The organism is Paenibacillus polygoni (genome assembly GCF_030263935.1).
Classification (GTDB): domain Bacteria; phylum Bacillota; class Bacilli; order Paenibacillales; family Paenibacillaceae; genus Paenibacillus; species Paenibacillus polygoni.
The window spans coordinates 1165857-1281199 of record NZ_CP127162.1; the positions used below are offsets into that span (position 1 = coordinate 1165857).

111 protein-coding genes, 3 pseudogenes and 1 riboswitch (2 of these 115 cut by a window edge) are annotated in these 115343 nt (G+C 40.8%); of the genes and pseudogenes, 77 read left to right on the top strand and 37 right to left on the bottom strand.

Translation table 11 applies throughout. The annotated features are described in order from the left end of the window. A protein-coding gene (locus QPK24_RS05570; RefSeq protein WP_285746871.1) for a TIGR01777 family oxidoreductase crosses the window boundary here: on the bottom strand, positions 1-608 show its 5' portion. It extends 286 nt beyond the left edge of the window; only the first 608 of its 894 coding nucleotides appear in the window; its start codon is at positions 606-608; the stop codon falls past the left edge of the window. A 338-nt stretch (positions 609-946) separates the two neighbouring features. Next, positions 947-1402, bottom strand: coding sequence for a DUF2621 domain-containing protein (locus tag QPK24_RS05575; protein ID WP_285746873.1), 456 nt, complete (start codon positions 1400-1402; stop codon positions 947-949). Between the two features lie 510 nt (positions 1403-1912). Here QPK24_RS05575 and QPK24_RS05580 point away from each other — a divergent pair. The 3 genes from QPK24_RS05580 to tkt all read left to right on the top strand — a co-directional run bounded on the left by QPK24_RS05580 (position 1913) and on the right by tkt (position 6510). Continuing rightward, positions 1913-3040, top strand: a complete 1128-nt coding sequence (locus tag QPK24_RS05580) for a deoxyribonuclease IV (RefSeq protein WP_285746876.1) — start codon at positions 1913-1915, stop codon at positions 3038-3040. Positions 3041-3076: 36 nt separating this feature from the next. Then, on the top strand, positions 3077-3970 hold the full coding sequence (gene purU, locus QPK24_RS05585) for a formyltetrahydrofolate deformylase (protein ID WP_407082954.1): 894 nt from the start codon (positions 3077-3079) through the stop codon (positions 3968-3970). A 488-nt stretch (positions 3971-4458) separates the two neighbouring features. Then, positions 4459-6510 carry a transketolase gene (gene tkt / locus QPK24_RS05590; protein ID WP_285746877.1) on the top strand — a complete coding sequence of 684 codons (2052 nt, stop codon included), beginning with the start codon at positions 4459-4461 and terminating at the stop codon, positions 6508-6510. Between the two features lie 78 nt (positions 6511-6588). Here tkt and QPK24_RS05595 read toward each other — a convergent pair whose 3' ends face one another. Further along, positions 6589-7488, bottom strand: coding sequence for an NAD(P)-dependent oxidoreductase (locus QPK24_RS05595; RefSeq protein WP_285746879.1), 900 nt, complete (start codon positions 7486-7488; stop codon positions 6589-6591). A gap of 283 nt (positions 7489-7771) precedes the next feature. Here QPK24_RS05595 and QPK24_RS05600 point away from each other — a divergent pair, with 283 nt between their 5' ends. The 7 genes from QPK24_RS05600 to QPK24_RS05630 all read left to right on the top strand — a co-directional run bounded on the left by QPK24_RS05600 (position 7772) and on the right by QPK24_RS05630 (position 15022). After that, positions 7772-9127: a glucose-6-phosphate isomerase gene (locus tag QPK24_RS05600; RefSeq protein WP_285746881.1), complete on the top strand. Its 1356-nt coding sequence runs from the start codon at positions 7772-7774 to the stop codon at positions 9125-9127. Positions 9128-9328: 201 nt separating this feature from the next. Beyond that, positions 9329-9961, top strand: coding sequence for a YigZ family protein (locus QPK24_RS05605; protein ID WP_160032244.1), 633 nt, complete (start codon positions 9329-9331; stop codon positions 9959-9961). A 3-nt stretch (positions 9962-9964) separates the two neighbouring features. Continuing rightward, on the top strand, positions 9965-10546 hold the full coding sequence (locus QPK24_RS05610; protein ID WP_160032243.1) for a TetR/AcrR family transcriptional regulator: 582 nt from the start codon (positions 9965-9967) through the stop codon (positions 10544-10546). Positions 10547-10761: 215 nt separating this feature from the next. After that, positions 10762-11829, top strand: a complete 1068-nt coding sequence (locus QPK24_RS05615) for a sulfate/molybdate ABC transporter ATP-binding protein (protein WP_285746886.1) — start codon at positions 10762-10764, stop codon at positions 11827-11829. A gap of 158 nt (positions 11830-11987) precedes the next feature. Continuing rightward, entirely contained in the window at positions 11988-13595 is a 1608-nt protein-coding gene (locus tag QPK24_RS05620) for an ABC transporter substrate-binding protein (protein WP_285746887.1), read from the top strand. A 162-nt stretch (positions 13596-13757) separates the two neighbouring features. After that, on the top strand, positions 13758-14204 hold the full coding sequence (locus QPK24_RS05625) for a hypothetical protein (RefSeq protein ID WP_285746889.1): 447 nt from the start codon (positions 13758-13760) through the stop codon (positions 14202-14204). 32 nt (positions 14205-14236) lie between these two features. Beyond that, positions 14237-15022, top strand: a complete 786-nt coding sequence (locus QPK24_RS05630; protein ID WP_285746891.1) for an MBL fold metallo-hydrolase — start codon at positions 14237-14239, stop codon at positions 15020-15022. Positions 15023-15215: 193 nt separating this feature from the next. Here the strand turns inward: QPK24_RS05630 and QPK24_RS05635 are convergent, their stop codons facing one another. Together QPK24_RS05635 and QPK24_RS05640 are read right to left on the bottom strand one after the other, a co-directional pair. Next, positions 15216-15725, bottom strand: a complete 510-nt coding sequence (locus tag QPK24_RS05635) for a hypothetical protein (protein ID WP_285746893.1) — start codon at positions 15723-15725, stop codon at positions 15216-15218. 191 nt (positions 15726-15916) lie between these two features. Next, positions 15917-16942 (bottom strand): ABC transporter substrate-binding protein, encoded by a 1026-nt coding sequence (locus QPK24_RS05640; RefSeq protein WP_285746895.1) that lies wholly within the window; start codon positions 16940-16942, stop codon positions 15917-15919. 214 nt (positions 16943-17156) lie between these two features. Between QPK24_RS05640 and QPK24_RS05645 the strand changes: the two genes are divergently transcribed. Genes QPK24_RS05645 through QPK24_RS05655 form a run of 3 tightly spaced genes read left to right on the top strand, consistent with a single transcriptional unit; the run spans position 17157 to position 20061 of the window. Then, entirely contained in the window at positions 17157-18143 is a 987-nt protein-coding gene (locus QPK24_RS05645) for a FecCD family ABC transporter permease (RefSeq protein WP_285746897.1), read from the top strand. After that, the gene (locus QPK24_RS05650) at positions 18140-19183 is read left to right on the top strand and encodes a FecCD family ABC transporter permease (protein ID WP_285746899.1); all 1044 of its coding nucleotides are present in this window, start codon (positions 18140-18142) and stop codon (positions 19181-19183) included. The genes QPK24_RS05645 and QPK24_RS05650 overlap by 4 nt, the downstream gene beginning before the upstream one ends. Before the next feature lie 38 nt (positions 19184-19221). Then, the gene (locus tag QPK24_RS05655) at positions 19222-20061 is read left to right on the top strand and encodes an ABC transporter ATP-binding protein (RefSeq protein WP_285746901.1); all 840 of its coding nucleotides are present in this window, start codon (positions 19222-19224) and stop codon (positions 20059-20061) included. A gap of 47 nt (positions 20062-20108) precedes the next feature. On the opposite strand, the gene QPK24_RS05660 is transcribed toward QPK24_RS05655, so the two are convergent. Both QPK24_RS05660 and QPK24_RS05665 read right to left on the bottom strand, forming a co-directional pair. Continuing rightward, positions 20109-20636 (bottom strand): general stress protein, encoded by a 528-nt coding sequence (locus tag QPK24_RS05660; RefSeq protein WP_285746904.1) that lies wholly within the window; start codon positions 20634-20636, stop codon positions 20109-20111. A gap of 140 nt (positions 20637-20776) precedes the next feature. After that, positions 20777-21385: a hypothetical protein gene (locus QPK24_RS05665; protein ID WP_285746906.1), complete on the bottom strand. Its 609-nt coding sequence runs from the start codon at positions 21383-21385 to the stop codon at positions 20777-20779. Positions 21386-21596: 211 nt separating this feature from the next. Between QPK24_RS05665 and QPK24_RS05670 the strand changes: the two genes are divergently transcribed. Then, positions 21597-22226, top strand: a complete 630-nt coding sequence (locus QPK24_RS05670; protein ID WP_285746908.1) for a hypothetical protein — start codon at positions 21597-21599, stop codon at positions 22224-22226. 458 nt (positions 22227-22684) lie between these two features. On the opposite strand, the gene QPK24_RS05675 is transcribed toward QPK24_RS05670, so the two are convergent. Continuing rightward, positions 22685-23485 carry a Cof-type HAD-IIB family hydrolase gene (locus QPK24_RS05675; RefSeq protein ID WP_285746910.1) on the bottom strand — a complete coding sequence of 267 codons (801 nt, stop codon included), beginning with the start codon at positions 23483-23485 and terminating at the stop codon, positions 22685-22687. Positions 23486-23554: 69 nt separating this feature from the next. Then, a complete protein-coding gene (locus QPK24_RS05680; protein ID WP_285746912.1) occupies positions 23555-24556 on the bottom strand; it encodes a lipoate--protein ligase in 1002 nt (333 codons plus the stop codon). Between the two features lie 208 nt (positions 24557-24764). Between QPK24_RS05680 and cobD the strand changes: the two genes are divergently transcribed. The 12 genes from cobD (at position 24765) to QPK24_RS05740 (ending at position 38028) form a co-directional block, all read left to right on the top strand. Then, the gene (cobD, locus tag QPK24_RS05685; protein WP_285746914.1) at positions 24765-25868 is read left to right on the top strand and encodes a threonine-phosphate decarboxylase CobD; all 1104 of its coding nucleotides are present in this window, start codon (positions 24765-24767) and stop codon (positions 25866-25868) included. Next, positions 25868-26638 (top strand): adenosylcobinamide amidohydrolase, encoded by a 771-nt coding sequence (locus tag QPK24_RS05690; protein WP_285746916.1) that lies wholly within the window; start codon positions 25868-25870, stop codon positions 26636-26638. The genes cobD and QPK24_RS05690 overlap by 1 nt, the downstream gene beginning before the upstream one ends. Beyond that, positions 26635-27612 carry an adenosylcobinamide-phosphate synthase CbiB gene (cbiB, locus tag QPK24_RS05695; protein WP_285746918.1) on the top strand — a complete coding sequence of 326 codons (978 nt, stop codon included), beginning with the start codon at positions 26635-26637 and terminating at the stop codon, positions 27610-27612. Before QPK24_RS05690 ends, cbiB begins: the two co-directional genes overlap by 4 nt. Beyond that, positions 27609-28268, top strand: a complete 660-nt coding sequence (locus QPK24_RS05700; RefSeq protein WP_285746920.1) for a histidine phosphatase family protein — start codon at positions 27609-27611, stop codon at positions 28266-28268. Before cbiB ends, QPK24_RS05700 begins: the two co-directional genes overlap by 4 nt. 183 nt (positions 28269-28451) lie before the next feature. Continuing rightward, positions 28452-28662: riboswitch (cobalamin riboswitch) on the top strand. A 172-nt stretch (positions 28663-28834) separates the two neighbouring features. After that, positions 28835-29821, top strand: a complete 987-nt coding sequence (locus QPK24_RS05705; RefSeq protein WP_285749116.1) for an ABC transporter substrate-binding protein — start codon at positions 28835-28837, stop codon at positions 29819-29821. Beyond that, positions 29818-30864: a FecCD family ABC transporter permease gene (locus QPK24_RS05710; RefSeq protein WP_285746922.1), complete on the top strand. Its 1047-nt coding sequence runs from the start codon at positions 29818-29820 to the stop codon at positions 30862-30864. Before QPK24_RS05705 ends, QPK24_RS05710 begins: the two co-directional genes overlap by 4 nt. Next, positions 30861-31688, top strand: coding sequence for an ABC transporter ATP-binding protein (locus QPK24_RS05715; RefSeq protein WP_285746925.1), 828 nt, complete (start codon positions 30861-30863; stop codon positions 31686-31688). Before QPK24_RS05710 ends, QPK24_RS05715 begins: the two co-directional genes overlap by 4 nt. Before the next feature lie 203 nt (positions 31689-31891). Further along, the gene (cobT, locus tag QPK24_RS05720; RefSeq protein WP_285746927.1) at positions 31892-32974 is read left to right on the top strand and encodes a nicotinate-nucleotide--dimethylbenzimidazole phosphoribosyltransferase; all 1083 of its coding nucleotides are present in this window, start codon (positions 31892-31894) and stop codon (positions 32972-32974) included. After that, positions 32971-33525, top strand: coding sequence for a bifunctional adenosylcobinamide kinase/adenosylcobinamide-phosphate guanylyltransferase (gene cobU, locus QPK24_RS05725; protein WP_285746929.1), 555 nt, complete (start codon positions 32971-32973; stop codon positions 33523-33525). The genes cobT and cobU overlap by 4 nt, the downstream gene beginning before the upstream one ends. Beyond that, positions 33522-34355, top strand: coding sequence for an adenosylcobinamide-GDP ribazoletransferase (gene cobS, locus QPK24_RS05730; RefSeq protein ID WP_285746932.1), 834 nt, complete (start codon positions 33522-33524; stop codon positions 34353-34355). The genes cobU and cobS overlap by 4 nt, the downstream gene beginning before the upstream one ends. 101 nt (positions 34356-34456) lie before the next feature. After that, positions 34457-36148 carry a cobyric acid synthase gene (locus tag QPK24_RS05735; protein ID WP_407082993.1) on the top strand — a complete coding sequence of 564 codons (1692 nt, stop codon included), beginning with the start codon at positions 34457-34459 and terminating at the stop codon, positions 36146-36148. Between the two features lie 485 nt (positions 36149-36633). After that, positions 36634-38028, top strand: coding sequence for an L-cystine transporter (locus QPK24_RS05740; protein WP_285746934.1), 1395 nt, complete (start codon positions 36634-36636; stop codon positions 38026-38028). A 124-nt stretch (positions 38029-38152) separates the two neighbouring features. Here QPK24_RS05740 and QPK24_RS05745 read toward each other — a convergent pair whose 3' ends face one another. Further along, a complete protein-coding gene (locus QPK24_RS05745; protein WP_285749120.1) occupies positions 38153-39244 on the bottom strand; it encodes a M24 family metallopeptidase in 1092 nt (363 codons plus the stop codon). Positions 39245-39464: 220 nt separating this feature from the next. Here QPK24_RS05745 and QPK24_RS05750 point away from each other — a divergent pair, with 220 nt between their 5' ends. Together QPK24_RS05750 and QPK24_RS05755 are read left to right on the top strand one after the other, a co-directional pair. Further along, positions 39465-40325: an SDR family oxidoreductase gene (locus tag QPK24_RS05750; protein ID WP_285746936.1), complete on the top strand. Its 861-nt coding sequence runs from the start codon at positions 39465-39467 to the stop codon at positions 40323-40325. A gap of 116 nt (positions 40326-40441) precedes the next feature. After that, on the top strand, positions 40442-40939 hold the full coding sequence (locus QPK24_RS05755; protein WP_285749122.1) for a GNAT family N-acetyltransferase: 498 nt from the start codon (positions 40442-40444) through the stop codon (positions 40937-40939). 44 nt (positions 40940-40983) lie between these two features. On the opposite strand, the gene QPK24_RS05760 is transcribed toward QPK24_RS05755, so the two are convergent. From QPK24_RS05760 to QPK24_RS05770, 3 genes are all read right to left on the bottom strand, one after another. After that, positions 40984-41421: a threonine/serine exporter family protein gene (locus QPK24_RS05760; protein ID WP_285746938.1), complete on the bottom strand. Its 438-nt coding sequence runs from the start codon at positions 41419-41421 to the stop codon at positions 40984-40986. A gap of 76 nt (positions 41422-41497) precedes the next feature. Then, positions 41498-42244 carry a threonine/serine exporter family protein gene (locus QPK24_RS05765; protein WP_285749124.1) on the bottom strand — a complete coding sequence of 249 codons (747 nt, stop codon included), beginning with the start codon at positions 42242-42244 and terminating at the stop codon, positions 41498-41500. 228 nt (positions 42245-42472) lie between these two features. Beyond that, a complete protein-coding gene (locus QPK24_RS05770) occupies positions 42473-43390 on the bottom strand; it encodes an ArsR/SmtB family transcription factor (RefSeq protein ID WP_285746941.1) in 918 nt (305 codons plus the stop codon). Positions 43391-43766: 376 nt separating this feature from the next. Between QPK24_RS05770 and QPK24_RS05775 the strand changes: the two genes are divergently transcribed. From QPK24_RS05775 to QPK24_RS05785, 3 genes are all read left to right on the top strand, one after another. Next, entirely contained in the window at positions 43767-44717 is a 951-nt protein-coding gene (locus QPK24_RS05775; protein WP_285746943.1) for an arabinan endo-1,5-alpha-L-arabinosidase AbnA, read from the top strand. Between the two features lie 331 nt (positions 44718-45048). Further along, positions 45049-46056 carry a glycoside hydrolase family 43 protein gene (locus tag QPK24_RS05780; protein WP_285746945.1) on the top strand — a complete coding sequence of 336 codons (1008 nt, stop codon included), beginning with the start codon at positions 45049-45051 and terminating at the stop codon, positions 46054-46056. 163 nt (positions 46057-46219) lie between these two features. Continuing rightward, positions 46220-47550, top strand: a protein-coding gene (locus QPK24_RS05785) for an IS3 family transposase (protein ID WP_285746947.1) whose coding sequence is annotated in 2 segments (ribosomal slippage) — positions 46220-46598 and positions 46598-47550 — 1332 coding nt in all. Because the reading frame shifts where the segments join, the coding sequence is not laid out codon by codon here. A 94-nt stretch (positions 47551-47644) separates the two neighbouring features. Here QPK24_RS05785 and QPK24_RS05790 read toward each other — a convergent pair. Both QPK24_RS05790 and QPK24_RS05795 read right to left on the bottom strand, forming a co-directional pair. Continuing rightward, entirely contained in the window at positions 47645-48496 is an 852-nt protein-coding gene (locus tag QPK24_RS05790) for an FG-GAP repeat domain-containing protein (protein WP_285746949.1), read from the bottom strand. Positions 48497-48666: 170 nt separating this feature from the next. Continuing rightward, entirely contained in the window at positions 48667-49242 is a 576-nt protein-coding gene (locus tag QPK24_RS05795; RefSeq protein WP_285746951.1) for a hypothetical protein, read from the bottom strand. Positions 49243-50138: 896 nt separating this feature from the next. Here QPK24_RS05795 and QPK24_RS05800 point away from each other — a divergent pair. The 8 genes and pseudogenes from QPK24_RS05800 (at position 50139) to QPK24_RS05835 (ending at position 58338) form a co-directional block, all read left to right on the top strand. Then, positions 50139-50570 (top strand): hypothetical protein, encoded by a 432-nt coding sequence (locus QPK24_RS05800; protein WP_285749536.1) that lies wholly within the window; start codon positions 50139-50141, stop codon positions 50568-50570. After that, positions 50455-50817, top strand: a pseudogene (locus tag QPK24_RS05805) (reverse transcriptase domain-containing protein). Before QPK24_RS05800 ends, QPK24_RS05805 begins: the two are co-directional and overlap by 116 nt. Before the next feature lie 73 nt (positions 50818-50890). Beyond that, positions 50891-51199: an RNA-dependent RNA polymerase family protein gene (locus tag QPK24_RS05810; protein WP_285746953.1), complete on the top strand. Its 309-nt coding sequence runs from the start codon at positions 50891-50893 to the stop codon at positions 51197-51199. A 198-nt stretch (positions 51200-51397) separates the two neighbouring features. Further along, positions 51398-53413, top strand: a complete 2016-nt coding sequence (locus QPK24_RS05815; protein WP_285746955.1) for an ATP-dependent nuclease — start codon at positions 51398-51400, stop codon at positions 53411-53413. 4 nt (positions 53414-53417) lie between these two features. After that, complete coding sequence (locus QPK24_RS05820) at positions 53418-55340, top strand: UvrD-helicase domain-containing protein (RefSeq protein WP_285746957.1); 1923 nt, start codon at positions 53418-53420, stop codon at positions 55338-55340. A 35-nt stretch (positions 55341-55375) separates the two neighbouring features. Then, positions 55376-55621 carry a hypothetical protein gene (locus QPK24_RS05825; protein ID WP_285746959.1) on the top strand — a complete coding sequence of 82 codons (246 nt, stop codon included), beginning with the start codon at positions 55376-55378 and terminating at the stop codon, positions 55619-55621. 582 nt (positions 55622-56203) lie between these two features. Then, the gene (locus tag QPK24_RS05830) at positions 56204-57400 is read left to right on the top strand and encodes a hypothetical protein (RefSeq protein WP_285746961.1); all 1197 of its coding nucleotides are present in this window, start codon (positions 56204-56206) and stop codon (positions 57398-57400) included. Positions 57401-58005: 605 nt separating this feature from the next. Then, positions 58006-58338 carry a hypothetical protein gene (locus QPK24_RS05835; RefSeq protein WP_285746963.1) on the top strand — a complete coding sequence of 111 codons (333 nt, stop codon included), beginning with the start codon at positions 58006-58008 and terminating at the stop codon, positions 58336-58338. A gap of 85 nt (positions 58339-58423) precedes the next feature. Here QPK24_RS05835 and QPK24_RS05840 read toward each other — a convergent pair whose 3' ends face one another. Beyond that, complete coding sequence (locus tag QPK24_RS05840) at positions 58424-59278, bottom strand: SDR family oxidoreductase (protein ID WP_285749126.1); 855 nt, start codon at positions 59276-59278, stop codon at positions 58424-58426. Between the two features lie 5 nt (positions 59279-59283). Then, on the bottom strand, positions 59284-60381 hold the full coding sequence (uxuA, locus tag QPK24_RS05845) for a mannonate dehydratase (protein WP_285746965.1): 1098 nt from the start codon (positions 60379-60381) through the stop codon (positions 59284-59286). 241 nt (positions 60382-60622) lie between these two features. Between uxuA and QPK24_RS05850 the strand changes: the two genes are divergently transcribed. The 3 genes from QPK24_RS05850 (at position 60623) to QPK24_RS05860 (ending at position 63075) form a co-directional block, all read left to right on the top strand. Next, the gene (locus QPK24_RS05850; RefSeq protein ID WP_285749128.1) at positions 60623-61663 is read left to right on the top strand and encodes an NAD(P)-dependent alcohol dehydrogenase; all 1041 of its coding nucleotides are present in this window, start codon (positions 60623-60625) and stop codon (positions 61661-61663) included. Positions 61664-61870: 207 nt separating this feature from the next. Continuing rightward, positions 61871-62647: a class I SAM-dependent methyltransferase gene (locus tag QPK24_RS05855; RefSeq protein WP_285746967.1), complete on the top strand. Its 777-nt coding sequence runs from the start codon at positions 61871-61873 to the stop codon at positions 62645-62647. A gap of 134 nt (positions 62648-62781) precedes the next feature. Continuing rightward, on the top strand, positions 62782-63075 hold the full coding sequence (locus QPK24_RS05860; protein ID WP_285746969.1) for a GNAT family N-acetyltransferase: 294 nt from the start codon (positions 62782-62784) through the stop codon (positions 63073-63075). Between the two features lie 124 nt (positions 63076-63199). On the opposite strand, the gene QPK24_RS05865 is transcribed toward QPK24_RS05860, so the two are convergent. Next, positions 63200-63757 (bottom strand): GNAT family N-acetyltransferase, encoded by a 558-nt coding sequence (locus tag QPK24_RS05865; protein ID WP_285746971.1) that lies wholly within the window; start codon positions 63755-63757, stop codon positions 63200-63202. 163 nt (positions 63758-63920) lie between these two features. On the opposite strand from QPK24_RS05865, the gene QPK24_RS05870 reads away from it, so the two are divergent. Next, complete coding sequence (locus tag QPK24_RS05870) at positions 63921-64247, top strand: hypothetical protein (protein ID WP_285746973.1); 327 nt, start codon at positions 63921-63923, stop codon at positions 64245-64247. A gap of 73 nt (positions 64248-64320) precedes the next feature. Here QPK24_RS05870 and speD read toward each other — a convergent pair whose 3' ends face one another. Next, positions 64321-65190 (bottom strand): adenosylmethionine decarboxylase, encoded by an 870-nt coding sequence (gene speD / locus QPK24_RS05875; RefSeq protein WP_285746975.1) that lies wholly within the window; start codon positions 65188-65190, stop codon positions 64321-64323. Between the two features lie 235 nt (positions 65191-65425). On the opposite strand from speD, the gene QPK24_RS05880 reads away from it, so the two are divergent. Beyond that, on the top strand, positions 65426-66217 hold the full coding sequence (locus QPK24_RS05880) for a hypothetical protein (protein ID WP_285746976.1): 792 nt from the start codon (positions 65426-65428) through the stop codon (positions 66215-66217). 170 nt (positions 66218-66387) lie between these two features. On the opposite strand, the gene QPK24_RS05885 is transcribed toward QPK24_RS05880, so the two are convergent. Next, positions 66388-67419 (bottom strand): RluA family pseudouridine synthase, encoded by a 1032-nt coding sequence (locus tag QPK24_RS05885; protein WP_285746977.1) that lies wholly within the window; start codon positions 67417-67419, stop codon positions 66388-66390. 186 nt (positions 67420-67605) lie between these two features. Here QPK24_RS05885 and QPK24_RS05890 point away from each other — a divergent pair, with 186 nt between their 5' ends. Then, positions 67606-68445 carry a MetQ/NlpA family ABC transporter substrate-binding protein gene (locus QPK24_RS05890; protein WP_285746978.1) on the top strand — a complete coding sequence of 280 codons (840 nt, stop codon included), beginning with the start codon at positions 67606-67608 and terminating at the stop codon, positions 68443-68445. 180 nt (positions 68446-68625) lie between these two features. Here QPK24_RS05890 and QPK24_RS05895 read toward each other — a convergent pair whose 3' ends face one another. Beyond that, a complete protein-coding gene (locus QPK24_RS05895) occupies positions 68626-69996 on the bottom strand; it encodes an alkaline phosphatase (RefSeq protein WP_285746979.1) in 1371 nt (456 codons plus the stop codon). 354 nt (positions 69997-70350) lie between these two features. On the opposite strand from QPK24_RS05895, the gene recQ reads away from it, so the two are divergent. The 3 genes from recQ (at position 70351) to QPK24_RS05910 (ending at position 74590) form a co-directional block, all read left to right on the top strand. Continuing rightward, on the top strand, positions 70351-72228 hold the full coding sequence (gene recQ / locus QPK24_RS05900) for a DNA helicase RecQ (protein ID WP_285746980.1): 1878 nt from the start codon (positions 70351-70353) through the stop codon (positions 72226-72228). A gap of 73 nt (positions 72229-72301) precedes the next feature. Then, positions 72302-74071 carry a B12-binding domain-containing radical SAM protein gene (locus QPK24_RS05905; RefSeq protein ID WP_285746981.1) on the top strand — a complete coding sequence of 590 codons (1770 nt, stop codon included), beginning with the start codon at positions 72302-72304 and terminating at the stop codon, positions 74069-74071. Between the two features lie 240 nt (positions 74072-74311). Next, positions 74312-74590 (top strand): hypothetical protein, encoded by a 279-nt coding sequence (locus QPK24_RS05910; protein ID WP_285746983.1) that lies wholly within the window; start codon positions 74312-74314, stop codon positions 74588-74590. A 428-nt stretch (positions 74591-75018) separates the two neighbouring features. On the opposite strand, the gene QPK24_RS05915 is transcribed toward QPK24_RS05910, so the two are convergent. Next, complete coding sequence (locus QPK24_RS05915; RefSeq protein ID WP_285746985.1) at positions 75019-77997, bottom strand: DEAD/DEAH box helicase; 2979 nt, start codon at positions 77995-77997, stop codon at positions 75019-75021. Beyond that, entirely contained in the window at positions 77994-79736 is a 1743-nt protein-coding gene (locus QPK24_RS05920; RefSeq protein ID WP_285746988.1) for an SWIM zinc finger family protein, read from the bottom strand. The genes QPK24_RS05915 and QPK24_RS05920 overlap by 4 nt, the downstream gene beginning before the upstream one ends. 403 nt (positions 79737-80139) lie before the next feature. On the opposite strand from QPK24_RS05920, the gene QPK24_RS05925 reads away from it, so the two are divergent. After that, positions 80140-80709: an NUDIX hydrolase gene (locus QPK24_RS05925; RefSeq protein ID WP_285746990.1), complete on the top strand. Its 570-nt coding sequence runs from the start codon at positions 80140-80142 to the stop codon at positions 80707-80709. A 177-nt stretch (positions 80710-80886) separates the two neighbouring features. Here the strand turns inward: QPK24_RS05925 and QPK24_RS05930 are convergent, their stop codons facing one another. Together QPK24_RS05930 and msrA are read right to left on the bottom strand one after the other, a co-directional pair. Continuing rightward, positions 80887-81069, bottom strand: coding sequence for a hypothetical protein (locus tag QPK24_RS05930; RefSeq protein WP_285746992.1), 183 nt, complete (start codon positions 81067-81069; stop codon positions 80887-80889). Positions 81070-81545: 476 nt separating this feature from the next. After that, a complete protein-coding gene (gene msrA, locus QPK24_RS05935; RefSeq protein ID WP_285746994.1) occupies positions 81546-82064 on the bottom strand; it encodes a peptide-methionine (S)-S-oxide reductase MsrA in 519 nt (172 codons plus the stop codon). 707 nt (positions 82065-82771) lie between these two features. Between msrA and QPK24_RS05940 the strand changes: the two genes are divergently transcribed. The 4 genes from QPK24_RS05940 to QPK24_RS05955 all read left to right on the top strand — a co-directional run bounded on the left by QPK24_RS05940 (position 82772) and on the right by QPK24_RS05955 (position 85432). Continuing rightward, the gene (locus QPK24_RS05940) at positions 82772-82966 is read left to right on the top strand and encodes a tyrosine-type recombinase/integrase (RefSeq protein ID WP_407082955.1); all 195 of its coding nucleotides are present in this window, start codon (positions 82772-82774) and stop codon (positions 82964-82966) included. A 255-nt stretch (positions 82967-83221) separates the two neighbouring features. Continuing rightward, positions 83222-83542, top strand: a complete 321-nt coding sequence (locus QPK24_RS05945) for a hypothetical protein (protein ID WP_285746996.1) — start codon at positions 83222-83224, stop codon at positions 83540-83542. A 3-nt stretch (positions 83543-83545) separates the two neighbouring features. Further along, positions 83546-84370 carry a DUF2971 domain-containing protein gene (locus tag QPK24_RS05950; RefSeq protein ID WP_285746997.1) on the top strand — a complete coding sequence of 275 codons (825 nt, stop codon included), beginning with the start codon at positions 83546-83548 and terminating at the stop codon, positions 84368-84370. A gap of 255 nt (positions 84371-84625) precedes the next feature. Further along, positions 84626-85432, top strand: coding sequence for a hypothetical protein (locus tag QPK24_RS05955; protein ID WP_285746999.1), 807 nt, complete (start codon positions 84626-84628; stop codon positions 85430-85432). Between the two features lie 1170 nt (positions 85433-86602). On the opposite strand, the gene QPK24_RS05960 is transcribed toward QPK24_RS05955, so the two are convergent. The 3 genes and pseudogenes from QPK24_RS05960 to QPK24_RS05970 form a co-directional block, all read right to left on the bottom strand. Beyond that, on the bottom strand, positions 86603-87277 hold the full coding sequence (locus QPK24_RS05960; RefSeq protein WP_407082994.1) for an MATE family efflux transporter: 675 nt from the start codon (positions 87275-87277) through the stop codon (positions 86603-86605). A gap of 3 nt (positions 87278-87280) precedes the next feature. Continuing rightward, entirely contained in the window at positions 87281-87688 is a 408-nt protein-coding gene (locus QPK24_RS05965; protein ID WP_407082995.1) for an MATE family efflux transporter, read from the bottom strand. A 156-nt stretch (positions 87689-87844) separates the two neighbouring features. Beyond that, positions 87845-88890 (bottom strand): annotated as a pseudogene (locus QPK24_RS05970) (IS3 family transposase); the annotation flags it as partial. A gap of 507 nt (positions 88891-89397) precedes the next feature. Between QPK24_RS05970 and QPK24_RS05975 the strand changes: the two are divergent. The 3 genes and pseudogenes from QPK24_RS05975 to QPK24_RS05985 all read left to right on the top strand — a co-directional run. After that, on the top strand, positions 89398-90006 hold the full coding sequence (locus QPK24_RS05975; protein ID WP_285747003.1) for a zinc metalloprotease: 609 nt from the start codon (positions 89398-89400) through the stop codon (positions 90004-90006). Positions 90007-90023: 17 nt separating this feature from the next. Next, positions 90024-90614, top strand: coding sequence for a hypothetical protein (locus QPK24_RS05980; protein ID WP_285747005.1), 591 nt, complete (start codon positions 90024-90026; stop codon positions 90612-90614). Positions 90615-90840: 226 nt separating this feature from the next. Further along, positions 90841-91384 (top strand): annotated as a pseudogene (locus QPK24_RS05985) (chloramphenicol phosphotransferase CPT family protein); the annotation flags it as partial. A 403-nt stretch (positions 91385-91787) separates the two neighbouring features. Here QPK24_RS05985 and QPK24_RS05990 read toward each other — a convergent pair. Continuing rightward, positions 91788-93116: an MATE family efflux transporter gene (locus tag QPK24_RS05990; protein ID WP_285747007.1), complete on the bottom strand. Its 1329-nt coding sequence runs from the start codon at positions 93114-93116 to the stop codon at positions 91788-91790. Positions 93117-93791: 675 nt separating this feature from the next. On the opposite strand from QPK24_RS05990, the gene QPK24_RS05995 reads away from it, so the two are divergent. Beyond that, complete coding sequence (locus QPK24_RS05995) at positions 93792-94220, top strand: GNAT family N-acetyltransferase (RefSeq protein ID WP_285747009.1); 429 nt, start codon at positions 93792-93794, stop codon at positions 94218-94220. Between the two features lie 158 nt (positions 94221-94378). On the opposite strand, the gene QPK24_RS06000 is transcribed toward QPK24_RS05995, so the two are convergent. The 3 genes from QPK24_RS06000 to QPK24_RS06010 all read right to left on the bottom strand — a co-directional run bounded on the left by QPK24_RS06000 (position 94379) and on the right by QPK24_RS06010 (position 96538). Further along, the gene (locus tag QPK24_RS06000; RefSeq protein ID WP_285747011.1) at positions 94379-94918 is read right to left on the bottom strand and encodes a PadR family transcriptional regulator; all 540 of its coding nucleotides are present in this window, start codon (positions 94916-94918) and stop codon (positions 94379-94381) included. After that, complete coding sequence (locus QPK24_RS06005) at positions 94915-95757, bottom strand: sialate O-acetylesterase (RefSeq protein WP_285747013.1); 843 nt, start codon at positions 95755-95757, stop codon at positions 94915-94917. The genes QPK24_RS06000 and QPK24_RS06005 overlap by 4 nt, the downstream gene beginning before the upstream one ends. A 166-nt stretch (positions 95758-95923) precedes the next feature. Then, complete coding sequence (locus tag QPK24_RS06010) at positions 95924-96538, bottom strand: hypothetical protein (protein ID WP_285747015.1); 615 nt, start codon at positions 96536-96538, stop codon at positions 95924-95926. A gap of 297 nt (positions 96539-96835) precedes the next feature. Here QPK24_RS06010 and QPK24_RS06015 point away from each other — a divergent pair, with 297 nt between their 5' ends. From QPK24_RS06015 to QPK24_RS06045, 6 genes are all read left to right on the top strand, one after another. Then, positions 96836-99046, top strand: a complete 2211-nt coding sequence (locus QPK24_RS06015; RefSeq protein ID WP_285747017.1) for an S-layer homology domain-containing protein — start codon at positions 96836-96838, stop codon at positions 99044-99046. A gap of 236 nt (positions 99047-99282) precedes the next feature. Further along, positions 99283-99612 carry a DUF3024 domain-containing protein gene (locus tag QPK24_RS06020; RefSeq protein ID WP_285747019.1) on the top strand — a complete coding sequence of 110 codons (330 nt, stop codon included), beginning with the start codon at positions 99283-99285 and terminating at the stop codon, positions 99610-99612. Between the two features lie 280 nt (positions 99613-99892). Further along, the gene (locus tag QPK24_RS23570; protein ID WP_407082996.1) at positions 99893-100540 is read left to right on the top strand and encodes a DUF695 domain-containing protein; all 648 of its coding nucleotides are present in this window, start codon (positions 99893-99895) and stop codon (positions 100538-100540) included. Between the two features lie 117 nt (positions 100541-100657). Further along, on the top strand, positions 100658-101626 hold the full coding sequence (locus tag QPK24_RS06035; protein WP_285747023.1) for a TolB-like translocation protein: 969 nt from the start codon (positions 100658-100660) through the stop codon (positions 101624-101626). A gap of 131 nt (positions 101627-101757) precedes the next feature. Then, positions 101758-102330 carry an ATP-binding protein gene (locus tag QPK24_RS06040; protein WP_285747026.1) on the top strand — a complete coding sequence of 191 codons (573 nt, stop codon included), beginning with the start codon at positions 101758-101760 and terminating at the stop codon, positions 102328-102330. 145 nt (positions 102331-102475) lie between these two features. Further along, positions 102476-102637, top strand: a complete 162-nt coding sequence (locus QPK24_RS06045; protein ID WP_201450673.1) for a hypothetical protein — start codon at positions 102476-102478, stop codon at positions 102635-102637. Between the two features lie 159 nt (positions 102638-102796). Here the strand turns inward: QPK24_RS06045 and QPK24_RS06050 are convergent, their stop codons facing one another. Further along, on the bottom strand, positions 102797-103189 hold the full coding sequence (locus QPK24_RS06050; protein WP_285747031.1) for a hypothetical protein: 393 nt from the start codon (positions 103187-103189) through the stop codon (positions 102797-102799). Positions 103190-103370: 181 nt separating this feature from the next. Here QPK24_RS06050 and QPK24_RS06055 point away from each other — a divergent pair, with 181 nt between their 5' ends. The 4 genes from QPK24_RS06055 (at position 103371) to QPK24_RS06070 (ending at position 106658) form a co-directional block, all read left to right on the top strand. Then, positions 103371-103745 carry a DUF6508 domain-containing protein gene (locus QPK24_RS06055; RefSeq protein ID WP_285747033.1) on the top strand — a complete coding sequence of 125 codons (375 nt, stop codon included), beginning with the start codon at positions 103371-103373 and terminating at the stop codon, positions 103743-103745. A 44-nt stretch (positions 103746-103789) separates the two neighbouring features. Continuing rightward, entirely contained in the window at positions 103790-104392 is a 603-nt protein-coding gene (locus QPK24_RS06060; protein WP_285747035.1) for a hypothetical protein, read from the top strand. Between the two features lie 51 nt (positions 104393-104443). Further along, positions 104444-105817, top strand: coding sequence for a UDP-N-acetylmuramoyl-tripeptide--D-alanyl-D-alanine ligase (locus tag QPK24_RS06065; protein ID WP_285747037.1), 1374 nt, complete (start codon positions 104444-104446; stop codon positions 105815-105817). A 217-nt stretch (positions 105818-106034) separates the two neighbouring features. After that, positions 106035-106658 carry a hypothetical protein gene (locus QPK24_RS06070; protein WP_285747041.1) on the top strand — a complete coding sequence of 208 codons (624 nt, stop codon included), beginning with the start codon at positions 106035-106037 and terminating at the stop codon, positions 106656-106658. 128 nt (positions 106659-106786) lie between these two features. Here the strand turns inward: QPK24_RS06070 and QPK24_RS06075 are convergent, their stop codons facing one another. Beyond that, positions 106787-107239 carry a GNAT family N-acetyltransferase gene (locus tag QPK24_RS06075; RefSeq protein ID WP_320416919.1) on the bottom strand — a complete coding sequence of 151 codons (453 nt, stop codon included), beginning with the start codon at positions 107237-107239 and terminating at the stop codon, positions 106787-106789. A gap of 148 nt (positions 107240-107387) precedes the next feature. Then, positions 107388-108002, bottom strand: coding sequence for an acetate uptake transporter (locus tag QPK24_RS06080; RefSeq protein WP_285747042.1), 615 nt, complete (start codon positions 108000-108002; stop codon positions 107388-107390). A 304-nt stretch (positions 108003-108306) separates the two neighbouring features. Between QPK24_RS06080 and QPK24_RS06085 the strand changes: the two genes are divergently transcribed. Continuing rightward, positions 108307-108597, top strand: coding sequence for a hypothetical protein (locus tag QPK24_RS06085; RefSeq protein ID WP_285747045.1), 291 nt, complete (start codon positions 108307-108309; stop codon positions 108595-108597). 123 nt (positions 108598-108720) lie between these two features. On the opposite strand, the gene QPK24_RS06090 is transcribed toward QPK24_RS06085, so the two are convergent. After that, entirely contained in the window at positions 108721-109332 is a 612-nt protein-coding gene (locus QPK24_RS06090) for a hypothetical protein (RefSeq protein WP_285747047.1), read from the bottom strand. Between the two features lie 142 nt (positions 109333-109474). Between QPK24_RS06090 and QPK24_RS06095 the strand changes: the two genes are divergently transcribed. From QPK24_RS06095 to QPK24_RS06105, 3 genes are all read left to right on the top strand, one after another. Then, the gene (locus tag QPK24_RS06095) at positions 109475-109987 is read left to right on the top strand and encodes a P-loop nucleotide/nucleoside kinase family protein (protein WP_285747049.1); all 513 of its coding nucleotides are present in this window, start codon (positions 109475-109477) and stop codon (positions 109985-109987) included. 38 nt (positions 109988-110025) lie between these two features. Further along, on the top strand, positions 110026-110730 hold the full coding sequence (locus tag QPK24_RS06100; protein ID WP_285749134.1) for an HAD family hydrolase: 705 nt from the start codon (positions 110026-110028) through the stop codon (positions 110728-110730). A 290-nt stretch (positions 110731-111020) separates the two neighbouring features. Beyond that, the gene (locus tag QPK24_RS06105) at positions 111021-111593 is read left to right on the top strand and encodes a DUF6241 domain-containing protein (protein WP_285747052.1); all 573 of its coding nucleotides are present in this window, start codon (positions 111021-111023) and stop codon (positions 111591-111593) included. Positions 111594-111655: 62 nt separating this feature from the next. On the opposite strand, the gene QPK24_RS06110 is transcribed toward QPK24_RS06105, so the two are convergent. Further along, positions 111656-112012 carry a hypothetical protein gene (locus tag QPK24_RS06110; protein ID WP_285747054.1) on the bottom strand — a complete coding sequence of 119 codons (357 nt, stop codon included), beginning with the start codon at positions 112010-112012 and terminating at the stop codon, positions 111656-111658. 253 nt (positions 112013-112265) lie between these two features. On the opposite strand from QPK24_RS06110, the gene QPK24_RS06115 reads away from it, so the two are divergent. From QPK24_RS06115 to QPK24_RS06140, 6 genes are all read left to right on the top strand, one after another. Continuing rightward, positions 112266-112859 carry a histidine phosphatase family protein gene (locus QPK24_RS06115; protein ID WP_285747056.1) on the top strand — a complete coding sequence of 198 codons (594 nt, stop codon included), beginning with the start codon at positions 112266-112268 and terminating at the stop codon, positions 112857-112859. Further along, entirely contained in the window at positions 112846-113265 is a 420-nt protein-coding gene (locus tag QPK24_RS06120) for a YhfM domain-containing protein (RefSeq protein WP_285747057.1), read from the top strand. Before QPK24_RS06115 ends, QPK24_RS06120 begins: the two co-directional genes overlap by 14 nt. A gap of 75 nt (positions 113266-113340) precedes the next feature. Continuing rightward, positions 113341-113673 (top strand): hypothetical protein, encoded by a 333-nt coding sequence (locus QPK24_RS06125; protein ID WP_285747059.1) that lies wholly within the window; start codon positions 113341-113343, stop codon positions 113671-113673. Positions 113674-113697: 24 nt separating this feature from the next. Continuing rightward, positions 113698-114138: a DUF4111 domain-containing protein gene (locus tag QPK24_RS06130; protein ID WP_285747061.1), complete on the top strand. Its 441-nt coding sequence runs from the start codon at positions 113698-113700 to the stop codon at positions 114136-114138. Between the two features lie 34 nt (positions 114139-114172). Then, a complete protein-coding gene (locus QPK24_RS06135; RefSeq protein ID WP_285747063.1) occupies positions 114173-114721 on the top strand; it encodes a hypothetical protein in 549 nt (182 codons plus the stop codon). 213 nt (positions 114722-114934) lie between these two features. Next, positions 114935-115343, top strand: the 5' end (the start) of a protein-coding gene (locus tag QPK24_RS06140; RefSeq protein WP_285749136.1) for a sensor histidine kinase. The gene runs 842 nt beyond the window's last position; only the first 409 of its 1251 coding nucleotides appear in the window; the start codon lies at positions 114935-114937; its stop codon lies off the right edge, out of view.

Below are 115343 nucleotides of genomic sequence, written 5' to 3' on the forward strand. Positions count from 1 at the left end.
ACCATGTCATTCATATGTATCCATGAAACCCACTGTTCTCCATCCCCAATAGGCCCGCCTACCCCTAATTTATAAGGTAACTGCATGAGAGGGTAGGCTCCCTGATTGCCAAGAACTACACCTGTTCTGACAAGGACCAGCCGTGTAGTATTAAATCTTTGCCGGGCTGCACTTTCCCACTGTACGCAGACGTCAGATAGAAAATCGATACTCTCTACCTCAGAAGATTCGTTAAAGGTATCTTTTCGAGAAGTACCGTAGATTCCCACGGCTGAAGATTGAATGACGGCTTGGGGTTTATTTGTGAGCTGATCGAGAATATTTCCTAGTCGGTGAACCGAATCCAGGCGAGATTGCTTTATTTTTGGCTTCGTATCCTTTGTCCACCGCTGATTGAGCGATTCACCAGCTAGATTAACGACAGCATCCAGTGATTCAAGCAGATGGGGATTGCTGCTTAGTTCATCCCAAGTCACAAGTTTTATGCCATCTGGCTGGTTGGTTCTTGCTTTTCTTGTAATAATGATAATCTCATGTCCCTGCTTTATCCAATACTCAGAGAGATGTCTCCCAATAAATCCGGTGCCCCCGCAAATCGCAAGCTTCATGTAATACACTCGCCCCTTTCTTTAGACCGTCGTATGAGATGCCTGCCTTATTTGTTTATTACACAATTGTAGTCTGTTATCACTTTCCTATGTATTAAATTTTAAAATTTATTATAAATACAATAATACAAGAACCTCCTTTTAAACCAAGAAACGAATACATTTGGACTAGGAGATTTCTAGATAACTAACGCCAAAATTCCCTTATAATGATAGTAAAAAAGCCTTCTATACTATACCTATAGTAAGAAGACTTCTACTTCATGAAATTAACGAACTAGATAGAATCATATGTAAGTGCATCGATGCTGCTTATATACACAGACTGTTTTATATATCTATTTGTTCATTAGATGTTTATAAGGCTTATAGTCAATTTGCTTCTTGTCTAGGAAGGTAACGAGGAAGCGGTTGTCTCTTTTTGGTGTTGCCACAATATAGCCTTTAATACAGTGATCTCTCGTTACTTCTTTCGCCTGGTTCTGAAGAGCGATTTTACCAATCTCGGCAGCGATGGAATGCTTAGCAATATCTCGGAAGGGGCCAGGTACAGGCTGAACCAGCTCATCTAAAAAACTTTTTGCTTCGTCTGTCCAAAGATGGCGGCTTGCTTCGACCCAGTGATTCTGCCAATCCAGCTTGGATTTACCATCGGCTTTAGGAAGCACTTTCAAGAATTTGCGAAACATAAAGAAACCGCCTATTACCATACTTCCCAATAGAAGAAAGGTCCAAAACGCAATAGAGTTCATAAACCAGTTACTAGGCATAGCCGCACTAAGCTTACTATTCATCAGGATTACATCCATTTCAATCACCTCAAGGATAGAGTTAAATAGAATTAGGTATCAACATGAAAAGAATTTATAAAGAACTTATAATGAACTTATCATTCAAATGCGGACATCACGCGTTTAAAATGGAACAATGCTGTAAATGAATTGTTAGTAGAATCATTTTTATCATATCTTTCGCTGCTTTCATCAGGACGATAATTAAATGAAGGTTCAATTTTGCTATGGATCGTTACCTAATGTCTCATGTCATTCAGTGGTTATGTACCTATCTTAGGAGCGGATCATTTTTCTAAATTTGTCCTTTTCTTGAATTATAACGTAGATTTGAATATATTTCGATAGGTAACAAATAAGATTCTCACTCACAATCTGATGTTTCCTATGGAATGCATAGACAAAAGATGAAGGTAAGATGAGAGATGTATGTTACATACGAGGAACGTATTGCTTGGCTTTCATAATCAAGTTACAATAGGCTTTACATTCTTAAAATTAGGGGGATAAAAGATGCTAAAAATCGGTTCCCACGTATCCTTTTCGGGCAAGGGCCTGCTGACAGCAACAGAAGAAGCGGCATCATACGGTTCTTCTTCGTTTATGATATATACAGGTGCTCCGCAAAATACGCGCCGTAAACCAATGGAATCTATGTACCTTGAAGAAGGTAAAAAAGCAATGCAAGAAGGTGGATTTGAAGAGATTGTGGTGCACGCACCTTATATCATCAATCTAGGTTCTTATAAAGACCACACCTATGAACTGGCAGTAAGTTTTCTTCAGGAAGAAATTCGCCGTACGCACGCGATCGGCGTGAAGAATATTGTGCTTCATCCTGGTGCTTTTACGGATAAAGATGCCGACTATGGTATTCAGCGTATTGCAGAGGGACTTAATGAAGTATTAAATGGAGTCCAAGAAACAGATGTAAATATTGCACTAGAGACAATGGCAGGCAAAGGAACAGAAGTAGGTCGTTCTTTTGAGGAATTGGCCCGTATTATTGATAAGGTTGATCGTAATGAGCGTTTGACGATTTGTATGGATACTTGCCACATTCACGATGCCGGCTATGATATCGTAGGCGATCTGGATGGTGTTCTTGAACAGTTCGATCGCACGGTGGGCCTTGACCGAATCGGAGTTGTGCATATCAATGATAGTAAGAACCCATCAGGAGCAAAAAAAGATAGACACACGCCGATTGGGGCAGGTTGGATTGGTTTTGATACCATTAACCGCGTTGTCCATCATGAACTGCTCAAAGGTCGACCGTTTATACTTGAGACCCCATGGATCGGAAAAGATGCCAAAACACAGCGTCCGATGTACGAAGCAGAGATTGCTTTGCTGCGCGGAGATGTGGCAGGTCGTTTTGGAGAAGGTTTCCTTGAAGATGTGGAGAGACTCCATCATTTCTTTACAGGGGAAGATATTGAATCCCGCCGTTTTGTGCTGGACACATGGACACTCCTCAAAAATGATGCAAAAGCGAAAAAAGCGGATCCTCGCGAACCGCTCGAGCGCTTGTATGATATGGTTGTAAATGCAGCATTGTTCCCTGAACTTACAGAGGAGCAATTGAATCATCGTTTGATTGGATGGCTTGCTGGTAAAGAAGCGCTGGTGAAAGTTTAGGTTTTTGATCTAAATCAAGGGGGAGGAAGTTAAAGAGTGGATATTCATACAAAACACACACAAAGTAGACCTGCACATAACGATCGTGCCCGCATGTTAATTTCTTGTCCTGATGCTCCGGGTATTGTTGCTGCGGTTTCAAAATTTTTGTTCGATCACGGAGCAAATATCATTCAATCCGATCAGTACTCGATGAATCCGGACGGAGGCATGTTCTTTATGCGGGTGGAGTTTGATCTTCCGCAGTTGTCTAGTCGCTTACCTGAGATGGAAGCGGACTTTAGTGCTGTAGCTGAACAGTTCCAAATGGAGTGGTATATTTCCGATGTCTCAAGACGTAAGAAACTTGCCATTTTTGTCTCCAAAGAAGATCACTGTCTTGTTGAGCTTTTGTGGCAGTGGCAAGCGGGAGACCTTGATGCAGAGATCGGTCTTGTCGTAAGTAACCATCCAGACATGAAGGATTACGTAGAATCCTTTGGTATTCCGTATCATCATATTCCAGTTACCCCTGATACGAAGAAAGAGGCTGAGAAGCGTCAGCTTGAAGTGATTGGCGAAGACATTGATGTCATTATTCTGGCTCGTTATATGCAGATTATATCGCCAACGTTTATCGAACATTACCGGAATCGTATTATTAATATCCATCACTCCTTCTTGCCGGCCTTTGTGGGCGGTAAGCCTTATGCTCAAGCTTATGACCGCGGTGTAAAACTCATTGGAGCAACCGCACACTATGTGACGGAAGAACTCGATGGAGGTCCCATTATTGAGCAGGACGTGGGACGTGTAAGTCATCGGGATGATGTTCCTGAGCTAAAAAGAATTGGACGTACTATCGAACGTGTTGTACTTGCTCGTGCTGTAAAATGGCATGTGGAAGACCGGATCCTCGTTCATGAGAACAAGACGGTAGTCTTTAACTAATAGAAATAACAAACGATTGTTTCTTATATTAGGATAGGCAAAAAACTGTTCCCTAACTTATTAGGGGACAGTTTTTTTATTTAATTTGGCACAATAAACCAGATCAAATCAATTTAGTTGGAAAATTATTGATGTTTTAAAGAGTCCCTATAAGTCTAAGAGTATATAATAGGGATGGTAGGGATGGCATTTTGTGTGGAATCATCGCCTTTTTTGTAGAAGTATCCTGCTTTTTAATTAGGTATGCTTTTCCTTGCCTAGGAGATACTTGGGTGGGTGCCTTATATGATTTTTTATGTATTGAACAAGAAGGCTATGGAAAAATGATGTATGAGGTGTTACAATACTATTGAATAAGTCAAATTGAAACATTCAAGCGGATTAACTTGCATACAAAAGTATTTTTCTTTTAGCGGGTACCAATCCCTGAGCGTAAGTCCGTTTGCTTATCCTGACATCTTTTTTTGAGATTATGAGGAGGATGAAACATGACTGATCAACAAACTAAAGACCAAAGCATTAACAAAGATGAGAATCAAACAATCGATAATTTGTCTATTACTACTGTTCGTACCTTGGCAATCGACGCAATTGAGAAAGCGAAATCGGGACACCCAGGTATGCCGATGGGCTCTGCACCAATGGGCTATCAATTGTTTGCCAAAACGATGAATCATAACCCGGAAAATCCAACTTGGATCAACCGTGACCGTTTTGTTCTGTCCGCAGGACATGGATCTATGCTGCTTTACAGCTTACTGCACCTGAGCGGTTATGATCTTCCGATGGAAGAGATTAAACAATTCCGTCAATGGGGAAGCCTGACTCCAGGACACCCTGAGTTCGGACACACTGCTGGTGTGGATGCAACAACAGGTCCGCTTGGACAAGGGATCGCAATGGCAGTAGGTATGGCAATGGCTGAAGCTCAGCTCGGAGCTACTTACAATAAAGATAACTTCAACGTGGTTGACCACTATACTTACGCAATTTGCGGTGATGGTGACCTTATGGAAGGTGTTTCTCACGAAGCAGCATCCCTGGCATCTCACTTGAAACTGGGTAAACTTGTGGTTCTTTATGATTCCAACGATATTTCCCTTGATGGTAAGCTGAACCTTTCCTTCTCTGAAAGCGTTCAAAAACGTTTTGAAGGATACGGCTGGCACGTGCTTCGCGTAGAAGATGGTAACGATCTTCCTGCGATCGAAAAAGCAATTAAAGAAGCACAAGCAGTATCAGATCGTCCAACTCTGATCGAAGTGAAAACAGTGATCGGTTACGGTAGCCCGAACAAACAAGGTAAAGGCGGCCATGGCGGTACTCACGGTTCCCCACTAGGTGCTGACGAAACAAAACTTACAAAAGAATATTACAAATGGGTATATGAAGAAGATTTCTTCGTTCCAGATGAAGTACGTGCTCATTTTGCAAAAGTGAAAGAACGCGGAGTAGAAGCAAACAAAGCTTGGGAAGCTAAATTTGCAGAGTACAAAAAAGCATACCCTGAACTTGCTGCTCAGTTCGAAACAGCAATTAGCGGCGGACTTCCTGAAGGTTGGGATCGTGACTTGCCGAAATACAGCGTGGAAGACAAAGCAGTATCTACTCGCGTAGCTTCCGGTAACGCACTGAACGGTCTTGCTCACAATGTACCTAACCTCACTGGTGGATCTGCTGACCTTGAAAGTTCAACAATGACTCACTTGAACGATCTTGCTCAGTTCACTCCTGCGGATTATTCCGGCCGTAACATCTACTTTGGTGTTCGTGAATTCGGTATGGCTGCTGCAATGAACGGTATGGCGCTGCACAGCGGTGTGAAAGTATTCGGCGGTACATTCTTCGTATTTACCGATTACCTGCGTCCAGCAGTTCGTCTGTCCTCTATCATGAAACTGCCAGTAACTTATGTACTGACTCATGACAGTATTGCAGTAGGTGAAGATGGTCCTACGCATGAACCAATTGAACAACTGGCTTCCCTGCGCATCATTCCAGGTCTTACTGTTATTCGTCCAGCGGATGCTAACGAAACTTCTGCAGCATGGGCTTATGCAGTGGAAAACACTTCGAATCCGGTAGCGCTTGTTCTTACTCGTCAAAACTTGCCAATTCTTGCAGGTACCGTAGAAGGCGCTCGTGAAGGAATCAAACGTGGTGCTTATGTCGTATCTGATGCGAAGAATGGTAAAGCAACTGCACAAATTATCGCAACAGGTTCTGAAGTTCAACTTGCAGTAAAAGCACAAGAGGCTCTTGCTGAAGAAGGTATTCACGTACGTGTTATCAGTATGCCAAGCTGGGATCTGTTCGAAAAACAAGATAAAGCATATAAAGATTCCGTTCTGCTTCCAGATGTGAAAGCACGTCTTGCAGTAGAAATGGCTCATCCAATGGGCTGGGAAAAATATGTGGGTGATGCTGGTGATATTCTCGGCATTTCTACGTTCGGTGCATCTGCGCCTGGCGACACTGTAATTAAAGAATATGGCTTCACAGTAGAAAATGTAGTTAGCCGCGTTAAAGCGCTTCTGTAGTTCTATTGTACCCATATCAAAACAAAAAAGGGTGAAGCAGCCGACTTGGCGCTTTACCCTTTTTCATTCTATCTCGATCTATGCAAGCGGCTTGCCGTTAATCTGCTGTTCTATATAAGCTTCGTAGATTTTTACGACAGCTGATAAGTCTTCATCACCGTACCCTTTAGCGGCACCAGACTGGAACATGCTTTTTGCCAGATTCAGCATAGGGGCAGGCACGCCAGTATTGTCTGTCAGAGATGACGCAAGTTTTAAATCTTTGAGCATAAGAGCGAGGGAAAATTGATTCGTAAAATCATGGTCAATGATTTTGCGGCCTTTCAGTTCAGCTGCTTTACTGCCGGCAGAACCCAACTTCACAAGATCCAGGAATGCATCGGCAGGAATGCCTGATTTTGAAGCAATAGCAAATCCTTCTGCCAGTGCTACATTGTTAATCCCTACGATGGTATTATGGGCAAGCTTTGCTACGGCCCCATTTCCGTTTTCGCCCATAGGGATTACTTTTTGACCAAGTGTATTAAATACATCCATCTGACTTTCGATGGTTTCGGCATCACCGCCGACCATGAATACTAAAGAACCATCAATGGCTGCTGGTTTGCTGCCTGTAACAGGAGCATCCAAAAAAGAACAATCAAGTGCCGTAGCATCAGCTGCGAGTTTCTTGGCAAGGCCAGGGGAAATGGTACTGCAGTCGATAATCGTAGTACCGTCAATGACACCTGCAAAAATACCGTTCTCGCCATAATAAATATCATTGATGGATGCATCATTACTTACCATAGTTATAATTAGAGACTGACCGTGCGCAGCTTCTTTCGGCGTTTTGGCTGCTACAGCACCTTCGGCTACGAATGGGCTGCATTTTTCTGCAGTTCGGTTATATACGGTGACTTCATATCCTCTTTTAAGAAGGTTAGAAGCCATGGGACCACCCATCGTACCAAGTCCAAGTACAGCAATCTTTTTCATGAATCATTCTCACCTTTCATTGTTTAAATCAAACGTTCTATAGGTTTTCATCATATCATGGAGACGTAGAGCAAGCCAAAAGGCTAAACTGTGACGACAATAAGGCTTAAATGATTCGGTCAGCAATTCACCAAGCTTGTCACGTTATCGAAATTAAAGTATTCTATTTCATAAGTGAAGGCGCGGTAGTTAACAATAACGTATAAACCGGACAGCCATAAGACAAGCTTTCAAGTGAGAACTAATTCTCGCTAATTCGAAAAATAGTGGAGGTTTTATAATCATGGCTAAAAAAGTAACTTTTGATTACAGTAAAGCTCTTGAATTTGTAGGTCAACATGAAGTGGACTATTTGGCAGAGCCAATTCGTCTTGCTCACGAGCAACTTCACAATGGTACAGGTGCAGGTTCTGACTTCCTAGGATGGATTGATCTTCCTACAAACTATGACAAAGAAGAGTTCTCCCGCATTCAAAAAGCAGCTGCAAAAATCCAAAGCGACTCTGAAGTACTGATCGTCATCGGTATCGGCGGTTCTTACCTTGGTGCGCGTGCAGCAATTGAAATGTTGACTCATTCTTTCTACAATGAGCTGCCAAAAGAAAAACGTAAAACTCCAGAAATCTATTTCGCAGGTAATAACATTAGCTCTACATATGTAAATCATCTGCTTGAGCTGGTTGAAGGAAAAGACTTCTCTGTCAATGTAATCTCTAAATCCGGTACTACAACGGAGCCAGCGATTGCATTCCGTATCTTCCGTGCTGCACTGGAGAAAAAATATGGTAAAGAAGAAGCTCGCAAACGTATTTACGCAACAACAGATAAAGCACGCGGTGCACTGAAAAAACTTGCAACGGAAGAAGGTTATGAGTCCTTCATTATTCCTGATGATGTAGGTGGTCGTTATTCTGTACTTACAGCAGTAGGACTTCTGCCTATCGCTACAGCAGGTATTAACATTGAAGAAATGATGCAAGGTGCAGCAGATGCTTCCAAAGAATTTGCTAACCCGAATGTTGCAGAAAACCAAAGTTATCAGTACGCTGCAGTGCGTAATGCTCTGTATCGTAAAGGTAAAGGAACAGAAATCTTGGTAAACTACGAGCCATCCTTGCACTTTGTATCCGAATGGTGGAAACAGTTGTTTGGTGAAAGTGAAGGAAAAGACTTCAAAGGAATCTATCCTGCTTCCGTTGATTTCTCAACAGACCTTCACTCCATGGGACAATTCATTCAAGAAGGAAGCCGTAACATTTTTGAAACGGTTATCCAAGTGGAAGAAGTGCCAAGCCACATCTCCATTGAAGCAGATCCAGACGATCTAGATGGACTGAACTTCCTTGAAGGGAAAACAATGGACTTTGTTAATAAAAAAGCATTCCAAGGTACGCTTCTGGCCCACACAGATGGTCAAGTGCCGAATCTTATTGTAAATGTTCCAGATATGTCTCCATATTCTTTCGGATATCTGGTATACTTCTTTGAAAAAGCATGCGGAATCAGTGGATACCTGATGGGTGTTAATCCATTTGACCAACCGGGTGTAGAAGCTTACAAAAAGAATATGTTCGCTCTTCTGGGTAAACCAGGTTATGAAGAAGAAAAAGCAAAACTTGAAGCTAGACTTACTGAATAAATAATGAATGATCTGTTAAAGATCAGAAGTTATCTGTTTCATAAATAGAGAAATACAATCAAGCTTCCGCCGGTTGTTTGATCATAAGAAGCAGTTCACCCGCATTTGGATGGACTGCTTTCTTACAAATATAAACCCTATTACATCTAAGAATAGAACACCTCCAGGTGTTTTCTTCACATATAGAAAGGTAAGAGAGCAATGATTGAGCAGTACAGAACCGTTCGAGCAGCGGGGAACAAGGAAATTGTAATTAAGAAATCTCGATTTATTGGTTATGTTATGCCTGTACAAAATGAGGAAGAAGCGATCCAATTTATTGAAGATATTAAGAAAAAACATTGGAATGCCACTCATAATTGTTCAGCATATATGATTGGTGAACGGGATGAGATTCAGAAGCAGTCTGATGATGGAGAGCCAAGCGGGACCGCAGGGAAACCTATTTTGGAGGTGATCAAAAATCAGGGACTGAAAAATGTCGCTATCGTGGTAACAAGATATTTTGGCGGTATTATGCTGGGTGCCGGGGGACTGATTCGCGCTTATACGGATGGAGCAGTTGCTGCGATTGAGGCTGGAGAAGCGATTACAAAAGTGCTTCACCGCGAAGTTTTCGTAGAACTGGATTACACTTGGCTGGGAAAAGTGGAAAACGAGCTGAGAAACAGGCAGGTTCGCATGGGAGAGACTACATTTACTGACAAAGTCAAGCTGACATGTCTGCCGGTAGATCGAGAAGCAGAGCGATTCATCGAGTTTATGACAGATCTAACACAAGGTCAATCTGTGATCACGGAGGGACAGCAGCTTTATTTTATTGAAGGAGAATAAGATATGGCTAGAAGAGCAGTGGAGCAGGAATTGTCGAGAGAACGAATTTTAGAAGCAGCCAGGCATTTGTTCGTTACAAAAGGATATCGATCTATTTCAATGCGCAGTATTGGACAGCATCTAGGATACAGTCACGGCTCTTTATATTATCATTTCAAGGAAAAAGCAGAATTGTTTTATGCCATCGTAGTCGAAGATTTTAATCATTTGGGGCAGCTGCTCCTGCAGGCCATGGCTAGAAGTTCTAAAGATGGACTTACAAAACCAGAGCATGTCATGATGGAATTTATACGCTTTGGTCTGCAAAATCCCTATCAATATGAAATTATGTTTATGATAAGGGACGAAGAATTGCTTGCTTATTGCCGGGCAGAACAGAATCGTTGTTATGAATTATTCGCCACCATTATCCGTCATCATATGAACCACAAAAACTACACAAACGAAGAACGGATCCAATTACCCCACAGTTTATTTTTATCCATTCACGGATTCATCTCTTATTACATCCAAGACCGCTTGCCATTTGAAGAAGTCAGGGCTGAAGCAGCTTCACATGTAAGCATCATGTGCAGTCGTCTGTAGACCCCCTTCTTTTGGTATACGCCAACACCACGTCGTGCTTACATACTTCAAAGCGGTAAACTATCATAACGTTACAATATCATAACGGTGATCTACGAAAGTGTTATCTGAACAACTAAGAGAAACGATTGACGAAATCCCCCTATATTTGGTAAAGTATCAAATAAAGTAAATCCTATCTAAATAATAGGAAATATGTGATGGGGGATGGCGTCATGCATGTGGAAGTCCGTGGTCTAAACAAACATTTTGGCAATTTTCATGCAGTTAAAGATGTTTCTTTTGATATAAAAAAAGGTCACCTCATTGGTTTACTCGGTCCAAGTGGAGGAGGCAAAACTTCCATACTACGTATCTTGGCAGGGCTTGAAAATCCCGATGCGGGTGAGATTCGCTTGCATGGACAGCTAGTTAACCATCTTCCGCCCCAAGAACGGGGAATTGGATTTGTCTTTCAAAACTATGCGTTATTTAAACATATGACCGTATTTGATAATATCGCGTTTGGACTTAAGGTAAAGAAGCAATCCAAATCGCAGATCCAAGATCGGGTCATGGAACTTGTTGAACTGACAGGGCTCAGCGGCTTTGAGAAAAGATATCCACACCAGTTATCCGGAGGACAAAGACAGCGGGTTGCGTTTGCAAGAGCACTTGCTCCTGAACCACAGCTTCTGCTGCTGGATGAACCCTTCGCTGCAATTGATGCCAAGATTCGGCACGAGCTAAGATCATGGCTGCGGGAACTCATAGAGCGGGTAGGTATTACCTCGATCTTTGTTACGCACGATCAGGACGAAGCGATTGAAGTTGCTGATGAAATTATGATTATAAACGCAGGAGCGCTCGAGCAAAAAGGGACTCCTTGGGACATATATAAACAACCGGAAACCCCTTTTGTAGCCTCTTTTATTGGTGAATCGACGATTGTTGAGCATGCACGGGAACTAAAAGGGTTTGACAAGTTAACAGGTTCTGCTGTTGAAGCGAAGGCTCTGATTCGCCCTGAATACATTGAGGTAGGCTCAGAACATGAATTCACCTTGCTTTCGGCTACCGAAAAGGGAAAGGTTCGTGCCTTGCACTTCCGCGGCAGTGAATGGCTTGTTGAAGTCGTGGTCGGGAATAACAAGTTAATCACGTATCGTTCGTTAGAAAAAGAAACACTATCGGTAGGTCAAGAAGTGCGAGTCCTTGTTCACAGGGCTTATCTTTTTAATGATCATGAGAACTGGATGGTTGAGAATCACCTGAAGAGTGATCCGATGCCCGTATCTATATAGGGAAATTCACTTATACCCTGAACGTTAACTGACGTGCGGGGTTTTTTATTGTGTGTTTTATTAGTTTTGCTTTTTAGATGAACCTTGTTTATACTACATTCATATTATTAGCGAGGATACCTTAATGCTATTTATGCATCAGGAGGATAACAACGAGAATGAAATATTCAAATTGGTTTCGAAATATGTTGCCGCTTCTTCTTATCTTAGGGTTACTGCTGACCGCATGTGACAACCAAGAAGATCAGACGAAAGCGGGAGACGCTGGCAATGAAATAACAGATAAGGTTAGCTCACCTGTACAGGGCGGCAGTATCAATATCGCCGTACAAGATGATCCGAAGATAATGAATCCCTTAATAGCGACAGATCGGATTACGCTTACCGTGAACCAGTCGCTCTATGCGCCGCTATTTTACATGGACAATGGGAAGAAAGTGTATGCGTTGGCCGAGCGTGCATATGCTTCAAAAGACTATAAAACGTATTTTATCAAGCTGAGAGAAGGACTTACATGGCATGATGGAAAAGCCATTACGGCCGATGATATTGTGTTTACAGTCAATCAAATCATAGATGAGACTCAGAATAGTCCTTTTCGAAGTCAATATGTTTTTGATGGACAGCCTGTAAGGGTAGTAAAGATTGATGAGCTGACTGTCAAATTTGTACTGCCCGCAGCCACTCCTTCATTCGAAGGTGCACTACTGTATCTGTATCCGATTCCGAAGCATATCTATCAAGGCGAGAAAGATATCGCCCATAGTTCTAAAAACGATCATCCTATTGGGTCGGGTCCTTTTAAATATAAGGAATACGCACCAGGTGAGCATCTAACTTTGGAGCGTTTTGAAGACTATTATGACGGAGCAGCCTATTTGGATACGATTTCGTATCAAATCATGGACCCGGATACAGCCGATCAAGCACTTCGCGAGGGTGTTGTGCAGATGTCGCTGATTAATAACGATGAATATGAGACGCTGAGTGAATCAGGAGAATATAACCTCGTAACTTATGCAGATGGACGTCTGCAGTACATGGTATTTAATATGAACACAGCAGCGATGAAAAAGAAAGAAGTCCGTGAAGCGATCGCCTATGCGTTGGACAAAGAAGAAATGATTCGAATCTCTTATCTGTCGAGCAGGTTCGCAGATCCTGCGTCTTCTATATTTACACCGGATACGTTGTATCATACTTCGGAAGTAAGGACCTATGATTATAATCCAGAGAAGTCTAAGCAATTGCTCGAACAAGCAGATGTTTCAAATTTAAAAATCCGCCTTGCTTATGTAAAGTCCAGCAATACGCAAATGAATCAGGCTCTCTACATCCAGCAGAAACTAAAAAAGGTTGGAATTAAGGTCGAGCTAAAACCGATGGAAGCATCCGCGTATGAAAAAAAGAAATTAGATCAAAACAATACTGATTTTGAGCTTTCGCTTGCTGGATATATTCTCGGTCCAGATCCTGTCAGTTATGAGTCTCTCTATAAGAGTAGCGGGGTATATAATGAATCACACGCGGAGAACAAAGACCTGGATACACTTTGGGAACGCGCCTCTGTAGAAGTGGATTCAGCTGTTCGTCAGAAGTTATATGTACAGATTCAGCAGAAGATTGCAAAAGAACTTCAGGTTTTGCCGATTGCTTATACAAAAAGTGTCATCGCAGTAAGTAAAGGTTATGGTGGTCTAGAGGAAGCGACTGCTCAGCCGATTGTACTCTTCCGTGATTTATCCAAAATTTATTTTATTAAATAAAAGAAGAGAAAACGACCGATGGAGGTCGTTTTTTTCTTTTGCAGACATGGGTTGGTCTTGAACAAGGGTTGAAAAAAGGTCTACAATAGAATCAATTTCATAATACCTTTAGTTGCTTGAGTCAGGATGATTACATTACCATGCGAAGAGGAGTGTTACCTCATGAACCAGGAAGTCAAATTGTCGCAGTACACCGCTATATTACTAGAGAATGCAAGAAGAAGCGGGCTTACGAATGAGGAGATTGTAGAAGCAGTACAAACGGAAAATACGGAGCTGTTAAAAGCTGCCGAGCGCCCGCATTATACATACGAGTCTTTTTTCTCTTATGCAAAAGAACATGGCGAAGATATAGAGAAAGCAATAAAGGAAGGCTACCGAATTACGTTTAATACGAATAATGGACTCAAGAACTGGATCGCAGCAACATTTCAGCTTGATCCAAACAAAGATTTCTCCCTAGGAGAGGGACGGATCGAAGGTCTGGTCTTGTCCGAACCCCAAGTAGAAAAACTAGAGCAGACTCTTGCATTTAATTGGGAGATAAAAGAAAACAGGCAAACAGCAGACGGGCGCAAACAGCTTACGCTGGGCATTCGCGGACAATAAGGAACACGAGACACAAGAAAGGAGAATGATTCATGACAAAATATAATAAGCTGACCTTTCTTGGTACGGGTGACGCTATGGGTGTGCCGAGGCTATATTGTGATTGTAAAGTGTGTGAGGAAGCAAGAACAACCGGGGAGAATCGCCGGTATCGCTCTTCGGTTTTTGTAGAGAGTGCTGAGGGTGAGTTTTTCATTGATGGAGGGCCCGATTTTCGGCACCAGATGGAAATGATGGAGAAACGTAAACTTCACACGATGCTGGTGACACATCCTCATTTTGATCATATTGGCGGACTTCCTGAATGGGCTGATGCTTGCCGGTGGCTTGGAGAGAAGGGTAAGCTCTATGCACCGCAAGAAGTGCTGAATGCGATTCAGGAACAGTTTCCTTGGCTAGGGAACCATATCGAGATGATACCGGTTGATCTGGAGAATGGTCTTGTGCTTGCGGGATTCCACATCCGGGCCTGGAAAGTAAACCATGGGAAGAACGGTTACTCCTATGCATATCGTCTTGAGAAGGATGGGTACATATGGGTGTACTGCTCTGATTCTATTAACTTAAGCGAAGAAGAACAAAAATTGCTGTATGGTCTTGATCTGCTTGTGCTGGGTACAAGTTTTTATCATGAGGAAGCTGCTTTTGAAACTCGGTCGGTATACGACATGATGGAAGCCCAAGAACTCATTGCCAAGGTAAAGCCAAAACAAACAATTTTCACTCATATGTCTCATGACGTTGATCTACGCAAAGACTATACGTTAAGCCCAGATATCATGCTTGCTTATACCGGGCTAACGCATTCGTTACAATAAGGCTTCTCTCTTTGTGGGCATGTAGATAAGATTGTGGCAAAATAAATCAAGTAAGACAGAGGATTTTCTCTGTCTTTTTTCATACAACAAAACCTCTTCTCGTAAGAAAGGAGAGAGGTTTATATTGACTTAAATTATGTAGTTAATTTACGTAGTTAAAATATGTAGTATCGCATTATGTGTACATTATGCATTAGTAAGTATGTTTTTTTGGACGGAAGAGAACGTAAGCTCCAACAACGATAAGCAGGAGAGCAAGGATCGGCTGGATGATGGAGAACTGACTAAGCATGGAACCAATAGAGAACGCGATGAAGAAAATAAAGGATAGTACAGCCAATATATTGATGGGAATCAGCAGGTATTTGTTTCTGGTACCGAACCAGTAAAGTTCGAATAATCCTACGGCTGGTGCCAGGATAAATCCAGGCCACATGGTAATCCAGCTGTCTGTAACAATGGCGATCTGGCAAGTCAGTCCTGCGGTGAGAAGAATACCTCCTGGAACGAGAAGCCCAATTCCGCGGCCGATCAGTGAGAAGTACATCCAGTGAAAAAATACACCCAGCGGGATAAGGAAGAAAGTCGGCCAGAAGTAGCCAAAAATAGAGCCGGTTCCGATATCCTTACCGGAGTTCATAAGCAGAAAAATACCGATCAAAATGAGCAGCGGGGCGATCAGATTTTGCTTCCTTAATCTCAAATGGATCACTCCTTTCTATAAATTTCAATTACAACTACACGTATCATAACAAAAAGAGGATAGGCTGTAACCGGTCTAGAGAAAGTGAAGTGCACTAGACTTAAGTCCAGTTTTTTACAAATAATGAATGATGGTTTCATTCATAAAAAAGGCACAGTTCTATGAACTGTACCCGTGTGCTTAGTATTTTATTATTCTGCAATTTCATAAAATCCGTAGAGTTCATCAAGAAGTAAGTTAGCGGCGAGAATACCGCCGGCTGTATTCCATATGGCATCATCTACTTTATATGCACGGCCATTTTTGACTGCGCTTAGGTTTTGCCAGAGTGGGTCTTGTACCATCTCTGTTTCGGTATCATTTCCTTTGCCGTCGCCTGTGTCATAGGTAAAGTAGAAAAGGCGATCTGCATCCGCTTCTGGCAAACGTTCCTTCGTAATCTCATCTACGAATTCAGTTGCATTTTGGGTAAGTTCTGTCCTCCCCAGTCCTATTTTTGCAAAGATGTTACCTGTGAAAGTATCGGTATGATAAATTCTGGTTTTGCCAGCCATAAAACGAACCACAGATACCGTTTCATTCACTTTATCGCCTGCTTTAGATTTGAAATCCGCAATGCGATCATTGAATTCGGTGATTTTTGCTGCGCCTTCTTCGGTTTTATTCAGTGCCTCTGCATATAGTTTGAAGTTGATCTCCCAGTCTCCGCGAAGATCCTCAGCCATAACAGTTGGGGCAATCGCTTTTAACTGATCATAGACTTTTTCTTGGCGCATTTTATTACCGATAATTAGATCAGGCTGCAAACCTGCGATAAGTTCAAGGTTCGGCTGACTCTCATCACCGACTACCGTTACACCTTCCATCTGATCTTTGATATGGGCGTACCAAGGATCACCTGTCCATGATTTCACAGCCCCGACGGGTGTAACTCCTAGAGCAAGCAGTGCCTCTGTTCCTTCGTTGGTCAGAATAACGACTTTCTGCGGTGTTCCTTTTATTTTTGTTTCACCCATTGCATGTTTTACCGTGTATGTATCCGTATTTGTTGTTCCTTCGCTTGTTGTATTGCTGGATGCCGGCTGTGCAGGTTCATTACCTGAACTGCCTTCCGTCGTCTGGCTCCCACAACCAGCTAGAACGAGAATGAGCATAAGCATTGCCGCTCCGAGTAAGTGAAAAGGATGTTTCTTTGTATGTACGTTAAAAGCCCCCATGTAACCAGTTCCCCCTGAAATAATATATTGATAATGATTATCAGTTAACAACCATGAATATATAACCAGTTTCTACCATTGTCAAGCATTAATTGAGAATGATAATCAAAAAGATTGACAGATCTTTCTGACTTCTACTAAAATTGCGGAGTGTACTACTAGATGGAAATTTATACATAAAATGATATATACAAAATAAGTAGAGGGATTAATCATGCGCATCTTGGGTCTTACCTTGTCTATTGGTCTACTGATTCTTGCTATGATGAGTAGTGTTGTTTTTGGTGTCACCCACATTCCTTTGTCCGTTATTTGGCAGTCTTTGACTGAACCCAATGGAAGTACAGAGCATTTAATTATACAGACGGCAAGGATACCTCGTGCGCTGATTGCTGCAGCAGTTGGCGGGAGTCTTGCCGTAGCAGGTGCCGTAATGCAGGTGATCACCCGTAATCCAATCGCTTCTCCGAGCACCTTAGGTGTGAATGCAGGTGCTGCTTTTTTCGTCGTTGTAGCTACAGGTTGGTTAGGTGTATCTGGTCTTCAACAAACGACTTGGGTCGCTCTTTTGGGAGCGGCAGTAAGCGGCGGGGTTGTATTTTTTCTTGGAAGTATGGGCCGGGACGGAATGACACCTGTGAAAATCACACTAGCCGGTGCTTCCATGACTGCCTTTTTTCATTCGCTCACTCAAGGTTTAATGCTGTCAGATGGAAAGATGTTTGACCAGGTGCTAATATGGCTTGTCGGATCAGTTGCTGGCAGGGAACTAGATCAGCTTAAGGCAGTCGTTCCTTATATGGGGATAGGGCTGTTGATTGCACTCCTGCTGTCAAGGCATCTTAACGTATTATCCATGGGAGATGATATTGCGGCAGGGCTTGGACAGAAGACGGCTATGATTAAAATTCTCTCTGCCGTCTCTATTATTTTACTAGCAGGTGCATCGGTTGCTGCTGCGGGTCCTATCGCGTTTATAGGCATCATTATTCCGCATATCATGAAGTTTTTTCTTCCGAATGATTATCGCTGGATTTTACCGTATAGTTTCGTATGGGGTGCTGTACTCCTTGTTTCCGCAGATGTGCTGTCCCGCTATATTGCGATGCCCAAAGAGGTGCCGGTCGGCGTTATGACGGCGATCATCGGCGTTCCGTTCTTTGTCTATATTGCAAGAAAGGGAGGGCGGCAAGGAGCATGAGCAAATACAAGTCATTTCAAACGTCTAACGGCAAACTTTCATTTCTAATTGAAAAAAGAACCGTATGGGTTACGTTTATTCTGTTCATCCTCTGTGCTGCATTCATGGTGATCTCAACGGGAATCGGAAGTCAGTACATTTCTCCTTCGCAAGTGATAAGCTCTATTTTTGGTCAAGGAGATAAAACGGTAGAAATTATTGTAGAAAAATTGAGACTGCCGCGTATTCTGACTGCTGTACTCGTTGGATCTTCTCTTGCAGTTGCAGGGGCCGTGCTGCAAGGAGTAATCCGAAATCCGCTTGCATCACCAGACGTAACGGGAATCACAGACGGAGCCTCACTTGGAGCGGTGCTTTTTATATTTTTCACATCTGGTACGATTTCCATAAAATTTATGCCGCTCGCTGCGATCCTGGGCGCTTTTCTAGTGACGGGATTGTTATATGTACTGGCATGGAGGGGTGGCGTTACGCCTTTGCGCCTCGTGCTGGTGGGTACAGGCCTTGCAGCTGCGCTTAAATCGATCTCTTACATGTTTATTATTGCAGGTCCAATGCAGCTGGCGGAGCGGTCGATTACCTTTATGACGGGAAGTATCTATGGAGCTTCGTGGGATTCAGATGTGTACATCTTACTTCCTTGGGTCGCCATTCTGTTGCCATTAACCTGGCTCCAAGCGAGGAAGGTTAACATTCAAGCCCTTGGAGATGAAGTAGCAGTAAGCGCAGGAGCACATGTGCAGAAGCATCGGCTGCTGCTTATCGTGCTCAGTGTGGCACTTGCGGGATCAGCCATCGCTATTGGCGGCACCATTGCATTTATTGGGCTAATGGCACCGCATATGGCGAGGAAGCTCGTAGGGCCTTCCTTTGGAAGTGTGGTGCCGGTAAGTGCGCTGCTCGGAGCCTTGATCTTATTGATAGCCGATCTAGTGGCGCGGACTGCGTTTCTTCCTGCGGATGTTCCGGCAGGTGTATTCACTGCAGCCATTGGCGCTCCGTTCTTTATGTATCAGCTATATAGAAGCCGAAATCATTGACTTTATATACTAGGAATCTGGGAAGGAATGAATGGCGAATGGATATTTTGTGCGCCGAGAAGCTGGGACTCTCATACGGAGATGCATACATTTTTGAAAATATGGATGTAGCCATTCCGCAAGGAAAAATAACCGTGTTCATCGGGAGTAACGGCTGCGGGAAATCAACGCTGCTGCGTTCCCTTGCAAGACTACTAAAGCCTCAGCAAGGGTCTGTCATTCTAGATGGCGAACAAATCGCAGAGATGAAGACAAAGGACATTGCCCGTAAGCTCGCTATTCTTCCGCAGGGACCTGTTGCTCCTGAAGGACTTACAGTGCTCCAGCTGGTGAAACAAGGGAGATACCCTTACCAGACCTGGCTAAAGCAGTGGTCGCCAGAAGATGAGCAGGCCGTGGATAGAGCTTTGGTCTCTACGAAAATGAAGGAACTTAAAGGTCGGACCGTAGATTCCTTGTCTGGCGGCCAAAGACAGCGGGCTTGGATTGCGATGACGCTGGCGCAAGAAACACCGGTCATTCTGCTAGATGAGCCAACGACCTACCTAGATCTGACCCACCAGATTGAAGTGCTGGATCTGCTGTATGATTTGAATCGATCAGAGCAGCGTACGATTGTAATGGTGCTTCACGATATCAACCTGGCTTGTCGTTATGCGGATCATATTGTAGCAATCAAAAACGGGGGTATAGAAGCGACAGGGCATCCAGCAGCTGTGATCAATGCAGAACTTATGGAAAAGGTTTTTGACCTAAGGTGTCATATTATTCCCGATCCTATATTCGGGACTCCACTGTGCATTCCTCACGGTAAAGGCGGACTTCATAAGCCTCTTAAGGAGACAGTAAGTATAAATAACCAAATGATTTCACAATAAAGGAAAGGAACCACGAGGATTGTGGTTCCTTTTTTTAGCTAGTATATTTATCGAGAACTTCTCATTCGTTTAAAATCCTTATTTAAACTGGAATACTTCAGTTTTCTCATTCTTATCAAACTTTTAATGTCAGAGATATTATCATAGGAGAGCTGAATGTAGAAGTAGTTTATAAACTCTAAAATAGCAAAAATATAAATGAAGAAGGCGATTGTTAATCCCTGTAGAGGTAAAGATGGATACCATTTAATGAAATCGAAGAAAAATATAACAATTGCGGTTATAATCATAACTATATTCACCAATTTTAAATCATGTAACTGTCGTACAATCTTAATCGGGGTTATGGTCTTATTCTCATTTCTTAGCCTTTTACATTTTGCATACCAATAAATCGTTCCTTGTAATAAAAGGAATTCTAAGAGTATAAAAGATATCCAAAACGAATATAGGGAATACAATTGTAAGCTGGGGAATACGTAATTTACCAGATAACAAACAGGTACAAAAGTGATTATAGAAAACAATTCCCCTGTATATAAATAAACCAACCTTTTTTCTAATGTTTTTCTCAAAAGTAAAACACCTCTTGATACACATTATATGGATTAAATTGGTAATAGAAAAGAGGCACTCATGCTTTCATGAAACGACCTGCAAAGAGTTAGTAAATAATTCTTATCTCTAGTCACTTTTATAATCCTATGCTCCAGTTTTAATCCCCACCATACTCAATTACTTCAATCTTATTTATCATAGCCTCAGGCATTTTTAACATAGCTTCTTCAAGTGTTGAGTATTTCTTATTATTCGATAGTAGATAGATCGTGGCTCCATCATGCCCAATGTGAAAAACACTGGCATCTTTTATATCACCAAGAAAAATAATATCAAATTCCTCATGATCCCCAACTTGTCCAACCCGGCAAGGATTTTTTTTTGTGCTGAGAATGCTTAAATCATTCGACGACATAGAGAATAAATCAATCAATTTTGCAATTGAACATAATTCTTCTTTATTATTAGCCTTTACTACGCCGTACAAATGTTTACGTTTAGAATTTTCGATTTTTGTAACTTCATAAGGCAGTGTGCACAATTCTAAAAACATAGGATGAAATCCCTTATCATAAATTACGCAATAATAGACAGGAAACTCATTTAAGTTATCTATCCATTCTGCAAATGGTTTGATTCTAAATCTTCCTGCTCCTGGACTGGATAGAGTGATTACATATTTAATTTCCTCATCTATTCCGAATTCGAAATCATCTACTATATCCTTTATTCTAATCTGCTCATTGGCGGCATAACCGATATCCATATAAATCTCTCCTATTATCGAAATTGCTTTAACAAGAATAGTATAGAAAAGATGAACAATAAGCTACTAAATAGGGAAAGCTGAGGACTCAATTCATAGCGAAAAAGACAGCTGATCGAATCCGTTGTATTTTTGCTTCACGTATAAAATTAGAGGATTTGAGTTAATTTAATGTAAATGAAGAAATACATAGAAGAGAGGGTTACTACAAGTGGAAGAAAATAATATTGTCGTTGCCGTGTTCAATGATGACAGCAAGGCTTACCAAGTTCTATCTGAATCCAAATCAAAAAGACATGAGCAATATCAAATTTTGGATGCAGCTGTCATTCAGAAGGAAAATGGGAAAATCGTTTTTAAAGATGGGTTTAGCTCACCAAGTGAAGCAGACACTTCGGCGTTAAAAAGCAGTCTAATTGGTTCCTTGATTGGAATTTTGGGCGGACCGATCGGTATTCTGCTTGGCGGAAGCATTGGTTCGATGATTGGGGCGAGCAAAGTCATAAATCGTCACAAGGAAGGCTTTAGCCTGATTGAGCGAACAGTGGCTGAACTATATAACGGAGAAACTGCTTTTGTTGCCAATATAAAAGAAAATAATGAGGTCGCTTTTAATTACTTTCTTCAGCAGTATGATCCTACCTTTGTGTACCGAAAAGAAGTATCGATGATGGAACATGAAATGAACAAGGCAAGGGAGATGGAGCAGCAATTAGCTCAGGAGGAGGAAGAACGGAAAAGAAAAGAGCGAGTTGAAGACATACAAGAAAAGGCAGAGGAAATGAAGGAACGGATTAAGTCGGAGTTTCATCGGATTAAAGAAAAATTAATGGAGAAATAAAAGTAAGAGAGCATTAAGAATGGATAAAGGAAGGGCATAAGATGGGAGGATCAAACTTTGATCCTTATCTTATGCCCTTTTTTGGGTTGAACAAATGTATGTAAGTAAAGTAAGTATGCAAGTATGTATGATTGTATTGTATGGATTAGATTAGATTAGATTAGATTAGATTAGATTAGGAGTCTTCTTCATCCCACTTTTTTGAATAACCTTTTTTGATTGTATAGAAGAAGGAATACATCAAAAGCGCAGACACGACGACAACAAGTCCAATAAGCAGTCCTGATTCCAAATAGATAGCCCCCTGACTTTGTGAATTAACGTGTACATAACGTATTCCTTTACTATACTCGAAAGGTATATTTTTACAACAGAAACAATGCTCTATATCTGTCGTGTCCTCCATATCACAAATAACCCCGAAACCAAATCGGTTCCGGGGCTAATTTTAAAGGAGCTTACGCATTCAGAACAAACTTCTCAATGACGTGCTTGATTCCGTCTTCGTTGTTAGTTAGCGTAACATAGTCAGCAATTTCCTTCAGTGCAGGAATGGCATTACCCATAGCTACACCTAGACCAGCAGCTTCGAGCATTTCATGGTCATTCCAGGAATCACCTACGGCAATGGTATCTTTCAGATCCACACCAAAATGGTTTGAAAGGAAAGTCAGCGCATGGCCTTTGGTACCTTCATGATGCATGATTTCAAGGAAATGCGGTTTAGATTTGGTAATATGAACCTCGCTGCCGAGCAGTTCACGAAGCTGTGGTGCGATTTCGTCCAGCAGTTCCGGTGTATCGATGATGAGCAGTTTCGGTGCAGGCTGCTCAATCATTTTCATGAAATCAGGTTCAATATAATAAGGAGTCTTGTTCAGCTTGCAGTAGTCGATCAGCTTCTGATTCTCTTCACGGGAGTACAGCTTGTCGTCAATATAAGTTTGAAGGTGAAGATTTCGTTCAAGACAGAACTCGTAAAGCTTGCGAGCTGCATCTTGAGGAACATAACGTTCATAAAGAACTTCTTCATCCATCAGGTTTTTGATCAGCGCACCTTGGTACGTAATGATGGGAACATTGAGTCCCGTTTGTCTAGCAATGGCTTGAGCAGAAGCATAAGCACGTCCGGTTGCAAGGGTAACAACTACGTCTTTGGCTACGGCTGCTTCGAGTGCACTTTGTGTTGCAGGGGTTACTTCTTTGTCGTCGTTAATGAGGGTATCGTCAATATCGATTGCGATTAGTTTGTAAGTCATGGTTTCTCTCCTCTATATCTTGTTCTATGATAGGGCTTTATTAGTGCGTAATAACTCTAAAGGGTAATGCTACTCTTCAAGAAACACAAGACCGATAAAGTCTTCCATCTCGAGATTGCCAAAATAATGTTTCACATCAACGTCTTTGAGCGCTTCTCTAACTTCCGCATCCTCATAACGTTTGCCGCGAAGCAAGTTCTCAATATCAGCGACATCTCCTACACCAAAGAAGTCACCATAGATTTTAATATCATCGATTCGGCCTTCTTTGATATTCATACGAAGATCAATAATACCGACAGGGAATTTCTTCGAGTGTTTTACGTTACTTTCCGGTGACTGTCCATAGTTCCAATCCCAATTCTGATAACGTTCTTTGGAAATTTTGTGAATCTTCTTCCAATCTTCTTCTGTTAGATGATACTGAGGAACTTCACTTGCTTCCATGCCAAAAATATGACGAAGAAGTTCTTCGCGGAATTCCACAATAGTCATGTCTTTATCCATTAAAGAGCGGATATTCGTTACACGGCTGCGTACAGATTTGGTGCTCTTCGATTTGAATTTCTCAGGATTCACTTTTAATGAAGCTTGTACATCCTCGAGGTTCAGATCGAACATGAGGGTACCATGGCTGAACATGCGGCCGCGAGTTGCAAACTGGGCATTACCTGAAATTTTTTGTTCGCCGACTTGAAGATCATTACGTCCCGTAAGCTCTGCGTTTACTCCCAGTTGGTGCAGTGCTTCAACAACAGGCTGGGTAAACTTACGGAAGTTGTGGAATGAATTACCGTCATCTTTTGTAATAAAGCTGAAGTTCAGATTGCCTAAATCATGATATACGGCACCGCCGCCCGAAAGTCTGCGCACGACTGTGATTCCATTCTGCTGTACATACTCCTGGTTAATTTCTTCGATGGTGTTCTGATGTTTCCCAATGATAATAGAGGGAGCGTTGATATAAAACAGCAAATAACTCTCGTCCAAAGACAAGTGTTTAAGGGCATATTCCTCGATGGCGAGGTTAATCCGGGGATCTGTAATGCCTTGATTGTCAATAAACAACATGGTGATTTCCTCCGATACCTTATAAAATATGTATTCAAGAATCATAAGCGGGAGACGCCCCGAACAATTCTGATGAAAACAAGAAGACTCACCTCTTATTGTAAACCAAGAACGCAAACGATACAAAAGGGAAATCCCATTGACGCTATCTAATTTCTGCCATCATAATGGGTACGTGATGCTGTAATGCAGCAAAGAGAGGAAGGACATGACTTTGATTGAAATCTATGGACATGGCGGGGATGTAGAAACGGCTGCTCTTAAGTACGGAATGCGTGCTGCTGACTTTCTTGATTATAGTGCAAATATCAATCCCCTTGGACCACCTGAGGAAGTAATGGCGGCACTGAAAAAAGGCTGGAAAGAAATTATTCGTTACCCCGATCCGGGACACCGGGCGATAAAACGGAGATTATCTGAACATGTAAAGCTAGAAGAAGACCATATTCTAATCGGTAATGGTGCGGCGGAATGTATGGCCCTTCTGCTTATGGCATTGTCACCGCAGACAGTTGGAACGATTGAGCCGGGTTTCTCTGAGTACCGCTCACTTGCTCTGCAGTTTGGTGCCAAAGTCGATTCTGTGTATGGCCGGCAGGACAATGGATACCGAGCAGACGTAAGCGACATTGCAGCGCTGATGGAGAGGGTGCAGGTTCTATTTATTGGTCAGCCGAATAATCCAAACGGGGTTCAGTACTCCTTGATGGATCTTGAGACGCTGGCGAGGAAGGCGCATTTAACCAAAACAAAGCTGGTTATTGATGAAGCTTTTATTGATTTTATCCCGGAGGAAGACCGCAATTCACTTGCACCTTCATTAGAAAAATATCCAGAAGTCATCATCATTCGTTCGATGACTAAATTTTATGCCATTCCGGGTCTTAGACTTGGTTATGCACTCGCATGTCCTGACCTCATTCGTTTTATGGCACAGAAGCAGGTGACCTGGAGTGTGAATGGTCTTGCCCTGCTTGCAGGGGAAGCTTGTCTTCAGGCGCAGGCGCATTCTTCCTATGAGGAAAATACGATATCGCTGATTACAGCGGAGAGAAAAAGACTTACCGAGGGTCTTAGAAAATATGGGTTTATTGTATATCCAGGAGAAGCGAATTATCTGCTCGCGGAGGGAAACCCTCCTTGGACTGTTGCTGCACTGCAGGATGCGATGGGACGAAGAGGAATACTGATTCGCAGCTGCGCGATGTATCCCGGGCTTACGGAGTATGCTTTTCGTATTGCGGTGAAGGGTACAGAACAAAACATACAGTTTTTAGAGACATTTGGGCAGATCATGGAGGGAGCAAAGTAATGGCGACGCCATTCTTACATACAGATTCTGAATCAAAAGATTTACCGGTCTTGTATTCATCCAGGCAGTGGCCGGGGTTGACCATTTCCCGATATGAACGCCATCTGCTTCTAGAGTCTCCTCAAATGCTGGATACCATCTCCAGCAGTATTTATGGAGGCGGGATGAATCGTCTTAGCCGTGCTGTAAATATATACGTGGATCGTCATTATGATTCAAGTGACCCTGTGAGAGATATTCAAGAACTGCTTGAAAAATGGGGACATCCAGCTCAGCAGACGGCAGGTTTGTTAACCGCAGTGAAATTAGAGCATGCTTCTATTCTGGAAGACGAGACCGATGGAGCAGTTTTATTATGTTGTACCACTGCAGGGGTATCAAATGGAGCAAGAGCAGGGTCCAAGCGGACGGTATTTAATGCCGGTTATACGCCGGGTACGATTAATATCATGCTGTTCATTGCCGGTAAATTAACCCCATATGCGCTTGTGAATGCAGTGCAAACGGCAGTTGAAGCCAAAGTTGCCGCTCTCCAGGATTTAGGTGTAAGAGATGCAGAGAATGGACAATCTGCTACGGGAACAACAACAGATGCCATCGTTATTGGAGCGAGCGGGCTTGCTGCAGACGGAACAGAAGCGAGACTAACGCATGCTTATGCGGGCACGGCAACTCGACTTGGCGATTGTATTGGCCGGCTTGTCTATCAGTCCGTTACCGAGAGTTTATGTGCTTCAGGTTATACAGCAGAAAGGAGGCAGTTCTCGTGATTGGAGCTTGGATTATTCTAGCGGCTTACACCCTGGACCTTATCATCGGTGACCCCAGGTGGATTCCTCATCCGGTTATTGCTATGGGAAAGGCGATTACGGGCCTTGAGAACATCATTCGCAGAAAAGTGACAACAGACCGAGGTTTGCGCTATGCCGGGTTTCTTTTTCCCATATTCATTGTGACTGGTGCGTTTATTCTGACTTGGGCATTACTAAAACTACTGTTCTATATCCATCCTGCGCTTGCGATAGCGGGGGAAATTCTGCTGATTGCGACAACAGTTGCGACGAAGGGACTGCGAGATGCAGGCATAGAAGTATATAAACATCTTAGAGCCGGCAAATTGCCAGAAGCAAGAGCTGCACTTGGTATGATTGTAGGCAGAGATACCAAACAGCTGGAATCCTCTGAAGTAGTGCGAGGTACCGTTGAAACGGTAGCCGAGAATATTGTGGATGCGATTATCTCTCCGCTGTTTTTCGCTTTTCTTGGGGGAGCACCTCTTGCGATGGCTTACCGCGCGGTAAACACCCTTGACTCCATGGTCGGCTATAAAAATGAAAAATATAAATCGCTGGGTATGGCCTCTGCTAGACTGGATGATATTGCAAACTTTATCCCCGCACGGATTACAGCACTTCTGCTATTTGCTTCCGCTGGGGTATTAGGTCTACATGTGAAAAATAGTGTGCGCACGGTGAAGCGGGATGCCCGCAAGCACCCAAGTCCTAACGGCGGTTATCCAGAATCCGCGGCTGCCGGTGCGCTTGGAATTCGGCTTGGAGGATATAACGTCTACCACGGGGTTCGTTCTTTCCGTGCTTATATGGGCGAGCCCTATCATGAGATGGAAGCGGGGCATATACGGACAACGATTGCGATGATGTATATATCATCAAGTCTATTCGTAGTCATTCTGGTGGTATTGTTATGGCTGCTGTCTATTACAGGAGCGGGGTGGCTGTGGTGAGTACGCCTCAAAACAATATACCTTCTGTCGATGTTTATTTAGTCCGGCATGGTCTTACAATCTGGAATCAGCAAAGAAGATATTTGGGACACACCGATCTTCCACTGCTTCCTAAAGCAAAGGAGGAGCTCGCAGGACTTCGCACATCCCTTAGGCATATTCAGTTTGAACAGATCTATGGAAGTGATCTTATCCGGTGCATAGAGACACTGGATATTATCGTCCCCGAACAGGCTCATAGAGCTGTCCTTGATGCAAGGCTCAGGGAATACCATTTTGGAGAATATGAAGGACAGACGTATGAGATGCTCCAGCATGATCCGAAGTATCGTCAGTGGATTGATAATCCTCTTGGTGTGACCCCGCCAGGAGCAGAGACGTTTTCTCATTTTTCCGAAAGAATAGAGAAGTTTGTGGAAGAACGAATGGGGCCTTATCTATATGGATCTAGACGGAGTAACGATCAGGACAGGGGAGATGATAACGAAGTACCTAAGATGCTTGTGGTAACTCATGGCGGAGTGATCAGGCAATGGACTGCTAAATGGCTTGCTGAAGCAGAATTTAATTCGTTTATGCCCCGTCCGGGGGAGTGTCTTGTACTTCGTTTTACTTTGTCAGGCGGAGAGCTTTCGGTACAAAAAATAGATAATTGAAGCTACGAAAGGGATATGAAAGTAATTTTCTAATACTTAAACCGTTTATTTTGGAATATAAAGGGAAAGTATAGTTGTCGAAAATTCAGCTTTCCCCTATAATGGCAAAAGATGTGAAGGCCTGATACGAATTGAAATGAACATCTAAAATACATAAAGACTTCATATGAGTACATATCAAAAGTCGATCATACCGAGCAAGGTCCAGAAGAATAAAAGCATTTCATTCTTTTGGTTAAAAGGGAAGCCGGTGCAAATCCGGCACGGTCCCGCCACTGTATACCAGGGACAGCTGCAATGAATCCACTGTTTTCGTCTATAGGAAATGGGAAGGGGGCAAGCTGTTACTTCAAACTTGGATAGTCAGGAGACCTGCCTTGCCCTTTGATAAACGTGTAATCCTTCGAGGAAAGGATACGTTTTGCTTATTTGTTGAGCCTTTCTATTAGAGGGAGCAGCAGCGAGACGTAACCTTGTTCTTATGATAGGAGCAGGGTTGTTTGGTGTTCATACCTAATAAGGTCGTTGGCTTCACTTATAAAGAGAGGGAGAGAAGAATGAAAAAAATGAATGGTCGATTTTTATCCATTTTGATGTCACTCATGCTCGCAATCATGCTTGCAGCGTGCGGTAATGAGACCCCATCAGAAGGACAAGGTACAGGTCAGACAACAGAGCAAGGTACCGGAGCAGAAAACCAAGAAGAGGCTAGTCTCGAGACGGTATATCCTCTGACAATCACGGATGCCACAGGAGAGTCATTTACTTTTGAAAAGGCGCCTGAAAAAATCGTGTCTGTATCGCCAGCAGAGACCGAATCGCTATACGCGATCGGACTTGCCGAGCAAATTGTGGGAGTATCCGACTATGACGATTACCCAGAAGAAGTGAAGGACAAGCCGAAGATGGGCAGCCTGTATACACCTAATGCAGAGGCGATCATTGCGGCTGAGCCGGATATTGTCTTTACAGGTATTTCGATGGATGAGGCAGCAGTGCAGAAACTGCGCGATCTTGGCATCGTTATTTTCAAAACAGATCCAAAAACAATTGAAGATGTAATGAAAAATATTGAAGTATATGGACAAATTACAAATCATCAAGAACAAGCGCAAGAAGTCATCGCAAAAATGAAAGCAGATGTGAAAGAAGTACAAGACAAAGTAGCATCTCTTTCGGGTGATCAGAAAAAACAAGTATATGTAGAATTTTCTCCAGGCTGGACGGTAGGTAAAGGTGAGTTTATGGATGAAGTCATTACCCTTGCAGGCGGAGTGAATGTGGCTGGAGATGCAGAAGGCTGGTTTGAAATCAGTGAGGAAAGTATCATTGCGGCAAACCCAGATGTCATTCTGTATGCAAGTGATGTGGTAGACAATGACAAAACACTCGATGAGATCATTAAAGCTCGCGATGGCTGGAATGAGATTACGGCAATTAAGAACGAGCAAGTAATCTCGATTAATGCTAATCTGCTTAGCCGCCCAGGTCCGCGTGTAACGGAAGGACTCAAAGAAGTAGCGAAAGCAGTCTATCCGGATCTGTTCCAATGAAAAAGAAACTGGCAGGATATGGATTAATAGGAATCGTCCTGCTTGTACTGACCCTGCTGCTATGTCTTGCGATCGGGTCAGTACATCTTCCGATTCGACATATCGCAGGGATTCTTATAAGTCACATTCCAGGGATGGATGGGTTCATTGAACCCATATGGAATACATCGTCAGAACAGATCATTATGAAGGTGCGTTTACCGCGAGTGCTGCTTGGTATCCTGGTTGGTGCAGCGCTGGCTGTTGCCGGTGCAGGATTTCAGGGTGTACTTCGTAACCCGCTGGCAGATCCTTATACGCTTGGGGTATCGGCGGGTGCTTCTGTTGGAGCAGCACTCCTCATTTATTTGGGTCTAGAGTATGCTTGGCTTGGCGAATGGATGCTGCCGCTCGTTGCTTTTATAGCAGGTGTCATTACACTATGGGGTGTTTTGATGCTGGCTAGAGAAGGCGGGAAAATACCGACGAACAATTTGATTTTGTCCGGTGTTGTGATGAATGCTTTTCTAGGAGCTGTTGTTTCTTTTCTGACCGCCATGTCAAAGGACACGGTAAACCAAATTTTGTTCTGGACGATGGGAAGCCTAAGTTTACGGGGATGGTCTTACACGGCCATCCTTTTCCCTTATGTAGGGGTTGGGTTGATCTATCTATGGTGCAGAGGCAGGTCGCTTAATTTGTTGGCACTAGGAGAAAGACAAGCAGCACACCTTGGGGTCAGGGTAGACTTACTCAAAGTATCTGTACTCTTGGTATCTACGCTGTTAACGGCTGCAGCCGTATCTGTCGCGGGTGTGATTGGTTTTGTGGGGCTTGTTGTTCCTCATATCATCAGACTCCTTGTCGGACCCGATTACCGATTGATTATTCCTTTATCTGCGCTAGGCGGAGGTATCTTTCTGGCCTGGGCGGATATGGGCGCCCGGACCATACTCGCTCCTACGGAGATTCCGCTTGGTGTACTGACTGCTTTTGTAGGGGCTCCGTTCTTTGCTTACTTATTACATCGGAATAAAAAACGGCGAGGAGGCATCAGCGGATGACAGAAAATTTCGATCATCAGTCTGAAATCTCGTCTACAGTTCCTGTGGTGGAAGCTAGGGCACTCCGAAAAGAGTACAGTCAGTTCACCGCACTGGATGACATTCATTTCACCGCTGAGGAAGGTGACTGGTGGGGGATTGTTGGGCCGAACGGGAGCGGAAAGTCTACTTTGCTTCATTTACTATCCGGTATCCTGTCACCAAACCAGGGCACGATCCATATAAAAGGCAAACCAGTTCAAGATTACAGCCGTAAAGAACTCTCGCGAATCATTGCTGTTCTACAGCAAGATGGATTACCTGAGATTGGTTATTCCGTCAGGGACGTTGTGGCCATGGGGAGATATCCCTACCAAGACTGGCTGGGGAGAGACCAGGGCTTTGGAGAAGAAAAAATAGAGCAGGTTCTGAAGAAGCTGGATCTTACTTCTCTTGCGGAACGCAGACTTGATGAACTTAGCGGAGGACAAAGGCAGCGGGTAGCTCTTGCCAAAGTAATGGTGCAAGAACCTGAAATCCTGCTGCTAGACGAACCGACCACTTTTCTTGATGTTCGTTATCAGCTGCAGTTCATGGATCTTCTGGCACACTGGCAGCAAAGTACAGGGATTACGATTATTGCTGTACTGCATGATTTGAATCTAGCTTCTCTTTATTGTAATTATTTATGTGCACTAAAAGAGGGCCAGCTTTTCCTTCAGGGTACGCCTGCTGAGGTGCTTACGGAGGAGAATATTAGAGGACTGTTTGAGATCCAGCCTGTAATGGTTCAACATCCGGATCATCATATCCCTCAGTTTTTACTGCGTAAACAGCAAGAGTGAGATGATCTTAATATCAGAACAACATAGAAGAGGGCCTGACATCCATAAATCAGGTCTTCTTTTTTTCAGCCAAAGAGAACGACTTGTCTTCTTTTTAAATTCAATATGAAAATTGCATGATTTCTTTTGAAGTATTTACTCACTTTTCGTTATAATCGTTATATACAAGCTGTACAACAGCAGCGGATAAGGATGGAGATACCATGGAGAGAGAACAGCAATTAAAAGCATGGGTTCAGCAGATTACTGCATTAGATGAGGCAGCGCAGAAGGCGGCTGCAGATCATTTGGATGACTTAACGAAACCCCCAGGGAGTCTGGGTAAGTTAGAAGAGCTCACGATCCGCTTAGCAGGGATTACAGGAAAGAAACAGCCAAGCTTTTCTAAAAAAGCCGTTATTGTGATGGCATCAGATCATGGAGTTGTGGAAGAAGGAGTCAGCAGTTTCCCAGCTGAGGTGACGCAGCAAATGGTTCATAATTTTCTTGCTGGCGGGGCAGCCGTAAATGTACTCGCTCGTCATGCAGGTGCTGAAGTGATATGCGTCGATATTGGTGTGAATGGTGAACCTGTTCATCCCGACCTTGTATCTCGTTCTGTACGCAAAGGAACGGCAAATATGGCGAAGGGTCCTGCTATGAGCAGAGAAGAAGCGCTTCAAGCGATTCTTACGGGGATCGACGTTGTTCAAGAATCCGTAAGAAAAGGAACGCAGTTATTCGTTACTGGAGAGATGGGAATTGGCAATACAACACCAAGTGCAGCAGTTACCAGTGTGCTTACGGGAGTCAGCGTGCAGGAGGCAACAGGCAAAGGGACGGGTCTTGATCAAGCAGGTGTTCAGCATAAAGCAAATGTGATTGCCCGGGCAATACAGCTTAACCAGCCGGCTCCGAATGATCCAATCGACGTACTTGCTAAAGTCGGTGGACTAGATATTGCGGGTCTTGCAGGTGTCATTATCGGCTCCGCTGCTTTGAAGTGTCCGGTTGTTATTGATGGGTATATTTCTACCGCTGCTGCTTTGGTAGCGAGCCGTATTGCACCGGCATGCCGAAATTATATGATAGCTTCTCATATGTCAGAAGAAAGAGGACATGCAGCACTTCTGCAAACGTTGGAACTCTCTCCGTTGCTTCAGGTGGGAATGAGACTCGGTGAGGGAACAGGCGGTGTTCTATGCCTTCATCTGATTGAAGCGGCAGGAAGAATTATGGATGAGATGGCTACATTTAGCAGTGCAGGTGTTTCTGGAGGTAATGAGAAGGCAGAGGCCGAATTATGATTATTCTCGTAACGGGCGGTGCACGCAGCGGTAAAAGTACATTTGCTGAGAAACTGTGCATGAGCCGGTCTTCAGAAGCCATCTATATGGCGACAGCGCAAGCTTATGACCAAGAGATGACCGACCGAATTGCTGCACATCGCAGTCAGCGGGAGGACGGTGCATATCTATGGCATACGATTGAAGAACCGCTCAAAGTAGCTGAAACATTGAACGGGTTAATGGAAGCAACGCTGCCTGTTCCTACGATATTACTTGACTGTCTTACGTTATGGCTTTCTAACGTTTTGATGGCCAAAGAAAACGAGGGACCTGAGGCAATAATGGAAGAGATCGACCGTCTTGTTCGCAGTGTTGCTGCTTATCCAGGTCTAATGATTCTGGTAACCAATGAAGTGGGAGACGGGATTGTTCCTGAATATCGACTGGGCCGGATTTACCGGGATTATGCCGGAATTCTTAATCAGCGTATGGCAGCTATCAGCAAGGAGGTATTCCTTGTAACGGCTGGTATTGCCATCGAACTGAAGAGCAAGGAGTATAAAGTATGAGAGAAAATACAAAAGCGGCTGCGGCCGCTTTTCAGTTTTTATCGCGATTTCCGGTGAAAACTCAGCTTGAATTCACTCCAGAACTGATGACAAGAAGCACTCTGTTCTATCCGGTTGTAGGCTTATGTATTGGGACTTGTGTCTGGATCGCAGCTTGGCTTAGTGGATTCTTATTGCCTCCGGCTCCATCGGCAGTGCTAGTTCTCACAATTTGGGTTTGGCTCACAGGAGGGCTTCACTTAGACGGCTGGATGGACTCTGCTGATGCCCTTCTCAGTTACCGAAGCAGAGAACGAATGCTTGAGATTATGAAGGACAGCAGGGTGGGAGCTATGGGGGTAATTGCCTGTGTTCTTCTGCTGATGCTGAAAGCAACGCTTCTATACAGCTTAATGGGACAAACTTTTCTCATGGGTGCAGCGGTCTTGCCTTTTCTATGGAGCCGTTTCTTTATGGTGTATGCCATGGGGAAATATCCACGGGCTAGGGCCGGAGAGGGCCTAGCAGGAATGTTTTCAGGAGTTCAGAATGCGCTGCTTTATAAGGTGGGAGCGGTAACGCTGCTTCTCTCTGCGATCTCATGCGGTTTATTTTTATATGCTGCGTATACTGTAGATGGGCCGCCGTTTGCATGGAGTCTCCATATGGGTGTTATACTGTCTGCCTTTTTTGTTATTCCTCTATGTATATGGGCTTGCGGGAAATGGGCTGCGGATCGTATCAGCAAACGCCTTGGGGGACTAACGGGAGATATTTATGGAGCGCTTAATGAAGGACTTGAAGCAGTAGGACTGCTCCTGCTAGTTATTCTCACTACCATCATGCACTAAGATTGAGGAATAGCACCCTAAGACGTAATACTAGTAACTCGTGATGAGAGAAAGGGGACAAGTCCGTGGAAAATAAAGGTACATATTACGTGAACGCTGATATGGGACAGGATGAAAGAAAAACACAGCATAAAGCCGCTGTTCTCATGCTTCAAGGTACTGCATCGGATGTTGGAAAGAGCATTGTGACAACGGCGCTGTGCCGCCTTTTTTTACAAGATGGATACCAGCCGGCTCCTTACAAATCGCAAAATATGGCGCTTAATTCGTATGTCACCCTGGATGGGAAGGAAATTGGAAGAGCGCAAGGAGTACAAGCAGAAGCTTGCGGTTTGCCAGCGACAACCGATATGAATCCAATCTTGATTAAGCCGATTAAAGATATGCATTCTCAGATTGTTGTCCATGGAGTGCCGAAGATGCAGATGAGCGCGATGGACTATAGAAACCACTTTTTACCGCAAGCAAAAACCATTGTCCTTGATGCCCTGGATCGTTTGCGGGAACAATATGATATTGTGCTGATGGAGGGGGCAGGAAGTCCTGCGGAGATAAACCTGAAAGACAGGGATATTGTGAATATGAATTTGGCAGGCTGGGCTGATGCACCTGTTCTGTTGATATCAGATATTGACCGCGGCGGTGTCTTTGCTTCGCTAGTAGGGACCCTTGAGCTGCTTGAACCCCACGAGCGGGCGAGGGTAAAAGGCTTTATTATTAACAAGTTCCGCGGAGATCTTGCGCTTTTGCAGCCAGGGCTGGATTGGCTTACGGAGCGGACCGGAATTCCTGTACTTGGGGTGCTTCCGTATATTCCAGAACTGCGTATTGAAGCTGAGGATTCGGTTGTACTGGATGAACTGCAGTATCGCAGACAAAAAGAGAAAGAAATTGATATCGTCGTCATTCGGTATCCAAGGATTTCTAATTTTACTGATTTTGATGCACTGGGCTGGGAGCCTGATGTAGTTGTGCGCTATGTCAGTACTGCAGATGAACTTGGTGAGCCTGATGTGATTATACTGCCGGGCACTAAGGATACCATCAGCGATCTGAACTTTCTTAGAGAAAGAGGATTAGACCGTGCGATTCAAGAGCAATGGCAGGAACGAGAGGTTCAGCTTGTGGGGATTTGCGGTGGATACCAGATGCTGGGTGAAAGATTGTTTGATCCTTTTGCTGTGGAAAGTGAAATAAAAGAAGCAGAAGGCCTTGGCCTGTTGCCGCTTGTCACTACCTTTGCTAAAGAAAAAAGAACCGTTCGAGTGAAAGGTACGGCTGCGAAGGAGTGTCCACTCCGAGTGGTTGAGAACAAGGAAACAGAACTTACGATAGAAGCATATGAAATCCATATGGGAATCACAGAAAGTGATGAGTCAGCTGGGTTACGAAGTGAAGACTACAGACCGTTATTTGTTCTAAACACAGACACAGTAGAAACAAAAGAAACAGAAGATATAAGAGAAGCAAGAGAAGCAAAAGAAGCAAAAGAAGCAAAAGAAGCAGGTTCTTCAGCAGAAGAAGTAAACACTCGGCACTTTGAAGGATGCGGAGCTGCAGATGGGAAAGTGTGGGGAACCTATCTGCACGGTCTCTTTGATAATGATGAGTTCAGGCGTGCTTGGCTTGATGGACTTCGTTTAGAGAAAGGTCTTTCACCTATTGGAGAAACTTTCCAAGCGGCTGTCTACAAAACACAGGAGTTTGATCGTGTAGCGGAAATCGTTCGTAATCATCTAGATCTAGATCAAATATATGAAATAATAGGATTGCGTAATAAACAGATGACATGAAATGAGTTTCTGAAGCGAAGTTTGAAGTTTGGAGAGAACGATGAGAAAAGCCCGCGATGATCCAGGATTTTATCTGGTAAACGCGGCTTTTTTTATGGCTCCCCATCCATAAGCCCTAGATGCGGGTTGAAGCGGTTAAGGAATAGATGGCTTTCCGGAATTATTAGAATGGTATATTGTGGATATTTTGTCACCTGATAAGCCTAGAATAAATGGGACTGAATCGAGTAAAAATGTGGATTTAGGCTGTTGTAGAGCCGTTTATCCTCTATTTTAATAAAAGTCTACCTGTTTAATTGGTTTTATGATATAGTATAAATTATTATATAAAAATTAACCTAGACGCAAAGACCTAGATTATGCAGATGCCATTCTTTTATTTGTTTTCCCTATTGGATTAATTGGGTATATAGGATACATGACAGAAGCACTAAACGAGTCTGAACGTTAGAGTTCATTAGATGATGTGGAGGGAAATAGTTATCATGGAAACGTTGCAGATTATTATCAACGTGGCAGTGATGTTGGTTCTTGTCGGCATCCTGTATCGCATGCAAAAGAAGCATATTTCTTTTACGAAGCGAGTATTCACCGGTCTCGGACTAGGTCTGGTATTCGGAATTCTGCTTCAAGTTATATATGGGGCTACAACAGGTGTAGTGAAAACGAGTGTTGACTGGTTTAGTATTATTGGGTCTGGTTATGTAGGCCTCTTGCAGATGATTGTTACTCCGCTGATTATGGTATCCATTATTTCGGCGATCATGAATCTGAAAGGCAATCAGAACATTGGGAAAATGAGCGGTTCGATCATCGGAACACTCTTGATTACGACTGCGATCGCAGCAACCATCGGTATTGGAGTTACTCAAATGTTTGGTCTTGAGGCTATTAATATCGAAAGTGGTGAAGCGGAACAAGCGAGAGCAGACCGTCTGGAACAACAACTTGGCGATGTTCAGGATTTGTCTATTCCACAGCAGGTACTGGCATTTATTCCGACCAATCCTTTTGCTGATATGACAGGTGAACGCCGTACGTCGACCATTGCAGTTGTAATTTTCTCCGCATTTGTAGGTGCAGCTGTACTTGGACTGGATCGTAAAAAGCCAGAACAAGCAGATACTTTCCGCAAGCTAGTCACTTCGTTATACGCGGTTGTTATGCGTATTGTAACTTTAGTATTAAGACTGACACCATACGGAATCCTTGCTTTGATTACCAAGGTCACGGCAACAACGGATGCACAGGAGATTCTAAAGCTTGGAGAATTCGTAATTGCATCCTATGTAGCGCTGGCTCTAATGTTTATTGTTCATTTGATTCTCGTTACTGTATTCGGATTTAATCCGATTGCTTATGCTAAAAAAGTGATTTCAACTTTGATTTTTGCCTTTACTTCTCGTTCAAGTGCAGCATCCATTCCACTCAATATTGAAACACAAACGAAAAAGCTTGGCGTGTCTCAAGGGATCGCTAACTTGTCAGCTTCGTTTGGTGCAACGATCGGTCAGAACGGGTGCGCAGGGATTTATCCTGCCATGCTGGCGGTAATGATTGCTCCTACCGTTGGAGTAACAATGGATTGGCAGTTCTACGTAACCCTAGTACTTGTCGTTATGATTAGTTCCTTTGGTGTTGCCGGTGTCGGAGGCGGAGCTACCTTTGCTTCTCTTATCGTACTTTCCACCATGAACCTTCCTGTTGGTCTTGCCGGTCTTCTAATTTCGGTAGAGCCACTGATTGATATGGGACGTACAGCCCTTAATGTCAACGGTTCGATGACAGCGGGTCTGATATCCAGTAAGATGCTGAAAGAAAACGATCAAGAAATTTTCGACAAAGCGAACTTTGATTTGGATACAGCACACGAAGGATAAGCGGTTTCTAGTAAAATAAACCTGAAAAGGTGCCTCTTTTTATGAGCATGATACTCGTAAAAAGGGGCACCTTTTTCATTTTCTATATAGGACAACTGAATATAGCTGAGTATATATTTACAGATTAGCCGAGAATCTGCAGTTCTTTCGGGAAGCTTGTTAACAGTTCTACACCATCTGCAGTTACAATAACCTCATCTTCAATCCGGACACCGCCGAGACCTGGAATATAAATACCGGGTTCAATGGTAAAGGCCATTCCTTCGGTCAACAATTCCTGATTTGCACCATGGACAGAAGGATATTCATGCACATCTATACCAAGACCATGTCCAAGACGGTGGAGGAACCGGTCCCCATAACCAGCATCAATCGTTACTTGTCTAGCAGCCAAATCAACAGAAGCTAAAGTAGCACCTGGTTTCACACTTTCGATTCCTTTTAGATTGGCCTCGAGCACGGTATTATACACCTTTGTCTGTTCAGGAGATAGTTCTCCAAAAGCAAAGGTACGGGTAATATCAGAAGCATAACCGTTGACATATACGCCCATATCAAACATCAGAAGGTCACCGTAAGCAAGTTTACGAGTGCCAGGTACGCCGTGAGGGAGTGCCGTATTTGGACCACTGAGAACCATGGTATCAAAAGAAGGACCAGATGCGCCGAGCTTCTTCATCTGATATTCCATTTCAGCAACAAGCTCAACCTCGGTTACGCCTTCTTTCACGTGAGTGAGTCCTCTGCGGAGCACTTCTTCAATCATATTCGCTGCAACTTTCATTCGTTCTACTTCATGAGGTGCTTTACGAACACGCAGTTCACGAAGAAGCGGGCCGATATCTACAAATTTTTTGGCATCCGCATACTGAACAAGTTCTTCATATCTGGACAAAGATAGATGATCTTTCTCGATTCCAAAATTGTTCATCGCACGAGGAAGGTATTTTTTTAAGATATGATAAGGGTTATCTGTATCTTGATGAGTGACGATATTCTTTACCGTAGAAGCCGCTGAAGCTGCTTCTTCATCGAGGCTCGGTACGATTAAAGTAGGCTCTTCGCCTTGTACCAGAACAAGACCAAGGAAACGTTCATGAGGGTCGCTTGCAAATCCAGTCAGGTAGTATACATGTTTGGGATCGGTAATGAGAACGCCGTCTAGTGCATGAGTAGTGATTGCTTGATTCAGTAATGAGATAGGTTGTTTTGTCATCATTCGTTACCGCCTTTTCTTTCAGTATCAATACCTATTATAAAGCTTCTCCACAAAAATCCCAAAAGAGAGAAAAACAAATAAATGAATTCCCTGTGATTTTATCATAAACCTCTTGTTATATGACTTTCTTTTGCTTGATCACTTGTTTTCTTTTGTGGTTCGTTTCTTGTATGATAATAGTAAGGCATGTCTGTTTCCACCCGAAAGGATGAATGGAATGAATACAAAAATAGCAATAGTCACCGGTGCGAATTCAGGAATGGGACTAGCGACCTCCATGGAACTTGCGTTACAGGGATACCATGTTGTGATGGCCTGCAGAAATGAGGAAAGAGGACGTATTGCTCTGAAAGAAGCGATCACGGCCACTGGGTCCAAACAGATCGAACTCATGAAGCTGGATCTAGGTTCTTTACATAGTATAAGGAGTTTTGTGTCGGAGTTTACAGCCATCCACCCAAAGCTCGATGTTCTGATTAATAATGCGGGTGTGATCTGCTTAAGAAGAGAAGAGACTTCCGATGGATTTGAAATGACACTCGGCGTGAATCATCTAGGACATTATTTATTAACCCGGCTATTGATTCCTTCTCTTAAGGCAGCGGCAGAAGCCCGGATCATTAACGTTTCTTCAGGCGCTTATAAGGCAGGGAAGATTCACCGGGAAGACCCAAATTTAAAGAAACGATATCATGTAATTAAAAGTTATTCACAATCCAAGCTCGCCAACATCTTGTTTACGAGAGAACTTGCTGAGCGTCTTCAAGAGACGAATATAACTGTCAATGCACTTCATCCGGGGGCGGTTGGAACGAACATTGGAATTAATCGTACAACGGGTTTTGGAACAGCCATTATGGCGATGGTGCGAAAAATCCCTTCATTTCTTACGCCAGAGGAAGGGGCAAGAACAGCAATTTATCTGGCGGTCCATCCTGAAGTAAAAGGGATCACAGGAGAATATTTTTATGAACAAGAAATTCAGGAACTAAAACCGAACGCACTGGATAAGGATACGGCCGCTTTTTTATGGAACTGGAGTGCACGGCAGACGGGACTGCCTATTGAGCTAGAGTGAAGTGATGAACTAGGATTATTCCTAAAGGAATCAAGCCGGTTTTCGCTTAAAAATATAAAATATAAGATGATAAGGTGTAAGATACTAGACCTAGGGGGAGACTGCACTTGGAACCAATGATTGAATTTAGTTATGCACAGCGAGATGATCTCCCTGATATTGTTGCCATTTATAACTCTACGATTGCAGGGCGTATGGTGACAGCTGATTTGGAACCGGTTACGGTAGAGAGCCGCATTCCGTGGTTTGAAGAGCATACTCCTGATAAGCGCCCTCTATGGGTCATGAGAGTCGACGGACAGATGGCAGGCTGGGTGAGTCTGAGTTCCTTTTATGGAAGACCGGCCTATGATGCTACAGCAGAAGTTAGTGTTTATGTGAGTGAAGCTTATCGGGGAACCGGTGCAGGGAGCAGGCTCATGGAAAAAATCATTCAAGATTGTTCACGTATTCAGGTGACGACCTTGCTCGGATTTGTATTCGGACATAACGAGCCCAGTTTGCGGTTATTGAGAAAGTTTGGGTTTGAACAGTGGGGCTACTATCCCGAAATCGCTGTACTTGATGGAAAAAAACGCGATCTTGCCGTTCTTGGCAAGAAACTGGATGCTTAAATAAGAAAACTCGCTCTTTCTATTTAGAAAGGCGAGTTTTTTTGTTATGACTTTACTTTTCTACGGAAAGCTTGGTTCAGCACTTCGGAGAGAACGAGTCCAACAGCAATGGTACCTGCGAGAATCAGAGCTTTTGCTGCGTGCTCTACTGCGGTTGAATAATCATTCTGTACAAAATAACGCATGGCATTATAAGAAAGACCGCCGGGGACGAGAGGAATAATGCCCGCTACGCTAAAGATAATGACAGGTTGTTTGTATTTTCGAGCAAAAAGCTGGCTCATCACGCCAATAACTACTGTTGCAGCGAGCGTGGCGGAAACCGCTTGGTATCCCGGTTCGATTACAAAATAAATGAGCCAGCTCAGCATGCCAACCGTTCCGCATGGAATAAGCATATTTTTGGGCGCGTTAAAAATCAGGCCGAATAGGAGAGAGGCAATAAAACTGGTAAGCCCCTGTTCAATGATCGGAATAAGCATAACACCGGAAAACCTCATCTTTCTTTTCATCACAGATTTATAAAATAATACGAACGATAATCGATCATGTCTTGATTTACATTAAGGTGAATACCACAGCAACCCCCGCCCCAATAGCAAAGGCGGTTAAGAAAGCATCTGCCCCTTTGGACAATCCCGATACGAGATGGCCGGCCATTAGATCCCGAATGGCATTGGTAATGGCTAGACCCGGAACAAGCGGCATGACAGAGCCGATAATAATCTTGTCGAGCTCTTTACCTGCTCCGATATAGACGAGAAACAGGGATAACAATCCAATGATAAAGGAGGCAATGAACTCTGAGAAAAAGCGAACTTGTACAAGCCGCTGAAATAAACTTACGGCAGTATATCCTGCTCCTCCGCACAAAATGGCAGGTAAAAAATCAACCCATTGTCCTTGAAACATAATCGTGAAGCAGCCGCTGGCTAGTGCAGCCGCAGCCGTCCGCATCGGAACACTAAATTGAACAGAAGAACATTCGATATCTTTTAATTTGTGATAAGCTTCAGAAGGATTGAGCTCTTGATTTCCAATCATTCTGGAAACGTTGTTGACAGCTGACACCTTATGAAGATCGGTCGTGCGTTCTGAAATTCGAATGATTTTGGCAGGACTGAGTGAATCCGTAGAGAAAAGAATCCCTGTCGGAGTTACATAACTATTTGAACTTGGCATTCCGTACGCGGAAGCAATTCGCATCATTGTATCCTCAACTCGGTAGGTTTCTGCCCCGCTTTGAAGCATAATTTTTCCGGCAAGCAAACACACCTCGATAATTTTAGTCGTTATGTCGTTCATGTCTGTCGTTATCGATGGTTCCACTTTGTCCAAAATCGTTCTCTCACTTTCTTTATGTAGGTTTAATTACATATTGTATCATAATTTTTTCAATTTCCATAAGAAACCGAAAACTGCCAAAACGCCTGAGTTCTTTGCAATACCGATGGCTGGGTATCGTCAAGAAAGCAGGCGCTATATACGTGCATTCATGGAATTTATGAATGTAAATAATCGATCATTTGTGTGTTATGAATGATCAATATTATACAGTACACGAGCGAGAATATCCTGACTATAGTTACCAAAATTTTTACCATAGAGAGTGAGTCCTCGTTTGTTCGTGTTTCCTTCTGTTACAGCAATTCGAAGAAGAATATCGCTCTTGTAATGAAGACCAATATGGCTGAGTGTAACATCAGATATGCGGCAGCCATCAATAAAACTTCCTTCTTCATTAATTCGAATCAGCTTCAGCATCCCATATTGATTCAGATGCGGCGGCCACCAATCTGGGTTAAATGTACCTTTCGTATCTCCGAAATCGCCAGGACTTGTCCAGCAGCCGATCTCTATCCCATTCACATAGAAGTAAATATCAGAAGGGTAGTTATTATTAAATCCCGGTGCCTCGGAGCTCAGCTCCATAGAGAATTGAATCTCGCTGAAGGTTTCATTTGATTTCAAGTAGTTCGGAATCCGGTATTCCAAAAATCCTTCTGACAGCCAGATCAGTTCAGCATCAATTCGCATCGGATCTGCGAAATAACGAGGTTCATCGAAATCACCCACAATGCTGTCCTTTGTAGCTAGGCCGCAAGTAGGAACCGCATAGTAATTACTGAAATGACCTACTTTAACCTCTACCTCATAGCGATTATGTACTTCTTGACTACGGAGATCCACCATCAGCTTATCTTCATTCAGATAACAGATCTTTTGAATTCCGTGTTTACCTACGGCTGTGTTGATATTAATGAGGCCGCTTTCCTCTAGCTTTTTGATATGCATCGTCACTGCACCATTCGTAAGCTGAAGCCGATTTGCGATATCGTTAAGGTTAAGGCTTTGATGATGAGATAACATCTCTATAATTTGAACTCGAACTTCCGAACTAAGCGCTTTGAAGATGGGAACGCCAGACATTAAATCTTTTATATAGATCATGATAGATTCCTTTCCCGGCAATGAAAAAGACGGCATCTGCAGTCACACATTTCACTGCGAGTTTAGTTGAAATAAGTTTAAAAAGGTAGAAAACAGTATCGTACCAGTATAGTAGTAATCATACAATAGATTGCTGCATAAAAGAAATAACGGATGGAACGTTATCCCACAAGGGATCGACCGTTACAAAGCGGCTTACTTCACCATATTCTAATCGATGAAAATGCTGGGGACAACCATTATCTCAGAAAATAAAACCAGGAAAATTTACCCTTGCCAAGAAATGAAAACGCTTTTATAATCTGGTAAGCCTAAACTATTTTATATAAATGCAAAGTAAAATAGTCTAGTCCAATCCTATGAGGGTGGTGTAATTATGAAAAAGGGCAAGAAATGGTTAATTGCAGGTTTACTCGCAGGTTCGTTAGTTGGTCTCAGCTCACCGAGTTTTGCTGCATTCTGGAATGTAACAGGAGATACGGGTGTTCATGATCCTAGCATTATCAAGGAAGGAAACAGTTGGTATACCTTTTCAACAGGTCAAGGAATTCAGGTGCTCAAATCAGATAATGGTACACAGTGGTACCGGGTTCCGCAGATTTTCTTAACTCCGCCTGCTTGGTGGAAAACTTATGTTCCAAAACAAACTACGAATGACGTATGGGCTCCAGACATTCAGGAATACAACGGCAGAGTATGGCTCTACTATTCCATTTCTTCGTTTGGTTCTAATCAGTCTGCAATCGGACTAGCTTCCGCATCAAGCATAGGTGCAGGGCAGTGGAGAGATGATGGACTTGTGCTTAGAACAACAACCTCTGACAATTATAACGCAATTGATCCGAATTTGGTTATCGATGCTTCTGGTGAACCTTGGCTTGTGTTCGGTTCTTACTGGAGTGGAATTAAGCTGACGAAGATTGACAAGAATACGATGAAACCAACTGGCAGCATCACATCCATTGCAGCAAGACCTTCGAACTCTGGAGCGATTGAGGGACCGAGTATGGTATACCGAAACGGATATTATTATCTTTTTGCTTCCATCGACAGCTGTTGTAAGGGAGTAGATAGTACGTACAAAATTGTATACGGACGTTCCAAGAATATTACCGGTCCTTTTGTTGATAAGAATGGTGTCGATATGCTTAGTGGCGGTGGAACGATCCTTGATACGGGGAACGATAAATGGAAGGGTCCAGGCGGACAAGACATTTACGGCACGAACATCATTGCAAGACACGCTTACGATGCAGAAGATAATGGAAATCCTAAACTGCTGATTAGTGATCTGAATTGGGACTCGAGTGGATGGCCGAAATACTAAAACACACCGTTTTTTAACTTTGTGTTTAAATTTATTTAAAATGATTTAAAAAAACGTTGAACAGTCTCCCAATATTTGTTACATTATAAAAACAAACAAAGTGATTTACCCATTGTTATTTTTTATAAAGGAACTAGAAGAGCTAAACCTGCCAGAGACCTTGTAAGTTGCCTTCTCCACGAGACCGATGTATACGTTTACAGCAGTTTGGGGAGAAGGCTTTTTTAAGATATGGGGAAGAGTGCTCTATGATTCGTGTCCGCTTCCTTATATCTCAAGAAATACACTTATAAGATGGTATACACAATATTTACGAGGAGAGATATAATCTATGAGTTTACAGCAGAATCCTATGCAGTGGAATAATCCAGTCGTGGCCCAGCGTGCAGATCCTTGGGTATATTTGCATGAGGATGGTTATTACTATTTTACAGGTTCCGTTCCTTCCTATGACCGAATTGAAGTGCGACGTGCGAGAACACTAGCTGAGCTGGCAGGAGCAGAACCCGTTGTCGCGTGGAGAAAATATGAATCAGGACCGATGAGTAAAAATATCTGGGCACCTGAAATCCATTATATTGATAACAAATGGTATATCTATTTTGCAGCAGGTCAAGCGAGAGAAGGAGAAGTGGATCACTCTTTCCGTCACCGTATGTACGTTCTTGAGAACGAATCTCCAAATCCACTTGAAGGAACATGGGTAGAGAAGGGGCAGGTTATGACCGAGTGGGATAGCTTCGCACTGGATGCTACGACGTTTAAACATCGTGGTAAACTATACTACGTATGGGCACAACAAGATCCTAATATTAAAGGGAATTCTAACCTCTACATATCTGAAATGGAGAATCCGTGGACGCTTAAAGGCAAGCAAACCATGATTACTACACCGGAATACGACTGGGAAGTTATAGGGTTTCTAGTAAATGAGGGGGCAGCTGTACTGAAGAAAAATGGTAAAATATTCATCAGTTATTCAGCCAGCGCAACGGATCATAACTACAAAATGGGGCTTCTTACTGCTTCAGAAGATGCAGACCTGCTCGACCCCGCTTCCTGGATTAAGAGCAAGGAACCTGTATTTGAAACGAGCGAGGAGAATGGACAATATGGCCCAGGCCACAATAGCTTCACTACCTCTCCAGATGGAGAGACTGATATTGTGATCTACCATGCAAGAAATTACAAAGAGACTGTTGGAGATCCTCTCTACGATGGAAACCGTCATGCCAGAGCGCAAGTCTTCGGCTGGAACGAAGACGGTACGCCGAACTTTGGTATTCCGGTAGCAGATGGTCCAATTTCTCTACAACAGAAAGAGCTTGTTAAAGGGTAATACCGAAGATGCTCTTAATAAAAGAGGACTCTCATCCGGAACTGAACTGATCCCCGAATGGTAGACACTTAAAAAAGTGACTGCCATTCGGGGTTTTTCTATTTTCTTTCTAGAAAAGTCCCGTTATACTAACATTACAATTTTTTAGAACGGAGTATTTTTCATGAGTAAGATTATCTTTAATGAACACCAACAAAGACAATTAGAGGCCAATCCAAATGTTAGAATCGTGACAGATCGAACGATTCAATATACTCCTGACTTCAAAGTACTAGCGGTTAAACAAAACCAAGCTGGCAAAGGACCGGCAGAAATTTTCACAGAAGCTGGATTTGATTTGAAGGTGATTGGCCTAAGTAAAGCACGAAGTGCTTTAGATCGTTGGCGCAGAACCTTTCAAACCTATGGAGAAAATGGTTTTTTTGAAGAACGTCGAGGAAAAGGCAGTAAAGGACGTCCTAAGAAAGAAAATGCCTCCGCAGAAAGGAAATTATCTCAAGCAGAAGCTCGTATTCGATTGCTAGAGGCGGAGTTGTCTTTACTAAAAAAGCTAGACGAGTTAGAAAGGCAGGCGAAGAAGAATCGTCGTTAACAGCTCGAGAGAAATACCAAGCCATCAATGAAACGATTCGACTCTATCAATTAAAAAACATGGTCCGTTACTTATGTGAAGTAGCTAAAGTAAGTCCTAGTGGCTATTACAAGTGGCTTCAAAACGGAGAAAAACGAACCCTGAGTGAAGAATCAGATTATCAAGATTATCTCTTTCTAAAAGAAATTTATGATCAAGCCAATGGGAAAATTGGTTATCGTGGTTTGTATATGAAAGTTGCTGAAAAGGCCGGTCAGCCCATGAATCATAAAAAAATCTTACGTTTAATGCGCAAGTTTCAGTTCTTTGCCAAAGTACGAAGAGCAAATCCTTATCGTACGCTAGCCAAAGCTACAGAAGCTCACCGCCAGGTACCAAACCACTTAAAACGTCAGTTCAACCAAGAGGAACCTGGGAAAACATTCGTAACCGACATTACTTACTTGCAAATTCAGGGTGGTAAAACGGCTTATTTGTCTTGTGTAAAAGATGTGGCGACACGGGAAATTGTCGCTTATGAACTTTCAACGAGTTTACGGATGGAAATTGTCTATCGAACGTTAAGCAAACTAGAAGACTTTATCGGGAATCGACTACATCCGGAAGCCATGATTCACTCGGATCAAGGTTTTCATTACACCCATCCGGAGTACCAGTCTCGTGTAAAGAGGATGGGACTCCTACAATCTATGTCGCGAAGAGGGAACTGCCTAGATAACGCGCCAATGGAATCCTTCTTTGGGCACATGAAAGATGAAATACCTTATAAACAAGCAACCAGTATAGTAGAACTAAGACGAATGGTTGATGATTACATGGACCACTATAACAATACAAGAAAGCAATGGACATTAAAAAAGATGACTCCGGCAGCATACCGAAGTCATCTCATTGCCGCTTAAACAGCGGCACATCCTTTTTTTAAAACTGTCTACTTAATAGGGTTCAGTTCAAACATCGGACGAGAGTCCTCTTCTTATTGTTCAGAAGAGCCTTTTATAGCCTAGGTATCACAAGATCTGTTCCGTAAACAGCCACCCATTGATTCATGAAATTCCATCGGCCTTCTTTGTAAGTAAGGACATTTTGAACATATCCGAACCGATCTGCATTATATTGCCCCATAATTCCTTGGAAGATAAGAAGTTCGTAGACTCCATTCTGATCAAAATCCACAGGATATACCCCGCTTACGGGTAAGACGTCGCCTTGCAGTGGTTGCTTCAGCTTGCCATTCTCGTTATAAATATCCGATAAGTAGTCACTTCCGCGGGAGGAGATATCAATAAGATACGATTGCCGGTTATTTAAGCTCGTTACCCGCATCCGGTAATAATCAAGATACTCTACGGTGTATTTCTGTTCTTCGTTGTATTGATTGGTATCAAAAAGAGTACGGAGCACCGCCTCTTGATAAGTATAGAGGAAGTTATTCGTCATTGCTCCTGAACCTCCGGATTGAATGGAGATAAATAGATCCGGTATTCCATCCCCTGTAAAATCTCCGGCAAAGAGAGTAGGGCTGTAACCGGACTTTTCCGGGAGAGGAAAAGAAGCTTCTGCGCCTGTACTGCCATTTCGAATAAGAAGAGTAATATCCGTTACATATTCGCTGTCAGGTGCGCTTTTATTCCAGGCAAGTCTGGCTGTATCTACAGTACCATCCCCGGTAAAGTCGCCTGTAACGATCGGAGATTCATGTTCAAATGGAGCACGCTTGTTACGAAAGTTTTGAAGAACGTAGGTATAGGTGGCATACGGAGAAAATATAGTCTGACTGCGGGGTTGAAGACTTGCGCGATAGCAATGTGTGGGTGCGTAGAAGTATGGATTAGGATGTATCATCATATAGAGAGTCCTCCATCTTTTTTACAACAGCGTATGTTCGATCTTCATGATGGGTGAATGCCCAGATGAATACTAAAGATTTATTTCAAATCATATTTTTTCATTACCTCAACATAAAATTTTTCGAACTGTTCGGTTTGATCTTCTGAAGATAAGGATTGTCTTTCGGATTATTCTGCTATTCGTTTTACTTGATTCTCTTTGTAATGAAGACTGAACTTGCCTAGATTTTTATTAATGATGCCATAATCTCCAAAGGTGTTTTTCATTAAGAAAAGGACACTTTGATCCCCTTTTTGAATTTCTACGTAACCGTTACTAGTAAACTTCGTTGTACCCGTTACACCAACCGGTTCAATGATTATTATCGTTTCTTGATTTTTAGAAAAATCATCAGGTTTTTTAATAATTTTATTGATTTTCATCTCCGTCAAAGTATAAAAGTCTTGCATTGCTCCATCATTATATTTTGTGATGACATGTTTTCTCGCTTCAAAATTCTCTGTTGGTGTTCCAATAATAATTAAATCAGCATATTGCTCTAGAATCTGAACCGTTTCATATCTCATTGAATTTGTGCTAACGGAATACGTATCTGTGTAGGAAGGTTCCTCTACCACTAAGGGAGGGACTGCAGTAAGTGAGTTATCTTTAGAATTCATATTAAAAAGGAACCATATCAGTAAAGCTCCAATTAGGAGCGATACAAAAATAAAATGAGCGCCTATTCTTCGATTAGGCTGCATGGATAGATCTCCTTTTCTATAAGAAATCGTTTCTCAATCTGTTTGCTGAGATAGAATGATAAGATTCATAATATTCATGTGCTATTCTTCTTGAATCATATTTTGGTAGTTTGAACACAAACATCAGCAGTATTATTGGTTAAAAATATCGAGATATGGATCGGTATTACTCTTAAATGTTTTATTTGTATTATTTGGTTATTTATATTGTAGCACAGTAGCATAATTACCCCGTCATGTTACTCGAACTCAAGTTGTTGAGGGACAAGAACATATTCCCATTAAAGTCGCTATTTTAGCGGCTTTTTTGTTTTATCGGTACAAGTTCGTGTCCCAAGCCAAGGACAAGAACTTGTACCGATTGCCAGAATGGACAAGTACATGGTCCTATTACCGATTAGATGGATATCTAAACATCGAGCGCATACACTCAAAACCTTATGAAGTACCATAGTACATGATAATGTTCATATTGTTATGAAACAACCGGACACGATGAGAGGCTAGGTATCAAAACAGTCTTGTGGGGCGGAATCTAAAGGAAGCCGGAGGCAAACCCTTGGTACGACGAACAGCATTAATATATAAGGCATCGTGGGACGTACGAGCTTGCTTACCAAAGCAATGTCCAATACTGCCCGAATCCCATGATGTAGATGTGGCAGATAGATGAGGGGAAGGTAATCGTTCTTACCCGGGGAGATCTCACAAGACGTGGAGTAGGAAAAAAATACCGAATGACGGAGTAAAGCTTGCTGTGAGAAGTCGGCATAGGCCATAGTACCGGGAGTTTTTTTCTCGGAAAGGGCTGAATAATTGTAAGTCTTGAATACCTACTCGAAGGAGAATTAGTATGATGAAAGCAGAATACTGATAGAGCTGCCTACAAAGGGATAGTGTGGAACACGAAGAATGCAGGAGCGCGGAGCATCGATACTCGGAAAAGCAGAGAAAGAGACGGTGCAATGGACTTGCTAGAAAGGATACTAAACAGGGGAAACCTGGACAAAGCCTACAAGCGAGTCAATAGCAAACATGGAGCGCCAGGGAATGACGGAATGACCGTCGAGCGGCACTTCCGTGGCTGCAAGAAAATAGAGACGAACTCCTACAAAGTATCCAGGCTGGGAGATACAAACCGATCCCAGTACGGCGAAAAAAATCCCCAAAACGGATTGGAGTGGCGTGCGAAAGCTCTGTATTCCTACGGTGGTGGATCGCATTATCCAGCAAGCCATTGCTCAGCAGCTGAAACCGATGTTCGAACCGCTCTTTTCGAACGGAAGTTATGGTTACCGTCCGGGACGGAGCACCCAGCAGGCAATTAGGAGGGTGAAAAGCTATGTGGAGCAAGGAAATGGCTAATCTGTAAAAATTGACCTCTCAAAATACTTCGATACGCTGAACCACGAGCTATTAATGAACCTCCTACACAAACAGGTCACGGATAAAGATGTAACGGACCTGATTAAGAAATACTTTAAAAAAAGTAGGGTCATGGAAAACGGATTACGACGCGACACGGAAGAAGGATCCCCACAGGGAGGCCCACTGTCGCCACTTCTAGCAATTTGAACGAATTTGATCAGGAGATGGAAAGTCGAGGAGCTAATGTCATTCGCTATGGGGATGACATCGTGGTGCTAGCGTGAAGCAAACGAGCAGCGGTCCGAATACTGAGACGAGCCAAAGGTACCTAGAGAACAAACTGAAACTCACAATTAATGCGCAGAAAAGTAAGGTCGTCAGCGTACTAGCCCAGAAGCACTTTAAATTCCTTGGCTATGCTCTAGGGAAGAACGGGAGCGGAGTCTATATCCGCACCTATAGGCAATCTCTAGCAAAGGCGAAGAAGAAACTGAAAGAGCTAACAAGCCAAAGCCTAGGAAGGAACGCTAGGCAGGTTATCGAGAACGTAAAGGCTACATACGCGGATGGATCGGATACTTTTACGTAGCCGATATGAAGCGAATCCTGCAAAGCTGGAATCAGCAAGCGCAGTCTATGCATTAATGCACTCTATAAAAACAGAATTTTAAAAAGGAATAAGAAGGAAAATGTCGAAATTGGTTCTATAGACTTATGGATCTTGTGAAATTAGTTCTATTTTATCGTATCAAATTTTTGGCCATATATTAATGGGGAGGAACTCATCTTGGAAATATCAAAATTAAATTTAAAGAATTTTAGAAGTTTTGGTAACGATGGAAAGACTATATATTTGAACAAACTGTCTGGTTTTGTAGGGGAGAATTCCTCGGGTAAGACTGCACTAATACATGGGTTAGTTAAGCTTTTTGGAGTATCTTCAAATGATCGAACGCTGGAAAAATCAGATTTCCATGTTCCAAAGCAATCAACAGTTGAATCTATAAAGGAGCTTGGATTATCTATTGAAGCCCGAATTGATTTTCCTGAATTGGCTGATAGTTCTGCGGAGGAACAAAGCAGAACTAGTATTCCGCCATTCTTTAATCAACTTGTAGTACGTTCGACTGCTGAAGCTCCTTATTTACGTGTAAGATTAGTAGGAACATGGACTGCTGATAATACTCCAGAAGGTGAAATTGAACAAAAGTTGTTCTTTATAACTGTAGCAGAAGGAATCTCAGAGACTGATGAGGATCTTGTCCCGGTTACACCGCATCAGCGTTCTGCAATACAAGTCTTATACATACCTGCAGTAAGGGAGCCCTCAACACAATTACGTAATGCCTCTGGAACAATACTGTGGAGGATTTTAAATAATATTTCTTGGCCTGATGATATTGACGAAACTATAAAGACTAAAATGGAGCCTGTAAACGAACTATTCAATGGAATTAATGGGGTTTCTCAGATTAGAAGTGTTATTAGTGATGAGTGGAAGAAGTATCACAAGGACACTCGATATCAAGATGCTAAATTACAGTTTAGCAGCTCAACACTAGCTTCAATTTTAAAAAAAATTGAGGTGTCGTTTTCTCCCACCCATGACTTAGGTGAATATACTGTCGATAAACTAGGTGATGGTCTAAGGTCATTGTTCTACTTATCTCTGGTGTCATCACTACTTGAAGCAGAAGTCAAAATTACAGGGAAATCGAATGCTTCTTTAACTCTCCTTGCTGTAGAAGAGCCAGAGAATCATATATCACCACATTTATTAGGCAGAGTAATGGATAATTTAAAGAATATTTCAAAGAAGAGTAACGCACAGGTTGTATTGACATCACATAGTGCTTCAATTATCAAACGTGTAGATCCAGAGAATTTAGCTCATTTGAGAATTGACCCAAATAATTATACAACAATTGTGAAGAAAGTTATTCTACCTGATAAGACATCAGAAGCATACACGTATATTAAAGAAGCTGTCAGAGCATACCCTGAAATCTATTTTTCGAGGTTAGTCATTTTGGGCGAAGGTGATTCTGAAGAAATTGTTATTCCGAGGGTGTTGGAAGTTAACAATATTTATGCCGATGATTATGGCATATCGATTGTTCCCTTAGGTGGCAGACATGTTAATCATTTGTGGAAGCTTCTTAATGAGTTGAATATTCCGCATATTACGCTGTTGGACTTGGACCGTGAACGTGGCGGAGGCGGCTGGAGCCGTATTAAATATGCAATCAAGCAGTTATTATTTAATGGGCGAAATCGAGATGAATTATTAAAGGTATGGTATGACAATGGGCAGAGAGAAGTAATTCTAACTGATGATGATCTTGAGAAATTTGATGATTATTCTATGAATCCTGACTGGTTGAGATATATGACCGATCTTTGGGTAGCCAGACTAGCAGAAGATAAATACAATGTGTTCTTCTCATCACCTATGGATTTAGACTTTCTTATGTTGGAGACGTTTCCGAGAGCATACAAAGAAACAGTACCGAGAGGTCCGAGCATCCCAGATAAAAGTAAGAATCCAGAGGAGTATGCTAAGAAGATTAACGGGGGAATTGTGTCCACCTTAAAAAACGAAAGTGCAACAGGTTATACCTATACGCCAGAACAACATGAACTAATGGTTTGGTACAATACTCTATTTCTCGGCAGAAGTAAACCAAGTACCCATATAGAGGCTCTAATAAAAATAACTGATGAAAACTTGCTAACAGATATGCCGGAGGTTTTCAAAAATATTGTGCAGCGAGCGAAAGAAATCCTTGAAAGGAATGCATGAAAATATGTCATATATTAAACCTGAAGACTGGATTCCGGCAGATGGGTTTACATTAGAACCTGCCGCAGAAATCGCCGTAAGAAATGAGATGAATAATCTTATTTTAGCAGGTCCTGGTGCAGGTAAAACGGAATTACTTGCACAACGTGCTTGTTTTCTTTTGCAAACTAATCTATGTCCTTCGCCTCAAAAAATATTAGCGATCAGCTTTAAAACGGACGCTGCAGAAAACCTAAAGAAAAGGGTTGAACTAAGGTGTGGTAAGGAACTAGCAGCGCGTTTTGAATCGAGAACGTTTGATTCATTTGCAAAACAGTTGCTAGATCGTTTTAGATTGGGCATACCAGAATCGTATCGACCGGAAAAGGAATACAGTTTGGTATTCACTCCTAGAGAAATACGCGATATTGCAACTGGCTATATTAAGGAGCGACATCCTAACCGACCTAATTGGCAATACGAAATTAATTTTAATATCTTGTATAAACGTTTGTCTGAAGAGAATTTACCTATATTTGAAGACGGACAAGACATCTATTCTTGGGTTTTAGTAAGACTCTGGGACATTTTAGTACATGGGACGGGGAAGCTACAAAGCACATTGACGTTTCCTATGATTTCCAAACTTGCTGATTATTTATTACAAGTTAACCCTTTGATTAAAAGGGCACTTCAACTAACATATAGTCATGTTTTTCTAGATGAGTTCCAAGATACGACCTATCTGCAATACGAGTTGGTAAAGACAATTTTTCAAGGAACTTCCACTATATTGACAAGCGTAGGAGACGATAAACAACGAATCATGGGGTGGGCTGGAGCGCTACCAGATTCTTTTGAACAGTTTAAGCGTGATTTTAATGCAGGGCAAATCGAGTTAACGCAGAATCATAGGTCTGCCCCGAGACTCATTGAGATTCAAAATGTCTTAGCCAAAATAATAAATCAAAATGCAACAGATGCCAGAGTCTCTAATCAGCATAGTGATCAAAAAGGATTGTGCCAGGTTTGGAATTTTCATACTTATTTAGATGAAGCAACTTTTGTTGCTACAAGTATAGCAAGCAGAATTCAGCAAGAGAATATATCTCCTCGCGATATTTGTATCCTTGTAAAACAACAAGAACAGATTTATGGCAATGCTGTAATTAATGAGTTAGAGAGGCTAGGAATACACGCACGGATAGAAAAGGAATATCAGGATTTAATATCAGAAGAGTGTGTTCAGCTTATCATTGATTTTATAAGATTAGCTACAGGAGAGAAGACTCATGATTCTTGGGTTAGAGTATCAGAAGTATTAATATTTGTGAATGGTTATGACTTGGAACATGATCATATTAAGATATTAAACATGGAATCTAACCTGAGTGATCACATTCAAAAATTAAAAATAGAGTTACAACAACTACCGAATGACGAGGACCTATGCAAACAAGGTATCAGCGAGATGGTAAAGGGAATCTTCAATTTTGTAGGACTAAAAAAAATATTTCGGTTACATCCAAAGTATGCAAGTGGCTCCTATTTTAAGCAAACAACAACGGAAGCGGTTAAAAAATTAACTATTGCATATTTGAAACATTTAGATTGGAATAGTAGTATTTCGGATTTCTTAGGTTTGTTTAGCATACCTATCATGACAATTCATAAGAGTAAAGGGTTAGAGTATGATACGGTTATCTTTTTAGGATTGGAGGACGATGCGTTTTGGAGCTTTAACACTCAGAAGCTTGAGGATATGTGTGCATTTTTTGTTGCCTTATCGAGAGCGAAGAAACAATGCTTCTTTACCTTTAGTGCTTCGAGAGAAACATCGCGATTCGGTGATGTTCAAATAAGGGCTCAGTCAAATAATAGCATTTCAACGCTATATCAGCTATTACAAAATGCTAACGTTGAGGTTCTAGACGTAAGTGTTGTTTAAGCTTAATGTTGCATACAGGGGAGCGGGCGAAAGATATGAAAGTTCTAGGAATTGATCTTTCAGTTATTATCATTGCATTAATAACAGCATATATTGGATATCAATTTAATCATACATCTAAAAAAAGAGAAGCATTCCTCAAAGAATTAACCAACAGCTACAATGAGGTCTATTCTCCAATGTTTGAACAGCTATTTTTAATTATGGAAACAGAAGAGAAAACGAAGAAATTAGAGCTAATAGATTCTTTTATGGATGAGCACTCGAGTAAGGATTCCTAAATTCGATTTATCGCTTCGTCGTTCTTATTGGATTACTTTTATAAGTTAAGAGGTGTTTACAAAAAGTATAAGAATGAAAACAACAGGTCAATGAAAAAGAATTATTGGATGAAACAAAAGGGTTGTTTGTGATGATCGAAATGAATATTTGGGAAGCTCATGACATTATCTACGAAAATCATAAACAGTTTAAAAGTGATAGTTTAATAATCCTTTTCTAGTTTTTCTCGGAAGTATACTAAGAATTGTTTATCATCTATCAGTGTTTTTATTATGGATCAGTGCCGCTATTGCTTATTTTACAATTTCACATAAAATTAGTCCTCTTGAATGGGTTTCTGGATGGTGGAACCTTGCTACTGTAGTCTTAATTTTTTTTCTGCAGTCATGTTCTTTAGTATTATGTTGATGTTCAGAGAAATGATCGTAAAGAAAGATAGAAGAGATAGTAACGTTGTGAAAAATTTGAAAGCGAAAATAAAAAAAATATTCCATAGATAAATTAGTTAGATTTATGCTTAACCAAAGATAAAACTACAAACTTGAAGTGTATGATCTTACAAATAGGAGGTTATAGCACACGTGGATGACTTAATAAAAAAGTTTTTGGATACTTTGAACTTTAACTATTGGAATCTGATTAGGCATACTGTAGAAAATAATAAAGAACTAAAAAAAACTGTTCCAACATTTCTGTTATCGCCGGAAAAATTAATCATTTATGTTGGAAGCCAACACATTGCTATTGAATATATAGGAACCTATAACAGACCAATTTCTGATGAAAAGCAAGTTGAATGTGTGCTTTATGATTATTCAGAAGTAGATAATTTTTTAGAAGAAATAATAGGGGTAACATATGATAAGGGGACATTGACTATTCCGCTAAATGGGTGCGTAGATGATCTGTATATTGCAACTGTGGAAGCGACGGACTTATTAAGTGAAAACAATTGGAATTTCCTTGCTCAAGAAATGACATTTGTGCTTAACGTTTCTGGATTATTTTTAGGAGAAAACTTCACTCGTTTACGTAATTGTTTTTTTTATGAAAAAAACAATGATGGATTAAAAGTTAGAAATATTAAATGGATGGATATATTCCCGATCGAAAGACATGATGTTGATCAAGATACAGAGGATATTACTGTAACCTTTCCAAATCTTCCATTGCTTGCAAAAGGAGATATTCAATATTCATTACCTGAGAAGCTAAACTTTCAGTATGACAAATTAATGACAATGAACAGATTTATTGAGCTGTATAATTCAGAAGGTACATCGGAAACAGATATTACGCGTTTTCTAGCTGAGCCAGAAAATCAGTTTATTTTAAACATGGCTTTTTTCGGAAGTTCACTACATGCAGAAAAGGAATGCAAATGGATAGACAATGAGGAGAAACCCCCAATCCGACCAGATTTTTTTGTAATGGGAAGTGATGGTATGGCTGATATTCTTGAATTTAAACTCCCCACTATAAAAACTGAGACAGTGGTTGTAGGAAAAATAAATCGTGAGACATTCTCATCGGAAATTCATTCCTACATTGCTCAGACAAGAGTTTACCGAGAATACTTTGAAGATCCACGCAATCGAGATTTTGTCAAAAGTCACTATGGATTAGAAGTTTACTATCCGAAAAGATATCTGGTTGTTGGACGAAGATGGATGTTTGCCCCCCCAGAATGGAGAGCTATTATAAACGAATACAAAGATTTAACTATACGTACGTATGATGATATTGTAGATACTGTAATGGGTCACTTGATGTCTTAACAAGAAGTCTTACGACATAGCTAACAACGATAAGCATGAAAAGGATGTAAACTCCCCCCACCCCTAACCTCATCATGAGAACGCTTAGACAGCTTTTCATTCTAGTTGTATTCAAAATGATTTGTTGCATGTCTGTTCCGCTGCTTTCCAAAAAGTAGAAGAGGGATTGCTCAAAAGTATATTGCTTGATCATAGACATTGTATTTCTCAGCTAGTTGAACTCAAAAAAGAGGATAGGTTCGCTGATTTCCCCATCATATGTCCATATGCATATGCTTATGTTTTTTTGGAGAAAGTCTCTGCTTAAGGAAGAATACTTCTACAGTGATAATCTGTGTAGAACGATGCGAAATTGAAAAAATGAGGGATTCGAGTTTTCCGAACATTGCCTTTAAATATGCCCAAAAGGAAAATGGCTCCTCAGGTTCCGTTGAATTTTACCATTTAGCTTCAGAACAATCAGTTATCCAATACAATTGTTCATATCAGGATAAACCATGAGTTTATTTTTCGTATGAATCCAAATTACAGGAGCTAAGCTCATGAAGAAATCTTTGCTAATATGCATATGCATATTAATTATCTTAGTCACAGGATGCACGAAAGTGAATCCAGAAAAAGCGACAAGTCATATATTAAAAGATCAAGAAAATGGTGTTTCCGTTATCGTTTTCACAAGTAAACCGTTGGAAGACTCTTATAGAGAATTATTACAAAAGAATATAGATTACATCAATAATAATCTCAAAAAGGATAAACCCATCTTACATGTTTCGTTTATTAATGTTGAACAAGATGAGCGATATGACTACAAAACGATATTTGAATTAAAAACAGATCCCCAAATCTTACTCTTTGAGAATGATGAAATTAAGCTGAGAACGAATGATCCGGATGAGCTTGTTCCGTATTACGAAAATGAGTCAGTAGGGAAATAAGCGGCATGTAAAATAAAAGAGAGACCTCGAAATTTGAAATTTCCCCGGGTCTCTCTTTTGTTATATGGTAGTTTAAATAGAATGATTACACACCTGAATACGCGTTAAAACCACCGTCTACCGGAATCACGGTTCCTGTTACAAAACCAGCTGCATTCGGATCGGCAAGCCAGAGCAGCGTACCGAGTAAATCTTCAGGTTTACCAAATCTTCGCATCGGTGTATGGGAGATAATTTTGTTGGAGCGTTCGGTAAGGCTTCCGTCTTCGTTAAGTAACAGTTTCTCGTTCTGTTCGGTGAGATAGAATCCGGGTGCGATAGCATTCACACGAATGCCTGCTTCGGCAAGATGAACGGCGAGCCATTCTGTGAAGTTGCTGATTGCCGCTTTGGCAGCGCTGTAGGCAGGAACTTTTGTCATAGGGGAGTAGGCACTCATAGAAGAAATATTAATTATACTTGTTCCTTCTTTGCCTAGCATGTGTTTGGTGAAAACTTGGGTAGGGATCAGGGTCCCCACGATATTGAGGTCAAACACTCCTCGAAATCCTTCTACTTTCATATCAAAAAAAGAAACGATATCTTGCTGGTTTACATCTTCCTGCTTGAAAATCTCATTCGTAGTAATGGCTGTAGGGCGATTTCCGCCGGCACCATTAATGAGAATATCACAAAGACCGAGCTGTGAAGCGACTTGTTCTGCGGCTTCTGCTACACTCGCTTCATTCGTTACATCACAAGCGATGGAGATCGCTGTCCCGCCGGCTTCCGTAATAGACTGAACAACTTCTGCTCCTTTTTCGGCAGTACGATTCAGAATTGCTATTTTTGCTCCTTGTCTTGCTAATTCCTCAGCCATAACACGGCATAATACACCTGAGCCTCCGGTAATGACAACAACTTTATCTTGGAGGGCAGTGTGATGGGGTTGCGGATGCATCGTACTCATACCTTGCTCACCTCTTTTTTGGAAGATTGGTTCTCTTGTACTCGGTTGTAGGCGTCCCATAGACCCCATAAGTACATAATACCGAGCGCACGATCGTAAAGTCCATATCCGGGGCGGCATTGTTCCTTCCAGATCTGTCTACCATGGTCTGGACGAGCGTATCCGGTAAAACCGATGTCGTGATAGGCCTGAACAATACCCGTAATATCTACTGTCCCGTCTATTGTACGGTGAGAAGTTTCGATAAAGTCACCATTATCAAAGACTTTGATGTTCCGGATATGAGCAAAAGCGATGCGCTCTTTAAACTCATAAATCATAGATACAATGTCATTCGCGGGATTCGCTCCAAGTGAACCGCTGCACAGCGTAATACTGTTGGCGGGACTGTCATAGAGGGAGAGAAAACGTCTTATATTAGACTGGCTCGTAATAAGGCGCGGTAAACCAAAGACAGGCCAAGGCGGATCATCCGGATGAATGGCCATTCGAATTCCATTGGCTTCTGCTACCGGTATAATCTCCTCGAGAAAATAGGAAAGATGATTCCATAGATCTTCTTCTGTTACGTTTCGGTAAGCTTCGAACAGGTTTGTTAAATGGGCAAGCCGTTCCGGTTCCCATCCAGGCATGGTGAGTGTCGTATCTTGCGTAATCTGCTGAACGAGATCAAAGGGGTCGAGTCCTTCAATCCTTGCTTTTTCATAGAAAAGAGCGGTGGAACCGTCAGGCCCTGCTTTGAATAAATCCGTTCGCAGCCAGTCAAAAACGGGCATGAAGTTATAACATATCACTTTCACCCCAACATGAGCGAGCTTTACGATCGTTTTCTTGTAATTCTCAATATAAAGGTCGCGAGAAGGAAGTCCGAGTTTAATGTCATCATGGATGTTTACGCTTTCAACAACCTCTAAATGAAGTCCGAACTCATCAGCCTGGGCCTTGATTTCCTCGATCCGTTCTATAGGCCATTCTTCACCAACAGGGATGTCATGCAGGGCCCATACAATACCTTCTACACCAGGAATTTGTCTGATTTGCTCAAGCGATACAGTATCATTGCCGAGACCAAAATAACGGAATACCATTTTCATTCCGAAGCAGCCACCTTTCTTCAAGAGCATGATAGGATGTATATGTATCACATAAAAAATATCATTTCTTCATCATACTACCATACTTGTATGGTAGTATGAAAGAAGTAATTCCAAATGATATCCAATTATCTAATTACAGTCAGAAAAACAGACAGAGGAGCGATGAAGTATGCAATTATCTCGAATAAGTAAGGAAATAGATACAAACCGAAGCGTAGAGCAGGATATAGGATCAGTTATGAAAGCTGCTGTGATGAATACGCCCGGAAACATAGAGATTAGGGAACTTCCTGTTCCTGAGCTTGGCCCAGATGAAGTATTGGTTAAAATTATGGCGGTTGGTGTATGCGGCTCGGATCTCCATTACTATGAGCATGGGAGAATTGGGCGTTATGTTGTAGAAAAGCCGATCATTCTTGGCCATGAATGCGCGGGAATCATCGTGAGAACAGGGGAGGACGTAACCCGTGTACAAGCTGGGGACCGTGTAGCCATTGAACCTGGAGTAACTTGCGGCCGCTGCCGTTACTGCAAGGAAGGCAGATACAACTTGTGTCCTGGGGTTCAGTTTCTAGCGACGCCGCCGGTAGATGGCGCTTTTGTACAGTATCTCGCTATTCGTGAAGACTTTGTGTTCCCCATCCCAGATGAGCTTTCGTATGAAGAAGCTTCACTTGTGGAGCCATTCTCGGTCGGTATCCATGCTGCCTCGCGCTGTAAACTCAGCCCCGGTTCCACCGTTGCCATTATGGGGATGGGCCCGGTTGGGTTAATGGCAGTAGCTGCTGCCAAATCGTACGGAGCAAGCCGAATTATCGTTTCTGATCTAGAACAGATTCGTCTAGATGCTGCGATAAGAATGGGAGCAACGGATGCGATCCATGCAGGAAAGGAAGATACGGATGCTAGAATTCGTGAGATTACAGAGGGGATCGGCGTAGATGCAGCTTGGGAGACCGCGGGAAGCCCTCGGGCATTGCAATCAGCACTTCTTTCTCTACGGCGCGGCGGAAAGCTCGTAATTGTAGGACTGCCGGCACAAGATGAGATTCCGCTGAACGTACCGTTTATGGCAGATAACGAGATTGATATTTACGGGGTATTCCGTTATGCGAACACGTACCCGGACGGCATTCGTTTTCTTGCCAAAGGAGATATCCCTGCAAGTACGCTCATAACCGACCGATATCCACTTGAACAGACCCAAGAAGCTTTGGAAAGGGCCATTCATAACAAGAGCGGCAGTTTGAAAGTAGTGGTCTATCCTAATGGAATGTAGAATGTAGACTCGTAAGTAGAATGCAGACTCGTAAGTAGAATGCAGACTTGTTAGTGGAGGATGATGATTTTCCAGATGCCGAAGCCTCTCATGAAGGAGATAATAGCTGTTAACTATTAATTTCATAGGAAACAGGTATTTAATTTCATGTAATCTGCTGTGCCATAATGGCTGTAGGTTCTTCTATATGAAGGAGATGAGGTCAGGATGGTACAGCGAACAGGTAAAGGACAGTCTTGGGCATCAGAACATTACGATGAGAAACTTTCTTTTGTATCCGAGATGGGCAGAGGAGTGATCGATTTACTAGAACCCGCAGAGGGGGAACGTATTCTTGATCTTGGCTGTGGAACAGGGGATCTAACACAAGAGATTGCTGCAAGCAAAGCGCTCGTAACAGGGATGGATCTCTCCCCCTCGATGCTGGAGAAAGCACGGATGAAATATCCGAATCTAAATTTTGTAGAGGGAAATGCGGAGCACTTCACGGTACAAGAGCCTATGGATGCGGTCTTCTCTAACGCTGCCTTGCACTGGATGAAGAATGCGGAAGATGTGGTCCAGTGTGTTCATGCTACACTGCGCCCTGGAGGCAGGTTTGTAGCTGAGTTCGGCGGAAAGAATAATGTAGGGACCGTGGTTCAGGCTATCAGCGAAGTGCTGATGGAGCAGGGAATCGATGCGGGAACATTGAACCCTTGGTATTTTCCGAGTATCGGAGAGTACAGCGTTCTTCTTGAAAAACACGGTTTTCGGGTCACGTATGCACTGCATTTCGATAGACCTACCCCGATGCAAGACGGAGAGGGGGGACTCAGGCACTGGCTGGATGGATTTGCAAGCCCCTTCTTCACAGATGTTTCACCTGAGTTCTTGAACAAAGCTTATGATGAGATCGCTGAGCGAACAAAATCGGCCCTATATCATGAGGGGACTTGGAACATCGATTACAAACGTCTTCGTATAAGAGCAATCAAAATATAAATAATCCAGGAAGAATAATGACAAGCTACCTCTACACTGAGTTCCGTGACGAATCTTTGAATCATGCTTCAAGAAGCCGCGGAAAGTGTATAAAAGAGTAACGGGATATTGTCCCATAGAGAGGAGCTTAGACAATGTATGATATTTTACCTGGAGAAAACGAATTCTATGTGGATCAAAATGGAGAAAAGGCAGCAAGCATCGGCTTTATCCCTCGCGGTAAGGATTCAGAAGGTTATGAAGTGATCGACGTCGATCATACCTCTGTATCTGAAGAGCTGCAAGGAAAAGGAGTTGGCGCAGCCTTGGTGAAGAGAATCGTAGAACATGCAAAAGAAAATAATCTGCGTATCGTAGCCACTTGTCCTTTTGCAGAGAGTACAATCAGCAAACATCCTGAGTATCAAGATGTTCTAGCGAAGCAGTAATCGTCGCTAATTATAGATGGATATGAAAAAGACCTGGTTAGATTTCCACTGTAGGTAGCCGTGTAAGGTTACTTGCAGCGGAAAGATTCCAGGTTTTTTTGTGCGGTTTTTAAGCTATGTAAGCCTAATCTTGTATTTTAGATTCCCATTCATCACGCAGCATACTCATCAGAATAAGGTCATAGGCTTTACCTCCGCGAAGCACAGCAGCACGCTTTCTGCCTTCCTCTATAAAACCTGCTTTTTTATATGCATGATAAGCTACTTCGTTATAAGAGATCACTTCAAGACCAACGCGGTTCAAGTTCAGTTCGTGGAAAGCGTAGCGCAGAATAATCTGCAGTGCATCGCTGCCGTAACCTTTTCCCCGATCTTTCGCTTTACCGATGCCGATGGAAAGTTTCGCAGCCTGGTTATTCCATTCAATGCTGTGCAGGGCCACAAATCCGATCAGACGATCTTCATCAATGGTACGAAGCATGAATTCTACACCGTTCTCCATCTTTGCGCTTTTTGGGCCCGCTTCTGCTACGGTTTGCGGAACGGCATAATCGGTATCTAGGTTACGCATATAATCGTAATCTTCTGTATAAGCGGCTAAGGTCTGAGCATCTTGCTGGATTGCGGCTGCGAGGCGAACCTTGCTGCCATGAAACCAGTTGGGATTCGTTGTTGTTTCCAAGGGGGATGGTACACTCCTTTAATATCAAGTTCGTTTATGTACATTATAGCGGGTATTCATATAAATATCTTCCATATAAAGCTTGTCAGTTTAAGTCTAAGCCGTTATCGTTATACTAGATTCATTAAAGTACCGTTGATTAAGAAATGAATGGAGATATAAAATGACAAGCATGAACACAAATCAAGCAGCAAGTTTACTTGAAAAATGGATTGTTTTTCTCGATATGGATAATCCGAAGGCATGGGACAAGGATGAATACAGCTACATCAAAGATAGTTGTAAAATGATCCGATCTTCCGTAAGCTGCCTGCGAGGTAAAAGTCAGGGGAAAGGACCTTCCCGTAAGGAATTGTCTGATCTGCTGGAAGAGTTTATTGAAGAGATTGCGCTGGATGATCCGAATGAATGGGAAAAGGAAAACAAGGATTTTGTGAGTGAAGTGCTGGAAGCAGCAAGATTTACGGTGAAGTTTCTACGCCAAAAATAGCGGAATACGTAAAGAAAGGGATTGCGTTTATATAAACGTAATCCCTTTTTTAATGATAATGGTGATTGATAAGTTAGTTTGATTCCGGAGCCCGCTGATATACAAAATCCTCTTCTGCTTCTTCATCAATCGATCCTGCATCCATATTCATTCCGTAATAGATTTCATCCATCTCAAGTTTGAGCTGCTCTGAAATGTCCTTCTGTTCTTCTTCGCTGAGTGTATCCTTTGTATATCCGAACAGGTAGTTGTTCAGGTCAAATTCTTTCAATTTACATTTGGTATGAAAAATATGATGCTGATATACATTGATATCAATCATATCAAATTGTTGCTGCACACTCTCCGGAATATAGTTCTGAATGGAACTAATATCATGATCAATAAATAACTTCTTGCCGTTAATATCCCGCGTAAAGCCGCGGACCCGGTAATCGATCGTCATAATATCCGTATCAAAAGAATGGATTAAATAGTTCAGTGCCTTCAGCGGTGATATCTCTCCGCAAGTGGATACATCAATATCGGCCCGGAACGTACTGATCCCCTCATGAGGATGGAATTCCGGATACGTATGCACGGTGATATGGCTTTTATCCAGATGCATGACCACATGATCAGGAAGCGGCCCCGGTGATTCCTCAAAAGATTCCTCCCCTGCACCGTCCACAGGTCCTTCCGATACTAGCAGGGTTACGCTGGCTCCTTGGGGAATATAGTCCTGCTTGGCCACATTCAGCACATGGGCTCCAATAATATGGGCAACATTCGTTAAAATTTGAGTTAAACGATCCGCATTATATTGTTCATCAATATATTCAAGATAGGCTTCGCGTTCCTCTCTCGTCTTGGTATAACACACATCATACATATTAAAGCTGAGTGATTTCGTCAAATTGTTGAAACCGTGCAGCTCGATTCTTTGTTCTGGAGTGAGTGTCATATGAGTACCTCCTGTCCCTAGGGTGACTTGGTATCTGTATGTACCTTTATGTATTTACCCACATCGGCATGACCTTAAAGCGTTTTGCCACGATTTAACATGATTTAACTGATTTAATATGTAGTTATTGAGTCTGGGTTTATATGGTAAAGTAGATTAAGAGAATGGAAATGTATAAAGAGTAAAGTGATTTTACATAGGGCTTTCAAAAAATTCATCCGAATCGAGGTAAGACATGCGATATAAGAAGTCTATGATAAAAAGAACTCCACAGAGTCACAGGATCATCTTGTTTCTTCTGGTGCTCCTGCTTTCTTCGAGTCTGTTTCTAAGTGGTTGTGAGGAAACCATTCCTGGGCTGACGAAGTCAAAAATACATAGAGACACGATCAACCATAGTACGAGATTCCATAACTATGAGCTGGGTGATACAGAACATGCGATATTCTATAAACCTGTCAGTCCAGATTTCCTGCTAGAGAAGTATATGATACTCCGCCCAGGACGCCAAATTCAGTTCAGCAGCAAGGACATGCCTTTTGAGGTGGAGAAAGAAGAAGCGTTTCTTGTACAGTACGGCAGTAAGGAATCCCCTAGTTATCAGGTTCAACTGAACTATTATGGAAAAGCAGATGACTATGAACGTTACGGAGATTTGTTTTATAAGATTAACATGATGGAAGTGAAGGAAGATCCTTTTCAATCGCTTACTCCTTACAAGGATGGAGATCAGGATGATTTGCTGAACCGAGTAGATGTGAGTACAGACGAAGAAGGGACAACGTTTTATCACTTCATTCAGACGACAGACAGCTCATATGCGTACAGTTCTTATGTAGAAAATGAGATGGGGGACGTCGGTGTAATGACAACGGCGGCGGATGAAATTATGTTTTACAAAGATGGATTTATGGTCGAGATCGGCTATCTCACCCCTTCAAGGTATAACGGTACGGAACGAGTTCCAAATGAAACGGTAATTGCCGAGATGCTTGCAACCGCTCAGAAGCTTGCGAAGCAGCTTTGATAAGAATAGTAAGATACCGAAGCAGATATAAGAAATATAATATTAAAATATGATATATCAACATGATATAACAATGTTGTTTGGCGGTTTCATATACAGATGAAATTCCTTATCCTTAGAAAAAATAAAAACTCGGATTTCGCATGGAGCGAAGCCCGAGTTTTTAACGTTTATTTTGGCTGATTCTTCTGGAAAGGTCTTAGGAACCCTTTAGGTACAGGACTCTCAAACCGCATGAGTTCGCCTGTTCTCGGATGAGTGAAAGCGAGCACTTTCGCATGCAGTCCAAGTCTGCCGATGCCGCGGCTGCGCGCACCATATTTCTTATCTCCGGCCACCGGATGTCCCATTTCCTCCATATGAACACGGATCTGATTCTTGCGCCCGGTTTCGAGCTGAACTTCCAGTAAGGAATATTCACTTTCCGCCTCCAGCGTTTTGAAATGGGTAATGGCTTTTTGGCCGTTATTAGGGTAAGGCGAAGAGTACATTTTGAGCGTTTTACTCTCTTTTAAGTAGGATGTGATGGTACCTTGGCTTTGTTTTACTTTACCTTCAACAAGGGCAATGTACGTACGTTCCTCTACGGTATCACGCCAAGTATCTTGGAGTGCCTTCTGAATCTCTTCACGCTTCGCAAATAGCATTACGCCTGATGTATCCCGGTCCAGACGATGAACGATAAAAATACGATTGCTTGGATGTTCTACACGTACATGCGTCATTAATTGACGATAAGCCGTTACTTCTTGCTCCTTATCCGAGGCAACGGACAGTAGTCCGGAATCTTTATGAACGACAATAATGTCTTCATCTTCGTATAGAATGGCAAGTCCCAGAAGGGGAGGGGCTTCTTCTTTTTTCTCACTGATTATGGAAATGGTCATTCCAGGTTTCAGTGCGTAGTTGTATGCTGTTACTGCTTTGCCGTTTACGAGAATTTGTCCTCTCGCCAGCATGGATTTGATCGCATTACGACTCTTAGAGAGATGAGTAAGCAAGTAAGCAAGCAGCTCACCGCTTTCTTCTACAACATAAGATTTAGGTGAATCTGCGGAAAATCCTGTTCTTTTGCTATTTGGACGAGGAGCAGAGTAGGTGCTCCCTTTCGATTTTTTATGTGATTTTGCATGACTTGGCGCCTGGGGACGAGTACTGTAACCATCCTCTGTGCTAAGATGCGGGGCTTGTTTTTTTCGCATGCCTTATGGCCTCCTGATTGGGTAAAAAGATTGTCCGGTTTAGTTCCGATTGTCTTGGTTAATATACCACGTAGAGGGCGGAAATGCACGAATACAGCCCGTTAGCAATTCGCATTCGTTAGATCGATCATGGTAAGCTACTTGTATATAGAATAGAAAAACATCTATAGAGGGAGAATACACAACATGAAGATGAAAAAAATGTGGTTTAAATGGATGGCAGGAATGACTTTAGTCAGCGTATTACTCGCAGGATGCAGTACAACAACGGTAGATAATAACGGAGATGGTTTGAAAGACCAAGATGAACCTCAAGTCATAAAAGTCGGGGTACCTGCCGGTTCCGCGAAGGAAATGGTAGAGAAGACGATGAAAGATCTCGTTGAAAAACAAGGCTCCAAATTGGAAGTTGTCGAGATCAGTAACCCGGATGAATCTTTATCGGAACTGACGAAAGGTTCGATTGATGCTTTTCTAAATACATTTACCAATAACAGTGATAATGCTGTGACATCCATTATTGCCGTGCCGACAGAGCCGCTTGCACTTTATTCGAAAACGGTTGCTGACGAGGATGCTATTGCGAAGAACAGCACGATCTTTCTTCCAGAAGAACCGATTCTGCTGACTCGCTCATTATTAATGCTTGAAGATGAAGGGGTAATTGGGATTCGTACCGGCGCTTCTTACACGGACATGTCAATTGATACGGCGGTAGAGGAGAATCCAAAGAACATTACGCTAAAAACCATGCCCGTAAGCGAATTGGGACAAGCAGTAACAGACGAGAGTACAGAACTCGTGTTGATGCCTGTTACGATGGCAGCAGAAGCTGGATTTACGGATAAAGATGAGCTCGATACAGAGGATATTCCTGAGAATCTGAGCAATCGACTCGTTGTACGTGCAGCAGATCAGAATGCTACCTTTGCCCGTACGCTTAAAGAAGTCGTTCAATCTGCAGAATACAAGAAGCTGCTTGATCAGAACTTCCCAGAATATGACGAGCCAGAGTGGATGGATTAAACAACAGTTCGAATGAATCCATAATTAACTAAATCAATCTCTTACTACAATTAAAATAAAAAGGTACTCCCTTATCGTTCGTACGTGAACGCAAAAAGAAGTACCGAGACTGCAGACAAACTAGCTTACACTAGTCTATCTGCAGTCTTTTTAATTTTTAGCAAATCTCAATCGATCTGATTACTTGTGCTTATTCAAGATATCGAAAATAATGCGTGCGTTATCTGTGTTATCGATCAGTCCCGCAAACCGATCTTTCCCTGGTCCATATGCGTACACAGGAACATCATCGCCTGTATGTCCGCCCGTTGTCCAGCCGGTAAAAGAACGGTTATTAAAGATGGCTTCAATCGCGTTATCAATATCGGTTACCTTTTTCTCTTTCGCTGCATCTTGTACAGACTTGATCTCTTCTGCGGTCAGTTCAAGCTCAATATATTTCTTAAGTGTATCTTCCACAGAACTTCCTGCTGCAATTTGTGCGGCCATAAAATCAGGCGTGCGTTTCGCTGCTTTAATTGGTGCTGCAAGGAAATTGTATTCGCCGTCTTTTCCAAGCGTAAGTCCGCCGGTGGAATGATCGGCTGTAGCAACGACCAGCGTTTCACCATCTTCTTTTGCAAAATCAATAGCGGTCCTAAAAGCCTTCGCAAAGTCTTCCATCTCACTCATCGAACCCACGATATCATTATCATGACCTGCCCAGTCAATCTGGCTGCCTTCGATCATAAGGAAAAATCCATTCTCACTTGTATTCAATCGATTAATCGCCGCATTTGTCATTTCTGCGAGAGAAGGAGTCTCACTCGTACGGTCGATCATTTTATCAAGACCGCCATCGGCAAACAAACCCAGAATTTGGTTGTTGTTATCTTTCAGTAAAGCACTGCGATCCGTAACGTAGCTAAATCCCGCACGTTGGAATTCTTTCGTCAAATCACGATCTTCTCTTACGAAATTGGATTTCCCGCCCCCAAGCAAGACATCCACTTTATGTTTTCCATTCACAAGTTCATCGAAGTAATCATCTGCGATCGCATCCATGTTTTTACGGCTGATATCATGTGCACCAAAGGCAGCAGGAGTGGCATGTGTAATTTCAGAAGTAGCGACAAGGCCGGTTGCTTTTCCGTTTTCTTTGGCCCTCTCGAGCACCGTTTTTACTTCGCTATGATCGTTATCTACCGCAATGGCTGCGTTATACGTTTTGACTCCAGCTGACATCGCCGTTGCCGCAGATGCAGAGTCCGTTACATTCTGGTGCTCATCTTCAGGATACGTCATTTGTGCGCCTATGAGGTATGGATCGAACTCGGTTTTCTCCATGAGGGGAGTAGAAGGGTTATCTTTCATATAGCGGTAAGCTGTCGTGTAAGGAGTCCCCATCCCATCACCAATCAGAAAAATAATGTTCTTAATTTTCTTCGTCTCTACACTGATTGCATTCACCCTGTCTACAGCATGTGATTGTCCTGCAGAAAGAAGCGTCGAAGCCGCAAGCGTGATCCCGAGAATGGCGGGCACCAGTTTTTTTGTTTTTTTATGTAACATGTTCATATTTCCTCCTCTTCATCAATTGGGAAAAGATTGTAGTTATGTATTGATTAATTGAACAATAACACTGGAATGTAAAAACAAAACCCCATCTTAATCAGCAGAATATTAATATTATTTATTTTTGTTAAAACGGGGACGAAATCTGAGAAACTTCCAAGATCTATGCTTGCACAGTGTATTATCTTGTTAAATCTGCTGTTTATTCTCTATTCAACACCTTGATGTAAGTGTGTGTTATTCGGTACACTTAATAGAATGAACGGATGAAAGTACGAATGGTCATACGAATGGATAAGATGAAGTTTTCTTTTCCTGAAAATACAGGAGAAGGTGAGGAGTTTTTGAAAGATGAGTATTCAGACAAAAACAATGGCAGAAGCGCAGGAGATGCTGCAAACTTATTTTGGATATCCTGATTTTCGGGAGGGTCAGAAAAAGATTGTAGAAAGCCTGCTTCAACATAACGACACACTCGGCATTATGCCGACAGGCGGCGGGAAATCGATCTGTTACCAGATTCCGGCTTTGCTGTATCCGGGTCTGACTTTGGTTGTGTCACCGCTGATTTCATTAATGAAGGATCAGGTCGATGCACTGCTTGCCATGGGCATTCCTGCTGCTTATATCAATAGTACGCTGAGCGGACGTGAAGTGAATGACCGGATCAGAGCTGCTCGCAGCGGTGAACTGAAGATGCTGTATGTTGCACCGGAGCGGCTTGAACTGGACTGGTTCCGTGATGAAATGGCAGAACTTCCGATTTCTTGTGTAGCAGTGGATGAGGCTCACTGTGTATCGCAGTGGGGGCATGATTTTCGGACGAGTTATCTATCGGTAGCTCCTTTTGTGGAATATTTGCCGGAGCGCCCGATTGTAGCCGCCTTTACTGCAACCGCAACTCCGGCAGTAATGGAAGATATCCTAAGACTGCTGCGTTTACGTAATCCGGAGACGTTTGTCACAGGACTAGGGCGAGATAATCTTGCGATGCAGGTCCTGCGCGGGGAGAACAAAAAAGAATATGTAATGGACTATGCCCGTGAACATGCGGACGAAGCGGGGATTATCTATGCTGCGACACGTAAGGATGTAGATGATCTGTACAGCCGTTTGCAAGAGGCCGGAATAGCGGCAGGGCGTTATCATGCAGGAATGACAGATGAAGAGCGCGCAGCAAGTCAGGAAGCTTTCTTGTTCGATGATCTAAGAGTGATTGTGGCAACGAATGCATTTGGGATGGGTATCGATAAAAGTAACGTGAGATATGTGATCCATTATAATATGCCGAAAAATATGGAAGCCTACGTTCAGGAGGCAGGACGTGCAGGTCGGGACGGCGAACCGAGTCAGTGTATCCTGCTGTTCAGCGCGCAAGATATCATGACTCAGAAGTTCCTGCTGGAGCAGGGGGATGCAGATCCTGAGCGCAAGCGCAACGATTATCGTAAGCTTCAGCAGATGATTGATTATTGTTATACGACGAAGTGTCTGCGCAGTGCGCAACTGGACTATTTTGGAGAGGCTCATGATGATACGGGCTGCGGAATTTGCAGTTCTTGTACGGATGATCGGGAACTCATTGATATGACCGTTGATGCCCAAAAGATTTTCTCCTGTATTCACCGGATGAGAGAGCGTTTTGGCGTGTCGCTTGTGTCGATGGTACTCAAAGGTTCGAGAAACAAAAAAGTGCTGGAATATGGTTTTGACAGTTTGCCTACGTATGGAGTGATGTCGAATCGTACGGAAAAAGAAATCTCTGAAATCATTAACGTACTCGCCTCTGAAGGATATCTTGCTTTGTCGGAAGGACAGTACCCCGTGCTGAGACTTCAGCCGCTTGCGGTCGAAGTACTGAAAGGACAGCGCGAAGTGATGCAGCGAGTGGCGAGAGTAAGTGTGGCTTCTTCAAGAAGCAGCAGATCTTCTAGAACAAGTAAACGAGATATGTCTCCATCTGCGGTGAACGAGACAATATTCGAACAGCTGAGACTGATTCGCCGTGAAATGGCAGAGCGGGAGCATGTACCGTCCTATATTATTTTTAATGATGCAACGCTTCGAGAGATGAGTGTGGTATGTCCGCAGAGCGAACGTGACATGCTGAAGATTAAAGGGGTCGGAGAAGTGAAGTACCGGAAATACGGACAACCTTTTCTCGATTTCTTCTTGAACCAAGGAAGTAGTGAAGTAGAAGCACCAGCTTATGATCCTTTTGAATTCTAATGGCAATAGAAGATAAGTGATAAATACAGGGCACTATGATGAGTAATTCCACTACGGTAAAGGTTGTGCGCATATGAAAGTAATTTTATCGACGCTGAATGCGAAGTACATTCATACTTCTCTTGCAATTCGTTGCTTGAAGGCTTATAGCGAAAAAGATTTTGATATTGAGCTTGCGGAATATACGATCAAAGACCCGGTGATGAACATCGTGTCAGATCTGTATCAACGCGGAGCCGATGTGATTGGATTCTCTTGTTATATCTGGAACATTGAAGAGACGATCAAAGTAATTAATATTCTAAAAAGGGTTATGCCTGAGGTGAAAATCATCCTTGGCGGACCTGAGGTATCCTATGATGTGGAGCACTGGATGAATCGTCTTCCGAACGTTGATTTCATCGTGGTCGGTGAAGGAGAAGAGACATTCCATCAGCTTTTGCAGGAGATTGAAGGGAAGCAGAAATACCACTTTGTATATGGACTCGCCTACCGTAAAGGGGAAGAGGTGATCGTGATGCCAGGCAGGCCGAAAGCCGACCTGAACGAACTGCCTTCTCCGTATCGTTTTCCTGAAGATGTTCCGGATCTCGGAAAACGAGTGGTTTATTTTGAGACAAGCCGCGGTTGTCCGTTTAACTGTCAGTTCTGTCTATCGAGTATTGAAGTTGGGGTAAGGTACTTTGATATTGAACGGACGAAAGCAGATATTCTGTATCTGATCGAAAATGGTGCGAAACTCATCAAATTCGTGGATCGGACGTTTAATATTAAGCGGGATTATGCACTAGAGATGTTCGAATTCCTAATTCAAAATCACGGGGGCTGCGTGTTCCAGTTCGAAATTACAGCAGACATTATGCGTCCGGAAGTGCTGGACTATCTGGCGGAGAATGCACCTCCTGGGGTGTTTCGTTTTGAGATTGGGGTTCAGTCCACGAATGACCCGACGAATGAACTTGTAAAACGCCGTCAGAACTTTACGAAGCTTAGCCGGACGGTAAGCAAGATTAAAGCCAGCGGAAAAATTGATCAGCATTTGGACCTCATTGCCGGTCTGCCGCTCGAAGATTACGATACATTCCGTAAAACGTTCAACGATGTATTTGCACTGGGACCAGAAGAACTCCAGCTTGGTTTCCTTAAAATGCTGCGCGGAACGGGGCTTCGTCTTGACGCAGACAAATACAACTACACGTACATGGATCAGGCACCGTATGAAATTTTGGGCAGTGATGTGCTTCCTTTTAGTGATATTGTGAGATTGAAACGTCTTGAGGATGTACTTGAGAAGTACTGGAATGCACACCGTATGGACCATACGCTTAAATATCTGATGGAGCAGGAATTCCCGTCTCCGTTCGACTTCTTCCAAGCCTTCGGCGACTACTGGGAAGGACAAGGATGGCAAAAGATCGGTCATCAGCTTGAGGATCTATTTACCCGTCTTCGTTCATTCCTAGAGCAGCGGGGGACGAAACAAATGGATCTCATCCTGGGTCTGATGAAGCTCGACTACTTCCTTGGTCACAAGTACAAGCCGCGTAAAATCTGGTGGGATTTTACGATGGAGAAGAGCGACTGGGCGTCGTATATCAAACGTCTCGCGGAGCATCCGGAAGACGTATCGCCTGAATTTGCTAAGCTTTCACTAAGTGAACGAGATCTTCAGAAACATGCGGTTCTGGAAGTGTTGCCGTTCCACTTGGAACGTGTACTCGCTGGTGTAACACCAGAGGATGCAAAAGGGCAGACCCTTCTCGTTACGATCTATCAGCAGAATGAAGATCAGAAGCCGGTGTATTTTACCTTGCCGCTGGGAGCGGTAGCGAAGTTGATTTAATGATGGAATGATGTAGGAAATAGATATGGATATTAATATCGATATTGATATCGATCTTGAATTTTGATATCCATTAAGGATAATTGATTAAAAGTAAAAAGTCCCTAACCATAGAATGAATGTTGTTGTTGTCGTTTGTATGGTTAGGGAATTTTTTAGTAGTGACCTGCCTTAGATAATAAAAAGATATGAAGCATTTAATTGTTTATTTGCTGTCAATTCAGTCAGAGAGGTGTATTTTTGAAAGGGTTTCTAGTTTTTATTGGACTTATTATTATTAATGGTGTTTTAATTCTGTTTGTAAATTTTGGCGGTCTATTACTGATCGACTTAGCTTTCATCATGACCCTTCTTGTGCTTATGTATGATAATCAGAAGATAATCTTGCGGAAATTAAATCGTAAAAAAGATACTCCGGAACAAAAGAGCTTGCTCGCCCAAAGGGAAACAGCTGAGCAGAATTTTGATCAAAATGATCTTCCGAGTATCGATGAAGTAAAAGAGTTGAATGAGCGATAATATACTTACTAAGATGTACAGACCCTAGACCACTGCCTTTTTTATTAGGATAGTGGTTTTTTGTTGTTACGCACGTATTAATGACCTTTCTTTCTTGTTTGAAGCGGGTGCCGTATTACCTCTTATTGGGCTGGATCTAACCCACCTGAGGAGGTACATTATGTCCGTTCTCCAAGCATAACGTTAAAAAGAAAAGTAAGGAAAGAGCAAACCAGAGCAAACAAGAGAAAACAAGGAAGAGCAAACAAACCAGAGAAAACAAAGAAGAGGCCGCCTGTACTTCTAAACAGTGACCTCTTCTTTAATGTTCAATTCGTTATGGGATGCGTGATGGTTGACTCTACTAGGTGCGGGTGTACTTTGGTATACACTGAAAGCTACTCGAAGTTACTTGAAGCTGCTTTATAAGGGCTGAACAAGGGCTGAAGTTAACCGGTGATATCACGCCGTAACGTGAACAGATCTTTAAGCGCCTCGGTTGACAGTTCGGTAATCCAGTTCTCCGTACTGGATATGACATTGTCGCTGAGTTGCTGTTTGCTCTCAAGCATTTCATCAATGTGCTCCTCAAGCGTACCTAGCGCGATGAACTTGTGTACCTGTACGTCCTTAGTCTGACCCATACGATAAGCACGGTCGGTCGCTTGATTCTCTACGGCTGGATTCCACCAGCGGTCAAAGTGGAACACATGATTGGCTGCTGTCAGGTTAAGCCCTACGCCTCCCGCTTTAATGGAAAGAATAAATACGTTCGGTTGTTCAGCAGGCGGCAGGGTACGGGATTGAAACTGTTCAATCATCCGGTCGCGAGCCATTTTGGAAGTACTCCCATTTAGGTAAAGTACAGGCTCTTGCAGTTCCTGCTGAAGCGTCTGCTTCAGAATCTCTCCCATACCAATATACTGTGTGAAAATAAGGCAACGTTCGCCTTCTTCACGAAGCTCTCTGACCATCTCAAGCAAGCGCTCAAGTTTGGACGAACGGCTGATTAACATGTCCGTGTTAAACGGACTGTCCGGATCGTCCTGAATACCAGGGATAGACTCTTTTGTTAACAATACTGGATGATCACAGAGCCGCTTCAAATGGGTAAGGGTTGAAAGTATTGCCCCTTTTCTTTCGATCCCCTCCAGCTCTTTCATTTTGTTCATTAAGTCGTTAACGGCCTGGTCATAGAGAGCGCTCTGCTCGGCAGTCAGTTTAATATAGGTTTTCATCTCATTCTTATCCGGTAGATCGAGCTGAATTGCAGGATCCTTCTTCTTCCGGCGGAGCATAAACGGTTTGACGAGCTTTTGCAGTTGGATTGTCTTTTGCTCATCTTGGTCTTTCTCAATCGGCTGAATGAACCGAGCACTAAATGCTCGTGCTGTTCCCAAATAACCTGGGTTTATGAAATCATAGAGAGACCATAGCTCTGAGAGCCGATTTTCTATAGGCGTTCCCGTAAGCGCGATCCGATGTTTCGCTTGGAAGCTGCGGACAGCAGTGGACTGTTTCGTTTGTGCGTTTTTGATATTTTGAGCTTCGTCCAAACAGAGCGATTCCCACGTAACTGTACTCAGTAATTCTTGATCAAGCGTTGCTGTGGCAAAGGAGGTAATAATGACGTCCGCTTGCCCGAGAAGCGCCTGAAAATCATCCCCGCTTGCGCGATTACTCCCATAATGAAGCTTGACCCGAAGGGACGGAGCGAAACGGCTTATTTCTTTCTGCCAGTTGCCGAGTACCGATGTTGGACATATTAAAAGGGAAGGATTTACGGGATCTACAGCTGCGTTGGTCTCTTTTAAATGTAATAAATAGGTGATAAACTGCAGCGTTTTACCGAGACCCATGTCATCTGCCAGACAAGCCCCTAGACCGTAGTTACGCAGGAAGACAAGCCACGAAAACCCATCATATTGATACGTTCGCAGTTCCGCCTGAAGACTATTTGGAACGCTGAGCTTCGGCCACTCCGATTGTCGCCCTAATTGGTTGATAAGCCTTGTCAGATGTTCATTTAGCTCGACACCAATCTGAATGCGCTCATTGTCCTCATCATCCTCTTGATCTGCTTTTTTCGGGGCACGCCCGCTATAGGAAACTTGACTGTTCTCGAGTAGATGCAGATGTAATATATCTTGGAAAGATAACCCCTGGGAGCTGTCTACCCCTGCCATCGCTTGGGAAATCTGTGCTAAGAGAGCCGGGTCAAGCGGAATCCATTGTCCTCGAAACTGCACTAATCTCTCATTGCGAGCCACAAGTTCAGCAAACTCCGCTTCGGTGAACTGAGCGTCACCAATGGCAATACGCCAATCAAATTGAATGATGGAATTTAGTCCGAAAAATGACTTCCCTTTGCCTGCTTGTCCTTCGCTATCCCCTTCATCTGCTCGAACCTTAGCCCGAAGTTTAGGACGTCTGCGACTAGCCGCTTCCCACCAAGCAGGAAGGAGTACCTGCCAGCCTGCTTCTAATAAACGACGGCTGTCTACCGTTAGAAATTTCCAAGCGGCCTCATCGGACAGCGGTTTACTAAGGACATCTCCGCTATGTTCGGCCCATTGTTCCTTAGGCAGACTTGCACGTAAATGCTCCAGCCATCCAGATGAGCGTTCAATAATGTGGCTTGACCAAGAATCCGGCCACCCGCCAGAGACATGTCCATCTTCAGCAAGGCGCACAGGAATAAGAATCACGGGATCGATTTTATCTTGTAATACAAGCTTAAGTCGCCATGTAGGGTCATCATCGTCTGGTTCCAGTAACTGTAGTAAGAGACGGAAAGGAGCAGCATCTGCTCTCCAGCCAATCGAAACGAGCCAGGCTTGTTCATTTATACCAGCTACCGCACGATCTTTGGTGAAGAGTAATGGATACTCCGTGCGTAGATCGGAAGCAGTAACTTCGGTTCCATAATAGCGATAAAACACGGCAGACGAGAAAGCTGCGTTTAATCCGGCATAATCGCTTGGATGATTGTCTTTTAATTGCTTTAATGCAGCGGTGGCTGCTGTAGGTAATGTTTTTATGTCCCAGGTCCAGGCGAGTTTTCCTTGCCGGAAGGCAGTAAAGCTAGGAATATATTGTCTTTCTTCAATACATACATTCAAAATCGAGGCAAACTCAATCCACTGCGCAGCTTCTTCATCCCACTGCCATTCGATATGCTGCAGCAGCCTGCGTTCGGCTAAGAAGGGGAGAACATGCTCTGCTGGGAGAATAATAAGTTCAACCTCATTGACCTGCGTTATTTCGAGTTCCGTACCATACATCGTTGGCTCGTGCCAGGCAAATAGACGATGTTTTAAATCCATTCCTGGTACATATCTATTTGCTGCGGTCAAACCGTAAATCAGAGCATCTCCATAGGTGCTGAGACTGATATGGACGGTAATGGTTTCTGTGTATTGACTCATGGTATCAGTTTCCCCTTTCGAAGCTCCTCTTGCAGTGCACGCAGACGACTATGACGGTTAGCAAAAGTAGTGATAAACTCTTCCCATCGTGTTTCTTGTTTCATTTTTAGATACAGCTTGGATAATCGTTTTAGTAGTTTCACGGCTGCTTTATAGCCATCTCTATTTTTAAGCAGAATATATCTTTCAACCGCTTGATGATAGAAAGGCAATAGCAGTTCGGGTGCATTTTTCTCTATCGGTTTTAGGACGGTGACACGGAAATCCAGAGGCTCTGTACCGCTGCTTAGCTGAAAATCCATCCACTGCTGCCATTTGCTATGAGCGAGCAGGGTTTCTTCATATATCTTCCTTGAAAAAGGAAGCATGCGGACAAGGCTGTCCCACAAATGCTGCTCAGAATCGGAACTTGAGGAATGCTGAATAACCTGTTCCCACAGGTTCACATATGCCTCAATATGCTGCTCCCGAGGTCTGCTAAGCATCATCGGACCGATGGCAAGTAGCCAGTCTTGCAGCCGTGACCACTGCTCTTTTCCAGATAGAATCTGCAGAAAAAGAAAGAAGCGCTCAGGAGGAATAACTCCTTTGTCATTGGCCTGCCGAAGCAGGTCCAAAGCAGGTTCATCCTGATCTAAAAAGAAGTGGATTTGGCTTTGAGCTAACAACCAAGGCAGCTTGGCAAGCGAGGTTTTAAGCTCATTTTCTGCGGATTTTAACTGATCTAGTTCCTCTTCGTACATTGACTTGTTTTTAAGGTTAGGATGAATCCAGTGCAACCAGAGCAGATCATAAGTGGCGGAAAAATAACGGAGGTTATTTGATTCCACCAGCATACGGCTCCGTAAGTAGTCAGAAGTTTCTGACACACGAGACCAATGCACCGGTTCGTCCCCGATCATAAGCGGCTCAGCCAATATCCGTGTAATTTCTTTTTGTACATCATCCGCAGCCACCTGTGTGTGAAAGCCGATGAACACATTTCGGTGCATTTTTGGATTCTGCAGGGGCCTTACCAGTTTATCAAGCACAAACACTTGGGCATGGAGCTTATACAGCTGGTCCAAGACAGGTGAAAGCTCAGGTTGCTGCTTATAGATGGAAGCTAGAGCTTCCTGTGCATATTGAACGTTAGGGCTGTCAGTTCCTACGGAGGAGGTGCACAGCTTGAAAAAAGCATGCCAATCTTGGATGGGCATGGACGGTAACTTACCTGCTAGCTCCTGCAATTGTAACTGTTCAGCGGTGTTTCTTTTGCGAACACTATTCTTTGGTTCTACACCTATTTCTACATCTAGTTCTGCATTTAGTTCTGTATTTGGCCTTGCATTTGAAGGTTGTTGGTTAGATGTTTTAGCAGGACTCGTAAGATAGGTAGATCTATCTTGCTGGGTAAGCGTCGCTACTGAATGGCTATTTACAATTGCATGAACCGATCGTCCATATTGATTCACATAAGCAAGAAGTACGGCAACCATATGTTTACAATAGGATGGAACGGAACAGGTACAATGACTCTCGGATAAATTATCTAGATTGAGCGTAACTTGGTACCGCTCCTCATCCTTGCCTTCAACAAAGCCTTCTATATGTTCGGGATTGGATATTTTCATAAGATGGGCAAGCTCTTGTTTATACTGTTCAAAGCCACGTTTTATCGTAATATCATTGAAGCTTCCCCGAATCCTTTGAATGAGCGTTTGCCACTCTGTTTCATCAAGCATATATTTTAAGTTCATTATTAATCTCCTATGGGAGTGTAGTGTTTATCTATTATAATCAAATTCGTATATTTGAGAAATTTCCTCTAATGAAAAAATGGGGCTGATATTTAGGATAACGGTATGAGTTCGTAAGGGCAACTTTGATAGCGTGTAGAAGAACAATTTATAAGAGTGAATGAGCGCATCGTCTAGAATAATAGACTCGGGATGAAATAGATAAATGAAATTGGTGAAGCCAATGCCGAAATGAATGTCGAAGTGAATGATCAAGCCAATGCTAAAGCTAAAGCCTAAGTGAGCAACGGACTCAGTAAACAATTCTCTTTGAGTTCGAACCACCATCCCTAAATCGTTCGAAGCTATATAATGACATATAATAATAGAGGCAAGATCATAGGAATTAGGAGGACATTAAAGGATGCACACACATAACTATTTACAGTATCAAGATGAGTTACAGCAGCTTGCCACACTATCAGACGTAATATGTTGGGGAACCGTTACGGCGAGATTTTGCCTAAATGGAGTTCAAAATGAAGACCTGATCAGTAACATCAGCATAATTCCCGTTGTGGGAGATCAGTATGTAGTCATGCAGCTGGAAGATGGCAGGTGGGAACTGATTGGCGGAACACTCGAGCCGAAAGAGGCTTACATGGACGGACTACGAAGAGAATTAATGGAGGAGATTGGAGCGGAACTACTAAGCTACCATCCATTTGGTCATTTTCAGTGTACATCAACTTTGGAAGCCCCTTATCGTGCACATATTCCGCATCCGCATTTTGTAAGGCTGCTCGGATATGGAGAGGTGAAATTAGTAAGTAAACCTTTGAATCCAGAAGATGGGGAACAGGTATCATTGGTAGAGCTCGTAGATATTGATGAGGCCGTACGTAGGTTTGAGGAGATAGGTAGATATGATATCGCAGAGATGTACCAGCTGGCACATCGGGTTAGAATGAGCTATGAGAGTATGGGGGAATAAGAGAATAGAACAGATGCATAGAGATACATAGAGAGAGATAGATAGAGATAGATAGAGAGTGAGTCCTCTGCCTGACTTTTTAGAGGGAACGTGGGAGTTCACTGATTGGGCAGGAAGAGATTCGATCACCGATTAGAAGGAATTAATTTGAAAGCGACTAAAAGCAGGTATCTGTCGTTAATGCATACGCCAGTAGTAGATCCCAACGATCACGGCGAGAACAATGGCAGCAACCATGAATGACATTAGCAGATTGCTTCCAACCGAGTAATGCTTGGAAATTTCCTGGTCTTTTTCTTCTGCTTTTCTCTTGGCTACCTCTTCGTCATTAGGAGTTAAATGGTGATTAGGAAAAGGCATAAGACTCACTCCTTACTCTTATATAGTATTGTTTCATCAAACTTCTTAATCCTTGTAATGAACCAGAGGTATCATACATCAGATGGATTATTAACCATTTAATCTCATTTGTAAACAAAGGATTTGTCGCCTTTTCATATGTAATATGTAAGGTACCTGCTTCCAAGTAGATCCCCTAAATGTGCTTGTGAGTCAGCCGGGTACCATTTGATATTAATTATATTTATTCGGGTCGTAAGGACATATCTTACAAGAGGGGAATGCATAATAAGAGATGGTGTATTCATAACAAAAGAGAAAGTACTCACAAGTAAAGAGGAAGTACTCATAACAAAAGAGCCTTATTTCTCGGGCTGCTCCCTGTCTCAAAAACAGGAAGTAGTCCCCTCCGAATGGAGTGTGAAAAAGGCTCTTTTGCATTATATATTACAAGTGTACTCTAACCATTTCTTAGTATGGGGATTTTATTATAAATTTTAATTCTCCCAATGTTCTGAGATATATTCATCCCGACCTGATTTCTCGCGGTCTTCTTTATAGTGCTTCTGATTCTTCTTATGATAGTTCTGATGATAATCCTCGGCAGGATAGAAAGTTTCCGCAGGCAAAATCTCCGTTACAATCGGCTTATCAAATCGTCCGCTGTCTGCTACTTCCTTTTTCGATTGAAGGGCAAGCTCCTGCTGTTGCTCGTTATGATAGAAGATGGCGGTTCTGTACTGACTGCCCCGGTCATGGAATTGACCGTCAGGATCAGTTGGATCGGTCTGCGGCCAGTAGAGTTCGAGTAGTTTTTCAAAAGGGAAAAGTTCTGGGTCAAACGTAATTTGTACAACCTCGTAGTGTCCGGTGGTTCCTTTTTTCACTTCTTCATAGGTCGGATTCGTTACCGATCCTCCCATGTATCCTGATACAATGCCATGAATGCCGGGTAGCTCCTCGAAGGGAGTGACCATACACCAGAAGCATCCTCCTGCAAAAGTAGCTTTTTCCATAGGTTCTACCTCTTTCGATATGTCGTAGTTGGTTTAGCTTAAAGATAATAGAGTTCAGTATACCAAAAACGGGAGTTGGTACAAAGTGTAAATGAATTATAGAGATTCAAATCTCCTATTTTGCATTATAAGTAATTTATTGACTTTAAAATGAGTATAAAGAGGTTACCTTGAAAAATTTATTATAGGTTAAGTTATTTGTAGAACAGTAGTTGACTATTGTAATTTACCTGACTGCTTGTATTTTCATGGGGAGTGATCAAATTGTATTCCAATAAACATAAAGTATTTTATGGTGTCTCTATAGGTGTGGGGGTCTTACTAGTTTTGATAGGGTTACTGCTTTGGATTCCCCGATCAACAAGGTCAGACACTACAGAAGCTTACTATTATACTATCTATTGTTTACGTATCCTTTTACCTCTGGTTGGTATTCTCCTTATGTTTATTGGTTCATCGGTAAATGCTTCTTATAACACGCTTAAAAAGGAAATTGATATTCTAAAAGAAAGATATAGAGCATTGGAAAGAAAGCTATAAAATTAGCATTAATAAGATAATCTTACACTTTGTGATTTAGTGCAGTATTGGTCTAAGGGTACATGTACCATAAAAAGTCGCTATATAGCGGCTTTTTTTGTTTTGAATTTATAACTTAACTTGGGATTTCTAATAATCTGGGATACGAAGGAAGTTGGGATTCATGATTGAGGCACTCTTACGCTACACATTTAATTGAGGGAGGTAAGGATCTCAGGTACATTCAAGAGTTGCTTTTGCATACCCGTTCCACTACGACAGAAGGATATACGCATGTAAGCAGGAAGAATCTAAAGAAGATTCAAAGTCCGTTGGATCGAATGGAGGAAGATATTGGAGAAGGGTGGGTTACAATATATTAATATCAGTTATAATTTAACAGTTTATTGTTATTGAGGTTCGTGAATATATAATGAATGTGGGGTATACGTAGTATAGAAATATACGCCTAGAAGAAGATATTTACGACTTACAGAGATAAAGAAGTTATTAGAAATTAGCGCAAAGACTGAACCAATAAAAAGAACATTTTGATAGGATGATTCTACTGTCAAATTTTATGGAAATTTGTTGAATAATACAATATTCTTTAATAAGAACTTAATGGAGGGATTACGATGTATACAATGGAAGAAGAAATTAAAACAAGGATCAGACAATTAAAACAAGTTATTTCTAGTTATGAAATTATTCGTTGTTTAAGTAACGACTTGCTAGATACATCATATGATCATACTATATACAGTGATGACCTTTACTTGTATCGAAAAGAAGATGATAAATTTGTTTATCTTCATGATAATGAGGACGAAACTGAAGGCAGGGTATCTGTTGAAGATTTAAAGATAATTCTTAAGAACATTGCTACACGTGATATAATTGACAAATATGAACTAAAAGAATTAGATCAATTTTTGAATACGGAAGATGATGAATAGACAATGAGTAATTTAATTTATCATTACACTGGTGCAGAAGCACTAAAGAGTATAGTGTTAAATCAATCGTTTTGGATTACCAAAAGTGATTATTTGAATGACACTTCCGAACAAATAATGATTATGGATCTTTTGAAAGGTTTTTTCAAAGAACAAAAAATGGATAAGAATGTCCAAAAATATATTATGGATCAATTATCTAAATATCTAAATGAATATAATCATTATATACTGTCATTTTCAAAAACAGACGATTCGTTACCGCTTTGGAATTATTATTCTGAGAATGAAGGATATAGTATTGGAATTGATAAAGAAGAGTTTATTGAGCAGCTTCGTAAGTATTTTAAAGAGATAGATTGTAATTCGAGAGTAATAATTACTGAAGTGATGTATTCGAATGAAGTTGGGGACGAAAAAGCAGTTAGGGATGAATTACTTCCTTTTATACATTTCAATTCTGATGATATAAATACTAAGAAGGATAGATTTGATCAACTTGCATTAAAATTAGCAAATATGTCTTACTCTATAAAACATTCAGCGTACTCTTCAGAAATGGAAGAACGAATTGTAATTATATGTGAGAAAAACAGTGAGATTTCGAAGTGTGAAGAATTTAGAGTATTAAGGGGATCATTTATACCATATATTATATTTAATAAAGATAAAAGAAAAGACATTGAAATCCCCATAAAAAAAGTAAAATTAAGTCCCTATCACACAATGGATGTAACAGAAAAAAGTTTATTCTATTTATTAAAGAGAAAATATCCAGGTCTTGTAGAACGTGATATTTCTCAGTCACGAATCCCATCACGTTACTAGGAGATGGAGAGACAATTAATCAATTGCCTCTCCATCTTTTTTCATAAAGGGAAATTAAAATTTTTTCTGTTTTGGACAATGAGGGAGATGTTAGAATTTGAAGGAGACACTTATATCTTATAACAAATCATTCAAGCTTTGGACTAACGCCCTCGGTCTACAAGAGGCATTTTTAAGAAGAGGGAGCAGCGGACAACTCCTACGGGGTTTGTGAATGCAACAACGTTAGGCGAAATTATTCTTAAGGAGAAGAGTATGAAAAGAAAAAAGAGAAAAAAACAAAAGATAAAAGAAATAAGATTTTTAGATGGCAGAATACATGAAGGTAACTTTCTTGGGGCTGTAGTTGATAATGTTAACAATCAAATTCGTGTATATTCCAATGATATGCTTCAAAAAAGAATTCAAAGAGACTCAAATACTATAGGAAAATCTTTTGATAAACTTTGTAGTGATGAATTAGTTCAAATGGGAGAACTATTTAGCAAAGCCAATTATCTAATAAGCAATGCTTTTTTTAGGGCAAATCATAAAGAAGATGAAATGAAAGTAACGAGTAGTAAGTTATTGATGAACGCTGCAAGTACAATTCAAGCTGCAGTTGAATTATTGCGAATAGGATATACTTTGCAACCATGTATGTTGCTTCGATCTGTTATTGAAACTATAAGTACAGTTGCTTACTTCATGATGGAACCGGGTGGTCATCAAGTTTACTTGGATGGAAAACTTGATGTAAACAAAACTATTAAATATGGGAAGCAATTAATACCGAATTTAGGGCAACTACAGGGAATACTAAGTAATCATTTTGTACATATTAGTTCTTTGCATTCCGATCTTAATGGAATAACAAAACACATAGAAATCACACCTCCACTAAGGATAAATCTAAATATGATAAAGGTTTGTACTTGGTGCTTATTTGTAACAAGCGAAGTAACCTTTTATGATTATTTTGATGATCATAAATATTGGATTAAAGTTGCTGAGGGCCAATATAAATTTATACAAAGTGATGATGATAAAAAATGGATGAGTGAGTTTTTTAAGGATGAATAATAACTTCACCTAGCATAGAATTCACGCAACAGGCACGCGCCCTCGGTCCAGCAGAGGGATTTTGGGGGAGAAGGAGCTACCGGACACATACACTAGGTTGGTCATCGTAAATACGTGAAAGCCAGATGGAATCTATTAATGGGTGATGAGAGATGTTTCAAAACTATTATGAAGGGAATGGACAAAGTAAAGAATGTTATTCTTATTTGGGATTAGCATAACATTCTCAAGTATTAGAACATCAACTAGTTAATATGATAGTTTTATTAAAGAAGAGTCAAGGGGAAATTCTAACAGAAGATGACTATGAAGCTTTATATGAGAGAAAGTTTTCAAATACATTAGAACAACTAATTAATGAAATCAAACAACTCTTTATACTTCGAGATGAGGAAATAAATAAACTAAAAAGATATTGAAATAAAAAATATATTGTTCATAAATATTTTAAAGATAGAATTAGTCTTTGCTTTACATATCAGGGAAGAGTAAGAATGATACAGAATTTGTTGACAGAGTTAGTAGAATAGATGCTTAGCTTGATCCACATTCAATCTATAAGAAAAATTAGAAATAATGCAGAAAGTGTTAGACGGTGATGAAATAGAAAAACAAAGAGCAGTGGAAAAAAGAAAACCAAATTTTAAATGGTAAATCATAGATGATATAGACCTCACCTAACATTACATTCACGCTGCAGTCATTCGCTTTTGGTCTGGAAGGAAGATTCGGAGAAGAGTATGTAACAAGACACATCCGCCTTCGTCGGACTTCGTGAATAAAGGAAGTTATGTGGAATTCCCAAAATCGATATTGACTGAGGAGATAGAACGAAGAAAAATGTTGAATTCTTTGTAGAACATAGTGAAAAGATATTCGGTAGTGATTATAAGATCAAATTAAGAAAGATTGGAAATAGAAAAGAATTTTGATAATCAATAATAAAGGTAGTAAAAACCAGTAAAGACCCACCCATAGATTAGCGTCTTCGGTGAGTCCCAGTTCTAAATGACTTAGAAGGGAATAACCATCCAAGCCAATTGTATGACCAAGTGATTGAAGCTCTTGATCTTATTAAATATAATACCACAATGAAGAATATGTAAAAGTAGAACCAGGCTATATGGAGCCGTACATATCAAATAAGTTGTTGAACACATTCTTTATAAATCAGTTACCCTGCATAGGCATATATTGATGTGATTTAATTTTTATTTTTTCAATATATCCTAAAGAAAGTCCGACATAACAAATTCCTAATCCAATATATAATCCAGGAAGTTTAAAGTACTCGATCATAAGATAAATAATAATAAGTGAGACCCCACAAATAAATGAAGAATAAAATAATACCCACTTTTCTAAGTTTATGGCTTGTAGCGTAGATCTTAAAATCATTTGTATTCCGTTGATTGTACTTGCTGCAAGCGCAATAGGTAGTACTTGATGCACAATAAGCACAATATTCTCTTTGTCGGTAATCAGTCTGGCGATCGGTGATGAGAACATAATCATTATAAGAGCAAGAGGAAGTAACAGCCCTAAAAGAAAAACGCAAGATAACCCAGTATATTCCGTACCTTTTTTTGGTTCTTTACCATATGCCTGGGCTGAAAGCGTCAAGCATACGCCTGAAAGAGCGTACATCGGGATCATAAAGAGCTCTGTTAATGTTACGATAATCGTATACACGGCCAATAACTGAACATCCATCCTTGATACAAATGCCGTTAGTGCAATAGCAAACAAAGTATATTCAATTAAATCTTGAAGTGCTAGGGGTATGTACAGACGAAATAAGCGATAAAAAACATCTTTTTTTAAAACAAAAGAATAATTAAATATTTTTTATTTTCGAAAGAAAAAGATACTAAGAAGTAAGCTCATTGTATAACCGATTACAGAACCAATAGCAGCTCCTATGGCTCCCAATTCAGGGAATCCAAATTTTCCGTAAACAAGTACATAATCTACGCATACATTCACTATACTAGCGGCAGTTAAGCTATACACTAATATGTGAGATTTATTGATGTTTTTAAAATAAGATGAGAAATTAAATAAAATCAAATTTATACCAATAGTTAAACCGGCTACATTTAGATATTCTCCAGCCACAGAAAGGGTTTCATCATTTAAGCCATAGATAATCTCCATTATTTTTGTTCCATAGCCTAAAATAAGAATTTCACATAAAACTCCGATTAGTAAAGAAATGCTCATTGTTACAATAAAAGATTCGCCGAATTTATTAATATTGTTTTCCCCTTATTGACCTCCAACGATATTAAATGCACTATATAACATTCCTATCGTGCCGGTAATAAGAAATATAAAAGAAGAAGCCACACCAACTGTGAACTGAACCCTATAAAGTAGACAGTTTTAAAAAAAGGATGTGCCGCTTTTTAAGAGGCAATGAGATGACTTCGATATGCTGCCGGAGTCATCTATTTTAATGTCCATTGGCGCGTTATCTAGGCAGTTTCCCCTTCGTGACAGAGATTGTAGGAATCTCTTCCTCTTCACACGAGACTGGTACTCTGGGTGGGTGTAATGAAAACCTTGATCCGAGTGAATCATGGCTTCTGGATGCAGTCGATTCCCGATAGAGTTTTCTAATTTGCTTAACGTTAGATAGACAATTTCCATCCGTAAACTCGCTGAAAGTTCATAGGCGACAATTTCTCGTGTCGCCACATCTTTCACACAAGGCAAATAAGCCGTTTTACCACCCTGAATTTGCAAGTAAGTAATATCGGTTGAGAATGTTTTCCGAGGTTCCTCATGGTGGAACTGATGTTTAAAGTGGCTTGGTACTTGGCGGTGAGCTTCTGTGGCTTTGGCTAGTGTTCGATAGGGATTTGCTTTTCGTACTTTGGCAAAGAAGTGAAACTTGCACACTAATCGCAAGATTTTTTATGATTCATGGGCTGACCGGCTTTTCAGCAACTTCCATATACAAACCGCATAACCAACTTTTCCATCGTCTTATTCATAAATTTCTTTTAGAAAGACATAATCTTGATAATCGGATTCCTCAGAGAGGGCCCGTTTTTCCCCGTTTTGAAGCCACTTGCAATAGCTACTAGGGCTCACTTTAGCCACTTCACATAAATAACGGACCATGATCTTCAATTGATACAGTCGAATCGTTTCATTGATGACTTGGTATCTCTCTCGAGCTGTTAACGACGATTCATTTTCGCCTGCCTTTCTAACTCGTATAGCTTTTTTAGTAACGACAATTCCGCCTCTAGCAGCCGAATACGCACTTCTGCTTGGGCTAATTTCCTCTCTTAGGAGGCATTTTCTTTCTTAGGACATCCTTTACTGCCTTTTCCTCCCAGCTCTTCGAAAAATTCATTTTCTCCATAGGTATGAAAGGTTCTGCGCCAACGATCTAAGGCACTTCGTTCTTTACTTAGGCCAATCACCTTCAAATCAAACTTAGCTTCTGTGATACTCCGCTCTAAAATAGTAATGTTAGTATAACGGGACTTTTCTAGAAAGAAAATAGAAAAATCCCGAATAGAGTCACTTTTTTTTAAGTGTCTACCATTCGGGGTTCAGTTTATTCCCGAAGCTTGGTCTTTCTTTTTTTGTGAAGGAGAAAATGAACAATGAATTAGACAAGTACGAATTCACAAAATAGACAAAAATTAGTTGGGGAATTTCCCATAATTGCAACGTTTGTACAGTAAAAGCTTACATATTTCTCGTCTGACGTGACGTCTTGTGAAGACTTGATATCCAGTTCTAATCCAGATTGTCATTGGAGAGTATTATTTTGCTCTCCTCTACAATAACCATGCAGATCAGCTTTTTTACTTCAAGAGATAGAACATTCGAGACCCATTCTGATTGGAGGGATGTTTATCATTGTAAAGTGTTTCTTTTAGCATCGTTTAAGTATTTTGTTTTTTAATCAAATGATTAACAATTCAAACGGAGAGGTGAGTATTTTGAAGAGACGTTGGATGGTGATGTTGACAAGCCTAATGGCTGTTTTTCTCATTACAGCATCCGTCAAGGCAGCAAGTTCAGATTATTATAGTGGATCGTGGGATACGAGTAATACAACCAGCTTAAGTATAGCTGTAGGATCCAGTATGTCATCGCATTTAAGTTCTTTTCAAAGCTGGTATACCGGTTGGAATGGTGTATCCTCCAAAGTGGGTTTGGCAAAGCCTTATGAGCAATCGAGTCTTGACCAAACGCCGCACTTCTCAAGAATTAATATCATTGGGAAGAACCTTGGTGCTACAGGTAACTGGGCTGAAGCTTGTAATTATAAATATAGTGTTTTATGGGGATACACGTGTGATTGGAACGGATCTTGGAAAGACTCCGTTATTGAGTTCAATATCAACACGGATTCAACAACGAAAAAAGGGTATTCCTTTCACAGCGCTAATCTAAAGAAAAAAATATTTCTGCATGAATTAGGGCACTCATTAGGTCTTAAACATCCAGATACTTCTTCAAGTGCAATTATGAAACAAGGGGATAATGGTTACTATGTTGTACAGCCCTATGATAAGTCCAATCTGAAAGAGAAATATGGGAACTAAAATATGGAGGTGCTGACATGAAAAAGTGGGTGACGGCCGGATTAATAGCTGTACTGGGAGTTAGCATGTTTTTCGGATATAAGCATTTAAATGCACAAGAATTACGTCCAGACGCAGATTACTACAATTACTCACTTTCTGAGATGGAATCATTAGCTACTGTAATCGTGGAGGCAGATTGGGAAGAGGAGACGAATTCAATCGTTGAATTGGATGAGAAGGATAAATATCCATTGGATACACGTACATTTTCAAATATTAAAGTGAAAAAGGTTTATAAGGGATCGGTGAAGGAAGGTGAAGAATTAAACGTTGTAGAGTACTATGCCAAGTGGAGAGATGTGGCAGGCGCATATGTGAAATATCCAAATGAACTGTATCAACCTTTGATTGCCGGTAAAAACTACCTGCTTTTTCTATATCAAAGTCCAGATGAGTCAACAGGTTCATATGAGATTATCGGAAACCATCAAGGAAAATATGTTTATCCGGAAAGTGAAAGTAACATGAGTATTCAATCCACTAGTGAACTGGATATTGCTGAAAAGGATGAACATTATACTGCCCTGTATAATCAAGTGAGCGAGAAATATTTTAGTCGGCCATAGTTTTAAAAGTAGCAGAAGGTCATCTATTTCCTTTTGTATTGGATAGATGACCTTTTTTAGAGTTGAGAAGCTACTTAAGGATGACGATAACCCTAAAAAAGCTTAATATTAGTAAATATAGAACAGAAAATTATGAAAGGACATTGGAAACATTGGGTTATATAAGTTAAGAAATTCTGAATGTGACCTGAAAGATAGGCCAATCTTATAGTTGAGGATGATTCATGTGAAGCAAGGACTCATTGTGTTTTTGAAAGGAATTTCAAGTTCGGGAAAAGACGAGCATCTCGATGGAACTGAAAAATCAGATAGATATTCCTTTTTATCATCTATCTATTCGTAATCATAATCAATTTATCGATAATACATATCCAGATATGTCGACTACAAGGGAATTAGATGATCACGTTGTCGAAGATATCCTTTTTGATCTGATCATCTCCGTGCAAATTGTTTTCGGAAATGGGTTTGAATGTCATCGTGGATACCGTCATCGACAATGACAAGTGGTTTAATGATTTTTATGATTTACTTTCGGAGCATCTATATTGTTTGTAGGCGTACGATGCTCGAAAGAAGAACTCATAAGAAGAGAGCAAATAAGAGGAGATAGAAAGATTGGACTAGCAAATTAAAAGTTCAACAAAGTATATTGCTTTAATGAATATGACCTTGAAGTAAATACTGAAAAGTTGAATCCAACAGAATGCGCCGAAAAGATATTAAGTTTTATTAAGTCCAATAAGGATTACTCGGTATTTAAGAAATTGAAGTGTATGACATCAGATAACAACGTTCTGATCTTCAGTCCGTTTGACCCTTGGTTCGTAAGAGAGGTAGGCATAGAAGTAGATTCAGCTTACAACCCTAAGATGCTAAGTCTGACGACCCGGTAGCTACACTACTTTAAGCTGCTTGAATGTCAGGATACACGATCGATAGATGATATTGCTGAAGAATACCGTTCTTTAACTGAAATTTTACAGTTTGATATCCTTATGCTGGGACAGTACTTGAGGGAATTGCAAATTCATATGATAGATATGTTGTACTTTGAGAAGATTCTAGAGCAGAGACTGAAAAAAATTTAGAATTTTAGGGAAAATATTTATTCGATAAAGAACAGACGCTAATATTATAGCATCTGTTCTTTATTTTTATTTCCTGGTCTAATTATTTATATTTCAATTTAAAATTAAATTTTATTTTTGCTATATACCCTAATGAAAGTCCGAGATAACAAATTCCTAGTCCAATATATAATCCAGGAAGTTTAAAGTATTCAATCATAAGATAAATAATAACAAGTGAGATCCCACAAATAAATGAAGAATAGAGTAATACCCACTTTTCTAAGTTTATGGCTTGTAGCGTAGATCTGAATATCATTTGTATTCCGTTGATTATATTTGCTGCAAGCGCAATTGGTAATACTTGATGTACAATAAGCACAATATTCTCTTTGTCGGTAATTAGTCTGGCGATCGGTGATGAGAACATAATCATTATAAGAGCAAGAGGAAATAGTAGCGCTAGAAGAAAAACGCAAGATAACCCAGTATATTCAGTACCTTTCTGTGGCTCTTTACCATATGCCTGAGCTGAGAGCGTCATACATACGCCTGAAAGAGCGTACATCGGAATCATAAAAAGCTCTGTTAAAGTTACGATAATCGTATACACAGCCAGCAAATGAACATCCATTCTTGAAACAAATGCCGTTAGTGCAATAGCAAACAAAGCATATTCAATTAAATCTTGAAGTGCAAGGGGTATGTACAGACGAAATAAGCGATAAAAAATTTCTTTATTTAAAACAAAAGAATAATTAAAGATTTTATATTTTTGAAAGAAAAAGATACTAAGAATTAAGCTTATTGTATAACCGATTACGGAACCAACAGCTGCTCCTGTCGCTCCTAATTCAGGAAATCCAAATTTCCCGTGAACAAGCACAAAATCTACGCATACATTCACTATACTAGCGGCAGTTAAGCTATACACTAATATATGAGATTTATTAATATTCTTAAAATAAGATGAAAAATTAAATAATATTAAATTAATACCAATAGTTAAACCGGCTACTTTAAGATATTCTCCAGCTACAGAGAGAGTTTCCGCATGTAAGCCATAAATGTTCTCCATTATTTTTGTTCCATAACCTAAAATAAGAATCTCACATAAAACTCCAATTATTACAGAAATGCTCATTGTTACATTAAAAGATTCGCCGAACTTTTTAATATTGTTTTCTCCAAAATATTGACCTCCAACGATATTAAATGCACTACATAACATTCCTATCGTGCCAGTAATTAGAAATATAAAAGAAGAAGCTACTCCAACTGCTGCAAAATCTTCAACTTTTAATCTTCCCACAATAGCTTGGTCCGTAATTTGAAAAACAATTTGAAAAAATTGAGTTAACATAAGCGGAACTGCCATGTTAGTGATTAGTTTTAATTTACTTCGATTATAGCCAAATCGATTTTTAACCATCTATAATCTTCACAATCTCGCTATTTGTTATAATAATATATCTATTCAAAATTTATCCTCCTGTTTTATGTGAATTTATATCTTTTTAAAAGAGATAAATATGAATAATGTCACTTTTATAGGTTTAATGAAAATATCATGTAATCCGCCAGGGTTATAACTTCGACTAAATCTTGATTCTGTCGAAAGAAAACAAAGTAACTACGTAATACCCTAAAAAGCTATAAATACTCTCCATGAAAGTATGGTGACATTCAATGAGTTGTGATTACAGTAAATCTTGGTTCCATGGTTCACCTCTTGTACTACAAGAACTAGCAGTTGGAAGCACCATAACTCTCTCAGGATAAAAATCTAGCCAGAATCTTTTCACACAAGCCTACAATAGTTTCAAATGATGAAACAGGAAATATTTTTCATAATGGAAAGTTAGACGGTAATTTATATTTGATTGACGAAGTGATTTCTCCCAAGGATGTATATTTACATCCTACTACTACTATGAAACCAGGAGATGAGTGGCTTATAACGAGATCAATTAAAATAAGAAAAATTCAATCTACGAAGCCGAATCCAGCAGAAATGCTAACTGAGGAAGAAGTAGCAGAACTGTTAGAACGAATAAGAAAGTATTAATTAGGCATCGATCCTGTATATTTTAATGGAGGTGTGTTGATGGAGGTATTGTATAAAGATTATCTGATCTCAGATGATAGGGAGAAGATTAATAGAAGAGTAGTTTTAGATTTCTTAGCTGATAGTTATTGGGCAAATAGGAGACCACCAGATCGTATTATAAAATCTATTGAAAACTCTCATTGTTTTGGTGTTTACAACAAAGAGAATCAAATAGGCTTTGCAAGAGTAGTTACAGATAGAGCCACTATATATTACTTGTGTGATGTATTTGTTTTGGAAGAATATCAAGGGCAAGGAATTGGAAAGAAGTTAATTGAAATTATAACGAATTCAGAAGAATACGAATGGATGACAGGTGTTTTAGGGACAATGGATGCTCATGGTTTGTATGAACAATATGGGTTTGAAAGAGATACTGACAGATTTTTGAGAAGAACACCTCAGGGGAGAAGAGAAATAAGGTAGCAACAAACAAAATATATACTTCCTATAACAATGAATTACAACTAGTATATGTTCTCTTCTTGATTAGTCTTTGAGATAGGGGAGGAGAAAATAGGAAAAGGCAGTGATGAAACCATTCTTCGACTGATTCACCACTGCGAGTAGAAGCGGCACCTTTATTATTCAACAGGTCCTTCTATATCTGCTTTCAATTGTTCAAACCACTCTAAGTTAACTAAGTGATGAGAATGTGAATTTTCGTTCATGCGGCGGAAGTAATTGATTGTGCCGGGAAGCTCTGGTGTGCTTAATAGATATTCATCAAGAAGGGCGATTCGAGCTTTAGTCTGGTCAATTTGCGATTGAACAAGCTCAAGCAATTTGTTTTTGTCATATTCATCTGCAAACAGTAGTGCCCCATAGAATTGCAGGTTCACATATTCTGATTTGGTGCCGTATTTGACCATTAATTTTTCGAATTCGGCCATTCCTGATTCGGTGATTTTAAAGTTCCGAGTTTCATGCCTACTGGTTGAAGGTTTCTCCTGAATCTGTTCAATCCAACCTTTTTCTTCAAGCTGCTGCAGATTGTAATAAAACGAGCCTTTTGTGAAGTTTACAATGTACTTGTAATGACGTTTTTCCATTAAGGCCAGCAGTTCGTATCCGTGAGCGCCGGGGTTTTGGATGAGCAAGCCAAGAATGAGTAAGGGGATCATGGCTGCATCACTTTTGCCATTTGTGCCTCGAATTCTGCGTACGTAATTTTACCCGAAGCTAAATCCATGCTATGAAGGTAAATCTGTTCCGTTTTTGAATAATCACGCTTCACATTCAGCGATTGCTCTTCTCCCGGGACGGGTTCAAGGACATGACACTTTTTCGAAAAAGCCTCGTAATAACGATATCCGAATTTCCGCTGCGAAACAGCGTCTAAATGAATGCCGTCAGGATTTGCGGTCAAACCTGCCGCTGTTACAAAATAGCAATTTTGCTGTTCGCTAGCGAAGCGCTGTAATTGTTCATTGACCTGTTGATATTCTGTCGCGTGCTGCCCAAAACCGCTCTTCCCAAGGAAATCACCAAGTCCACCAATGATCAGCGGTACCTCGTTAAGTTTCAATTCGTTTCTTAGGGTGTCGATGATATGGGTTAACTTCTCGTAATAAGTTTCATGCAGCGAACGATAACTATCGCTCTCACCCTGGTGCCATAGGATTCCGCAGATTTGACTGGAACGCTTGGCGAAGCGGGCTTGGGACAAAGCATGCTGAAAAAGGATACCTTCTGGATGCCAGTCATTCAGCGAGCTGCCACCTTCCGCACAAGGAATCAAACCGATTTCTTCCTCGGGATTGGCTTTCGACCAGGCATCAGCAAAAGACGCCGCAAGGCTTACACCCGAAACCGGACGGTCATAATTAATTGGCTCTGTCATCATCTGCCACTGTCCATTGCGCAGCATTTTTATTTTTTCATTATAGATCGGATCGACTTCATGCAGAAATCCACGGCCCGCCATATTCGACTGACCTAACATTAAGAAAGACTTTATCATTATAGTCTTCACTCCTTACTTCATTACAATAGTCTAATTAGACTAAATGATTGTACAGTCTGTTTGAACTGTAGTCAATTGAATCTGAAAGTGATCGATAACGTATTCTTCACTAAAAAATGAGAAAAGGGAACGGTCACAGTTGATTCTGTGCAGTTCCCTTTATTTATTGTTGTTCGTTCAAGCCATATTTCTCTAATACCGAATTACGGAATGTTTTATATTCTGAAAGTTCTGATGTTGTTAAAGCTTGCAAAGGGGCATTCGGTTCCCCGCCAGTCAGCTTTATTTTACCTAAGTTATCATTAACTACAGAGTAATCACCGAAACTATTCTTCATTAAGAAAATCACACTTGGCTCATCTTTCTTGAGCTCTATATAATTTCCCGTTGTAAGCTTTTCTTCTTTATAAAGACTAACAGGTTCAATAATAGTCAACTCTTTCTGGTCTTCTGGAAAGTCAGTTGGCTTTTTTATTATTTTATCGATTTTAATAGTTGTTCTAGTGGAGAAATCTTGCAGGTAACTGTCTGCATAAACCTTTACTTTATGCTCTCTATCCAAAAAGTCTTCCGTAGCATAACCTACTACGATCAGCTCGACATACTCGTCTAGCTTATCAATATCTTGTAATTTGAGAGAATTTGCAGATAAGTTCGTAATCTGTTTGTAAGGCTCAGCAGCATTTTCTTGATTATTTAAATAGACAATAGCCGTCGTTGCAATAAGTGTTACTGATAATAAAGCTATCACAATATAGTTAAATCTTTTCTTCAACATAACCCCGCCTTTTAGTTAGGAGATCCTCCCTTTGTTCAGTAAAAAGGAATTAGTCTAAAAATATACTAATATTGGCAAATAGACAAATGTTACTCCTATTTATTTTGCTTAGAAGCCGGATAGAGCGTTATGTATAACAAAAACATCTTACTTTTTATTAAGTTTTTATTAAGAACTATTTAATGTTTATCTACTAAACTAACTTATGTTACTTACGGCAGACTTTTATTCTCGCCAAAAAGTATACATAATAGGTGGCTGGTTTTTACTGGCTGCGGAGAAAAAGGAGACTTTACTATGAGGAATCGTTTTCACCTGCGACGAATGTTGTCGCTAACACTAGCAATGGTTATGCTGGCGGTCCTATGGGTGAGTCCGGCGATGGCTGCAGAAACAACGGTAGATAAAACGGATGTGGTAGATATTGTCCTCAGCGATGATAGTATTACTGTAGACGGTGAGGCTGCATCGAAGGATTCGAAATCACCCGTTTACGTCGGTGGAGAGATTATTTATTACCATGACCAAGATACGTATGAAAGTGGAAATCCCTACGGGGAAGGAACGGAAGATGAAAAGCATTCCGAGGAGGAAGCTGCACTTCACACGGCTGTAACGATTACAAAAGAGGGCACTTACCGAATTTCCGGTAAGCTGTCATATGGTCAGATTGTGGTTGACCTCGGTGAAGATCGCCGCACAGACCCTACGGCTGTTGTAAACTTGATTCTTGACGGTGCAGATATCAACTGTACTATTGCTCCGGCTGTCATTTTCTACAATGTATATGAGAGTGATCAGGCTTGGGTCGCTTACGATAACGGAGAAACAGAAGAATACACAGCTTCTGCCACTCAGGATACAACGGATGCGGGTGCGAATGTAATTCTGGCTGACGGCTCTGTTAATAATATTAGCGGTTCTCATGTTGCTCGTATTTACAAAGACAATGATCAGAAGAAGAAAAAATACAAGTATGACGGTGCGTTCTATTCCGTTCAGTCAATGAATGTGAATGGTGAGAAGCTGGGCACAGGCGTGTTGAACTTAGTTGCCGACAACGAAGGCATGGATACAGAGATGCATCTAACCATTAATGGCGGTAAGATCAACATTCAGTCTCAGGACGATGGTATCAATACAAATGAAGATGGTGTCTCTGTTACTACGATCAACGGCGGAAGTCTGCATGTTGTGGCAGGTTTGGGATCTGAAGGTGATGGTATTGATTCTAACGGATATCTAGTCATTAATGGCGGAACAGTTATTTCTTTAGCTAAGCCTCAATCAGACTCGGGTCTAGATGCCGACAAAGGTAGCTATATTAATGGCGGTTATGTAGTTGCGACTGGTTCCACTATGGACTGGGCTGAAAGTGACTCTAAGCAAGTGACAATGAACCTTCAGTTTGCTTCTTCTCAAAATGCTGAGGAAGCGATTATTGTTACTGATTTAGAAGGGAAAGTCGTATTTGCTTATGATCCGGAAAAGGACGAGTCCTCAGGTGAAAACTACCGTGGATATCAGGGTGCTGTTATTAGTAGTCCTGAGTTTGAGGTAGGTCAGTCGTATAACATTTATGTTGGCGGTGATGTTAACGGTAAAGAAGTAGACGGTCTGTACGATGTTTCCATGGTAACAGGCTTCTCTGCAGAGGCGACGAAGCAGCAGTACACTGGTACCGATGTGGGCATGGGAGGTCCAGGCGGTGAAAGACCTGAAATTCCGGACGATAGTCAAAGACCTGCACTTCCTGAGGATGGTCAAAGACCTGAACTACCTGATGGCGTAACGCCTGGTAATGGTGAAATGCCAGGTGGTGAAAGACCTGAAATACCTGATGATAGTCAAAGACCTGCACTTCCGCCAGATGGCGAAATGCCAGGAGCAAACGGCGAGAGTTCCACAGGTCAGGCATCGACTGTATTTTACATGACGGATAAAGTGAATGCTTTCTCTGGTGTTGCTGATTTTAAAGCTAGTTCTATGTTTACTGATGTGGCTGCGGATGCATGGTATGCTGACGATATCACTAATGTAGTAAATAAGGGCTTGATGAACGGGATGTCGAGTACTGCGTTTGGTCCTAATATGAACCTGACTCGCGGAATGATGGCTACGATCTTGTATCGTATGGCGGGTTCTCCGGATGTTACAGGAGATGCTGCATTCTCCGACGTATCTAGTGATAAGTACTATGCTAAAGCGGTTGCTTGGGCTGCTAAACAGGGAATTGTGGAAGGATACAAGGACGGTACATTCCGACCTAATGACAATATGACCCGCGGAATGATGGTTACTGTTCTTTATCGTATGGCTGGTTCGCCGGCGATCACGACGAATTCTAGTTTCCCAGATGTAACAAGCACGAAATACTATGCTGCTGCTACAGCTTGGGCGGTTAAGCAAGGGATTGTGAACGGTTATCCGGACGGTACCTTCAAGCCAGATACGAATATCACACGGGCTCAAACAGCGGCTATTTTAAGCCGTAACACAGCAAACTGATAGATAGTTTAAAATAAAATGATCAAAGGCGAGGGAGCAAATTGCTTTCCTCGCCTTTTCTTTTTGAGAATGTAAGATGGCGCGATTTTTCGGAAAGGCGACATATCCACCCTGCTAAGATTGACGACCCGGCAACTTTGTTGCCTTAAGCCTCTTGGGCTCGTAAATAGAACGTTATGAGACATCATCGTGATATAATCAAAGCAAAACGGATTAAGGCAGGAGAGACAGAATACATGGATGATTTTACAAAGAGACGGATTCAGAAGATCATGGACAAGTACACCGAAAATGCAGTACCAGAACATGTGAAAAGCCAGATTAAAATCAGTTATAAGATCAGAGGAAAACATGTGACATTAATTGAAGAAAGACAAGGCTACAAAAGTGATCAATGGGTGCAGATGCCTATAGCTCAGTTTAGATTAGATGAAAAGGAATGGAAAATATACTGGCAAGACAGTAAAGGGAAATGGCATTTTATAGATGACATAGAACCAAATGAAGATTTTGAAACACAGTTAAAGATCGTGGATGAAGGACATAATGGATTGTTTTGGGGGTAATTTGAAGAGGGCAATGACATCCCATAACATAATATTCAAGCATCGGCTTCTTGCGGAGTCTTGGTCTGCTTGATGAATTTAGTGAGGGGTTTAGCAGACACATTCCAATCCAAACTATCGCTAGTGGGAAGTTAGGGTTGGGACAACTTGAATACAAGAACGTTAGGCGGAATTCCCTAAGGAGGTATAGTTCTATATGTCTGATCATTGGGACATCTATTTTTGTGAGATTGAAGGTAAATTTTCATCAGTTATGTTGGATATGGATATCTAGAAGGAGATTGAGAAATCTGAGTATCCGCATCCAAAGGTTTTAAGAATACCAATCAAGAATCCAAGAGAAAGCGGCACTCCTATTAATGAAGAGGCTGATTTAATCAATGATCTAGAAGACAGAATCAATAATGAGATTATAGATGTTGGGTTTAATGTTGGCAGGATAACTACCGATGGTTTACGAGATGTAGTTTATTATTTTTCTAGACAGTATGAGCTAGAAAAAGTAGCAGAAAAGTATTTCCTTGAACATGGTTATGAGATTGAGGTTCATAATATGGAAGAAGAAAATCCTTGGGATTTTTATTTTGATTTCCTTTATCCCAACAAATATCAAATACAACATATGGGGAATAGGAATGTTGTCGAACAGTTACGAGAATCAGGAGATAAATTAGAAGAACCGAGAAGGGTAGATCACTGGATCTATTTTCAATCCACTGAAGATAAAGATCGCTTTGAAGCTAAGGTTAAACTTCTCAGTTTCAATATCAGTTCCAATCCTTCTAATGATGAAGAAATCTATTCTCAGATATATCGTCATGATGATGTCGACTTCCATTCAATAAATGAAGTTACGGACAGCCTTATTGATTTAGCAGAAGAATGTAATGGTGATTACGATGGATGGGAATCCATAGTTATTAAGTAGATGATAAGAAGAGGATTTTGGCATGTAGTAGATCTAGTGACAACTTCCTGGGGAATTCGTGAATACCTGAACGTTATCGAAAATCCTCGCATAGCAAAACAAAGAGAGAGGTCACTTATGTTTCAATATAAGATAACTGCGGATAAAAAAATAATAATTAGCAATGGTACTGTTTTGCAGACATTTGATGTAAGTAAATTTAGTCAAATTGATGGACTTGCTTTAGATGAAGATGAAATAAAAGTTGCGATTTCAGGAATATTGCTTAATGGGGAAAGTGTCCTAGAGATCATAGGGCTTAGTAACTCCGAGGATGGTAATACGATAATTGCAGGAATAAATGGAACAGATCTTGTCTGGTTGAGTCATGACCATTTATTAATAAATACGGGGAATCATATCTCTCGGATTACGATTTCAACAAGTCAAATTGAGCCTATCCATAAATTTAGTAGAGTTTCTTACGCGCCAATTCATTTATCTATAAGTCCCTCGAAAGAAAAATTAGCATATTTGCGGTGGAAGTCTGATTCACAACGAATTTGTCTTTATAATAGGTCAACAAATGAATCTGAACATTTCAAAGTATCCTGCAGATCATACTGTTGGCTTGATGATCGAACTATTTTGTACAGCAACTTGAATGGAATAAAGCTGCTTGATGTTGAAAACGGTAAAATTTCAATCTTTTTGAAAGATGCTAAATCTCTTTTGAGATTCCCTGAGTTTAAATATCGGTGTAGTGAATTATCAACAATAATAGAGGGTAGTAAGGAAACCTATAGTGTAAAGGATGTAGAAAATCCGTTATATTTAAATCAAAGGATATTCTTTCAAGTGATTGCTAGTAATGAACAACGTGAGTGTTATAGTGCAATCCTATCTACTGATCTCGAGAAGAAAGATATACAGCAGCATCATTTTCAAAAAGGTAGATATCATGAAAATTATTATGCTGATTCTTCGAATTCTATATTCTTATATTCGAGGGAAGCAAACGATCGTGATTTTCGTCTTTTGCCATCTCCTGGTGTACCGACTGGGGCTCTTGTATTCTATAATCAAGATTGGGATTGGGATGAATAAAGACTTACATAAATATCTTATTGAACGTCATGGATTTCTTAATGAGATTTATGACGTTTTTTTATTTTAAGGGAGATTTATTTATGCTTCAAAGACGATAAAAAATCATAAAAGAAATGGGAGAGAGGCTTATGGATCGCTTGGTAGTCATGACGGTTGGAAAAACGCATAGCGGCAAAACCACCTTTGCCAAAGAGTTGGAATCTGTATTACAACAATCTATTGTTATTGATCAGGATAATCATGCTGAATTTATTAATACGCATTATAAGAAACTTCGTCCTACAGAGGGTCCAAACACTTTGAAATTCTCTGTAACTAATACCATTGTGAACTATGCTATAGAGCAAAGCAATCTCCACATCATTTTAAGTAACTCCAATTTGAATAAATCCGGGAGAGTAAACCTACTCCAATATTTTCATGAGAAAGGATTTAAAAGTATGATTGTTTATTTTGATTTACCTTCAGATCTACTAAAAGATCGTGTTACACAAACTGGAAGAAGCAAAGCTGTTTTTAGAAACGCATCAAGTTTTTTGGAAGTATTGGAGAGACAAGAACAATCGCTAGAAATACAGCCCAGTATAGATGAAGCAAATTATCTGTTTGTCATTAAGGACCCCGATCATACAGCAGAAGTTATTCAACAAATTGTATCAGTCCATCTAAATGAAACCTCAATCATCTATTTTGATAGTTGAAGCGTGGAGGATATTTATCATAACCAAGTCCACCAAGTCCATAAAGGTTCCTGTATTCTTGGTATGTGAACCTCATTAATGACATACAGTTATTGTAATTGATCTAGAAATTGCAATCCCATTATTGGAGGGAGGAATTATACACGTGGAAACGCTGGGTAGAGGGTGTCTCTGGCTTATTATTGGTGTCATCGGATTGATGCTTCTCGCGTTAATCACACAAAGCACGATCAACATTCCATGGTTTATCTTTATCCCCATTGTGATACTCGTCTTCTGGATTGCATCAAAGAAGAGCAAAAAATAAAGGTGCCGAGCAAACTTAACTCGTATTTATATGAGATTGTACAGCAATATTTTTCGAACAAGTGGATAGATACAGATACGTAAAATCATGATAAGTAAATAAGCAATTCACAAAAAGGAGTTCTAGAAATTCTCTAGAACTCCTTTTATATGCTGCTTGTTACTTTTGAGGGTTGCCATTTGACTGGTTGATCACTAAAGCCACAATAGAAAACACAATATAAGTTAAATAAATGAAAGTTGCTAAATAAATACTCCCACCTTTGGAAACCCAAGCGATGACAGCGATGATTAAACCTAAGATATTAAATATGAGCAAACGTACAATGAAGTTGTTAACCATTATCGCAATTACATAGTTAACGATACTCATCACAAGATTAAAGGCATATAAGATAAGGAAAAGAACAAAAAAGGGTACAGCCCAATCGTCTCTATTGCTTAATTCCGAATGGTTTACAACTATTTTTGCTCCAATCCAGCTTGAAATCAAAGCCAGAACCATCGATATGATAAAAGTATTAAGGATAAATTCTTTCTTGAATTTTTCCATAAACCACTCCTAACCCTTTCCAAACAGTGTTAAATTATCTATTCGGTGTTAAGTTTAAACAATAATGCTCAGATAAGCAATCATGTTTAAAATCTCCATCGTTTTCGTTATTTAATGCTGTGATGTACGCCCTCATTAGTAAATCAAATTATATTTATAGAATGGAGCAGATAGTTCGAAAATGGATGTATTACAAATAAAGAGATTAACAAACTATCTTGAGTTTTTTCAGAATGACCGTAGTGCCTTTTTTACTGAGAGCAAGGGTTGGAGGATAGAAAGCCCAGAAGTAAGTCAATTTAGAAAAGAACTATATGATACCGAATTTCTACTCGTTTATGATTGGGTTCAGTGGATTACTGAAAATGATGAATTTAAAAATGTGAATAATAACGTACAAGATAAAATTAGGGATGCAGATTTAGAAACCCTTAGGAAATTAATGACTAGTTATATTCGAGGAGATCGGTTTAATGAGGGGCTTTTTATTGATGTGATACTAAAAGGACATGTTACTGAGATTTTATTAAGACTTCAAGAACTGATTAATGAGTAATACAGAGAATAAATGCTCAATCTAAGTTTATGGAGGCTAAATCCGTGAGATTAATTAGTCAAGTTCAAGAAGATTTAGTAATTGCGGAGTTTCTGTTTGCAGAGTTTTACTCTGATAGATTTAGGAGTGGAATAGTAGAAACACTTGGTGATTATGATTCAGACTTGATTACAAAACCTAACTTGGAAAATCAAAATGATAACCAATTAAGAAGAGATATTCTAGGTCAGACAAGGGGATTTGGCCGCAATACCGAGTTGTTTGAGAATTTTCCAGGAGAAGTTACATGGTATAAAGCTGTTTTTCAGAAACAAGATCTAAGTGAAGTGATGTATATCAATTATAGTTATTGGAATGAATTATCAAGTGGTACAAGACTTCCTATTCACGCTTCAAAGAATATTATCGAAAATGTTGAAGTATATGGATTAAGCAACCAAGGATTTTATGATATTTCTGCAGCAATCAAGAATGGAAAGGTGTTCCCGAAGCTAATATTTGTTGCGATGGATGCTACTTCGAGAGTAGTGGTACTTGAAGGTCATGCGAGATTAACAGCTTATTATATGGATCGTAAATATATCCCTGATGAAATGGAAGTGTTCATTGGATACTCTGACAAGTTTAGTGAATGGGATTTATATTAAAAACATAAATATGTAGATGAAAGTATAACTTTTCATTTGAGGGGGGATTAAATGATAAAACGTTCATTAAGTGATATTTGTGAAATGGTAAAAGGTCATGGATTACATCAAGCATACAATTCAAGTCTGATCTCGGGAGTTTCTATAGATACCAGAACGCTAAGTGCTGGGAATTTGTTCATACCCATTATGCGAATAGATAATGGACACAATTATGTTCAGAAAGCCTTTGATAAGGGTGCAGCTGCTGCACTTTGGCAAAGGGATCAGCCTAATCCTCCAAAAGGAGTTCCTATTATTTTTGTTGAAAACACGTTAACAGCGCTACAAAATCTGGCAAGAACATATAGAAATCAATTAAATAGTAAGATTATTGGGGTAACAGGAAGCAACGGCAAAACAACCACAAAAGACATGATATTTTCTATCGTATCAACCACATATAAAACACAGAAAACGTTAGGGAATTATAATGGAGAGTATGGTTTGCCTTTAACCCTGCTTGAACTAGAAGAAGATACAGAGGTCGCTATTTTGGAAATGGGAATGAGTAACCCGGGAGAGATTAAGTTGTTATCAGAAATTGCTCGTCCCGATATTGCTATGATCACGATGATTGGCATCTCTCATATTTCAACGATGGGTTCAAGAGAAGCGATTGCTAAAGCTAAACTGGAAATTCTTACAGGACTAAATCCAGAAGGGACATTCATCTACAATGGGGATGAGCCATTATTAAATAATGAATTAACAAAAATGAAAATACCAGAATCATTAAAAATTATTCGTTTTGGTGAATCCGCAGATCATCATTATTATCCGGTTAGAGAAGAACAATCAGATGAGGGTGTTCATTTTATATTAAATGATCGTGAGAAATATGTTATACCCATGCTAGGTAAACATAATGTTTTTAACGCGATCGCTTCTATAGCAGCAGCTAAGGAACTAAAAATATCATTGAAAAATATAAAGTCAGGTCTTCAAAGCATAGTTATCACAGAAATGAGAATGCAACGAATAAAAACGAAACTAGGATACACGATTATTAATGACGCGTGGAATGCGAGTCCTGTTTCTATGAAAGCAGCGATACAAACTATGACTGAACTGACTGGATATAAAAGAAAGATTGTAGTACTGGGAGATATGCTCGAGCTTGGAGTTAATGAAGCTCAATACCACAAAGAAATGGGTCAGGTAATCCAATATGGTTTGGTCGATTATGTTTTTACAATAGGAACTTTAAGTGAACATATCTCTAATCAACTCTATGAACGTTTCCCATCTACACATGTAAAACATTTTATAAGTTCGCATGAACTTGCCCATCATATAGCTAGTGTAATTAAAGAAAACGATGTTATTTTATTTAAAGGTTCAAGAGGTATGAAATTAGAAGAAGTCGTTAACAAACTTACGTAGCATTGATTGTTTATCGAAGGTGGTTCAACAGCGCCTAACAAAGTATTGACGTTTCGGGCTGAAGCCCTTGGTTGTCATAGTAAAGAATAGAGAGGAATAATGAGTTTTCACTGGGGAATGGTCTTGGCGGGCTCAATGTGAAATAGTGAAATGAAATATAATCAGATAAGTTAAGGCATCCGTTAAGGGTGCTTTTTTATGAAGTGAGGAGATAAAATTGAAAAATGTGAAGGTAATTGTTGGTTCGATCGTAACGGTTGTATTTCTTGCAGGATGTTCTTCTGCTCCTCGAGAAAAAAATGTTTCGGCAACTGAACAAATATCCATAACGAGAACCGATCCTAATTCTCAGGCTGTTTTTGGAGGTGCTTCAGGCAGCTTGGCATATTCGTATGAAAGCTTAGAAGAACTCGAAGCAGCCTCAGATGTAATTGCTGAAGTTAAGATAATAGATATCCATAGCGCAGATGTGGAAAGAGATTCTACGTTGTATAATGCTGCAATTATAGACCTGTTAAAAGGCAATGGTGAAGAGAAGGAAATTATTCTAAAACAAGTTGGTGTGGAAGAGGCAAGGGAAAAAACGGGTGATCTTACTATTCAGCGAGATAACCCACTTATGAAGCCAGATGAAAGATACGTATTATTTTTAAAGGCAGGACAGAAGGCTGAGATCGGACCTCTCTATTATGTGGCTGGCGAGTATCAGGGAAAATATGAAATTCAAGGTGATCAAGTATTCTCTGTAAATCAACAAGAGAAAACCAAAGCGATGGTAGCTGGACAAGATTTAATTTCATTTAAAGAAAAAATCAAACGTATCGTTAGCGAAAATGAATAGTCAGTTTTAGAGCACATTAGTTGAAGACAGGAGCCGAAATCAGGCTCCTTTCTATTGTTATCGTTCCTCGTTAGCGCAACAATAGGTTTCTTTTACTGACACCCATTATTATTTACTATAAATACCGTTTAATTAAGCTGTAGAAAACGAATGATCTCACCGTCAATTATGTCTTCGCTAGCCCTTTGGAAACCCAAAGATTCATAAAGGTTCCCAGCAATAAAGTTATCGGGTCTGTGTCCGATCATTAATGTCTTACAGCCATTTTGCTCCATAAGATGAATCAACTTTTTCATTGCTGCTTTGGCATAGCCATTACCTTGATGATTCTGATCAATCATAAGTGCAGGTATCCAGTGGTTACCATCCTCATCAGGGCTTTTACAAAAAACAATAAATCCGACTAGTAATGCCTCCGAATATACCCCTCTCAGCTTAAAATCACCAACATATTTAGATTCTGCAATCCAGTAAACAATAGGGGCAGGAAAAACGCTGATTTGTTCTTGCTTAACATGTAACTTGGTACAGTCGTACCAGTTGTCAATTGATACTGGTTTTAATTCAATAGGAAAATATATTCATTATTATACTTGTAACTTATTATCTCTCGTTGGTATAAAACGGTTATACAATAAAAAGTTTATGAATCAGTGAAAAAAAGCCCTGATAAGATCAATAATTGATCTATCAGAGCTTTTTGTATTATCTAGTTACCTAGACAGCAATTTATTTAAAAATGCCGAATGGCGCGCCAATCGGAAGGAAACGGCGTCCGAAATGTGCGTTAAGAACAGAAGCGCCGCAACCATATAGGGACACGATAGCAATACTCATTTCCGCATAGGCTGCCATGGTATGGAATACATGAGGTGCAACTCCAAATGCGTCGAGTGTTAATCCTAAGAAAAGAAAATCAATCAACACAAATATAATGAACAGTACTTTATTGGTTTCCATAGCACCGATCGTCATGAATAGTGTGAATATCAAATAACCTAGAAAAGCGAAGCCAAGCTGTTTCCCATCTATATCAGCGGCCAAAATCGGTCCAAATGCGCCCATCTTCATTAACCAGCTGCTCGCTACTCCGAGCCAGAAGAAGCCATAGGCACCGAATGCCGTCATCCCAAATGTATTATTATGCTTTGCGTCTTGAACAGCAGCGAAAATCTGAGCGATTGCACCAAGGAAAATAGCCCACGGAATTACGTAACTAAGTCCTGTTGTGAGACCAAGTTTCTGTGAAGATGCGACAAGCGTTACGATTGCTAAGCCAAATAAGCCGATTCCGCTTGGATCTGCTGTAATGATTTGTACTGATTGTTTTTCTTGTGATGTCATAGTTGCCTCCAGTAAATATACATGTGAAATAGGCCAATCAGTGGGGTCACCATTCTGATTAGCCTTGGAAATCATATCACAGTCATTGAAAAAGTGTAAGTAGAAATTTTTGATTTACAAATCATTAGTTAATAGTAGTGTATGAGATTACTATAATCTAACGTCTTGCTTGCTCAAATGGCTATCGTCACAAGGATATAATATGTATAATTATGGAATAATACCTAGTACCAAAACATCATAGACTATATAACACTTACATAGATTGAGAGTAGAATATAATATCAGAAAGAAGGTGATGAATATGAAATCAAGACATTTTCTCTTTATGGCGATGTTATTCAGCATCATAGCTCTTTTGACGGGGTGTGTGCCTGGGGATGGAGCAAAGAATGCTCAAGATCTTGCGGGATTTTTTAGTGGAGTATGGCATGGATGGATCGCTCCGATCTCATTAATACTCGGTTTATTCAGCGATAACATCAGATTATATGAAGTCTATAACACAGGATGGTGGTATGATTTTGGTTTTTACATCGCTGTTATTAGTGGTTTCGGTGGAATTTCGCTTTTCCGTCGTAAAAAAAGGAAGTAGAATAGGTTAATTTTGAATAAGAAGGCTTTGTAGGAGACGAATCAGGCAATCACCCTGCACTGGCTGAGATTCATGACTTTTTCGATGTCGTTTACTTTAGCCAGTGAGGGTTGGGTTGATTAACTAGGTTGTCTCCTCTACATTGCCTAACTCCCTTATAATCTTCTGAATTTCTTCAGTTTCAAAACGATCGTCGCCAAAAGGTAATACCAGTGATCCTAAAGTTACATAAAAGAATTGTTCCTCCGTCTCAACGATATTCGTAAAACTAATAGTAGCAGGAATCGGCCTGCCTTCTTTATCATTTATCTTTGTTTCAAAACTACCGGTTAAGAGGTTCTGACCATTTTTTAGTTCAACATGTGAAATCAATGAGCTATCTATCGTGAAATGATATTTTGTTCCTTTAATAAGGAGTTCACCAGTGCCACCCTCGCCAACAAGATAATCCCCATCAGGCTTAAGTTCTTGATCAATAGATATAGTGCTGTTAGCGCTGCTTAAATCACCAAAATCATCAAAGCCGAAATTTTTAGCTGTTTTTAGATTGTTTGGACCATCGAAAAGGGGCGGTATTTTTTCGGAATTGTAATTTTCTTTTAAATGTAGTGTGTATGGACTTGTTCCATGTAAGGTAGCGGGCTTAGAAGTTTCATTTCCTATGAGTAAGCTGACGCTAATAATAATTGCTAAACCCAGAACTCCTCCTATGGTTAACAGAGCTTTTCTTTTCATGAATGAATACACGCCTTTTCTTTATATTAGAGTATAAGTAATATATTTCATTTCCCATATTTAAGCAATATTAATTATATAAACATTCTAGTGATCTCTTATAACAGAGTTTTCATGCCATATGATAGGAAGTAGGGAGTGTATGTCATTAATTATTCTAATCCGAGGAAGAGCAGGCGTAGGTAAAACAACATTATCAAATGAACTAGGAAAAGAATTGAAGCTGCCTATCATAAGGAAAGACGATATTTACGACTCAATATTTAACTATATTCAGGATCACCACACACGTAATCAATTCTGTTATGAACTCATTTATCAAATGATAAAAACAACGTTGGATTGTAAGGCGGACATACTAGTCGATGCCCCATTTTCAGAAATATCAGAATTACAAGAATGGGTTACAAAGCATGGGGGAGTTCTAAAACCGATTCTGTGTATTTGTAGTGATGAGGAATTATGGGCACATCGATTCAATCAACGGGAGATAAATCCTAAACCCAATCAAATGATTACTAATTTTGAAGAAATGAAAAAGCATTATGGTGATTCGAGAATAAACGGGGTTGAAGGAGAACTAATACTAGATAGTGTTCATGATCTGAAGGTATTGATAGAGCAATCGAAACAGTATATTCAATACAATCTTTGAAAACTATATTGAGGTTCAAGGGAGCGGAGTAGGCGTTGATGATATTCTTTGATTTAGACGAAACGTTATTTGATTTTAAGGCAGCGGAATACCTCGCTGTGAATGATTTTTTTACGCAATGTGTTGAACAGTCTAAACTAAATGCAGATGACTTTTATCAATTGTGGTGTGAAGTTGGTAAGACACATTTTGATCGATTCTTACGCGGAGAGCTTACCTTTGAACAGCAGAAAATAGAAAGAGTTCAAGAGATTTTTCATAGATCAGGAGTACAACTAAGTGATGTTCATGCTCAGGAATACTTCCAAATTTATTTGAATTGTTTTGAAGAGAACTGGAAGACGTTTGATGATGTTATACCTGCACTGACAGCGCTTGGTAACCACCGTTTAGGGATTATTACAAATGGAGATTCCGCTCAGCAGAGACAAAAACTAGAGAAGATCGGGATCATAGATTATTTTCAGGTGATCGTGACAGCAGGAGATATCGGGATATCAAAACCGAATACAGAAATCTTTGAGTATGCCTGTCGCCTTGCTGAGGAGAACCCTGCAGATTGTTATTACGTGGGAGACAATATGGATTCGGATATCATACCATGTGAGAAAATAAAGATGAGAGGCATCTGGCTTAATAGAAAAAATAAAAATAAAAATCATACTCGAACGATTAACAATATGGAGGAATTACAAAATTACTTTATAAATGAATCGGTAACATCAAAAAGCGGTTTAGTTTGATTTTCGGAAGAGATCTTATATCAAATCCAAAAAAGAATTTTCAATAGATGGTTGATGGTTGAACACCTCCATAGGCACTGGATTCCCTGGGAAACCGGGGCTTTTTTTATTTTCATGAAACATTTTTTAGTTGAAAACGTCTGTATTAATATCGTTAGAAAATTATTTAAAATATGGGAGGAATTAAGAAACAGGAAATTAACCGCTAATTCATTTTAACGATCCATAGCTACTGCAGGTGTGACATAGACTTTGATTCGGACAAAAGCGAGCAATGGAGGGAATTATAAATGTCTACTAAGAAAAAGATTACCATCACCATATTATCTGTATTTATAGTCATAACAGCCACCCTAGCTGTTTATTATATTGTTAATTACAATAGTACCCAATCCATAAAAGAAGATGTCGGAGCGGTCAAAAAGACACTGAAACCCGGCGAGTCATTAAGCGTGATCGGAGAAATAAAAACGACCGATACGGACGAAGAAATTGATTTAGCGATGGCTCTTGCCTTAAAAGATGATGTATATGTTATGAAATCCAGCGTGGTTCGGGTGATGCATGATATGACACATCAGAAAGTAGTTGCTTCGGATAAATGGAACTCGATTCAAATGACTCCTAAGCGGATTGAACAGATTATTAAAGTCATTGAAACCAAAGGAACCGATTGGGATTTGTACGACAATATGCTCAAGATTGCGAAGAAATGGCAAGCAGGAGATTTTTCGGAGATTGATAAAGATCATAATTATTTTTGGAAATTAGAGAATGGCAATATTGGAAAAGCGAAAGGGATCATGACACCAGAAGAGGAAGCTGCTTTTATAGAAAAATATTGGGGTGACAAAACCAAATAAAAAAAGATGATGTTTCAATTTTTCATGAAGCTATATCGAATGTGGATAGTCTATAACCAAGCCTAATGACTACAATAATGTTTAAATCGGTTTATGAATGTATACCATTGTTTCATAGCAGCCGTGAATTGTAACCCGTACTGTTGTTTGAACTCCTCTTCCGTATGATCTTCAAAATATTCTATGGTAAAATAATGAATTGTATTTTCAACCACTTTTATTAATTCATTTAATCTAAATTTTTCGCTTGAAACGCAAGGTAAGTTATTAAATTCCTCCAGTGCGATGACATGAACTTCCATATGTTCGCGATAGTAAGCTAGTATTTCAATAGCATTAGGACAATGATCATCCATTAATTGTTCAATTAACCCATCGATTCGATTGATTTCATTTTTTAAAATTTCTATTTCCTTCATTGCAGGATATACTCCCTTCATAGAGGCATACCAAAAAGATAATCTATACATCAAAGTATGATTCTCAAGTCAGATTAGATAATTTATTTGAAATCATTCTAAAATAATAAATTATATTAATAGAATAGATTTTTAGTAGGCATGTCGTCAATTGATCTATAATTTGTCTTATATTGATTTCCTTATTCTTCACATGCTTGTCCTAAAAGCCTCATGAACAATCCAATAAAACAATATAGAAAGAGGGATAATATTGACCATCATCGGACTGATAAGACACGGAATTACAGATTGGAATAATGAATATAGAGCACAGGGCCTAGCAGATATACCTCTAAATGCAGTAGGACAAAGGCAAGCTGAATTACTAGCACAAAGATTGAAGAATGAGGACTGGGATTATATATATTCAAGTAACTTATCTAGAGCCCTTGAAACAGCAAAAATCATTGGGAGAATTAAAAATATCGATGTGAAGATTGATGAACGATTAAGAGAAATGAACTGTGGTCTGATCGAGGGAACAACGGAACAAGATCGAGTGAATAAGTGGGGATACAGCTGGTCCAAATTAGATCTTGGGATAGAATCGAATAATGACATTATCTCAAGGGGTGTGGAATGTGTTAAGGATCTTTCAGAAAGGCATCCTGACAAAAAAGTATTAGTCGTCAGTCACGGTGCGCTAATCGGTCTATCATTAAAGAAACTCATTCCGCATTATGATACATCAGAACATTTACACAACACCTCGGTAACCATTCTAAGTAAAGCGGAGCCACGTTGGGATTGTAAGTTGTATAACTGTATTACTCATCTCGGTGAGGGAGGGTGTGATTCTAATTAACATAAGATCTGTGGCAACGATCGTAATTGTTCTCATATTTATAACAGGCTGTACGAAGTCCGAACCGAAGGATTCCGTTAACAACATTACTGCTATAGAGCTAGAATGCAATACTCCCATTTCAGAAGCGAAGTGCGAGAATCAATTATTTAATGATGAAGAATCAATTAAGCTATTTGAAGAAGCAATAAATACAGCAGTAGAAAATTTGGGAGAACTGGATTACAGTGCAGAATATAATATGACCATTTTCTACTCAAAGGATGTAACTACAAATTACCATCTATCTTTAGGATCACATCGAACTGTAAAGGGATTACTGGTGAATCAGGAGAATACAAGTCAGGGATATGAAATATCAGTGGATCATGCCAACCAATTAAGGGATTTAGTCTCTAAACGCTAAATAATGATCCTGCCATCGGAATTAAAATGACACATGTAGTTCCATGGACCAATAATGACAGAGGGGAACTTAATCATGAATATGTATGGTTGGGGGAATTGTCCACAAGAGGTACGAGAGCAGGTGTATAAGCTTAATTCATCTCTCATTCACTATCTAGGATCAAAAATAATAGGTACTTATATTCATGGTTCACTATCACTTCATAGTTTCAATCCTATAAGCAGCGATATTGATATGATTGTTCTCGTATCTGAAAAAATTGATTTGGAAACAAGATTTAATTTAGTTAAGGAATTGCTGCTCATTTCTACAAATCCTTCCCCAATAGAAATCAGTTTTATAACAAGCGATGCAATTATCCCGTGGCAACATCCTACTCCCTTTGAATTACATAGCAGTGAATAGTGGAGAAGTAAATATGAAGAACGTGTGGCTGAAGAAGATAAAGAATTTTGGGCAGAGACACCAACAGATTCGGATTTAGCATGTCACCTTACATTAGTAAGGAAGAAAGGGATATGCATTTATGGGAAGCCCATCAATGAAGTTTTTCCTGAAGTACCTGAAGCGGACTTTCGTTCTTCAATATGTAGTGGGATTGATTACGCTGTATCTGTTTTAAGGTCCAACCCGATTTATGGAATTCTTACACTTTGCAGAGTTTTGTCATATTTAGAGACGAACGAAATATTCTCAAAACGAGAGGCTGGTTTATGGGCACTTCCAAAGTTACCGAATCATCTAACCTACATTGTAATACATGCAGTCGAAGTGTATGAAGGTACAAGAAATGAGATGATTGATATCAATGAAGATCACTTGGAGGAATATAGCACACTCATGAAGAGCCATATTGACTCCGCTTTATGATGCGGCCGGAATAAGAGGAATAAGGAGAATGATATTGTACAAAAAAATAGGCTTATCGATCCTTATTATTGGTGTAGCTTTGATCACCTTCATCGTGATATCCATATATCCTCAGACCATCCACTTACATGCCCAAGGAATAAAGTATAGACTTGGTGCTGAACATATCGGAGATGAGAAGTCTATAGCCATAGATATGAATGGCACCGTATATACAAGCCTTACAGGGAATAAAAGATTCGTTGGAACCATCTCAATTGAAGGCGAAGAAATACCTGTTCCGGAGAATCAAAGACAACTAGAGATTAATTTGGGAAAAGACCTTAGTGGGGTCATGCTATATCAATATAATGAAGATGAAGGGATTGGCCATTTTTTGTATGGAACCATCTTTGTGAATCGTTCCTTTCGTGAGGTAACAATTACGGTGATGGATCAATATTCAGCAGAAGGTAACCAAGGGGGGAATTGGAGCGGAGGCGATGGACTTATGATCTCCGTTCCTGCGTCCGATCGAGCTGAGGCACTCCGTATATCGAATCGTCTAATGAAAGATTATTTGGACGGTTACATTTTACATTAACTATTTAAAAATAAAATAAGGGCACAAAAGGAATCTTATCTATTATAGATGAGGTTCCTTTTTTATTCTAAACCAGGATACCCTTATGGAATTGAACGCGATTGTTACATGTATACATCTACGCATTGTGATATTCGTCACAATTATGATGGGATTATGAATGTTAGAATTTGAAATATGCGACAAAGAACTTAGAAGGGGTGATTGTCTTTGATGTCTACACCGGCTCAGAAGACGAGAGCTTTTATGAAATTTATGGTGAAAAACGGCATTCTCACGGTGAGTATGACGTTAATTATAGTCCTTGCCATTCGTGCCATTGAGCAGAAAGTAGATCGAAGGTGGGTAGAAGATCTGCCTATTTTTTTATTTGTGCTCGTGATTACGACGTTATTCTTCTTCATGATCTATTGGCAAAGTCATAAGCTTCGTTCTGAACAAGAATTGTTCACGAATGTTTTTCAGCATAGTCCTGATGGAATTCTGGTGACGGACAGTGAACTGAATGTCATCCGCATGAATCCGACAGCAAAAGAGCTTCTTAAGATGGATCAAGATCCTGTCACGGTTAATTTTTGTAATCATTGTTCCAATTATGCGGGACTGAATAAGCTTTGTTCCT

Bases quoted from the DNA above. Each gene is read 5' to 3' on its own strand.
- QPK24_RS05575 (WP_285746873.1), bottom strand. From the start codon at position 1,402: ATGAATAGTAAGCTTAGTGCGGCTATGCCTAGTAACTGGTTTATGAAC.
- QPK24_RS05580 (WP_285746876.1), top strand. From the start codon at position 1,913: ATGCTAAAAATCGGTTCCCACGTATCCTTTTCGGGCAAGGGCCTGCTG.
- tkt (WP_285746877.1), top strand. From the start codon at position 4,459: ATGACTGATCAACAAACTAAAGACCAAAGCATTAACAAAGATGAGAAT.
- QPK24_RS05595 (WP_285746879.1), bottom strand. From the start codon at position 7,488: ATGAAAAAGATTGCTGTACTTGGACTTGGTACGATGGGTGGTCCCATG.
- QPK24_RS05600 (WP_285746881.1), top strand. From the start codon at position 7,772: ATGGCTAAAAAAGTAACTTTTGATTACAGTAAAGCTCTTGAATTTGTA.
- QPK24_RS05605 (WP_160032244.1), top strand. From the start codon at position 9,329: ATGATTGAGCAGTACAGAACCGTTCGAGCAGCGGGGAACAAGGAAATT.
- QPK24_RS05610 (WP_160032243.1), top strand. From the start codon at position 9,965: ATGGCTAGAAGAGCAGTGGAGCAGGAATTGTCGAGAGAACGAATTTTA.
- QPK24_RS05615 (WP_285746886.1), top strand. From the start codon at position 10,762: ATGCATGTGGAAGTCCGTGGTCTAAACAAACATTTTGGCAATTTTCAT.
- QPK24_RS05620 (WP_285746887.1), top strand. From the start codon at position 11,988: ATGAAATATTCAAATTGGTTTCGAAATATGTTGCCGCTTCTTCTTATC.
- QPK24_RS05625 (WP_285746889.1), top strand. From the start codon at position 13,758: ATGAACCAGGAAGTCAAATTGTCGCAGTACACCGCTATATTACTAGAG.
- QPK24_RS05630 (WP_285746891.1), top strand. From the start codon at position 14,237: ATGACAAAATATAATAAGCTGACCTTTCTTGGTACGGGTGACGCTATG.
- QPK24_RS05640 (WP_285746895.1), bottom strand. From the start codon at position 16,942: ATGGGGGCTTTTAACGTACATACAAAGAAACATCCTTTTCACTTACTC.
- QPK24_RS05645 (WP_285746897.1), top strand. From the start codon at position 17,157: ATGCGCATCTTGGGTCTTACCTTGTCTATTGGTCTACTGATTCTTGCT.
- QPK24_RS05650 (WP_285746899.1), top strand. From the start codon at position 18,140: ATGAGCAAATACAAGTCATTTCAAACGTCTAACGGCAAACTTTCATTT.
- QPK24_RS05655 (WP_285746901.1), top strand. From the start codon at position 19,222: ATGGATATTTTGTGCGCCGAGAAGCTGGGACTCTCATACGGAGATGCA.
- QPK24_RS05665 (WP_285746906.1), bottom strand. From the start codon at position 21,385: ATGGATATCGGTTATGCCGCCAATGAGCAGATTAGAATAAAGGATATA.
- QPK24_RS05675 (WP_285746910.1), bottom strand. From the start codon at position 23,485: ATGACTTACAAACTAATCGCAATCGATATTGACGATACCCTCATTAAC.
- QPK24_RS05680 (WP_285746912.1), bottom strand. From the start codon at position 24,556: ATGTTGTTTATTGACAATCAAGGCATTACAGATCCCCGGATTAACCTC.
- cobD (WP_285746914.1), top strand. From the start codon at position 24,765: ATGACTTTGATTGAAATCTATGGACATGGCGGGGATGTAGAAACGGCT.
- QPK24_RS05690 (WP_285746916.1), top strand. From the start codon at position 25,868: ATGGCGACGCCATTCTTACATACAGATTCTGAATCAAAAGATTTACCG.
- QPK24_RS05705 (WP_285749116.1), top strand. From the start codon at position 28,835: ATGAATGGTCGATTTTTATCCATTTTGATGTCACTCATGCTCGCAATC.
- QPK24_RS05710 (WP_285746922.1), top strand. From the start codon at position 29,818: ATGAAAAAGAAACTGGCAGGATATGGATTAATAGGAATCGTCCTGCTT.
- QPK24_RS05715 (WP_285746925.1), top strand. From the start codon at position 30,861: ATGACAGAAAATTTCGATCATCAGTCTGAAATCTCGTCTACAGTTCCT.
- cobT (WP_285746927.1), top strand. From the start codon at position 31,892: ATGGAGAGAGAACAGCAATTAAAAGCATGGGTTCAGCAGATTACTGCA.
- cobU (WP_285746929.1), top strand. From the start codon at position 32,971: ATGATTATTCTCGTAACGGGCGGTGCACGCAGCGGTAAAAGTACATTT.
- cobS (WP_285746932.1), top strand. From the start codon at position 33,522: ATGAGAGAAAATACAAAAGCGGCTGCGGCCGCTTTTCAGTTTTTATCG.
- QPK24_RS05735 (WP_407082993.1), top strand. From the start codon at position 34,457: ATGGGACAGGATGAAAGAAAAACACAGCATAAAGCCGCTGTTCTCATG.
- QPK24_RS05740 (WP_285746934.1), top strand. From the start codon at position 36,634: ATGGAAACGTTGCAGATTATTATCAACGTGGCAGTGATGTTGGTTCTT.
- QPK24_RS05745 (WP_285749120.1), bottom strand. From the start codon at position 39,244: ATGACAAAACAACCTATCTCATTACTGAATCAAGCAATCACTACTCAT.
- QPK24_RS05750 (WP_285746936.1), top strand. From the start codon at position 39,465: ATGAATACAAAAATAGCAATAGTCACCGGTGCGAATTCAGGAATGGGA.
- QPK24_RS05755 (WP_285749122.1), top strand. From the start codon at position 40,442: ATGATTGAATTTAGTTATGCACAGCGAGATGATCTCCCTGATATTGTT.
- QPK24_RS05760 (WP_285746938.1), bottom strand. From the start codon at position 41,421: ATGCTTATTCCGATCATTGAACAGGGGCTTACCAGTTTTATTGCCTCT.
- QPK24_RS05765 (WP_285749124.1), bottom strand. From the start codon at position 42,244: ATGAACGACATAACGACTAAAATTATCGAGGTGTGTTTGCTTGCCGGA.
- QPK24_RS05770 (WP_285746941.1), bottom strand. From the start codon at position 43,390: ATGATCTATATAAAAGATTTAATGTCTGGCGTTCCCATCTTCAAAGCG.
- QPK24_RS05775 (WP_285746943.1), top strand. From the start codon at position 43,767: ATGAAAAAGGGCAAGAAATGGTTAATTGCAGGTTTACTCGCAGGTTCG.
- QPK24_RS05780 (WP_285746945.1), top strand. From the start codon at position 45,049: ATGAGTTTACAGCAGAATCCTATGCAGTGGAATAATCCAGTCGTGGCC.
- QPK24_RS05790 (WP_285746949.1), bottom strand. From the start codon at position 48,496: ATGATGATACATCCTAATCCATACTTCTACGCACCCACACATTGCTAT.
- QPK24_RS05795 (WP_285746951.1), bottom strand. From the start codon at position 49,242: ATGCAGCCTAATCGAAGAATAGGCGCTCATTTTATTTTTGTATCGCTC.
- QPK24_RS05820 (WP_285746957.1), top strand. From the start codon at position 53,418: ATGTCATATATTAAACCTGAAGACTGGATTCCGGCAGATGGGTTTACA.
- QPK24_RS05825 (WP_285746959.1), top strand. From the start codon at position 55,376: ATGAAAGTTCTAGGAATTGATCTTTCAGTTATTATCATTGCATTAATA.
- QPK24_RS05840 (WP_285749126.1), bottom strand. From the start codon at position 59,278: ATGCATCCGCAACCCCATCACACTGCCCTCCAAGATAAAGTTGTTGTC.
- uxuA (WP_285746965.1), bottom strand. From the start codon at position 60,381: ATGAAAATGGTATTCCGTTATTTTGGTCTCGGCAATGATACTGTATCG.
- QPK24_RS05850 (WP_285749128.1), top strand. From the start codon at position 60,623: ATGAAAGCTGCTGTGATGAATACGCCCGGAAACATAGAGATTAGGGAA.
- QPK24_RS05855 (WP_285746967.1), top strand. From the start codon at position 61,871: ATGGTACAGCGAACAGGTAAAGGACAGTCTTGGGCATCAGAACATTAC.
- QPK24_RS05860 (WP_285746969.1), top strand. From the start codon at position 62,782: ATGTATGATATTTTACCTGGAGAAAACGAATTCTATGTGGATCAAAAT.
- QPK24_RS05870 (WP_285746973.1), top strand. From the start codon at position 63,921: ATGACAAGCATGAACACAAATCAAGCAGCAAGTTTACTTGAAAAATGG.
- speD (WP_285746975.1), bottom strand. From the start codon at position 65,190: ATGACACTCACTCCAGAACAAAGAATCGAGCTGCACGGTTTCAACAAT.
- QPK24_RS05880 (WP_285746976.1), top strand. From the start codon at position 65,426: ATGCGATATAAGAAGTCTATGATAAAAAGAACTCCACAGAGTCACAGG.
- QPK24_RS05885 (WP_285746977.1), bottom strand. From the start codon at position 67,419: ATGCGAAAAAAACAAGCCCCGCATCTTAGCACAGAGGATGGTTACAGT.
- QPK24_RS05890 (WP_285746978.1), top strand. From the start codon at position 67,606: ATGAAGATGAAAAAAATGTGGTTTAAATGGATGGCAGGAATGACTTTA.
- QPK24_RS05895 (WP_285746979.1), bottom strand. From the start codon at position 69,996: ATGTTACATAAAAAAACAAAAAAACTGGTGCCCGCCATTCTCGGGATC.
- recQ (WP_285746980.1), top strand. From the start codon at position 70,351: ATGAGTATTCAGACAAAAACAATGGCAGAAGCGCAGGAGATGCTGCAA.
- QPK24_RS05905 (WP_285746981.1), top strand. From the start codon at position 72,302: ATGAAAGTAATTTTATCGACGCTGAATGCGAAGTACATTCATACTTCT.
- QPK24_RS05915 (WP_285746985.1), bottom strand. From the start codon at position 77,997: ATGAGTCAATACACAGAAACCATTACCGTCCATATCAGTCTCAGCACC.
- QPK24_RS05920 (WP_285746988.1), bottom strand. From the start codon at position 79,736: ATGAACTTAAAATATATGCTTGATGAAACAGAGTGGCAAACGCTCATT.
- QPK24_RS05925 (WP_285746990.1), top strand. From the start codon at position 80,140: ATGCACACACATAACTATTTACAGTATCAAGATGAGTTACAGCAGCTT.
- QPK24_RS05930 (WP_285746992.1), bottom strand. From the start codon at position 81,069: ATGCCTTTTCCTAATCACCATTTAACTCCTAATGACGAAGAGGTAGCC.
- msrA (WP_285746994.1), bottom strand. From the start codon at position 82,064: ATGGAAAAAGCTACTTTTGCAGGAGGATGCTTCTGGTGTATGGTCACT.
- QPK24_RS05945 (WP_285746996.1), top strand. From the start codon at position 83,222: ATGTATACAATGGAAGAAGAAATTAAAACAAGGATCAGACAATTAAAA.
- QPK24_RS05950 (WP_285746997.1), top strand. From the start codon at position 83,546: ATGAGTAATTTAATTTATCATTACACTGGTGCAGAAGCACTAAAGAGT.
- QPK24_RS05955 (WP_285746999.1), top strand. From the start codon at position 84,626: ATGAAAAGAAAAAAGAGAAAAAAACAAAAGATAAAAGAAATAAGATTT.
- QPK24_RS05980 (WP_285747005.1), top strand. From the start codon at position 90,024: ATGAAAAAGTGGGTGACGGCCGGATTAATAGCTGTACTGGGAGTTAGC.
- QPK24_RS05990 (WP_285747007.1), bottom strand. From the start codon at position 93,116: ATGGTTAAAAATCGATTTGGCTATAATCGAAGTAAATTAAAACTAATC.
- QPK24_RS05995 (WP_285747009.1), top strand. From the start codon at position 93,792: ATGGAGGTATTGTATAAAGATTATCTGATCTCAGATGATAGGGAGAAG.
- QPK24_RS06000 (WP_285747011.1), bottom strand. From the start codon at position 94,918: ATGATCCCCTTACTCATTCTTGGCTTGCTCATCCAAAACCCCGGCGCT.
- QPK24_RS06005 (WP_285747013.1), bottom strand. From the start codon at position 95,757: ATGATAAAGTCTTTCTTAATGTTAGGTCAGTCGAATATGGCGGGCCGT.
- QPK24_RS06010 (WP_285747015.1), bottom strand. From the start codon at position 96,538: ATGTTGAAGAAAAGATTTAACTATATTGTGATAGCTTTATTATCAGTA.
- QPK24_RS06015 (WP_285747017.1), top strand. From the start codon at position 96,836: ATGAGGAATCGTTTTCACCTGCGACGAATGTTGTCGCTAACACTAGCA.
- QPK24_RS06020 (WP_285747019.1), top strand. From the start codon at position 99,283: ATGGATGATTTTACAAAGAGACGGATTCAGAAGATCATGGACAAGTAC.
- QPK24_RS06035 (WP_285747023.1), top strand. From the start codon at position 100,658: ATGTTTCAATATAAGATAACTGCGGATAAAAAAATAATAATTAGCAAT.
- QPK24_RS06040 (WP_285747026.1), top strand. From the start codon at position 101,758: ATGGATCGCTTGGTAGTCATGACGGTTGGAAAAACGCATAGCGGCAAA.
- QPK24_RS06050 (WP_285747031.1), bottom strand. From the start codon at position 103,189: ATGGAAAAATTCAAGAAAGAATTTATCCTTAATACTTTTATCATATCG.
- QPK24_RS06055 (WP_285747033.1), top strand. From the start codon at position 103,371: ATGGATGTATTACAAATAAAGAGATTAACAAACTATCTTGAGTTTTTT.
- QPK24_RS06065 (WP_285747037.1), top strand. From the start codon at position 104,444: ATGATAAAACGTTCATTAAGTGATATTTGTGAAATGGTAAAAGGTCAT.
- QPK24_RS06080 (WP_285747042.1), bottom strand. From the start codon at position 108,002: ATGACATCACAAGAAAAACAATCAGTACAAATCATTACAGCAGATCCA.
- QPK24_RS06085 (WP_285747045.1), top strand. From the start codon at position 108,307: ATGAAATCAAGACATTTTCTCTTTATGGCGATGTTATTCAGCATCATA.
- QPK24_RS06090 (WP_285747047.1), bottom strand. From the start codon at position 109,332: ATGAAAAGAAAAGCTCTGTTAACCATAGGAGGAGTTCTGGGTTTAGCA.
- QPK24_RS06095 (WP_285747049.1), top strand. From the start codon at position 109,475: ATGTCATTAATTATTCTAATCCGAGGAAGAGCAGGCGTAGGTAAAACA.
- QPK24_RS06100 (WP_285749134.1), top strand. From the start codon at position 110,026: ATGATATTCTTTGATTTAGACGAAACGTTATTTGATTTTAAGGCAGCG.
- QPK24_RS06105 (WP_285747052.1), top strand. From the start codon at position 111,021: ATGTCTACTAAGAAAAAGATTACCATCACCATATTATCTGTATTTATA.
- QPK24_RS06110 (WP_285747054.1), bottom strand. From the start codon at position 112,012: ATGAAGGAAATAGAAATTTTAAAAAATGAAATCAATCGAATCGATGGG.
- QPK24_RS06125 (WP_285747059.1), top strand. From the start codon at position 113,341: ATGAATATGTATGGTTGGGGGAATTGTCCACAAGAGGTACGAGAGCAG.